An 84,769-nucleotide genomic window follows, 5' to 3' on the forward strand; every position below is an offset into this window, starting at 1 on the left:
GGCGGGCGACGACGCGCTCGCAGCTATCGACGGCGTCGACGTCGTCCTCGGCGGCCACGTCCACAGTCGCCGGAACGAACTGGTGACGGGGACGCGCTGTACCCGCCCGGGGGTCAACGGCGAGGCTGTCTGCGAGGTCGACCTCGCGACGGGGGTGGTGACGCTGCACGAGACGGCCGCTGCGGACCCGTACGAACCGCTCGTGTCGGCCCTCGAACGCCGCGTCGCCACGGCCGGCTTCGACGAAGTCGTCGCGCACGTCGACGACCCGCTCTACAGAGACCACGAGACGGTCTTCGGCGGGGAGTGTCGCATCGGCAACCTCGTCGCCGACGCGTACCGATGGGCCACCGACGCCGACGTCGGCCTCCAGAACAGCGGCGGCATCCGCCAGGGACCGCCCCTCTCGGGTAAGGTCACGACCGGCGACCTGGTGAGTATCGTCCCCTTCGAGGAGCAGGTAGTCACTGCGGAGGTGACGGGAGCGGAACTCGTGGCCATCCTCACCGAGTCGGCGGGGGAGAACCTCACGTTCGGCGACCCCGACTGGTGGCACGGACACGTGAGCGGCGTCTCGATGACGGTCGGCGACGACGGCCTGGCGGACGTCTTCGTGGCCGACGAACCACTCGACCCGGCAGCGACGTACACGGTCGGCACCTCGGACTACCTCCTCCACACCGACCACGAGTTCCCCACGCTGGACCAGCACCACCGCGCGGGCGAGGTCGGTATCCAGTACGAGGTGCTCTGGTCGTACGCGCGGGCGGAGGGCCTCGACGCGAGCGTCGAGGGGCGAATCCGGAAATGAGCCGCAACAGAAACGTTCAGGCCACCGGAGCGTTTTCCCCCGGACATGACCCGCGTCGTGGTTCCGGTCAGGTATCCGCTGTCGGAGCCCTCCGAAGCGACACTACGAGAGGCCGTTCGAATCGCCCGCGAGAAGGACGCGGACATCACCGTCCTCCACGTCGACCTCTATCAGGACTCCCGTGGGGTGACCCGTGCCGACCTCAAGCGGGCCGCCGAGCGTGCGGTCGGGTCGATCGACCGCGCCCGGTACGTCGTCCGACGGGGCTTCCTCGTCGAGGAGACCATCCTCGAAGAGGTCGCCGCCGAGTCGGCCGACATCGTCGTCATCGGTACCAAGCAGGCCTCCCGGTGGCGGACGATGGTCAAACGGTTCCTCGACGACCCCAACATCGAGACGTTCCTGGAGGAGAAACTCGACTGCCAGGTCGTCACCGTCCGCGCCGACTGAGTCCCCGTTCAGTTCAGCCCTCGCGGTCCTGCCGAGAGAGAGGCCGTCTGCCGTCGGCGTCGGCGTCACCATCGACGTCCCGACCAGAGCCCGTCTCGCCGTCCCACTCCCGTCCGGTGCCGTTGCCCAGCGCGACCTGTGCCTGTGCGACACCGCTCGTCTCGTCGAACACGAGGTGCTGGTGCGGGTAGGCCATCTCGACGTTCTGGCCGTTCTCGGCGAGGAGTTCGCCCAGGTTGGTCAGCACGCGCGAGCGGACGGTTCCGAGCTTGTACGGCTTCTTCGCCCAGTAGCGAAGCTGCAGGTTGATGCCGTGGTCGGCGTACTGGTCGATGTACGCCGTCGGCTTCGCAGGGTACCGCGCGCTCCCGATGCGGATGTCTGGGCCTCCCTCGATGACCATGTCGCACTGACTCCCCGCCTGTTCGAGCAGTCGGCGCGCCTCGTCGATGTCGGACTCGTACGTCACGAGCACGTCGAGGCTGAGCCGTGTCCGTTCGTCTTCGGCGGAGAAGTTGACGACGTCGCGGTCGCGGATGGTGGAGTTCGGGATGACGAGGAACGTGTTGTCGAGTGTGAACATCTTGGTGTAGCGGAGGGTGATGTCGTCGACGAATCCCCGCCGTCCGTCGTCGAGTTCGATCATGTCGCCGATCTCGTACGGCTGGTCGGCGAGGATGAACAGCCCGTTGATAGCGCTCCCGATAATCGGCGCGAGGACGATACCGATTACTGCCGAAAGCACCGTCACGGAGAGGACGATGTTCCCCAGTTCGATGCCGACGACGTTGAGCGCGAACGCGCCAGCGAGGAGGATAGTCACCACCCGCGCGCCCTTGAGGGCGGTCTGGGCGACGCTCTGGCGCTCGAACCGCCGTGCGATGGGCCGGCCGAGGAGGCGGACGAGATACTTCGAGGCGTACGCCCCGATCACGAGGATGGCGACGACGACGACGAGCCGCCACCCGGGGAACTGCATCCACCCCGGCAAGACGTCCGCCAGCGTGGGCTCGTCCGCCGCCTGCAGCACCACGAGGGGGTCCATGGGGAACGCTCGGCGCAACTACAAAAAAGGGTTGTCCTCCCCGTCGTGCGTTCGGCGGACGGGGCGAGCGCTCCCGCCGCGATACGTCACGCGTCGTCGTCGCGCAGACGCGTCCGGACGCTCTCGGCGTGAGCCTCCAGTCCTTCGGCCTCCGCGAGCGTCGTGATGGTCTCCGAGAGGTCGTCGAGCGCCCCTCTCGACAGTCGCTGGACCGTCGACGACCGGAGGAACGTGTCGACGGAGAGGCCGCCGTGGAGGCGCGCGCCGCCGCCCGTCGGCAGGACGTGGTTGGTCCCCGACGCGTAGTCGCCGGCCGCCACCGGCGTGAACGGCCCGAGGAAGACGCTCCCGGCGTTCGAGAGACGGTCGAGGAGCGCCTCGTCGTCGTCGGCCTGGATGGAGAGGTGTTCGGCGGCGTACTCCTCGGCGAAGAGGACGGCCTCGGGCATCGACCGCGCGAGGAAGACGCCGGAGGCGTCGTTTTCCAGGGCCTCACGGGCAGTCTCGGCACGCGCGCGGTCGGGGAGCCGTTTCGCCACCGCCGCGACCACCGCCTCGGCGACTGCCTCCGAATCGGTGACGCAGACCACCGACGCGTTCGGGTCGTGTTCGGCCTGCGCGAGCAGGTCCGCGGCGACGTACTCCGGCGTCGCGGTGTCGTCGGCCAGCACCAGTATCTCCGAGGGCCCGGCGAGGAAGTCGATTTCGACGTCGCCGCGGACCTCGGCCTTCGCCGCCGTCACCCACCGGTTGCCGGGGCCGACGACCTTCTGGACGCGGTCGACGGTGTCGGTGCCGTACGCGAGGGCGGCGACGGCCTGTGCGCCGCCGATCGCGTACACCCTGTCCGCACCGGCCTCGTGGATGGCCGCGAGCGTGACCGGGTTCATCTCGTCGGCGGGCGGTGTGGCGACGGCGACGTGTTCGACGCCGGCGACGACGGCGGGGACGACGCCCATGACCGCGCTCGACGGGTACGCGGCGGCTCCGCCGGGGACGTAGACGCCGACGCGCTCGATCGGGCGGAAACGCCGGCCGAGTTCGCGACCCTCCTCCGCCACGCGCCAGTCGTCGGGTACCTGCCGCTCGTGGAACGACCGGACGTTGTCGACGGCCGTCCGAATCGCCGCCAGCACCCGGTCGTCCACCTCCCTGACGGCGCGTTCGGCCTGGTCGGTCACGTCGAGGTTGCCGACTTCGACGTCGTCGAAGTCGCGGGAGAACTCCCGGACGGCGACGTCACCCTCGTCGCGGACGCGCGTCGTGATGTCGCGGACGTCGCCGCGAATCTCGGCGACGCCGGCGTCGCGCTCGAACAGCGCCTCCCGCTCCGCCGGGCGGAGGTCGCCGACCGCGCGGACGTCGAGGTCGAGGTCGGAATCGAGGTCCATACCCCGGTGTAGCGAGGGCGGCAGAAAAGACGTTCCGACTCGTCGGTCGCCGACGTCGCTCCCGGCAGTCGTCCGCGGCCAACGACGCGGCGGCCGGTCGGACGCACCCCCCACTGGACCGTCCTGTCCGTCGTCGACTGCGCGTCAGGGACGCGTCGCGGTGAGCACCCAGTCGGCCGGCGTCCGCCGTTCCACCTCGGCGTCGACGTCGGCCGGCCGACAGTCGGCGAGGCGCGCGAGGAACTCCCGGACCGGTGTCGGGTCGCGGTCGCTGACGAGCGTGAACGTCGACCCCGAGTCGAGCGCGGTGAACCGCGACCGGACCCGCTCGCGTCGCGTCTCGGGTGCGTCCCCCCGGATGTCGACGGCGTCGTCGGGGACGTCGACCTCCCACGCCGTCTCCGCCGCGTCGCGGACGGCGTCGGCGAGTCGCGCCATCGGGGCGGGGACCGACCCGGGCGTCGGTGTCTCCTGCAACTCGGTCTCGAACGGCACCTCCGCGAGGACGGGCGCGGGGAGCGTCTCCGCCGGACTGCTCCCGGGGAAGAGGTCGTGGGTGTCGCCACACGACGGGCAGGTGAACGACCCCATGTTGAGCACCGCGCCGAGGACGGGCACGTCGTTGTCGCGGAACAGGTCGACGCTCCGGCGGGTGTCCGCGAGGCTGGCCGGGTACGGCGTCGTCACGACGACCACACCGTCGACCGCGACTTCCTGAAGCGTCGTCAGGACGACATCGCCCGTCCCCGGCGGCAGGTCCACGACGAGCGTGTCGTCAGCGGTCCACGCCGTCGTCTCGAACAGTTCGGTCAGCGCGTCGTGCGCCATCGCGCCGCGCCACGCCAGCGGGGCGCCCGACTCCATCAGGCCGACACTCATCACGTCGAGCGTCGCCTCCGCGCCGGCGACGGTCACGGGGAGGGGGTTCCCCTCGTCGTCGGAGTGGATTGGGCCGGAGACGTCGAGCAGTTCGGGGACGTTCGGGCCGTGGACGTCCGCGTCGAGCAGGCCCGTCGCCCCGTCTGCCGCCAGCGCACACGCGAGGCCCGTCGCGACCGTCGACTTGCCGACGCCCCCCTTCGCACTGGCGACGGCGATGACCGTGTCGAAGCCGGCGACGCCGGTGTCCTCGTCGGTCGCCGTCGGGGCGACGGGTTCGACGTGGGCACGGTCGACGCCCGGAACGTCGCGGACCGCCTCGAGCATGGCGCGCATCACCCCCTGTGCGTGCTCGTCGTCGAACTCGGTCACGCTCGCGCCGACGACCACCGCGCCGCCGCCGTCGCTGTCGTCGCCAGCGTCGTCGTCGCTGTCGTTCTCGCCGTCAGGGTGACGGCCATCGTGGCCGTCCTGTCCGACCTCGACGTCGAGGGACTCGACGAGGCCAGCCTCGAAGACGTTCACGCCGGCGTCGGGGTCGCGGACGGTCCGGAGCGCCGCTTCGACTCGTTCCTGCAGGTCAGTCGCGTCGTCCGGTTCGGACGGTACGTCGGTCGGTGTCTGGGTGTGCTCGGTCATCTCGTGTCCTCAGAGGTTCGGCGTTCGGTTGAGGGCGTCCTCGCCCGGCAGGGTTCGGTCGGTCTCCGCGAGGGTCCCGCTGAACTGTCGGCGGAAACTCCCCGCATCGACCTCCAGCGCCTTCGCGGCCGTCTTGCGGACGATGTCGGGTTCCGACTCGTCGGCGCGGATGGCGCGGAGGGTCTCGTCGGCCCGGTCGTCGTCGACGCCGCCGAGCAGGTGTGCGGACCACTCCCGCACCCGTTCGCTCGGGTCCTCGGCGGCCGCGAGGAGTTCGGGAAGCGCGTTCTCGCCGCGGTGTTTGAACAGCGAGACGAGCGCGTTCCGGCGGACCGCGTGGTGGTCGTCGTCGAGTTTCCGCTCGATGACCTGCTCGTGGGTCGCGCGGTCGAGGCGGTCCAGCGAGACCACGGCCTCCGCACGGACCCACGGTTCCGGGTCGTCGGTCAGCGCGCACGCCGTCTCGGCGGCGAGGCCGTCCCCGTCGCCCTGTTTCGCCAGCGCCTCGACGGCGAACTGTCTGACCTCCGCGTCGTCGTCGGTCGTCGCGGCGCGGGCGAGCGCCCGCACCGTCCGCTCGGTGGGGTCGCGTTCGGCGAGTCCGAGCGCGGCGAGGCGCCGCTCGACGGCGTCGTCGCCGGTCAGGAGCGTGAGGAGGTCGTCGAGGGTGTCGTCCTCGACGGGTTCGGTGTCGCTCGCGGCGAGTTCGTCGAGCGAGGCCTCGCCGATGGTGACGTCGCGGTCCACCTCGATGTCCTCGAGTCCGACCGGGTCCTCCCCGAACCCGGGACTCCGCTCGGGGTGGAGCTGTGGGTCGGGCGGGCCGTCGGTCGCCTCCTCCTCGTCTCTCACGACCGGACACCTCCCCCGGTGGCGGTCTCTGCTGGTTCGACGGGGTCGGCGAGCAACGCGACAGCGACGACCACCGCCAGCGCGCCGAGGACTGTTGCGGGGACGCCGGCGACGAGCAGCAGACAGACCCCGAGCGCGACGGCTCCCTGTCCCCGGTGGACTGCGGTGACGAGGGCGGTGACGCCCCCGGCGGCCGCGAGGACGACGAGGCCGAGCGGCGCGCTGACGACGCCCCCGCCGACGAGGAGGACCGCACCGGCGACGTACGGGGCGCTGGTCGCGGCGCCGACGGTCAGGAGACCGGCGAGCGCGCCAGCGAGCACGCCCAGTCGACCGTAGCCGGCGACGAGGGGTGTCAGCGCCACACCGGCGAGTGCGACTGCCGACCCGAGCGGCCGTAGCGTCCCCGGGTCGACGCCGGCAGTCGCCGCGAGCGAGACGCAGACGGCGGCCACGAGGACGCCCGCGACGGCAGTCGTGCGGAGTCGCCGCGGTGGGGCCGCACGCCCGACGTGGGCCGCGAAGACGACACCCCCGCCCGCGGTGACGCCGACGGCCGCCGGGAGCCACGCGGCAGTGGACAGTGCCGCGAGGGCGCCGAAGCCACCGGCGAAGACGAGTCCGACCCGGACGAGCGGTCGCGGGTCGGTCACCGCGAGGAGCAGGGCCGCGGCGGCCGGTCCCCCGACGGCGACGGGGAGCGCACCGGTCGCCACCGCGACGACGTCCGCGGGGAGGGCCCCGGGCGCGTTGTGGACGACCCGGTACAGCGTCGCCAGCGCGACGGGGACGAGGCCACAGAGACCGGCGAGGGTCCGTGTCGAGACGTGCAAGCGCGGCGACAGTCCGACGACGGGGGCGAGGCGGTCACCGAGACGCTCGCCGAGGTGGACGGGCCCGGGCGTCCGGTCGGAAGAGCCGCTCACCCGCGCTCACCCCCCTCGCCCTCGTCGACCCCACTGCCCTCGAAGCGGGCGGCGAGCGCGGCCTGGTCGGCGGCGACGAAGCGCCGCAGGAAGTCGGCGAGTTCGCCGTAGATGCTCGTCCCGCCCTGCTCGGCCATCCGCTCGGCGAGTCCGTCGGCAAGCACGTGGAGGTGTCGGTCGTGGAAGTCGAGTCGCGCTCGCGCGGCGGCCGTGGACCCGGTCGCCTCGTGTCGCGCGAGGTAGCCGGCGAACTCCAGCAGGTACGGGAGGAAGTCGTGGTTGTCGCGGGCCGACTGGTCGACCTCCAGGCCGAAGTAGTCGTACGCCCGTGCGAGGTCGAGGTTCACGTCATTCCACGACGCCTCCGGCCGGTACGCAGACTCGTACAGCGACACGGGCGGGCCGTCGGCCTCGAGCGACCCGTCCGTCCGGTCGGTGTACTCCGCGTAGCCGACGGTGAAGAGGTCGTTGAACCGCGCACAGAGCAGGTCGTGTGGCTCGTCGACGGTCAGGTCCGGTGAGTCGACTGCCAGGTCGGTGGCGTCGACGAGCGCCCGGCAGGTGGCGTCGGCGTCGCCCGCGGCCAACTGCGCGTAGGTCGCCCCGTCGGGTTCGTCGAACAGCGTCGCGACGAGCGCGTACACCCCGCCGCGGGCGGCGGCCGCCGTGTCGACCCGGTCGTGGTCGAGTCGCTCGCGGCCGTGCGTCGTCTCCGCGTTCGCGTCCCCGTCTCCCTCCGCGACTGCCCCGGCGTCGGCGTCTCCATCGGTGCTCATCCCTGCTCCTCCCCCGCGGCCCGCACGGCGCTGATGGTCACCAGGGCGACGCCGACGATGGCCAGTCCCGCGATGGTCCACAGGATTGTCTCGTACGGCGGTCCCTGCGGACCGGGACCGAGCGGGAAGTGGTACCACTCGCTCACCGACTTGCGGCCCGACCGCTCCATGTGCGAACCGTTCCACACCGCGAACGCGACGTCGACGTCGCGGTCGACGGCGAGCCGGGTCCGGTTCGCCGTCTCACCCGCGACGGGTCGCGACACGACGACCGTCCACCGGCCGTCGTCGTACGTCGTCGCCGTCCGGACCCGCGACTCGTCGAACGCGGTGGTCGTCCCCGCCCCGCCGGCGAGCAGTTCCTCCGAGGTGCCGTCGGCGCTCCAGTACCAGACGTTCACCAGGTTCCGGGTGCTCCCCATCGCGATGGGGGGACGGGCGCTGGTGTTGACCGGGAACTGCACGGCGACGGCGTCGAGGAACGCTCGTGGCGACGAGGCGTTGCGGTCCGCGGTCCCGTCGCGCCACGACAGCCGGAGGTAGAACCGGTCGTCCGTGTGGGCCGACTGGACGCGGAGCGACTCGACGGAGGTGTCGCTCGCGTTCGGCAGCCCGCTCGGCGCACTCGACAGCGGCACCTCCACCGCGGGGACGGTGTCCCACGCGTCGCCCGTCGGTTCCTGCGGCGCGGCGTCGGCCGACACCGACTCGACGGGAATCTGGTTCGCCGGGCGTGCGGTCACCGCCGTGGGGCCGACGGCGACGGTCAGAACGACCAGCGCGGCGACGACGGCCGCCGTGACCGCGGTGGTGTCTACCCCCCAGTCAGCCATCGTCGAAGACCTCCAGCCGGTACTTCCGCGCGGGGTTCGTGTCGGTCAGCAGGTCGAGCAGCTCGCTCTCGCCGCCGCGGTCGACCTTCTCGCGCTCCCGTTCGATGGTGTCGAGCGCCTCGTGGACCCGCTCGCCGAACAGTTCCTCCAGATAGGTCCGGGGGATGCGGTCGACGTCGACCGACTCGCCGTCCTCGGAGTGCTGTGGCGGCGCGAACGGCGGGATGTAGTAGACGTTCGGCTGGGTCTGGTACTCCGGATGGAGGGGCAGGGCTACCTCGTACTCCTCGACGAGTTTGTAGATGGGGCCAGCCTCGTCGTCGAGGAAGCCGACGAGCCGGAGTTGCGGCGGGCACTCCTCCGCGCAGGCGGGCGCGAACGTCTCGCCGTCGGGCCCCTCCCCCTCGATGCGCGGGTAACAGAAGATGCACTTCTCGGACGTCTTGGTCTCGGCGTTGTAGTACACCTTCTTGTACGGGCAGCCCTCGACGCAGTAACGGTAGCCGCGGCAGCGCTCCTGGTCGATGAGGACGATGCCGTCCTCCTCGCGCTTGTACATCGCCTTGCGCGGGCAGGCCTCGACGCAGGAGGGGTGCGTGCAGTGGTTGCAGATGCGCGGGAGGTAGAAGTAGTAGGAGTTGGGATACTCGCCGGCCCCCCGGTCCTCGTCCCAGTTCGGCCCCCACTCGGGGTCCGACTGGGGTCGCAGGGGCTCGTCGCTCCCCTCGTACATGATCTCCTCGTGGTTGAACTCCCACGCCTCGCCGTAGTCCTCCTGGCTGGGTATCTGCCCGGGGTCACGCTCCGTGTGGCCCTCACCGGTCCAGCCGCCCCCGGACTCCTCCCAGTCGCGCGGGTAGCCCTTCCCGGGCTTGGTCTCGACGTTGTTCCAGTACATGTAGTCGCGGCCGCCGCCCTCGGTCCACAGCGACTTGCACGCGACGGTACAGGTCTGACAGCCGATGCACTTGTTCAGGTCCATCACCATCGCCACCTGGTGGTCGATGCCCTCCGCGAGGTCGACCCCCTCGCCGGCTTCACCGGTGGGCGTCTCCGTCCCGTCGGCGCTCATCCGTCGTCACCTCCCGCCTTCCGGACGTCGACGCGGACGTCGCTGTTGACGCCCGTCGGGCCCCAGTAGTTGGGGAAGAAGTAGAGGTGTTCGCCGGACTCCTCGGGGTACTGGACGAGCTGGGTGGGTTTCATGTACATCGGCACGAGCGAGTTGAAGTTGGTGTCGTTCGCGAACTGGAACCGCTCCCACGCGAAGTACATCCGCGCGGTGCCGCGCTGGCTGCTCGGGTAAATCTTCGCCTGGAGCTCCACGGTGGCGAGGTCGTTGAACACCTCGACCGTGTCGCCGTCCTCGATCCCTCGTTCCTCGGCGTCGGCGGGGTGGAGGTAGACGACCGGTTCGCCGCGCTGGAGTCGGAGCAGCGTCTCGTTGTCCCGCCAGGTCGAGTGGATGGACCACCGACCGTGGGGGGTGTTGTACTCCATCGGGTAGTCGCCGCCGGTGTCCCGTGGCCCCTCCTTGTGCGTCGGCAACTCCTCGCCGAGTTCGAGGAACCAGTCGTGGTCGACGTAGTACTGCTGTCGGCCCGTCACCGTCGGCCAGGGGTTCTTGTCCTGGACGAAGTCCTTCCACGGCGCGTACGCCTCGCCGTCTTCGATGTCGGAGGTCCAGTGGTCGCCCGCCGCGAGCAGGCGCTGGGGCTGTTCGACCGTGTCGGCGAACGTTATCTGCTCGTCCGTGCCCTCGGGGTTGGACTCCTCGGAGTGTTCGAGGATGTACTCACACGCCGCTCGGTCCTCCGCGAGTGCGCCCGCCTCGCCGGTGCTCCAGTCGCGGACGAAGTCGTCGTGGACGGACTGGAGGTCGATGTCGCGGTCGAACTTTCTATCCTCGATGGGTTCGACGCCCCGTTCGGTGGCGACGTCCTGTATCTTCTCGGCGAGTTCGCGGAATATCTGCCAGTCGGTCTTCGACTCCCCGAGCGGTTCGACCGCCGGCGTGAACGGGTGCACGTAGGTGTGCATGTCCGTCATCGACAGGTCGTGCTTCTCGTAGTGGCTCGCCGTCGGGAGGACGATGTCGGAGTAGAGCGCGGTCGAGTCCATCCGGAAGTTGATGTCGACGACGAGGTCGAGTTTCGGCCACAGTTCCTCCTCGACGGCGACGTTCCCCTTCGCCTGGTTGAAGTAGTTCCCCCGCCAGACGAACATGGTCGTCGGGTCCGGCCGGGAGCCGTCGTCGCGCTCCTCGGGGTAGACGGGCATCCAGCCCTCGTCGATTGCCTCTCTGATCTTCTCCGCCGTGTCGGGGTCGGTGTTGTCGAGGATGCCGGCGTGGTAGTAGGTCCACAGCGTCGTCGGAACCCCCCGGACGCTCCCCGTGGGGAACGACAGCGTCTTCCAGCCGTGGAACGTCCAGATCTTCTCCTGGCCGACGTAGTGGTCGAGCCCCGTCCCCTGTTCGCCGAGGTTGCCGGTCAGAGTGACGAGCAGCTGAATCGCGCGGTTGCCCAGGTCGTTGTGGTACCAGTCGTTGACGCCCTTGCCGTGGATGATTTTCGCCTTCTCGGCCTCGGCGAACTCCCGGGCGACCCGCTGGTGGGTCTGCTCGCCCACGCCGGTCGTCTCGTGGACCGTCTCGGGGTCGTACTCGGCGAGTTCGTCGCGAAGGTGATTCCAGACGGTTCGGACGGTGACGGACCCGTCCGTCGTCGCCACCTGCGTCTCGACGTCCAGTCGCGGGTCGAAGCCGAGTTCGATGCTCTTCGAGTCGTCGCGCTGGCCGTCTCGCTCACCCAGCGACCCGGGAGCCTCTCGGAGTTGCCCCGCCGAGTCGACCATCAGGAGCATCCACTCGGGACGGTCGGCGTCCGTCCGTACCGAGAGAACCTCGCTCGCGCGGAGGAACTTCCCGGTGTCCTCGCGGACGAGCAGCGGCATGTCCGTCTGCTCTTTCAGGTGGGCCTCGTCGTACAGCTCCTCGTCGACGATGGTCCGGGCCATCCCGAGCGCCAGCGCGGTGTCGGTACCGGGTTCGGGCGAAATCCACTCGTCGGTGTGGATGGCCGTCTGCGAGTAGTCGGTGAAGACGCCGACGCGTTTCGTCCCGTTGTAGCCCGCGTCGAGGAAGTACTTCGCGTCGGGGATGCGCGTGACGTTGACGTTCGACCCCCACGCGACGAGGTAGTCCGCGTTGTACCAGTCGGCGCTCTCGGCGTTGTCCGTCTGGGTGCCCCAGGTGATGGGCTGGCCCGGCGGGAGGTCGGAGTACCAGTCGTAGAAGGAGTGGCTCACCCCGCCGAGGAGATTGACGAGCCGTGACCCGCCCGCGAAGGAGACGGGACTCATCGCCGGAATCGGGGTGAAGCCGCTGATGGCGTCGTACCGGCCCGCCTGCACCTCGTCGACGACGTGCTCCGCAATCTCGGTGAGCGCCTCGTCCCACGAGATGCGCTGCCACTTCCCCTCGCCGCGTTCGCCGACGCGTTTCAGCGGGTGCTTGATGCGCTGGTCGGCGTTGACGTAGTCGGTGTAACAGGCCCCCTTCTGACAGCCTCTCGGGTTGGGGTCCGGGAGGCTCTCGTCGAACCGGGGGTAGTCGCCCGACTGCTCCTCCCGCCAGACCTGCCCGTTCTTGACGTAGACGTTCCACGAGCACGACCCGGTACAGTTGACGCTGTGGGTGGAGCGGGAGACGGAGTCCCAGTCCCACTGTTCGCGGTAGAGGTCCTCCCAGTCGCGGTACTCGTAGCCGCCGATGGTGTCGCCGACGGTGTCGAGGCCGTCCATCTGGAACAGGCCGTCGCCCGCGTCGGTGGCCGTCGCCCCGCCGACTCCGAGGAGGGAGGCGATACCGACGCCTTCGAGGAACCGCCGGCGAGAGACGGAGCCGTCGCCTCCGTCCTCGACGGACCGTGCGGGGTCGCCCGCCGGGTCACCGACCTGCGGGGCGTCGTCGTTATCTTGATCGTCTCGGTCCGGTGCGATTCCGTCGCGTTTGCGGTCGGTTCGAGCGTCGTTGGGGGTGTCGGGTCCGTTCATTCGTACTGGTGTCTCCGGACGAAAACCGTCGTCAGTGCTACTGCTGCGCCGACCACGCCGAGCGTGAGTCCCACGACGGTGTCGCCGCCGGCGTCGAGTCCGAGCGCGACGAGTCCCACGCCGAGGAGTTTGCTCGCGCGGTCGAGATGTCGATACCGCTCGGGGGAGAGGCGCGGACGCGACAGGTCGCGCTCAGTCACCGTCCGTCACCTCCGTCGTGCCCCCGGACTCCGTCGTGTCGTCGTCGCCGAGCACGCGGTACGTGACGAACGCGGAGCCGACCGGGACCACGAGAAGCGCGACGAGGAGAACCTGGTTGATCGGCCCGGTGCCGACGTCGACGGCGCGAGCGAGGAGGTTGTTCATCCCCGCGATGGAGGCGATCATGATGAACTGGACGGCGCCGACGCCGACGGCAGTCTGCCAGGGCCGATCGAGGGGGTTCGCCGTGAAGTGGACCGGTCGCGAGTGGTAGTCGACGAACGGCCAGACGGCGACGGCACCGAACACGAGCGTCGGCAGGAGGACGCCGCCGACGAACTCCGCCGAGACGTGGATGCCGGGCGGGATAGTGACGCTCAGCCACGAGGGGAGGAGCTTCAGGAAGCCGTACACCCACATGAGGAACCAGTCCGGCATGATGAGTGCGGGTGTGCTGGCGGGGTCGTTCGGGCCGTACTCCGCGATGTTGTGGACGGGGAGAAAGCCCGCGAGCGTCGAGAGCGTCGCCAGCGTGAGGAAGAACACGACGGCGCTGACGGCCGCCTGATTCGGGAACGCCGGGAGGCCGACGACCACGCTGTCGTCGTCCCGTGGGACCGCCCCCGTCGCGGCGTCGTCCCGCGAGCGGGTCGGCGTCCCCCCGTCGCTCGCCGCAGTCCCGTCGTTCGTGCCGGCTCCGTCTGCTCGTGCGCCCCCGACGCCGTCGTCCCGTCGGCGAGACGGGCCCGGGACGTCATCGTCGCGGGGCGCTTCGGTGTGTTTCTGGCGGAGCAGGATGGTCATGTGGACCGCCAGCAGGACGCCGATGACGACGGGGATGACGAGCACGTGGAGGAAGTACAGACGCGGGATGGTGGCGCTGGAGGGGAACTCCCCGCCGAAGAACGCCTTCCCGATGGTCTCGCCGACCAGCGGGACCGAGATGGCGAGGTTGTAGCCGATGCTCGTCGCCGTCGCGGCGAACTCGTCGAACGGGAGCGCGTAGCCGGTGTAGGCTGCGCCCATCGCCAGGCCCGCCAGACCCGTCCCGACGAGCCAGTTCGGTTCGCGCGGGTTCCGGTACGCGCCGGTGAAGAACACCCGGAGCATATGCAGACCGATGGAGGCGACGAACAGGTGGGCGGCCCAGTGGTGCATCCGCCGGATGAACATCCCGAACGGGACGTCGTAGGTGATGTGCAGCACGCTCGCGAACGCCTCCGGCACCTCCTCGCCCTGGAACTTCTCGACCGACCCCTCGTACTCGACGTCGCTCGCCGAGGGCTCGAAGAACATCCCCAGGAAGAGGCCGGTGAGGACGAGCATCAGGAAGCAGAACAGGGCGACTTCGCCGAGGAGGAACGAGTCCTCGGCGGGGAACGCCTTGCCGAGGAACTCGCGCCCCGAGTCGAGGTCGAACCGGACGTCGAGCCACTCGTACGTGCGGGCGCCAGCGTCGGCCGCGTCGTCGGTCAGGCGGTCGAGTCGGGACATCACTCACCCACCCCGACCGGCTCTTCGAAGTCGCCCGTGGCGACGAGGTAGCCGTCGCTGGAGAGCGTAATCGGCAGCTGTGGGAGCGCTCGCGGCGGCGGGCCACCGACGACGGCCGCCCCCGACGTGGGGTCGAACTTGCCGAAGTGACACGGGCAGACGAGCGTCCCGTTCTCCTCGTCGGAGACCATACAACCGGCGTGAGTGCAGACCTTCGAGTAGGCCGCGTAGCCCCCGACGGTGTACTCCATCCGGGTCTCGCCGCCGTAGGCGTCCTCGGGCCGGCGAACGAGCAGCGTCGGCGCCCGCTCGATGCCGGGCCGTGGCTCGGGGAAGACCGTCGTCTGTTCGCCCTCCGCCAGTGTCGACTCGGAGAGGCGCTCACCCTCGGCGTCGACGAGGTAGATGCCGTCCGAGTAGACGGGGCCGGTGTAGGAGCGCTCGAACACGCGCGTCAGTCCGGCCAGCGGCGCGGCGAGACTCCCGACGGCGGTCAGGCCGCCGACGGTGGCGAGGAGCTTCGCGTAGTCGCGCCGCGCCAGCGCGCCCCGGGTGTCGTCGAAGATGCTCGGACCCGTACGGGAGTCCGAACCCGCGGCGTCCGAACACGTCGCACAGCGGTCCGAGCGGTCGGTCGTGTCGGCGTCGGGCGCCATCAGTGACCCCTCCGTTCGGCGACTTCGATGTGCGGGAGGAACCACGCGTAGTACGCCACCGTCGAGAGCGCGAGCGAGACGAACATCCCCGTCGCGTAGACGCCGAAGTACTGCGTGCGCGCGAGGGTGAGGTACTCGCCGGTGAACAGGGCGGCGAAGACGATGGCGAGGATGGTCAGCCCGCCCATCGCCAGGATCCCCTCGATGGCGTCCGAGGCGTCGTGGTACTCGACGACCCACCGGGAGTCGGTGTGGAACCACGGCAGGCCGACCTGGCCGCCGTCGGTGACGGCGCCGTCGGTGTCACCGCGGTCAGCGTCGGCGGGACGGACCGCCGAGTCCATGAACCGGTGGACCGCGGTGAGGACGGCGACCAGACCGAAGAGGGCAACCCAGACGACGACGCCGACCTGACTCGGGGCGAGTTTCTCCGGCGTGTCGACGATGTCGGCGAGCGGCCGCATCTCCGTGACGCTCTGGTCGATTTCGATCTCCTCGCTCGGTGGCTCGCCGTGCAGCGCGACGAACCACATCGGCAGGAGGACCGCCGCCACGAGCGCGAGCACGACGGCCGTCTCGCGCTTCACCGCGCCTCACCTCGTTCGCCACACCCGGAGCCACCGGCAGTGTCCGGTGGTATCTGTCGCCCGAGCCAGCCGACGGACTGGAGACCGAGAGATGCCATGACGCTGTCCGTCTCAAACTGTCGGGCAGTTCCGGTAACGAGAGAGCCATAGAGTGCGGGGTGTTCAAGTGTGTGACGGAGTCCCGTGAGAGAGCGACCCGAGCCTCCGAAGCGCCTTTACGTCGAAGCGTGGTATCGGTTCCCGAATGGTCGACAGTGGCGTCCACGCCGAGCTAGAAGTGACCGGCTCGGTCTGCCGTGTCGTCGAGGCCTCGGAGACGGTCGACGTTGAGTCCGTGACCCGTGCGGCCGACCCCACCGACTCGTCCACGACGGTGGAGTTCACCGCGGACGCGGACGCCGACCTCGACGACGTCGCCGAGGTGTTCCAGTACGGCGAGCGAGCGGTCTACCGGTTCGAGCGCACTTCCCAGTCGGGGACCGACTGTGCCTGTGAGTTCGTCGAGCGCCACGACACGCCGACGCGCCACGTCGGAGCCGACGACGGTGCGGTGGTGCTCTCGTTCGTCGTCAGCGACCTCGACGCGCTCCGCGACATCGTCGCCGACCTGCGCGACACGTTCGAGGACGTCTCGCTCCGTCGGCTGACCCGCTCGGGACACCAGGACGGGGAGACCGACCTCGTCTTCGTCGACCGCACGGCGCTCACCGACAGACAGCGCGAGATACTGGAGACGGCCCACCGGATGGGCTACTTCGAACACCCGCGCGGGTCGAACGCGACTGAGGTGTCGGCGGCGCTCGACATCAACCGCTCGACGTTCGCCGAACACCTCGCCGCGGCGCAGTCGAAACTCCTCGACGCGGTCCTCGACAGCTGAGCGGGGAGGCCGGCGTTTCAACCCCCACACGATGTGGGGTCTACGGTCATCGTGCGGTCCCGCGTGGTTCTCTACGACGGGGGACGGGGATGACGAGCCAGTTCGTCTTCGACTGCACTGCCTGCGACGTCGAGACCACCGTCGACAGCGGCATCCGGGCGGAACTCCTCGCCGAGGGCTGTGTGCTGTGTGGAGGGAGCGTCGAAGCGGACGACTTCACCAGACTGACGCCCGACCGCGAGGGGTGAGTAATCGCGGGGCGGCGTGCTCACGATTCGTCGGCGTCGGCTGACTCGGCGGCCTCGGCCGTCACGGAGGCGAAGCCGTCGAACGGAGTCGACCGGTCGCCGCGGATGAGTTCCTCCTCGCCGATGGTCAGTCCGAGTTCGACGAGTCGACGGGCGGTCGCCGTCAACTCCTCCGCGTCCGCGGCGACGACGGTCACCATGACGTTCTCCGACCCGGTAGCGATTTCGCGGATGTCGACCACGCCGGGGACGGTGAGCGCCTCGTCGGCGAGCCGTTCGCGCTCGGGAATCGGGGCGGTACAGATGAGCAGCATGTAGAGCGGGTAGCCGGCCTGCTCGTAGTCGACAGTCGCGCGGTAGCCAGTGATGATGCCCTCCGATTCGAGCCGCTGGATGCGCTTGCGGACGGTCGACGCGGAGACGTCCATTCGCTCTGCGATCTCGCCCGAGGAGGTGTGGCGCGCGTCGCGCTGGAGCGCGCCGAGGATCGCTCGGTCCAGGTCGTCGAGTCCCTCGAGGGTCATGTCCGTCTTACCACGGCCCTGCCGCATGAACGTTGTCGTTCCGGTGGTCCCGTCTCGGCGACCGAGCGAACGCCGGAGGCTCCTGCGGCACCCGCACACGGCGGATACGGTTATGCCACCCATCGGCGAGTGGACGGTATCGTGACGACCGACCCCACACCCGACGCCGGGCGCGAGACGCGCTGGTACCGCGCGCTCGCTGCCGACGAACTCCCCGAGGGCCGCGTGACGGCGGTCACGCTGGGTGGAACGACCGTCTGTGTTACTCACTACCAGGGGGGAGTACGTCGCCATCGACAACGCCTGCCCACCAGGGCGGCCCACTCGGCGAGGACTCTATCGAGAACGGCCTCCTACGGTGCCCCTGGCACGGCTGGGACTTCGACCCGCTCACGGGCGAGTCCCCCGGTGCCGTCGGTGGAATCAAAAGGACCTTGCCACCCGCCTGCAGAGAGGACCGTACCTAGGTGGTTTCCGTGACACAGAAACGAGAGTACACAGACGACTACCCGAACAAGAAACTGTACATCCCCGGCCCGACAGAGGTGCGAGACGACGTCGTCGAGGCGATGGCTCAGCCGATGTTCGGTCACCGGATGGACCGGATGACGGACCTCTACACGACCATCGTCGAGGACACGAAGACGTTCCTCGGCACCGACAACGACGTCATCGTCCTCACGGCGTCGGGGACGGAGTTCTGGGAGGCGGCGACGCTGAACCTCGTCGACGAGAACATCCTCGTCGGGACGTCGGGGAGTTTCTCGGAGCGGTTCGCGAACGTCGCCGAGCGCCTCGGCAAGGACGTCGACCGACTGGGGTACGAGTGGGGGCAGGCCGTCAAGCCAGAGGACGTCCGCACGGCGCTCGAACGGAGCGACGAGGGGTACGACGTCGTGGGCTGTGTGATGAACGAGAGTTCCACGGGCGTCAGGAACCCCATCGAAGAGATCGGCGACGTCGTCGCCGACTACCCCGACACGTACTTCGTCGTCGACGCGGTGTCGTCGCTGGGCGGCGACTACGTCGACATCGACGCCCACGGTATCGACGTCATCTTCGCCTCGTCGCAGAAGGCGTTCGCGATGCCGCCGGGCTTGGCCATCTGCGTCGTGAGCGACGAGGCGTACGAGCGGGAACTCGAGAAGGAGTCGGCGTCGTGGTACGGCGGCTTCCAGCGGTGTATCGACTACTACGACCGGAAGGGCCAGACCCACTCGACGCCGGCGATTCCGGTCATGCTCGCGTACCGCAAGCAGATGAAGCACATGCTCGAAGAGGGCCACGAGGGGCGGAGCGAGCGCCACCGAGAGATGGCCGAGTACACCCGCGAGTGGGCGTCCGAGCACTTCGCCATGTTTCCCGAGGAGGGCTACGAGTCACAGACCGTCGCCTGCATCGAGAACACACAGGGCATCGACGTGGCCGCGACCATCGACGAGGTGTCGGAGCGGTACGACATGGTCTTCTCGAACGGGTACGGGTCGACGCTCGGTGAGAAGACGTTCCGCATCGGCCACATGGGCGAACACGACGTCGAGTCCATCGAGGCGTTGACCGACGCCATCGAGGACGTCGCGGGGCTGTAGACCCGTCCGTTCAGGAGGGACCTCAGCGTCGTCCACGCCGCTTCGTCTCGCGTGACGACCGGTTGCTGTACGAGCGGAGCCATCCGTCCGTGGGAGTTGTCGGGGAAACATGTCGTCGACCAGCGCCGACAGTGAACAGACGCGTGGAGAGACGTTCAGCGTGGAGCGAACTGCCGGGGCGAGCCGAGTGTCCGGTGTCACTGTCGCCACTCCGGGATGGATGCACTGCCGGCTCGCGGAACCTCCCACGGTCAGCGGTGAGCAGCACAGTTCGGACGGTGTATGGAAGTTGTCGCCCGGAACACTACTGAGCGAGTTTCTACTAGTAAGCTCGGTGAACGTGGAATACGGAAGAGACGGTTGGTAAACAGCCGAGTTACTGGATACCTACTCGTTTTCGAGGGCGTCGTATATGTCGCGGTGTTCGTCCCGGTCAGCCTTGGCGGCCCGCAACACCAGTTCCCGACGGATGTCGTCCATCACGTCGTCGAGTGGAGTGCGTTCGCCAGTGTGCTCTTCCGTCGCCATGAATGGTTGTTGTCTACGGGTCGGATTAACCGTTCGGGTCCGTCGCGTTGTCGGAGTTGATCGAGCCCGTACTCGACGAGGTCGTCTCGCCACTCTGCGACGACTTCGTTCAGGTCGACATCGGTGGTATTCGTTCGGAGATATTCGAGCACGGCATCCGCATCGGCCGCCGTCTCGTCCGTCCCGAACTGCTTCAGTATCTCTCTGATTTCGTTGTCGCAGTTGAATCGGTAGCCGTTGAGTAGATAGAATACAACCGTTGTGTTGAGCGCGGTACGTTTGTTGCTGTCCACGAACGGATGATTGGTGACGAGGAGCCGAAGGAGATGAAACGCCTTCTCGTGAATCGTTTCGGGGGCCTCACGGAAACTCCCTTCGCTGACGTACTCCAGGACGAATTCGATGTCCGCACGGCGCTGGACGCCGGGGCTGGTGTCGGGATACTCGGAGACGATGTCCTCGTCGATGTCGAGCACGTCGTCGACCGACGGATACCAGACCGAGTCGGTCATCGGCGGAACACCACACCGGACGGACCTATTGGTTTCTCTCTCCGAAGGTGTGAGTCTCTGACGTACGCGACAGGTAGGTTGTGGACGAACAGACTGGAAGATTGGAGTGGCAGGTGAACCGTTCGGTCCAACAGAGGCAAAATACGGGGTATGTTCGAGTACTCCGAGTAGCGGACGTGCTGACGATGCGCCCTATCTGCAGCACGGCTGCAGAAACCTCCCCAGTCGCTGTCAAAAATAGCGTGCAACATACAGAGGCTCGATTCATCACGTCAGGAATGTCCATCCGGGTTTGGGGACCAAGTCGTGCTGAACGGACCGTTTTTCGCATTCACGACCCGCGAGAAACCTAGCCGTTTACAGGTTATGTCCGCCGGAAACCGAAAGGACCTGACCCGTGAGGTGTCTCGACTCTTCGGAGGCGAGGAACCGGACGAGGGCCGCTATGTCCTCTGTCTGGGCAAAGTTGGAAAGCGGAATATCATCGCGGATTTTCTCTTGGATCGTCTCGGGCACGTCGTCGAGCATGTCAGTCTCTGTGAAGCCAGGCGAGACGCAGTTCGCGGTTGACCCGGACGGAGCCAACTCCTTTGCAAGCGTCCTGGTGAGGCCGTGGACGCCTGCCTTCGACGCGGCGTAGTTCGCTTGGCCGAAGTTCCCCTCCTCGCCGATGATGCTGGAGATGTTGATAATGCGGCCCTCGTCGGCTTCTTTGATGTCCTCATAGAACGCCTTGGTCACGTTGAACACGCCTGTCAGGTTGACGTCGACGACTGACTGCCATTCCTCGGGTGTCATGTGCTCAAACGAGTGATCCATCGTGATCCCAGCGTTATTCACCAGCACATCGACTGCACCGAACTCGTCGTGGACCTGGTCGGCCATGGTCTGCATGGCTTCCAAGTCCGCAACGTCACCCTGCACGGTGATGGCCTCTCCGGCTGCCTCGTCTATGAGGCTGGCAACCTCTGTAGCCTTGTCATTCGAGGAACGGTAGTTGACCGCAATATTCCCGCCGTGAGCTCCCAATTCCTCTGCAATACCGCGACCGATCCCGCGGGAGGCACCGGTCACGACGACGGTCTTTCCTTCGAGGGCTGTGTCCGACTGTCTGTCGACTGTAGGCGGGGCTAAAGACATTGTCTACACTCCAGTCGTCCCGGGTGAGGGAAGTAGTTGGTGAGACAACAGGTATCACGACCCAACTGTGTAAGAACATCCCGTGCTGGATATGCGCTGTGTATGCAGCAATCCGTCTCCCACCTTGTTCATTGATCTGTCAGTATCGTGCTTGGCAGCAGGTATTAGACCCCACTCACAGTGTTGGAAGTATGCTATTCAGAATCGACGGAGAGGGTATCGTCGAACCCGTGCCAACGAACAAGTTGGCAGAGCTTGGGCTGCGAGAGCGTGATGATCTTCAGGAGTGGGTGATTGAGGAGCCGCGGATACTGGGCGAGGAACTGCTCATCGTAACGTCCGAGTACGCAGGGTTCGAGAATACGCTCGATCGACTGGACGTGCTCGCAATCGATCGGGCGGGAAGGTCGTCGTCATCGAACTGAAGCGCGATCGCGCAGACAGCAATACCGATCTCCAGGCACTGAAATACGCAAGCTTCTGCTCGACATTGACGGCTGAAGATATCCAACAGCTGTACCGTGAGTTCCACAACCGGCGCAATAGCGACGATATGTCTCCTGAGAAGGTCGCCGATCGGTTCGCGCGATTCCTGGACACCGATGAAGCAATCGACGTGGGCGAGCTTCGAGCTTGACGACCGGCCACGGATACTGCTCGCTGCTGGTGACTTCGGCACGGAGGTGACCTCTCCAGTCCTATGGCTCAATCAAGAGTACGGGCTGGACATATCCTGTGTGCGTCTGAGCACATACGAGTTCGAGGGCGAGTATCTCATCCAAGGCCAACCAATCATCCCAGTCCCCGAATCGGAGGAATACATGACGAAGCGGCGCGAGAAGCAAGAGAAACAACACGATAGTCAGGGACGCCGTCCTCGCGGAATCAAGCTTCTGCTCGAACAGGGGGTCGTTCGAGAAGGCGATGAGATACTGTTCAACGAAGCGATGTTCGAAGCAGATTGGTGTCCGGAAGGGGTAGAGGAACGCTGGGATCCAGAGGACGAGTTCTGGCAAGCTGTCGTAACTGGCAAGAAGGGCCGAAGCAACAATGTCAAATGGCGATACGACGGTCAAGAGTATTCCTTCACTGGACTATCGAACGCTGTTCTAAACGAACTCGGGGCGGGGTGGGAAACGACTAATCCGTACTGGTACTGGACGCATCCGAAGTTCGGCTACAGACACCTCAGCGAACTTCAGGAAGATCAGGTTACGGCCTATGACCGAAAAGCAAACTCTCAGGAGTAGGGACCTGACGACACTTCACAAGAGAAGCGTTACTCGACTCGCACCCTGTATTCAGCACGGTCATTCAAACCTGACAGATGTCAGGACTCCCGGCAGACCTCATTCCAGGCACGTCATCATTGGCTGCTTCCGTGATACGTCAAAAGGAGAGGATACGACGGGTGAATCTCATTCAACGATAGACTCTGACTGAAGCTATCTGTATTATTTTCAGACGATCCTAATAAGATACTCGAAAATGTACACCCGGAACACTAACGTCCGGTCTCATCCCGGGGCGGCGTGCCGCGTCGACCGGGAAACCCTCGTGCCGGGCGACTCACGTTCGATGCGCGGGTGTGAGCGGTCCCGTCTGTCCCACACCGGGGTTCTCCGCGCGTCATCGCGCCCTCGTGGGCCTGCTCGGGCGGGGACTGCGGTGTGTACCGGCACGTAGCCGGCGCACGGACAAACCAGTTGCGACGCGGGAGTGGTCGTCACTCACTCGTCGACCCGTGACATCCAGAGATATTTATATGTCGCCGACGTGCCAGACGACAGATGCATCCGAGGACCACTGCACTGGCCGTCGTTCTCGCACTCGTCCTCGTCGCTGGCTGTACGGGGAGTCCCGGCGGGAGGGACCTCTCGTCCGACGTCGACGTCTACGTCGGGAACCAGGCAGGACCCGTCGAGGGGTTCGAACGACTGACCGTGACGGTGAGTGCGGTCACCTTCGTCCCGGGGGAACGCGCGAGCGGCGACCCGAACACCCCCTCGAACGAGAGCGCGCCGGAACGGTTCGAGCGTCGAGTGGACCGCACGACTGTCGACCTGACGACCGTTGGCGGCGACTCGGCCGCGTTCGTCGACACGATTCGTCTCCCCGTGCGGGAGCGGTACACGACAGTCGTCCTCTCGCTGTCCGTCGAGGAGGCGACGCTGGCGTCGGGGGAACCGGTGGAGGTGGTCGTCCCGAACGGAACGGTCGACGTGCGCACGGCGTTCCCCGTCGAGACGGGGTCGAACACGACCCTCCTCGTCGACATGGCCGTCACCGAGGGAGAGAACAGCACGTACACGCTCACGTCGAGTGGCGCAGCGACCGGGGTGAACCTGACGACGTCGACGCCGGAGACACCGAGTGACGGGTCGTCACCGAACGGGACGTCCACGACGGCGTCGACGCCGAGCGAGACACCCGCATCGACGGGAACGGCGACGTCAGCGGCGACGGCGACGCCCACCCCGACGGAGGCCGAAGGGTAGTCGACGAGCGACCCGGGAAGAGGACGGCGCAGAGGGCCCGGAGTCGGAGTCAGGTCGGCCGGTACTCGTTCTCGCGAATCTGGACGTACTTGCCGTTTCGGAACTTGAACTTGCGTTTCTTGTAGGTCCCGACGAGTCGCGCGGCGCTCACGCCCGCGCTCATCTTCGAGACGCTCAAAGAGCGGTAGCCGCCCTCCTCGGTCTGGAGTTTCCGCGCCGTCTCGAACGCCCAGTCCCAGTCGTCGGGGCCGTAGTCGTGGACGATGTCGGCCATCGCCACGTTGCGGAGAACCTCGTCGTTTATCGCGTCCTTCCACGCGCGGTTGTACGTCGAGAGGTCCCCCTCACCGGCGAGTCGCCCGGCGATGGCACCCGTCCGGACGGCGACGTGGTCGCCCCCCTCGTGGAACGCCGAGGTGGCTCCCATCGCGCCCCCTACGACGGCGATTCCCGCTGCGACGGGCGAGTCGATGGGCCGCGTCGAGGAGATGGGGTACGTCTCCGTTCCCTTCGTCTTCCCCCGTTCTTCGACGAGGGGGAAGTCGGATTCGACGTCGTACTCGTCGCCGTACTCCTGTTCGAGGAGACGCCGGATGTACTCCTTCCCCTGAGGGACGCGCTCGTCCTCCGACCGGAGGAGTTTGTACTTGTCGCGCTCGGCCACTTCCGAGAGGTCGAGGCCGATGGGCATCGTCAGCCCCACCCGACACACGTTGTCGTCGTTCGGGAAAATCCACGGGTAGGCGGTGTGTCCCGGCATGTACCCCCACCAGAACTTGATGGCCCCGGAGACCTCCTCGTACACCTCTTCGGGGAATCGGCGGTGTTCCTGGTAGGCGATGTGGTTCGCCGAGGTCGACGCGAGGCGGTCGGTGATGTCGAAGTCGACGAGGCGGTCGAGCACCTTGTTGGTGACCGTCCGCTGGGGACCGTCCGCGAGGACGAGGAAGTCCGCACCGACAGTCGCCCCGTCGGCAGTCGTGACGACGTGCCGGGGGTCGGTCTCGCTGCCGCTCGCTTCCGGGTGGGTCTCGACGTCACGGACGGAGACCCCGACGCGGTACTCCGCGCCCGCCTCCTCGGCGCGGGTGCGCAGGAAGTCGTCGAAGCGCGCCCGGTTGAAACAGTAGCCGAAGTGGTCGTACGACGATTCGATGCCCGTCGAGCGCATCGTCACCGACTCGTTCGGGCCGATGAACTCCGCACGGTCCAGGTGGTGGAGGAGGACGCCGTCGGGGAACTCGTCGGGGTGTATCCCCATGATGTCGACCCAGTAGTCGAGGATACCCGCGGCGTCCGTCGAGTCCGGACCCAGTCGGTCGGGACGGTCCGCCCGCGGCACCCCCTTCTCCAGTACGAGCGCCGAGGCGCCTGCCGCCGCGGCGGCGTGTGCTGCCGACGACCCCGCCGGGCCGCCACCGACGATGGCCACGTCCACGCGTTCCATACTCCGTTTCGTCGATTCGGCGGTATTAAATTCCATTCTTTGCCGGCGGTGTCGGTCGCGCCTCTCGACTCTCCGGCCGCCGCCGACCTGCCGGCGACGCTGAGCGCCCACGGGCGGGGTGGGGAACCGACGAAGACGGCGACCCCGGCCGCTTCGAACGGACTCTTAACGCCGCCACGGAATCCTGCCCGTATGAGTGACACGCCACCGGACGTCGCCGTCCTCCGACAGAAGGTTCACGGAATGCCCGCCAGCGAGTACGCCGCGGCCCTCCGTGACCGACTCCCCGACCACGACGTCACCCTCGCACGCACGCCCGACGAGGAACGGGAGGCGTTCGCTGCCCGGGTCGTGACGGGTCACCGCGTCGACCCCGCACGGGTCGACGACGGCATGGAGGTGTTCGCCTGCACCTACGCGGGGACCGACCACCTCCCCACGGAGGCACTCGCCGACGCGGGTGTCGCCGTGACGAACGCGGCCGGGGTCCACGGGCCGAACGTCGCCGAACACGCCGTCGGCGCGATGCTGGCGTTCACCCGGCGGTTCGACACCGCCTGGCGACAGCAGCGAGAGCGCGAGTGGCGCTCCTTCCAGGCGTCCGAACTCCAGGGGTCGACAGTGACCGTCGTCGGCCTCGGGGCAATCGGTGAGGCAGTCGTCGCCCGCCTCGGGGGGTTCGGCGTCGACACCATCGGGGTCCGGTACAGTCCCGAGAAGGGCGGTCCGACCGACGAGGTGGTCGGGTTCGACGCCGTCCACGACGCCTTCGCCGACACCGACTACCTCGTCCTCGCCTGCCCGCTCACCGAGACGACCCGGGGACTCGTCGACCACGAGGCGTTCGAGACCCTCCCGCCCGAAGCAGTCGTCGTGAACGTCGCCCGGGGCGGCGTCGTCGACACCGAGGCCCTCGTCCGTGCGCTCCGGAGCAACCACATCCGTGGGGCGGCACTGGACGTGACCGACCCGGAACCCCTCCCGGAGGACCACCCGCTGTGGAACTTCGGGAACGTCCTCATCACGCCACACAACGCGGGCCACACGCCCCGGTACTACGAGCGCCTCGCGGACATCGTCGCGGAGAACGTCCGGCGACTCGACGCGGACAGCGGGGACCTCCAGAACCGCGTCGCCTGACGGCCCGCGCCGACGCAGAGCCTCGACTGTCCGGTCGACGTCGGCGACGGACCTGATATGACAGGTGGTATCTTTTTGCACATTCACGTATTACAGACAGTATGTCGGGGAGATACGTCCTCGTACAGACGGCCGGGGGCACCTGGCACCGGTCGACCTGTCTGTACACGCACGTCGGGGTGACGCGGCGACGGGAACGGGTCGTCTCGGACCGCGAACTCGCGGCGCTGGAGAAGACCTGTTCGCTCTGTCTCGGCGGTGACTGACGGCGACTGGAGTGGCGCGTCAGGGGTGGCGTCGGCGAGTCACCACTCGCTCGTGTCGACGATTTCGTTCCGGAGCGTGCCGACACCCTCGTACGTTATCTCGACGGAGTCGCCGGGTTCGACGAGCCCCGGGTTCGCGGGGCTCCCGAACGCGACGACGTCTCCGGGTTGGAGCGTGAACCGCCGCGAGAGGAAGGAGACGATTTCGTGAGCGTCGAACAGCATCAACTCGGTGTTCGCCTCCTGTCGGCGTTCGCCCGAGACGTCGGTGTACATCTCGATGGCCGTCGGGTCGACGTCGGTTTCGACCCACGGTCCGAGGGGTCCAGACCCGCGGAAGGCCTTCCGGGCGGTCCGTCCCTGCTGGTCGAGGGCGTCGACGTCGTTCATCACCGTGTACCCACGGACGACGCCGGGGACGTCCGCGGGCGAGACGTCACGACACTCGACGTCCACGACGGCTGCGAGTTCGCCGGCGTACGTCAGTTCCTCGGTGAACGGCGGATACGCGACGGGATCGCCGTGTCCGAGCAGCGACGCCGGCGGCTTGATGAAGAAGTCCGGTTCCTCGGGCCGTTCGTACTCCATCTGGTCCAGCGTCGCGGCGTAGTTCCGGCCGACGCAGTACAGCGCGGTCGGTTCACACGGGGGGAGGAAGTCACCCTCGTCGACTACGTACTCGGCCCCATCGCTCACGAGCGTTCCGTCCCGGTACTCGCCCGCGACGACACCGTCGTCCGTTCGTGCCCTCGCCAGTCGCATACCTCTCTTCGATGGTTCCGTGTCGAAAGCCTGTCGCTTCGTCCCGTCGGGAGGTACGCTTTTGTCAGACGAAACCCACCCAATGGTGAGAGATAATGACAGACACGACCGACGTCACACTCCGGCGGACGCAGTTAGCCACACCCGCGAGTGACACGAAGATGATGCACTCGGCGGCGGGGAGCGACGCGGACGAGGTGTTCTTGGACCTCGAGGACTCCGTGGCACCGAACGCGAAGGCGGACGCGCGTGACCCGCTGGTGACCGCGCTGAAGGAGGAAGACTGGAGCGACAAGGTCGTCTCGTTCCGGATGAACGGCCTCGACACGCGCTGGTGGTACGAGGACCTCATCCACGTCGTCACCGAGGCGGGCGAGTACCTCGACGACGTCATCGTCCCGAAGGTGAAACGCGCGAGCGACATCCACACGGTCGAGACGCTCCTCGAACAGGTGGAGGTCAACGCCGGACTCGAAGTGGGAGGTATCGGCCTCGAACCGCAGATAGAGGACGGGATGGGGATGCACAACGTCTACGAGATCGCACACGCCTCCCCACGGCTGGACTCGGTCATCTTCGGGCCGGGCGACTACTCGGCGGCGATGGGGACGCCCGGGCTGGACATCGGTCAGTTCCCCGACTATCCCGGTCACTACTGGCACTTCGCCCTGTCGTACGTCAACGCCGCGGCCAAGAGCGCTGGGCTGCCCTGCATCGACGGGCCGTACGCGGACATCGAAGACGAGGAGGGTTTCCGCGAGTCGGCGTCGAACGCCAACATGCTCGGCTGTGACGGCAAGTGGGCCATCCACCCCTCGCAGATCGAAATCGCCAACGAGGTGTTCGCGCCGGACCCCGACGTGGCCGAACGGGCCGAACGCATCGTCACCGAGTACGAGAGGGCGATGGCAGAGGGCAAGGGGGCGGTGAAGGTCGACGGCCAGATGGTCGACGAGGCGACGAACAAGATGGCACAGGAAATCGTCGCCACGGCACGGGCGGCGGGCATCCTCTGAGGTGTGCGAACAGGCGGTACGGCGTCCCTCCGGACGCGGTGTACCGCACACCCGCGAGACGCGCCCGGCCAGCGAACGGGGGGATACCGGGAGGTGGCCGCGTCATCTGGCTTGAACTCGAGGGACGTGACCGACGCGTCCGACACGCGTCAGTGGCCCGACGCCGAGTGAGCGCCACAGGTGGACCGGTGAAACGCCTATGTGTCCGCAGGGACAGGTTCTGAGTGAGACACTGTGACACGGAACCGTACCGACTACCAGTTCCCCGACGGCTGGGGGCTGATGGGGACCGAACAGCGCCACCGGTGGTTCACCCGGGAGCGGATACGCAGACGGGCACGACGGCAGGCGCGCGAGAGCGACGTCGTCGGCGTTCGCTCCCCCGACGACTTCTGAGTGAAGGGGGACCCGCGGCGCGGCCGTCACCGGTACGAGTCGCCGCCCGGGAGCGACGTCAGCCCTCAAGCGCCTCGACGAGTTCCACGACGTGACCGTCGGGGTCCTCGAAGAAGACGACGCGCGCGCCCGCCTGCTCGACGTCCATCGGTCCGTTCACGATACCGTAGTGGTCGATTTCCTCGAGTACCTCGTCGACGGAGTCGACGCCGAGCGCGAGGTGGTCCCAGGCGTCGCCCACGGTCACCTCCTCGACGGCGGGGTCGTCCTTGAACTGGAGTTCGATGCCGTTCCCGTCGGCCACGTAGCGGTTCTCCGCCCCGCCGAGTTCGAACGAGCGCGTGTACTCGAAGCCGAACTGCTCGTAGAACGCCTGGCTCTCGTCGGCGTCCGCCACGTTCAGACACAGGTGGATGAACGGTGCCATGCGGCTACTCTCGGAGAGCGCGACATAAATCCGCCCGTTGGCTCCCCTCGATCGGGAGACGACCGCTACAGTTCCCGGCCGCCGGTGACGTTGAGTCGCTCGCCACCTCTGTGCTCGGTGATGCCGAACTCGGTGGTGGCGTCGCCACGGACCGTTCGGAACTCGTGTCTGTCGCCCGCGTCCGTCTCGCGGACACGGTAGAGGAGGACGTACCACTGCCTGTCCTCGTCGTCGTACGCTGCTTCGAGCGGGCTCCACGTGACGTCGCTCATGGCGGAGACGGACGCGCCCACGGAGCATAAGCTTGTCAGCCATCCAACGTATGTCGGAGAGGGCAGGGGGATGGACGGTGTTACCACAGATTTATCATGAACTACTCTAACGAATCCGTCATGGCTGTCGACGACCCGACACCCGAGCCGTCGCCGGAGACTTCGGCGGCGACGCTCGGTCACGACCGGCCGGACGTCGAGGAGTATCGCGCCCTCGCCAGCGACTTGCGCGATGCCGTCGACGGGGGCGTCGAGTTCGACGAGTACGCACAGGTGCTGTACGCCACCGACGGGAGCATCTACGGGGCGCGCCCCGCCGGGGTGGTGTATCCGACGGACGTCGCAGACGTCCAGCGTGCCGTCGACGTCGCCACGAGTCACGGTGTCCCCGTCCTCCCTCGGGGTGCCGGGTCGTCGCTCGCCGGACAGGCGGTCGGACCGGGCTGTGTAGTGCTCGACCTCTCTCGCCACCTCGACTCGGTGCTCGACATCGACCCCGAGGCGCGGCGAGCGACGGTCGAACCGGGCGTCGTCCAGGACCACTTCGACGCCGAACTCGAACCGTACGGGCTGAAGTTCGCCCCCGACCCGGCGTCGTCGGCGCGCGCGACGGTCGGCGGCGGCATCGGGAACAACTCCACCGGAGCACACTCGGTGCGGTACGGCATCACCGACGCCTACACCGAGGAACTGAAGGTCGTCCTCGCGGACGGGTCGCTCATCCACACCCGGGAGGTCGTCGTCGACTCCGAGGAGTACGAGGACATCGTCGAGCAGGGGAACCTCGAGTCACACATCTATCGGACGGTCCGGGGGGTCGTCGAGGACAACGCCGAGGAAATCGAAACGCGCTACCCGAGCCTGAAGCGCTGCGTCTCGGGGTACAACCTCCACAAGGTCGTCTACGAGAACGAGGCGGGCGAACGCTGTATCAACCTCTCGAAACTCCTCGTCGGGGCGGAGGGGACGCTGGGCGTCGTCGTCGAGGCGACGGTGAGTCTCGTGACCCGTCCCGAGGAGACGGCGCTCGTGCTCTACTGCTTCGACGACCTGGTCGACGCGATGCGTGCCGTCCCCGAGGCGCTCGACTACGGCGCCTCGGCGGTGGAGTTGATGGACGACGAGGTGTTCAGGCTGGCCGCGGAGTCGACCGAGTACGCCCAGTACGCCGACGCCATCCCCGAGGGGACGAAGGCGGCACTCATGCTCGAGTTCGACTCCGAACTCCACGGCGAGTTCCCGGCGGCCATCGCCGAGACGAACGAGCACTTCCTGGCGGACGGCGCCGACCTGCTCGGCGAGGTTCGCAGTCGCGAGCGAGCGACCGACGGCGGGGCGACGACCGGACAGGCGCCCGCCGCCGCCACCGCCTTTGCGGCCGTCGAGGCGTACACGCCGGAGGCGCAGGCCGACGTCTGGAAGCTCCGGAAGGCCGCGATTCCGCTACTGATGTCGATGGAGGGTGACCCCAAGCCGTACCCGTTCATCGAGGACGCCTCCGTGCCCCCCGAAGAACTCGCCGAGTACGTCCAGCAGTTCGAACAGGTCTTAGAGGAGAACGGCACGTCGGCGGCGTACTTCGCCCACGCCGGCGTGGGGACGCTCCACATCCGACCCATCCTCTCGCTCAAGGAGGAGCAGGGCATCGAGACGATGCACGCCATCGCCGACGCCGTGACGGACCTCGTGCTCGAACACCACGGCGCGTTCTCCGGAGAACACGGCGACGGTCTCGCCCGCACGGAGTTCAACCCCAAGATGTACGGGCCCGAGCTCTGGACGGCGTTCAAACAGGTGAAGACGGCGTTCGACCCCGACTGGCTCATGAACCCCGGCAAGGTCGTCTTCCGCGACGACGACCCGACCGACATGCGCGAGCACCTCCGCTACGGCGTGGAGTACTCGTCGCTGGAGCCACAGACGGCGCTCGACTTCTCCGACGAGGGCGGCTTCTCGCACCTGGTCGAACTCTGCAACGGCTGTGGCACCTGCCGGCAGACCACCTCGGACGTGATGTGTCCGACCTACCGGGCGTCGAAAGAGGAGATACAGACCACCAGGGGTCGAGCGAACATGCTCCGGGCGGCCATCAGCGGCGACCTTCCGGAGGAGGAGCTGTACTCCGACCGCTTCCAGGAGGAGGTGCTGGACCTCTGTGTGGGCTGTAAGGGCTGCAAGTCGGACTGTCCGACCGGCGTCGACATGGCGAAGCTCAAGACCGAGGTGAAACACCAGTACCACCAGCGCGAGGGGTCCTCGCGGCGGGAGCGGCTGTTCGCCGACATCGACTCGTGGTCCCGGCTGGGGAGTACGCTCGCGCCCGTCTCGAACTGGGCGACGAAGCTCCCGGGCGCGCGGACGGTGATGGAGTCGCTCTTCGGCATCGCCCGCGACCGGGAACTCCCGACGTTCACCCGCGAGACGCTCGTCGACTGGTTCGAGGCGCGCGGCGGACCACAGGTCCCGGAGGCCGACGCGGAACACCGCGTCCTCCTCTTCCCGGACACGTACACGAACTACTCCTACCCGGAGCCGGGGAAGGCCGCCGTCAGAGTGCTGGAGGCCGCGGGCGTCCACGTGCAGATCCCGACCGACCTCGAACCGTCCGGGCGGGCGTCGTACTCGAAAGGTTTCCTCGACACGGCCCGCGAGCGCGCACAGGCGAACGTCGATCGCCTCCAGGCACGCGTCGACGACGGGTTCGCCGTCGTGTTCGTCGAACCGTCCGACGCCGTAATGTTCCAGGACGAGTACCGGGACCTGCTCTCGGGACCGGCGGTCGGACGGGTCGCAGACGCCGCGTTCGGGGTGTGTGAGTACCTCGACGTCCACCACCTGGACGGGGAACTCGAGACGCCCGCACCCGAGTCGATGGAGACGCTCACCTACCACGGCCACTGCAACCAGAAGGCGACGAACAAGGACCACCACGCGGTCGGCCTGCTCCGAAGAGTGGGCTACCGGGTCGACCCGCTCGACTCGGGCTGTTGTGGCATGGCGGGCTCCTTCGGCTACGAGGCCGAACACTTCGCCCTCTCGAAAGCCATCGGCCGCATCCTCTTCGACCAGGTCGACGAGAGCGCGGGCGAGCAGGTGACGGCACCGGGCGCGTCGTGCCGGTCACAGCTCGGCGACAGGGACGGCGCGGCGGAGAACCCGCCGCACCCCATCGAACTGGTCGCGCGGGCCCTCCCGCGGGAGCGGTGAGATGGCGGACCTCTCGATTACGGTCACGGGCGAGGCGGAGGCGGTCACCCTCGACGCCGACTGGACCGGCGACGCGCCGCGGACCCGCGAGGCACTCGAAGCCGCGCTCCCCGTCGAGGGCGAGGCGGCCCGGTGGGGTGACGAACTGTACTTCTCGGTCCCCGTCGACACCGACCCCGAGGACGCGCGAGCGGTGGTCGACGTCGGGTCCGTCGCGTACTGGCCGGCGGGGGACAAACTCTGTCTGTTCTGGGGGCCGACGCCGGCGTCGGAGGGTGCGGAGCCGCGAGCGGCGTCGCCGGTGAACGTCGTCGCGCGGATGACGGACGTCTCGGCGCTGGCGGGAATCGACGGGGGCGCGCACGTCCGGGTCGAACGGGGCTGACGGGACGTTCACTCGCGGACGTAGACGCCGGCGAACGCCCCGACGGTCACCCCGAGGAGGTGGGCGTACTCCGCGGAACCGGTGGTCAACACGAAGTCGCTGAGGAGGAGCGAGACCATCCCGATGCCGCCGGCGACACCCAGCGCGTAGGCGACTCGCGAGCGCGCCGCGGGGCCGTCGCGGACGGTCCGGACGGCGACGTACGAGACCAGCGCGACGACGCCCGCACTCGCTCCGACGGCGCCGCCCTCGACCCCCGCGAGGAGGTAGCTCCACACCTGCGCCGCGGTTCCGGCGACGGCGCTGGTGCCGAAGAGCCAGTACCAGGTCGGCGCGGAGAGGTCGGCCTCTGCGAGCGACCCGAACACGACGAGGAAGAGGAGGTTCCCGAGGAGGTGTCCGAGCGACTGGTGAGCGAGCGGAGCGAGGAGCCACCCCGGGGAAGGAGTCGCGCTCGCGGCGAACCAGAACGCCATCGTCGGGAAGCCGAACAGCCACCAGACGAGCGACTCGACGGCGAACGCCGCCGCGAGGACTGCGACGAGGGTGGTGGTTGCCGGACGCGTCGCTCGCCAGGTGGCGAGTCGCCCGCGAACGCCGGCCGCGTCCACCGCCATGGGTCTCACCCGAGCCTCGGGACGGTACCGAGAAAAGGATTCGGCGTCCCTACACCCAGCCCTCTTCGACGAGCAGTTCGCCGTTGAGGAGCGACGCGCCGGCGGCGCCGCGGATGGTGTTGTGCGCGAGGCAGTTGTACTTCACGCCGTGGGTCGTCTGCTGGATTCCGCCGGCGCAGACGGCCATTCCGCCCTCGCGGTCGCGGTCGAGCCGTGGCTGGGGGCGGCCGGGGTCGTCGAAGACGTGGACGAGCTGGTCGGGCGCGCTCGGCAGGTCGACGCCGGGGAACTCGCGCATCGCGCGGGCGACGTCGTCGACCGACGGGTCCTCGGCCAGGTCGGCGAAGACGTTCTCGAGGTGGCCGTCGAGCGTCGGGATGCGGTTACAGGAGGCGGCGACGTCCATGTCGTGGAGCGTCACCTCCGCGCCGTCGAACGTGCCGAGCAGCTTTCTGGACTCCGTCTCCATCTTCGACTCCTCGCCGCCGATGTGGGGGAGGGCGTTGTCGATAATCTCCATCGAGGTGACGCCGGAGTAGCCCGCGCCGGAGACGGCCTGCAGGGTGGTGACGTTCACCCGTTCGAGACCGAACTCGTCGAGCGCGGCGAGCGTCGGCACCATCGTGATGGTCGAGCAGTTGGGGTTCTTCACGAGGGCGCCGTCCCAGCCGCGCTCCTCGCGCTGAATCTCGATGAGGTCCAGATGTCCGGGATTGATTTCGGGGATGGTGAGCGGGACGTCCTCGGCCATGCGGTCGTTCGAGGAGTTCGAAGAGACGACGTAGCCCGCCTCGAGGAAGAGCGGTTCGACGTCTGCCGCCACCGAGGAGGGGAGCGAGGAGAAGAGCAGGTCGACGTCGTCGTCGACGTCGTCGGGGTGGGTCCGTCCGACGGTCATCGACGCGACATCGTCCGGGATGGGGGTGTTGACGCGCCACTTCGCGGCGTCACGGTAGGACTCGCCCGCCGACTCCTCGCTCGCGGTCAGCGCCGCGAGTTCGAAGGTCGGGTGGTCGTCGAGCAGTTGGATGAATCGCTGGCCGACCGCACCGGTTGCGCCGAGGATACCGACTCGTACACTCATTGGCGTGTGCTTGTGTGGCACTCACATAAGACGCTTCGGAATCGGGTTAGATATCACAATCGTTCACTCACCAGCGATCAGCGCCCCGAATCCTGGACGTTCGTCGTCTTCTCACCCCGGAGTGCGGTGATGCTCACGCGCTCTTCGGGAGGAGTGGCGATTCGTTGACTCGCGTCCGAGTAAAACGATGGACAGTCACTTCCTCTCGGGGCGGTGATACGAGTGAAGAACCGATAGAAACAGGTGGGTCTTCCGAGAAGTACGGCGCAAATGTTCAGCAAGGTACTGGTTGCGAACCGCGGGGAGATCGCGGTTCGGGTGATGCGGGCCTGCGAGGAACTCGGCGTCCGGACGGTCGCCGTCTACAGCGACGCGGACAAACACTCGGGACACGTCCGGTACGCGGACGAGGCGTACAACGTCGGTCCCGCCCGCGCGGCGGACTCGTATCTCGACCACGAGGCCGTCATCGAAGCCGCGCGGAAGGCGGGCGCGGACGCCATCCATCCGGGCTACGGCTTCCTCGCCGAGAACGCGGAGTTCGCACGGAAGGTCGAAGAGACCGAGATGGTGTGGGTCGGCCCGTCGTCCGACGCGATGGAGCGACTGGGCGAGAAGACGAAGGCGAGGAAGGTGATGAACGAGGCCGGCGTCCCCATCGTGCCCGGGACGACCGACCCCGTCGACGACCCCGCCGAGGTCCACGACTTCGGCGAGGAGTACGGCTACCCCATCGCCATCAAGGCCGAGGGTGGTGGCGGCGGGCGTGGGATGAAAATCGTCCGCGACCCCGACGATGCGGAGGAGAAACTGCAGAGCGCCAAACGCGAGGGCGAGGCCTACTTCGACAACCCGTCGGTCTACCTGGAGCGGTATCTGGAGAATCCCCGGCACATCGAGGTCCAGATCCTCGCCGACCACCACGGCAACGTCCGACACCTCGGCGAGCGGGACTGCTCGCTCCAGCGCCGACACCAGAAGGTCATCGAGGAGGGGCCCAGCCCCGCCCTCACTGACGAACTGCGGGAGAAAATCGGCGAGGCCGCCCGCCGCGGCGCCGACGCCGCGGACTACTACAATGCCGGCACGTTCGAGTTCCTCGTCGAGGAAGAGCCACGAGGTGACGACGAACTCCTCGGGCCGGACGCGGACTTCTACTTCCTCGAGGTGAACACGCGAATCCAGGTCGAACACACCGTCACCGAGGAGATTACGGGCATCGACATCGTCAAGTGGCAACTCCGGGTCGCCGCCGACGAGGAACTCGACTTCGCACAGGAGGACGTCGGAATCGACGGCCACGCCATCGAGTACCGCATCAACGCCGAGAACCCCGCGAACGACTTCGCTCCGGCGCCGGGCGGGACCTTCGAGACGTACGACCCGCCGGGCGGCATCGGCGTCCGACTCGACGACGCCATCCGGCAGGGCGACGACCTCGTGACGGACTACGACTCGATGGTCGCGAAACTCGTCGTCCACGCGAGCGACCGCGAGGAGTGTCTGGCGCGCTCGGAACGCGCGCTCCGCGAGTACGAAATCGAGGGCTTCCACACCATCATCCCGTTCCACCGGCTGATGATCTCAGACGAGGCCTTCCGGTCGGGAACGCACACGACGAAGTACCTCGACGAGGAACTCGACCGCTCCCGCATCGAGGCAGCCGTCGAACGCTGGGGGCCGGCCGAGGGGTCGGACGCGGACGACGACGAGGAGGTCACCGAACGCGAGTTCACGGTCGAGGTCAACGGCAAGCGGTTCCAGGTGTCGCTCGAAGAGCGGGGCGCGCCCGCAATCGAACTCCCCGCCGGTGGCGGCGGTGGGGGCGGTGGTCGGAGTCGCCCGGACGTCGCCACCGAGGACGACGACGGCAGCGCCGTCACGGCCGACGGTGCGCAGGTGACCGCCGAGATGCAGGGCACCATCCTCTCCGTCGAAGTCGACGAGGGCGACGAGGTGGAGGGCGGTGACGTCGTCTGCGTCCTCGAGGCGATGAAGATGGAGAACGACGTCACCACCCAGGCCGGCGGCACGGTCACGCAGGTGCTCGTCGGCGAGGGCGACTCCGTCGACATGGGGGACGTGCTCGTCGTCATCGAGTAGACGGACGAGTCGGCGGCGGAGAGCCGTCGCCTTCATACCCGCCTCGCCTCTCCTCTCCGCATGAACGAGACACGGCGTGCGTTGCTCGGAGAACTGTCGTCCAGCGCCGCCTCGGGTCCGGCGCTCGCTGAACGCCTCGACGTCTCCCGGGCGGCCGTCTGGAAGCAGGTCGAAGCGCTCCGCGACGAGGGGTTCGTCGTCGAGTCGACCGAGGCGGGCTACGTCGTCACCGCGGTGCCGGAGTTCGGAGCGGGGACCGTCGAGTACGGTCTCGACGCGCCCTACACGGTCGAGTACCACGACACCATCGGGAGCACGAACGACCGCGGGCGCGAACTCGCGGCGGCGGGCGCGTCGGACGTGGTAGTGCTGGCCGACGAGCAGACCGGGAGTCGCGGACGACTCCGCCGGGCGTGGAGCGCCCCGTCCGGAGGGGTCTGGCTCAGTATCGTCTTCCGGCCCGACTGTCCGCCCGCGCACGCCCCCATCTACACGCTCGCCGCGGCCGTCGCGACGACGCGAGCGGCACGCGAGGCGGGCGTCGACGCGTCGATCAAGTGGCCGAACGACGTCGTCGTGAGCGACGACACCGCGGAACGCGGCGGCCGCAAGCTGGCGGGTATCCTCACGGAGATGGAGGGGGAGGCGAACCGCGTCTCGTGGCTCCTCGTCGGCATCGGCGTCAACGCCAACGTCGACGCGTCGGCCCTCCCGGCGGGCGCGACGAGCATCCGCGAGGAGGCCGGCGACGTCGAGCGCCGGGTCTTCGTCCAGCGGCTCCTCGAGACGTTCGACGAACTCCGGGGCGACCCCGACAGCGTCCTCGACGCGTGGCGCGAACACGCGGACACGCTCGGCCGCCGGGTACGCGTCGAGACGACGAGCGAGACTATCGAGGGAGTGGCCGTCGACGTCGAGTTCCCCGGCGCGCTCGTCGTCCGAACCGACGAGGAGGACCGGGTGATTCACACGGGCGACTGCGAGCACCTGCGGCCGGTGTGAACGCGTCGTGACGGCAGCGGGTCAGAGAACCACGCGCTTCACGTCTGCCTGCCCGGCCCGCCGTACCACCGCTCGAACCGGGTCTTTCGCGCCGCCGAGGTTGTCGGAGTCGCCGTCGAGCACGAGCAGCTTCGCCGGCGCACCCGCCTCGACCACGCCGCAGTCCAGTCCGGCGAGGTCAGCGCCGTCGACCGTCGCCATCCGCAGCACCGTCTCGGCACTCACGTCTGAGAGCTTCGCGGCGAACTCCATCTCGCGGAACATCGACGGGGAGTTGAGCATCACGTTGTCCGTCCCGAGCGCGACGGTCGTTCGTTCCGCGAGACGCCGAATCGGTGGCACGCCGACGTTCGTGACGAGGTTCGAGCGGGGGCAGACGGCGACGGGGAGTTCCGAGTCGGCGACGCGTTCGATCTGGTCGTCGGTGGCGTGGACCATGTGGACGAGGAAGTCGGGGGCGAGGTCGATGGCGGCGTCGACGTCGTCGGCGTCGCGCTCCCCGGCGTGGATGCCGAACAGTTTCCCCGCCTCGCGGGTCGCCCCCCGGACCGCCGCGAAGTCGCCGTCCCGAGCGCCGCTCGCGCCGAAGCCGTCGCTCGCGTGCATCGCGTCCTCCGTCTCCCGGCCGAGGACGACGGCGTCGACGTCGATCCCCTCGCGGGCCGCCGCGAACGTCTCGACGCCGGGGACGCCGCCCTCGCGGAACTCGACGCACGCGGCGGTGCCCGTCGCCTGCATGAACCGGAGCGACCGGCGCATCGCGGCGACCATCTCCTCGCGCGAGGCCGCCCGGAGGAGGCGGTGTTTGAGCCCGTCCGGCGGCGCGACGAGGTCGTCGAGCGACAGTCCCGCCCCGGCCTCCTTGGCGACCGAGTCGCCGATGTGGGTGTGAGCGTTCACGAACGCCGGGCAGACGACGTCGGTCGACTCCGTCTCCGTCCGTTCGACCGCCTCGACCCGACCGTTCTCGACGACGACCCGTCCCTCGATAGGCTCGAAGTCGCGGCCGTGGAGGATGGTCCCCTCTAGGTGCATCGGGTCGACTCTGGGGGAGAGACGTTCTTGAACGTGCAGGTTCGGGACCCTCGGTCGGCGTCGCCGGGCGCCTAGAGCGCTCGCAGGCGCGCCTTCAGACCACCGTGACGCCGCGGAACTCGAACCGCGCCCCGCCCTCTTCGGCGTCCACGAGTCGGACGTCCCACCCGTGTGCGTTCGCCACCTCCCGGACGATGCTCAGTCCGAACCCGGTCCCCTCGGGGTTCGTCGAGTAGCCGGCCTCGAACGCCTCGTCGCGCACCTCGGCGGGGATCCCCGGGCCGTCGTCCGCGACGAAGAAGCCGTCCGGCAAGTCGCCGACGGTCACGGTGACGGACGGGTCGCTCCCCGCGTCCTCGACCGGACGGTCTGTCGCTGGCCGGCTGTCCGTGGACACGTGTTCCACGCTGTCCTCACGAGCCTGTGAGCGGGGAGTGGTCGAACCGTGTTCGACCGAATTCCTGAACAGGTTCTCGAGGAGTCGCTGGAGGCGACTCTCGTCCGCACGGACGGCCGCGTCCGTCTCGACGGCGAGCGTCGCTTCCGACCACTCGACCGAATCCCAGCAACGGTCGGCGAGCGTCGCGAGCGACACCGTCGCCGGGTCGAGGTCGTCCCCACCCTGTCGCGCCAGCGTGAGCAGGTCGTCGATGAGCGACCACATCCGGTCGTGGGCGCGTTCGACGCTCGCGAGGTGCTCGCTGTCGCACTCCTCACGGGCCAGTTCCAGACGGCCTTCGGCGACGTTCAGCGGGTTTCGGAGGTCGTGGCTGACGATGGCCGCGAACTCGTCGAGGCGGTCGTTCTGCCGCTGGAGCTGTCGTTCGCGCTCGACCCGGTCAGAGACGTCACGGATCATCCCGACCCGTGAGAATCCGAACTCGTCGTCGTTCGCCTCTCTGAATCGAATCTCGGCCGGAACTCGCTCCCCGTCGGCAGTCACGAACTCGTACTCGATGGCCCCGACGTCACGGTCCCCGGCGTCGAGTGCCCGGCGCAACTCGTCGGCCTGCTCGACCGTTTCGTCGTCGATCCAGTCGTCGATGTCGGTGCCCAGCAGTTCGCCGCGGGTGGCACGCTTCATCGCGGTGTACGCCTCGTTGACGTACGCGATGGTTCCGTCGGCCTCGATGGCGTAGATGGCGTCCGGAAGCGACTCGAGGACGGTGCGGTACCAGTCGCCTCCTCGACGGCGGTCGGAAGGGTCGGTGACCGCCCGCCCGACGCAGACGACGTGTTCGACGTCCTCGGCGTCGGTGTCGTCGGTGTCGCTGGTGTCGTCGGTGTCGCTGGTGTCGCCGGTGTCGCCGGTGTCGCCGGTGTCGCTGGCGTCGACGTCGGCCGCGGCGTGGGTGTGCACCGTCGCGGTGAACTCGTAGGGGACCTGGTCACCGTCGGCGGTGCGGACCCTCGCCACGAAGGGGCCGTTTCCCGTCGCCGCGTCGACGACGCGTTCACGAACGACGGCGGCGTCGACGAACAGGTCGCCGACTGACGCGGACGACAGCGTCTCGTCGGTGTGTCCGGTCGTCTCGGTCACCGCCCGGTTCCAGTGGGTGACCGTACCGGCCCGGTCGAAGGCGACGAGCAGGTCCGACACGGAGTCGAAGAGGGCAGACGAGAAGGCTGTCACGGCTGGTGAAGCGTCGTCGTCCACTCCCCATGGGTAGTGGGGCGTCGTGCATAAACGTTGACGGCGGCCGGGACACGGCGAGCCCCCGTCACTGGAACTCGTCGAGCGTCGTGTTCAGTCCGGCGCGGACGTCGCTCACGAGCGCGCCCTCGATGTCGAGGCCGAGGACCTCGACGGCCGCTCGGCCCACTCGCTCGGTCTCCGACCGGGGGCAGTAGACGCCGAGTCGCCACTGCTGTTCCTGAGCCGTCCGGAGCGCCGACACCAGCGGCGAGGCCTTCCCTAGCTCTCGGATGTCGCCGTTGACGACCACGCGCGACGTCGACTCCGTCATCGACGGCGGGGCGGGGACGTCCACCACGACGTTCGCCGGGGAGAGGTCGACGCGGTCGGAAATTTCGCGCTCGAACGCGCGCAACTCCGCGTGCGAGGCGTCTAGGAGGGACGCGGGGACGTCGTCGTGCTCGGCCCACACCGCGCGTTTGAACAGCCGTCGAGTGTCGAGGCGTTCGGCGTACGCACTCGTCTCCGGCGTCACCCGGAGCGCCGAGACGAAGTCGTAGTCGTCCATCCGCCGGACGTCCGCCGCGGAGATGTCGGGTGTCTCGAGCAAGCGTTCCGCGGCTCGTCGGAGCATCGCCTTCGAGATGCGCGCGACCGGGTGCTGGTAGACCGTGGGGTTCATCAGCGCCCGCGCGAGGAGGAGCGACTCAGCCGTCTGGACGTTCCCCTCCCGGAGAACGAGTTCGCCGTCGACGAACGCCAGTTCGCGGACGAGGCGCTCGTGGTCGATGGTGCCGTAGGGGACGCCGGTGTGGTGGGCGTCCCGCACGAGGTAGTCCATCCGGTCGACGTCGAGTTCGCCCGAGACGAGCTGGCCGTACCGGCCCTCGCCACGGACGAGGCCGGCCACGTCGCCCGGGTCGATGTCGTGGTCGGCGAGGACGCGTCCCACCTCCCCGCTGGTGACGAGGTCGACGACGTCGTCGTGGTACTTGCCGGTGTGTCGGTGGACGACGCTCTCGACGTTGTGACTGAACGGTCCGTGACCGACGTCGTGCAGGAGGGCCGCCGCACGGATCCGTTCGGCGGCGACGCCCTCGACGCCGAGGTTGTCGAGTGCGCGGGTGGCGAGGTGGTAGACGCCGAGCGAGTGCTCGAACCGGGTGTGGTTCGCGGAGGGGTAGACGTACTTCACCGTTCCCAGTTGCGTGACGCGGCGGAGTCGCTGGACGGCCGGCGTGTCGATGAGCGCCTCGGCAACGCCCTCGACCTCGATGTGGTCGTGGACGCTGTCCTTGATAGCCAGCATGTGGAGAGATGCGCCCGCATCGAACAAAAACCGTCGGATGGCGTCGTCGTTTTCGATATGATACCAGTTTTGAAAATCGAGGCGACAGGTACACATATTCCTCCGCTACTTTTAGACCGAGTGAACAGTTTCGGCAACTCGGACATCCGACTCCTCCACGTCGACGACGACGCGGCGTTCGCCGAGCTGGTCGGTCTCTCGCTGGAACGGCGGTGCGAGCGGTTCCGAGTCGTCTCTGTCGGAAGCGCGAGGGAGGCCCTCGACAGACTCGACGAGGAGCCGGCGGTCGACTGTGTGTTGAGCGACTACGACATGCCCGAGATGGACGGGCTCGCCCTCCTCGAACGCGTCAGGGAGACGCACCCACGCCTCCCGTTCGTGCTCTACACCGCGAAAGGCGGCGAGGAGATCGCGGCCGAGGCCATCGGGAACGGGGTCGACGACTACATCCAGAAGGGGTCGAGTGCGGCGCACTTCCTGACGCTCGGGACGCGTATCGAACGCGAGGTCGCCCGTGCGCGAGCAGAGCGCGAGAAACAGGTGCGGCTGGAGGCGCTCGAGGCCGCACGCGAGGGGATCTGTATCGTCGACGCGGACGGTCGATTCAGGTACGCGAACGAGACGTACCTCGACCTGTACGGGTACGAGCGGTCCGAACTCGTCGGAGAACCGTGGCAGCGACTCCACACGGACGCTGCCGTCGAGACGATAGAGACCGACGTCCTCCCCCACGTCGCCGAGCACGGCCAGTGGGGCGGTACGTGTGTCGGGCTCAGAGCCGACGGCACCACGTTCCGCGAGTCGAAATCCGTCTCGACGCTGTCCGGCGGGGAACTCGTCATCGTCGTGACGGAACACGAGGCCACCGACGACTGATTCTCTGTTCGTGCTCGGGCGGCGTTCAGTCGTCCGTGCCCGCGGGGTCGACCACGTCCCCCTCGTCGATGTCGTCGACGACGTCAGGCTGGGTTACGTCGGCGTCGCGCCACGTTCCCTGCTTGTACCAGACGACGGCGACGGCGGCGCCGACGACGTTCGAGACGACGAACGACCACCAGATGCCGGAGGGACCGAACGACTGCGCGCCGAACCACGCGACGGGGAGACGGACAGCACCGAGGGCGAGAATGGCGATGGCAGCCGAGATGAGCGTCTTACCGGCGCCGCGGAAGCTTCCGCTGTACGCCCGCAGGACACCGAGGAGGCCGAACGTGGGCGCCACCGTGCGGAGGAAGTTCGCCCCCTCGTCCACGACGGCGGGGTCGGTCGTGAACACGGCCACGATGGGTTCGGTGAAGACGAAGACGACGATGCCCATCGCCGAGAGGACGACGAACATCGTCTTCGCGGCGAAGTCGGCCGTCGCCTCCGCACGGTCGGGTTTCCCGGCACCGATGTTCTGTCCCGACATCGTCTCGACCGCCTGTGCCACCGCGATGGCGGGGAGGAAGATGACCGAGAAGACCCGGGTGCCGATACCGAAGGCGGCGACGACGGTGGTCGAGAAGAGGCCGACCACGACGAGCAGGAAGTTGACGGAGAGCGCCCTGCCGGTGACCTCCACCGAGGCGGGGCCGCCGAGCGCGGCGATGCGCCGGAAGTAGCCAGGGTCGGGGAGCATCTGCCGTGGGTGGATGCGAACGCCGCGGTCGCCCTTGAGCATGATCGCGATGCCGACGAAGAGTGCGAGCGACCGGGAGAACACCGTCGCGTACGCCGCGCCCGCGACGCCGAGTTCGGGGAACACCCACCAGCCGAAGATGAGGAAGGGGTCGAGGGCGACGTTTACGGCCACGGAACCGAACATGACGAGCATCGGCGTGATGGTGTCGCCGTAGCCGCGCATCAGCGAGATGAACACGAGGAAGCCGAAGAGGAAGACGATGCCCAGCGAGATGACCTGCATGTACGCCGTCGCACCCGGCAGGACCTCGGGGGAGGCACCCAGCAGTCGCAGGACGTCCTCGACGAAGAGGTAGCCGACGGCACCGAGAACGACCGAGGCGAGCACGGCGAACGTCATCGTCTGTGAGGCGGCGTACTCGGCTTCCTCCTCCTGGCCAGCACCGACGTACTGTGCGACGAGGACGCTCCCGGCGATGGAGATACCGAAGCCGAAGGAGATGAGCAGGAACACCAGCGGGAAGCCGAAGGAGATGGCCGCGAGCGCCTCCGTCGAGTACTGACCGAGCCAGAAGGTGTCGGCGAGGTTGTACGCCGTCTGGAGGAGGTTCGTGATGACGATGGGCAGCGCGAGGTAGAACAGCGGCTTGCCGATGCCGCCGCTCGTGAGGTCGAACTCCTCCTTGCTCTTGAACAGGCCCGACAGACGGTCGAGGACGCTCATCGAGCGGCCTCCCGTGTGGCCTCCCCCTCGTCAGTCAGGAGATGGTCGTCGACGTAGGCGTCGAGCAACACGCGGGTCTCGGCGAGCGAGTGGCCGACGGCGACGTTCCGCGTGTGTGCGCCGACGACGACGCTCGCGACGAAGTTCGCCGTCGCCTCGGGGTCGACCTCTCTGAAGACCCCCTCGTCGATTCCCTCCGCGACGAGTCCTTCGACCCGCGAACGGAGCACGTCGTCGACTGCCGTGAGGCGCTCGCGGTACGCCTCCTCGTACGGCGCCTGCGCCTTCACCTCGAGCATCGCCGTGTGGAAGGCCGGGTAGTCGGCGTCGGCGTCGGTGGTGAGACACTCGTCGAACAGCGCGTGGAGTCGCGCGGCCGGGTCGTCGCCTGGGAGGTCCTCCAGTCGGCCCTCGTACCACGACGCCAGCGAGTCGAGGAACGTCGTCAGGAGGTCGCGTTTGGTGTCGTAGTGGTAGTGGAGGGCGGCTTTGCTCAGGTCCGTCTCGTCGGCGATGTCCTGCATCGTCAGGTTCGCGTAGCCGTGCGCACAGAGCGCGCGGCAGGTAGCACGGACGACCGTCTCGCGGGGCTCGTCGGACATTCAGTGTTCGAACTGACTAACTGGTCAGTCAAGTATCCACGGATTCGCCCGTCGGGGTGCCAGCGCCACTCTCGCGACGGATGAACACACCCCGGGCGGCGTCTCTCACGGGACGCGGCAGGAAGCTTCAAACCACCGCTCCGCATAGCAGGGGTTCATGACGACGTTCCTCGCTGGCGGGACGGGGACGCCCAAACTCCTCGACGGCCTCGACGCCGACGGGTCGGTCGCGCCGAGCGACGTGACCGTCGTCGGCAACACGGGCGACGACGTCGAACTCGGCGGCCACCTCGTCTGTCCGGACGTCGACACGGTGCTGTTTCACGGGGGAGACGTCCTCGACCGGGACCGGTGGTGGGGAGTCGCCGGAGACACCACCGGGACGCACGACGAACTGCACCGACTCGCGGCGGCGGCCGGCCTCGACGACGGCCCCCGGTACCTCCCTGACGACGCACAGACACGGGGACGAACAATCGCCCGCTGGCGGCGCTTCTCGGGCGTGGCGGAGTTCATGGAGATCGGTGACCGGGACCGGGCCGTCCACCTCACCCGGACGAGCCTCATCGACGAGGGCCACAGCCTCACCGCGGTGACGCGCATCCTCGCCGAGGCGTTCGGTCTCGACGTCGACCTCGTGCCGATGAGCGACGACCCCGTCGCGACCATCGTCCACACTGCCGAGGGACCGATGCACTTCCAGGAGTACTGGGTGGACCGGCGCGCCGAACCCGCCGTCGAGGACGTGGAGTTCCGCGGCGCCGACGCGGCCACCCCCACGCCGTCGGTGCGCGACGCCCTCACCGACCCGGTGGTGGTCGGCCCCTCGAACCCGGTGACGAGCATCGGCCCCATCCTCGCGCTCCCGGGCGTCGAGGCCGCCCTGGCCGAGACACCGGTGGTCGTCGTCTCGCCGTTCGTCGGCCGTGAGGTGTTCTCCGGTCCGGCGGCCGAGTTGATGGAGGGTGTCGGCCTCGACCCCTCGACTGCCGGGGTCGCCGAAGCGTACCCGTTCGCCGACGCGTTCGTCCTCGACGACGCGGACGAGACGGCGCTGGACCGCCCCGTCGTCCGGACGGACACGCGACTCGACGGCCCCGACGACGCGCGGCGCGTCCTCGATGCGGTCCGGGACGCGCTCGACCGAGTCGCTACCGGGGGGTGGAGATGACGCGGGAGCCACGACTCGTCCTCGCGAGTCTCTCGGGAGAGGCGGACGCGCGCTGGGCGCACGAGGGGAGCCTGTGGGCCGACCTCGCGATGCTCGGCGGCGTCGCCCTCGACCGGGACTCGCGAGAGGCCGCCCGGGCGCTGGTGGCCCGTGACCGCTCGGAGTTCCTGCCGCCCGACCCGCTCGTCTTCGTCGACTTTCAGCTCGCCGTCCTCGCTGGCGCACCGGTTCGGGCGGGGGTGAACGTCCGGAGTTCGACCCTTCCCCCCGTCCGGGAGGCCGCGCGACTGTGTGCGGCGCACGACGCGGTCGTCGAGATAAACGCCCACTGCCGGCAGGCGGAACTGTGTCGCGTCGGCTGCGGCGAGACGCTCCTGCGCGACACCGACCGCCTCGCCGAGTACGTCGCCGCCGCCGCCGACCAGGGCGCGGCGGTGAGCGTGAAGGTCCGGGCGGAGGTCGACGGCGTCGACCTCACCGAGACGGCCCGCCGGGTCGACGAGGCGGGCGCGACGCTGTTCCACGTCGACGCGATGGACTCCGAGGAGGTCGTGGCGCACGTGGCCGACGCCGCCCCGGACCTCCACCTCGTCGCCAACAACGGCGTCCGTGACCGCGACACGGTGGACGAGTACCTCGACTACGGCGCAGACGCCGTGAGCGTTGGCCGGCCGAGCACCGACCCGCGCGTCCTCCAGCGCGTCCGCGAGGCCGTCGACGACTGGTTCGAGGCGCGGGACACGGCGTCGAGCGCGTCGGCCCCGGAGGAACACCCGCCTACCTCGGACGCCGACGTCCGCTGACCCGTCACTCGACCGCGACGTCCCAGTCGTCGACGATGACGCCGTCCACACCGACCCGCTGGAGTCGGGGAACCGCTTCGACGGGCGGCGTCCAGACGTTCACCGCCAGCCCCGCGTCGTGCGCCTCGTCGACGCGTTCGGGCGCGTCAGCGACGAGTTCGTACTGCGGGTGGACGGCGTCACAGTCGAGGTCACGGGCGACTGCGAGGCCGTCGGCCCAGTCGGTGTCGTCGGTCCCGTCCCCGTCCCGGTCACCGGCGAAGAGGAACGCACGGGGGAGCGTCGTCTCGGCGAGCGCGCTGGCGTCGAACGACGACACCCAGACGTCGGGGTGGTCGGCGACGGCTGCCTCGACGTCCGCTTCCAGCCCGCGCTCTTTGAGTTCGACGTTCAGGCCGACCCGGTCGGGGAGGCGGTCGACCACGTCGGCGAGTCGCGGGATGGACTGGTCGGAGCCGAGGACCGAGAGCTCACGGAGTGCCTCGGCGTCGACATCGGCGACCCGCCGGTCCACCCCGGCTACCCGCGAGAGCGTGGCGTCGTGGACGACGACGACGTCGCCCGAGCCACAGCGACGGACGTCGACCTCGACGGCGTCGACGTGCGGGAGCGCCCGCTCGACGGCCGCGAGCGTGTTCTCGGGGCCGCGCGCCGCACAGCCACGGTGTGCGATGAGTCGCATGCGTGTTCGTGAGCGTCGCCCCGACGGACGAAGAGTGCTCGGGCTCGAGTCCGGGTTACCGGGAGACGGTGTCGAGACGAGAGGAGAGACCCGCAGCTCGCGGGTCGGGCCGATTCGTGTCGCGTCCGCGTCGCGTATCGTGTCGGAGGAGAGTTACGCCGAGGCGGACTGGCTGCTGGACTTCTTGCGCGTGATGTAGCCCGCGATACGGTTGCGGACGCCCTTCGAGTCGACGTTCGTGAGCTTCATGACGCTGTCCTTGTTCGTCTCGAAGTCCGTGTTGAACGCCTGCGGGTACCGCTCGAGGAGCATGTTCCCGAGCTGTTTGACGTACTTGGGTTTGATCGCCATGCCCGACGGTTGCTCGCTGGCGCACAAAAACGATTCGTTACGCGTCGTCGACTCCGGGCGCTGCGTCGCGGCTACCCGCCACGAGTTCGTCGGCGCACGGCGACTGCGACGACGACGAGCGCCGCGACGAACGCCCCGACGCCGAAGCCAGGGACGGCCCCGCTGGTCGACTCCCCGCTCTCGGCGGTGGCGTTGGCGGTACCGTTCGCACTCCCGTTCGCGCTGGCGGTCCCGTTCGCGTTCCCGTCGGCGCTCACGTTCTCGCCGTCGGTCGCACTCGCGTTCCCCGGCACCATTCCTCCGGTCGTCTCGTTCGCGGCCTCGAGACCGGCCGTCCCGTTCGCGAGCGCCGCGCCGGTCGCGTTGTCGACCGTCGCGCGGGCCTCGTCGACCGCGTCCGTGTCCGTGTCTGCGTCAGTTCCGACTGGAGCGGTGTCCTCGGCGGGTGTCTCGGTCGGCGTGGACTCCTCGGTGACGACGATTACCGTCGTCTCGGCGCGCAAGGCACCGTCGGTGGCGGACAGCGTGTACGCGCCGGGTTCGACGCCGTCGACGTCGAGGCCGACCTCCCACGTGCCGGTGGCGGCGTCGACGGTCGTCTCGGCCGTCGCCACCGTCCGGCCGTTCCCGGCGATCAGGTCGACGAACACCGTCGCGTCGCCACCGCGGTTGGTCGTCCCCGTCACCGTGGCGGCCTCGTCGCCGACGAGCGTCCCGTCGGGCGAGACGGGGTCGATGGCGAGGCGGGGTGTCTCGGCGCGGAGCGACAGGTCGACCACCTCGTCGCGGCCGTAGGCCGCTCTGACGAGGTCCACCGCCTGCTGCTGGGTCACGTCCGTGGGGAGGGCGTCGCGGCCGAGCGTCGGCGTCGACTCGAACGCCCCGTCCCCGCGTGGGCTGACGGCGAGGAGTCGGTACACCCCTCGCCGGGAGAACGACTCGTACGTCGCGGCGAAGCCACCCCCGACGACGCGCGCTGCCTCCATGTCGCCCGCCTGCCCGTCGTCGCCGAGGAACCGTCCGCGAGGGCCGACGAGGTAGAGGCGGACCTCGCCCGCCTCGAACGTCGTCGTCCCCGTGACCGCGACGCTGTCACCGACGCCCGCGGCGACAGTCGCCGGCGACGCGGTCACGGTGATGGAGGTGCCGCGCGCCTGTTCGACGGCCGCGACCGCTCCGGCGTCCACCGGTGCAGGGACCGCCGCCCCGGCGAGGCCCGGGACGACGGCGGCGACGACGAGACACCAGACGACCAGCCCCGTCAGTGCGACGGAACGGGACCGGCGGCCCGTTCGCCCCGCCGTCCGTCCGCGGCGGTGGCTGTCGTCTCGGCGCTCGTGTCGGCTTCGGTGGTGGCTCCGGCGTCGCATCGTCGCTCGTGTCGGGCGAGACCACCGCGGGCGTCAGTATCACTGTTCGGGTCGGGGAATCACGGCTGATACTGGTCGCCCGGTCACCGGTAGTCGCGCCAGTCGGTCTCCGCCGAGAGGCGCGCGAACGCCTCCCGTTCTCGCTCCCCGCCACACCGCTCGACTACGCGCTCGAAGTACGCGAGGCGGTCGAGGAGGCGGTCGGTGTCGTAGCTGGGGACGTCGAGTCGCGAGGCGGCGACGGTGGCGTCGACGACGGCGTAGAAGCCGCGGTTGATGGTGAACGGCCGCTCCCGTTCGACGGCACTCTCGCCGGGTGTGAGTCGCCACCGCTCCCAGCGCGTGTCGCCCTCGCGGCCCTCGTCGACCTGTTCGACCGCGACCCGGACCCACCCGTCGGCCGAGTCGAGGACGGGGTCCGCCTCCTCGCGGATGGTGACCGCCGCGTCGACGAAGTCCCGTGGGTCGGCGACGAACTGGACGACGCCCTCCCCCCGACGGTGGAAGTTGCGGCGGGTGCGGGTGTTGCCCCACGTCACGGCTTCGACGGGAGCCTGCGCCCCCGCTTCGACGCCCTCGTCGGGCGCGTGGAGGCCCAGCGCCGCCACGTTCCACCGGTCGTTCGGCCCGAGCGTGGTCACGACGGACTCCGTCACGCCGTCGAACGCGACGGGCCACCCCGCCCCGCTCTCGGTCACGTCGGGCGCTTCCGTCGCGGTCACACCTCCCACCCCCGTTCGAGCGCGACGAACGCGGCGGCAGCAGTGAGGTCGGCCGTCGTGCCGGGATTGACCCCCCGTTCGACGTACTCCTCGGCGAGCGCGGCCGCGGCGTCGAGGTCGTCACCCACCTCGGCCACCCGCTCCTGTACCTCGTGGGCGACCCCCTCTCCGTGCTGTGCCCGGACCAGCGTGTCGGGTTCCTCGGCCAGGAGGCGGAGGAAGGCCCGGGCGACCCGGTCGGTCGCGGGACCGTCGTCGTCGAGAATCCCCTCCGCGGCGGCGAACGCGCGGGGGAACCCTTCGACCCACTCGCGGGCGTTCGCGTCGACGGCCGCCGAGCGCTCCATGACGTCCCAGAGCGTCAGTCCCTGCTCGCGAATCGCGGCCGTCGCGTCGGACGCGAGGCCGACGTCGGGCAGGTCAACGTCCGGGGGCGGGTCGCCGACAGCGACGTCGACGTACTCGAACGCGCGGTAGAAGTCACACGCGTCCGCCACAGTCGTCCCGGCACAGACGTCACGGACGGCCGGCGGCGAGAGTGGTCCGACGGCGGCCGCCCGTACGAGCGGGACGAGGTTCACCAGACAGCCGAACTGGGTGTTCCCACCCCGCTGGTGGCGCATGCCCTCGACGCTCTCTTCGAACGCGGCGCCGACGGTGGCGCCGGCCTCGGCGGCGCGGAGACCCGCGCCCGCGCCCACCGCCCCCGCGAGGAAGTGTTCGAACCGGAGGTCCTCGTACTCGTGGCGCCGGTCGACGTTCCCCGGTTTCGGGGTGCCGGACACCTCGAGGAGGAGTGCTAGCTGCGCGTTGTCCGCCGGGGTTCGCATGCCCCTCCGTAGCGTGGCGAACGGTAAAGACGCTACGCGTCGGGTCGCGACGAGTCACGTGAAAACAGAGGCCGCCCGAGGGGGAGGTGAGGGGGAGAATTCGGGGTGAGGCCTCTACCGAATCCGAGGTAACGAGCGGACTTCAATGCGTTCACACGCGTCGCCCGTTGTGTCGCGTTGCCGAACGTGTTCGGGCGGAGTGGTCGCCGAACGACGGCGGGACCGGCGCTCAGAACCGCTCGGCCCTGCTCGCGGCGACCCAGGCGTTCGTCGGCGTGCCGTCCGGGACGCGCGTGGTCCGGCCCTGGAGCGCGTCGACGCGCCCGGCGAACGCCCACTTCCTGTCCTGCCACGTCTCCTCCGTCTCGGCCGCGGCGGCCGCCGCGGCGACTGCCTGGTCGCGCATGTGCGCCGAGACGACGGCCGCGATGGCCGCCGCCTCGTCCTCGGTCGCGTCGTCGGGTATCGAGAGGTCCATCTCAGATCGGGAGGTTGCCGTGCTTCTTGTCCGGCTGGTCGCCGCGTTTCGTCTTCAGCATCTTCAGGTCGTCGACGAGGCGTGCGCGGGTCTCGGCGGGTTCGATGACGTCGTCGACGAACCCTCTGTCGGCGGCGGTGTAGGGGTTGGCGAACTCCTCGCGGTACTCGTCGATGAGTTCCTGCCGGCGGGCGTCGGGGTCGTCCGCGGCCTCCAGTTCGCTGCTGTAGAGGATGTTGACCGCGCCCTGCGGCCCCATGACCGCGATTTCGGAGGTGGGCCACGCGTAGTTGACGTCGCCGCCGATGTGCTTCGAGGCCATGACGCAGTACGCGCCGCCGTACGCCTTGCGCGTGATGACCGTCAGGAGCGGGACCGTCGCCTCGGAGTACGCGTACAGCAACTTGGCCCCGTGGCGGATGATGCCGCGGTGTTCCTGCTCGGTGCCGGGCATGTACCCCGGAACGTCGACGAAGGTGAGGATGGGGACGTTGAACGCGTCGCAGAAGCGGATGAACCGCGACCCCTTCATCGACGCGTCGACGGTGAGGGTACCGGCGTTCGAGCGTGGCTGGTTCGCCACCACGCCCACGGAGTGCCCGTCGAGCCGACCGAACCCGACGACGATGTTGCGCGCCCAGCCGTCGTGAATCTCGAAGAACGACCCCTCGTCGACGACGCTGTCGACGACGTCGGTCATGTCGTACGGCTTCTGTGGCTGGTCCGGGACGACGTCGGTGAGTTCGTCGGTCCGCCGTGCCGGGTCGTCCCACGGGTCGACCCGGGGCGGGTCCTCGACGTTGTTCTGCGGGACGTACGAGAGGAGTCGGCGGATGTTGTCGAGCGCCTCCTCCTCGCTCTCGAACGCCTTGTGTGCGACGCCCGTCTTCTGTGCGTGGGTCGACGCACCGCCGAGTTCCTCGAAGCTCACCTCCTCGCCCGTGACCGTCTTGATGACGTCCGGGCCGGTGATGAACATGTGCGAGGTGTCCTGCACCATGAAGATGAAGTCGGTGATGGCGGGCGAGTACACCGCGCCGCCGGCACACGGCCCCATGATGGACGAAATCTGCGGGACGACGCCCGACGCCTGCTGGTTTCGGTGGAAGATGTCTGCGAACCCGGCCAGCGACTTCACGCCCTCCTGAATCCGCGCGCCGGCGGAGTCGTTCAGGCCGACGATGGGCGCGCCGACTTCCATCGCCTTGTCCATCACCTTGCAGATTTTCTGGGCCATCACCTCGCCGAGCGAGCCACCGAAGACGGTGAAGTCGTGGGCGAAGACGAACACCGTCCGGCCGTCGACCTCCCCGTACCCGGTGACGACGCCGTCGCCGGGGAGTTTCTTCTCCTCCATCCCGAACTTCGACGTTCGATGCGTCCGGAACTTGTCGAACTCGTTGAACGTATCCTCGTCGAGGAAGTAGTCGATCCGCTCGCGGGCAGTCATCTTCCCCTTGTCGTGCTGCTTGTCGATGCGCTCTTGGCCGCCCCCGAGCAGCGCGCGTTCACGTTTCTCGCGGAGTTCCTCGATCCGGTCCTCCATCGTCATGTCGGACCACCTGGTGTCATTGGCGGAACGTGAACGACGTGGAGCAAAAGGATTCCGGGATACCGAAGCCCGCTCGGAGGGCCACCGTGGACGACGGCCGTTCGCACTTCGCGAATCGAAGCCGACGCCGTCAGACGACCCATCGGCTCCGGTGACGACCCGGTTACTGCCGTCGGGCACTCAGCCGCGAAATCCGCGCCGCGAGCGACTCGAAGTGTTCCGGACTCCCGCACTTCTGGATGCAGGCCGTCGCGCCACGCTCGCGCGCCGTCGTCAGGAGGTCCTCGCTCGGGTCGCTCGTGTAGAGGACGAACGGGACCGTGTCGTCGAGTTCTCGGACCCGCGTGAGGAACTCGATGCCGTCGACGTCGGGCATGTGGTAGTCGCTCACGATGCAGTCGACGGTGTGGTCGTCGCGTTCGAGTCGCGTGAGACCGTCGGCCGGTGAGTGCGCGGCGACGACCTCCAGGTCGGCGTCGACGGCATCGAGGAACGATTCGACCAACGAGAGGACCATCGGGTCGTCGTCGACGAGGAGTACACGAATCGGCTGGGGGCGAGAGCGGGGGGTCATGAGAGTGGTGTGGGCGTGGGTGTGGGGTCGGCCCCTGCGTCGGTCGTGGACGGTCCCACGCCTGGGCGTCCGTCCTACCTCTCTCGACGGTGTAGACGGTCCTACCGCTTCTCCCTAGCAGTATTCGCGTCGCTCGAGAGACACCTATGAGTATAGGGTGTCGGTCGCCTCGGTGCGTGAACGAAGCCCCGAAACGTCGACCCGCGCAGTCGCAAGCCCAGATTTTTCACTCGGCCGAGACGAGTACCGAACTCGTCAGAGCGCCGTCCACACCCCATGCCCCACCCCCACTCTACGGACCCTCGTCCCGTCTCGACCCCGAAGTCGTCTGGTCGGCGGCACGCCTCGACGAGCCACCGAGGTGACCACGCCCCGGGGCCGGAGAACCACCTCGCGCTGATATACGAGACCACCGCGGAGCACCTCTCGACCGTCGTTCCGTACGTCAGACACGGACTCGAGGGGAACGAGCGCGTCGTGTACATCGCCGACGAACACTCGCCCGACTACCTCCGTTCGGTGTTCCGGGCGGCAGGAATCGACGTCGACGCCGACGCGTTGACGATTCACGACGCGGCGGAGATGTACACCCCGTCGGGGACGTTCGAGACTGGCGAGATGGTGGATAGCCTCGAGGACCTCGTCGAGACGGTCACCGACGGCCCGTACGACCACCTCCGGCTCACCGGAGAGATGACGTGGGCACTCCGCGCCGGCGGCGACACCCTCGACCGTCTCGTGGAGTACGAGTCGCAGGTCAACGAGTTCTACACGGACCACCAGCCCATCACGGGGCTGTGTCAGTACGACCGAACGAAGTTCGACGACGACCTGCTCCACGACGTCGTCCGGTCACATCCCCAGCAGGTGTACGACGCGACGGTCACGCAGAACTTCGCGTATCTCGACCCCGACGCGTTCTCGGCGGTACATCCCGCGACGAGTGCCACGACGGAGTTCGTCGAGGCGCACCTGGACCGGGTGCGGGCGCACAGTCGGCGACAGCAGTACCAGACCGCGCTCTCCGAACTGTCCACCACGAGCTATCGCTTCCTGGCGGCCGACACGGACGACGTCCTCGCCGAGGCCGTAACGACCATCAGATCGGTGCTGTCGCCGTCGCTGGTGGGCGTCTACTCGTACGACGAGGCGAGCGAGGCACTGGAACCGGCGTCGGTCTGGACGGCTCACGGCGACGCGGACCCGACGTCGTTGCCCGACGCGCACCGTGACCTCCTCCGCGACGCGTTCGTCGGGGGCGAGCAGGTGGTTCGCCCGGAGTCGGCGCGCCAGTCGGAGATGTCCGCGCTGACGTGTGGGTTCGCGTACCCGCTCGAACGGTACGGCGTCCTGTTCGTCGGCTGGACCCTCCCGCACGCCCTCGACGAGGCCGAGAAGGAGTTCGTCCGGACGGTGGCACACGCGGTGGACGCGGCGTTCGAACGCGCCGAGTACGATGACATGCTCGACCACCGGGACGACCAGATTCGCCACCTCGACCGCGTCAACCGGACGATTCGCGAGGTCGCTCTGGGTCTCGTCCATGCGTCGAGTCGGGAAGAGATACACCGCACGGTCTGTGACCGGCTGGCCGACGTCGACGGCTACCAGTTCGTCTGGGTCGGCGACCGTGACTCGTTCACGCGGCGGCTGACCCCGCGACAGTGGGCGGGCGACGGCGGGGTCTATCTGGACTCGCTGTACACGTCGGAGACGGGAGGCGAGGCTGGCGTGGACGCGGGGACGGGAGCGGACGCCGAGGCGGCCGTCCCGACGCCGACCCGGCGGGCCGCCGAGACGGGCGACGCGCAGTTCGTCCCCAACTCGCTGACCACCAACGCGTACCGCGCGTGGCGCCGGGTCGCGCTCGACAACGGGCTCTACGCCGCGTTCTGCGTCCCGCTCGTGTACGACGCGGCCTCGTACGGCGTGCTGACCGTCTACGCCGACCGACCGAACGCGCTGACGGAGATGGAGCGAGACGTCCTCAGAGAACTCGGGCGGACGGTCGGGTACGCCATCGACTGCGTCGAGACGCAGGCGGGGCTGCACGCCGACAACCTGACCGAGGTCGGACTCCACCTCCCGACGTCGGAGAGCAAGCTGGGACGGCTGGCGACCCAGGTCGACGGGCGAGTCGACGTCGAGACGGTCATCCCGGAGGCAGAGGGGCGACTCCGACTGTTCTTCACTGTCGACGACGTGGCTGCCGACCGCGTCCTGACCGCCGCCGAGTGCTCGACGAGCGTGGCGTCGATTCGGCGGGTGACCGACCGCGAGCGCGGGGCGCTGTTCGAGGCGGTCCTGTGTGTCTCCGAGAGCGTCCCCGAACTCCTCGGTGCCGCGAACGGTTCCGTGACGCGACTCGTCGCGACTCCGACGGGGGTCGACCTGACGGTGGAGGTGCCGCGGCGGACGGACCTGCGCGAACTCGTCGACCGGGCCAGACGGGCGTATCCCGGACTGTCGGTCGACTCCATCCGCCGGAGTGCCAGACCGGTCCAGAGTCGCGGGTCGTTCCTGACCCGGCTGGACGAGCGGCTGACCGACAGACAGTTCGAGGCGCTCCGGTTGGCCTACTACGGCGGCTACTTCGAGTGGCCCCGCGACAGTTCCGCCTCCGACGTCGCGTCGTCGATGGGGGTGAGCCAGCCGACGTTCTCCAACCACCTGCGCGGGGCCGAGCGGAAGCTCCTCGAACTGCTGTTCGACGACTGAGGGGGCTCGGCTGGCTCGTCAGGCGTCTCGTTCACCGCGACGACGCCTCGTCGTCGCGCAGCGCGCGCTGGATGGCGGCGACCCGCTCGTCCCGCCGACGCGTCACCGTCTCGGGAGCGTCGTCGTAGTCGAAGAAGCCGGCGCCGGTGTCGATGCCGGTCCGCCCCTCCCGGACGCGCTCGGCGAGCGGGTCGCCCGGGCCGTCGTCGTCCGCGAGGTGCGGGAACAGTCCCTCGGCGATTGTCTGGAAGAGGTCCAGTCCCGCGATGTCCATCGTCTCGAACGGTCCGATGGCCGCCGTCCGGGTGGCGTAGCCGTCCCGCACTGCCCGGTCGACGTCCTCGACGGAGGCGACGCCCTCGCTCACGAGGTGGAGACACTCGCGGACGACGGCGAACTGGACGCGGTTCCAGACGAACCCCGGAACGTCCCGCTCCACCAGCACCGGGTCACGGTCGACCCCTTCGACGAACGCGCACAGTCGCTCGACCGTCTCGTCGGTGGTGTGGGTGCCGCGGACCACTTCGACGGGGCGGAGCAGGTACGGCGGGTACCACCAGTGACAGCCGGCGACCCGCCCGGCCGCGTCGGGGACCGCTTCGGCGATGTCGTCGATGGAAAGTCCGGACGTGTTCGAGGCGAGGACGGCGTCCGAGGTGGCCGTCGCGAGTCGTTCGAAAACGTCGCGCTTCGTGTCGAGGTCCTCGGAGACGGTTTCGACCACGACGTCGGCGTCGGCGACGCCCGTCGTGAGGCCCAGCGTGAAGTCGACGCGGTCGAGCGCCGTCTCCGGGTCGGTGCCGATGAGTCCCTCGCTCGCGAGGAACGTGACCGCCTCGCCGAACCGGTCACGCGCGGTGTCGAGGTTCGCCTGCCGGTGGTCGACGAGCGTCACGTCGAGGCCGGCGAGCGCACAGTGAACGGCCAGGCCGTGACCCATCGCACCGGCACCGACGACCGAGAGAGCAGTCACGTCGTGCATACCGACCCGTCGACGTCCGGGGTGATGGGTATTCGCCACCCTCGCCGCTCTCAGACGACGGAGTTCGACGAGCGAAGACCGAGGAACGCGGCGCCGGCGACGCCGACGGCGAGCGCGACGGTCGGCCAGAAGCCGACGCGCGCCTCCAGGCCGAAACTCGTGAGCAGGGTAAAGACGAGAAAGAGCGGCAGCACGACACCGACGGCGTAGAGCCAGGCCGGCCCCAGCGAGGAGGCGAGGTCACCGGCGCCGAGGCGGAACTCCTCGAGGGCGTCTCGCCCGAGGACCCAGCCGACGAACAGGAGGAACGCGGCCAGTCCCGCCGTGAGCAGTCGGTCGACGAGCGTCACGGCGAACAGCTGGAAGACGGCCGGGTCGAGCGCGTTAGCGGCGCCGGTGACGGCGAACACCACGAGTGCGACGGCGACGCTCCGTCGCCGGTCGAACCCGAACTCGTCGACGAGAAAGGAGACGGGAATCTCGAGCATCGAGATGGACGAGGAGAGCGCCGCGAGGGCGACGACCCCGAAGAAGGCGCTGGCGATGAGCGTCCCACCGGGGAGGCGAGCGAACGCGCCCGCGATGGAGACGAACAGCGCGCCGGGGCCGGGCGAGCCGGGCTCGACGCCGAGCGAGAACAGGAGTGGGAAGACGACGAGGCCGGCGAGGACGCCGACAGAGGTGTTGAGCACGGCGATGGTCCCGGCGTCGAACGGGAGCGAGCGGTCCTCGCCCAGGTAGGAGGCGTAGGTGACCATCGTCCCCGCGCCGAGCGAGAGCGTGAACAGCGCCTGCCCCGCGGCCGGTCCGAGGACCGAGAAGAAGTTCTCCTCCAGCGTCGAGAGGTCGAACGAGAGGTAGAACGCGTAGCCGGCGGCGGCGTCGGGTTGCGTCGCCGCCCACGCGGCTAGCACGACGAGGAGGACGAAGACGGCGGGCATCATCACCGTCGTCCCGAGTTCGATGCCCTTCCTGACGCCGCCGAGGACGACGACAGCGGTGAGTCCGAGGAAGACGAGGTGGTACGCGAGCGCGTCGGTGCCGGCGGAGGCGGAACCGAAGTACGCGCCCGGTTCGGCCGCGTAGGGGAGCGGCCCGCCGGCGAGGGCGAGAGCGCTCTCGACGAAGTAGCGGAGAATCCACCCACCGACCACCGAGTAGAAGGAGAGCAGGACGAGCGCCGTCAGGACAGAGAAGCCGCCGACGACGGCCCACCCAGTCGACCCCGAGAGGTCACGCAGCGCGCCGACGGGGTTCCGTTTCGCGCGGCGACCGATGACGAACTCGCCGACGAGGCCCGGGACGCCGACGGCGAGGACGACGAACAGGTAGACGAGGAGGAAGGCACTCCCGCCGTTCTCGGCGGTGACCCAGGGGAACCGCCAGATGTTTCCCAGCCCCACGGCGCTCCCGACGGCCGCGAGGATGAACCCGATTCGGGTCGCCCACGTCTCACGTGTCATTACCTCTCGATGACCGAAGCGCGCCCAAAGGGGTTACGAACCGAAGAACCCTCAACTGCCGATGATAACGGTTTTCCGTCGGTAAATCGAGGTTCTCGTCGAAGCTCACGCGACGAGCACTCGGTGATGGTGACGAATCGTCACCCGCCGGTCGAGGGGTCACTCTCCGGCGGTCCAGCCGGGTGTCGGAACGAACGACCCCCTCACTCCTCGAGGAAGCCGAGTTGCTCGGCTATCTCTCGGGGGTCGTAGTACATCCGTTCTTCCTGTACCTCGCCGTCCGCGACGACGAACGTCGACATCCCCCGATGCTCGAACGTGCGGCCGGTCGGCGGGAGCCCGTTGAACTCACCTTCGTGGGTACCCCGGCCGGTCCACTCGGCCATGACGATGTCGTCTCCTTCGAGCACGGCTTCGACGGTGATGGTGAAGTCGGGGAACGCGGTCCGGAGTTCGTGGACGTACGCCTCGAAGGCCTCCCGTCCCTGGATTACCCCGCCTGGGACGCTTGGCTCGTAGGCCACGAACGAATCAGAGACCGAATCTGTCTTCGAGGACTCCCCGTTCCACAGCGCGAGGTAGTCACTCATGGGCTGTTCGTGTCTGGTCAGGGTGGTTGCTTCCATACACTGTCGGAGACGCGCCCAAATGTCATAATACAAATGTGTATTTCTCACCAACTGGTGACCACGGGACGCATCCGGCCGTCCACGTGAAGTCCGTCGTACTCGGGGGCGGCCGTGGAGACGTGTCCGGCAGTCGGGGCCGCCCGCTCTCTCCGCGACGGCGACGCCCCGCTGGTCAGACCGGCGGGACGATGGCGCCGCCGACGAACAGCGTCTGGAGGCCCAGCGCGAGCGTGCCGAGGACGGCGGCGAAGACGACGACGCGGACGGTCCAGAGCCAGACGGCGCCGAACCGCCGGCCGAGGTCGGAGCCGTGGACCACTTCCGACAGCGCCTCCCGCCCGAGCACCCAGCCGACAAACAGCAGGATGGCGAGCACCGACAGCGGGAGCAGGAGTTTGTACGCGAGCGTGTCGAACCAGCCGAGCCACGCAGTCGAGAGCGCGGAGGGGACGCCGAGGAGAAACAGCGCGCCTCCGATGGTGCCGGCGGCGGGAAGTCGGCCCACGCCCGTGTTGTCGACGACGTACGACACGACCACTTCGAGGAGGCTGATGGCCGACGAGAGCGCCGCGATGAGCACGACGGCGAAGAACAGCGTCCCCAGCAGACGGCCGGCGGGGAGCGCCGCGAACGCGCCGGCGGTGGAGACGAACACCGCACCGGGGCCGCTCGTGTTGGGGTCGATGCCCTGCGCGAACAGGAGTGGGAAGACGGCGAGTCCCGCGAGCACGCCGACGAACGTGTTCAACACAACGATAGAGCCTGCGTCGGCGACGAGAGAGTCTTCGCCGTCGACGTAGGAGGCGTAGGTGACCATCGCGCCCATGCCGAGCGAGAGCGAGAAGAACGCCTGCCCGACGGCGAACGGGACGATGTCCCAGAGGTTCGTGCGGAGCGCCGACAGGTCGGGAGAGAGGAAGTACGCGTAGCCCGCGCCCGCGCCGTCGAGCGTGAACGCGAAGGCGGCGAGGCCGGCGAGGATGAGGAGGACGGAGGGCACCATCACTTTCGTCGCGCGCTCGATGCCGTTCTCGACGCCGAGGGCGACGACGCCGACGACGAGCGCCATGAAGACGGCGTGTGCGACGAGCGCGTCGGTGCCGGCGGAGACGGCCGAGAAGTAGCCGGCCGCGTCGCCGAAGTACGTCCCCGTGGGCGAGGCGACGAGGTAGCGAATGACCCAGCCCCCCACGACGGAGTAGTACGAGAGAATCCAGAAGCCGATGCCCAGTCCGAGCGCACCGACGACCTTCCACTGTCGGCCGCCGAGCGCACCGAACGCGTCGATGGTGTTGCGCTTCGCCCGGCGGCCGACGGCGAACTCCGCGAGCATGGCGGGGAGGCCGATACCGACGGCGGCGGCGAGGTAGACGACGAGGAACGACGCCCCGCCGAACTGTCCCGTCTTGAACGGGAACTGCCAGATGTTGCCCAGTCCGACGGCGCTCCCGACGGCTGCGAGGACGAACCCAACACGGGACGCCCACGTCTCACGTTCTGTCATCGCTCGGCCTAGGCCGAGTCACCCTGATAAGCCCGATGGATTCTCCCCGAATTGTGATGTAATTATCAGAATGATTCCACGAACGAAAATGTGTGACGGTACCGTCCCTCACAGTCCACCACCGCTCGCCACCCCGGAAGAGTTGAGTGCACTCGTGCGCCGGACACCCTGTCTCAGGCCGGACTGACGTCGTCGCCGTCGCGGACGACCAGTCCGTACCCCGCGAGCGTCTGGAGGATGCTGAACAGGGTCAACTTGGGGAGGCCGAGCGACGCACCGAGTTCGTCGACGGTCACCGTCCCGCGGACCAGGAGGTAGAGGTAGACGAGTTTCGCCGGCGGCGACGTGACCTCGTCGGGGAGTTCGATGGGTTCGTTCGTCGCGCGCTCGGGTTGCGGTTCCGCGGCCCGTTCGAGTTGTGCTGCTGTCATCATGGGAAGAGGTGACGTGCGGCAACCGTATAAAAATCTGTCGTCGTTCTCAGATCCGGGGAAACTAGTCGTTCGAATGACATTCTTCGACGGTATCTCCCTCGTTCGCAGTGCGGTCACGAGACGGCCAGACTGCGCGACGCGTCGGCCGCTACGGCGTGACGACGAGTTTGCCGAGGAACGAGTCGGCCATCACGTCGCGCTGTGCGTCGGCGGCCTCCTCGAGGTCGTACGTCCGGGCGACGTCGATCTCGAGGTCACCCGTTCCCATGAGGTAGGCGACGCGTTCGAGGGGGTCGGCCAGCCGCGGCGTGTTGAACATGCTCATGAACTGGTAGGAGACGTCCTTGCCCCGGGCGACGCCGTCGTTCGTGAAGCCGACCTCGGGGTCGTTCTCGCCGATGCCGACCACGCGTCCGCCCGTCGCCGCTACCTCGGCGTCGAACTGGAGGTAGTCGTCGAGGCGGTGGTCGAGGACGACGTCGACGCCGCCCGTCTCCGCACGGACCTCCTCCTGCAGGTCGTCGCTCGCGTAGTCGAAGACGGCGTCGGCCCCGAGTTCCGTGAGGTGGTCGTGGTACTGTGGGGCCGCAGTGGTGACGACGTGGGCCCCGGCCGCCGCGGCGAGTTGGACGGCCGCGTGACCGACGCCGCCCGACCCGCCGTGGACGAGGACGGACTCGGCCGGCTGGAGGCCCGCGTGGTCGACGAGCGCCCGCCACGCGGTGACGGCGGCGACGCCTGCGCCACCGGCGGCGACGGGGTCGACGCCGTCGGGGAGGTGTGCGAGACGGTCCTCGGGGACGGCGGCGTACTCCGCGTACGCGCCGAAATGGTTCATACTCAGACCGGTCCCGACCACCTGGTCGCCGACCTCGTAGTCGTCGACGTACTGTGAAACCTCGACCACCTCGCCAGCGACGTCGACGCCGGGAATCATCGGGAGCTGGAACGGCTCGTACGAACCCTCCCGGAAGTAGGTGTCGACGGGGTTGACGCCCGCGCCGGCCACCTCGACGACGACGTCGTGACCGGTCGCCTCCGGCCTGTCGACGTCGTCTACCTGGAGCACCGATTCGTCACCGTACTCGTGGAAACGGATAGCCCGCATGGGTCGGTGTGACGTGGCGAGCGGCGATAAAACCGCGAGAAGCGGAAAGCGATTGGGACGGGACGTGTCGGCGGGGGCGGAGTCGAGCCGTCGACGGCGTATCGGCGGGGGCGGAGTCGAGCCATCGACGGCGTGTCGGCGGCCGGGACGACACGCGGGTCTGTCGTTCGCTCGCGCTCACTCCTCTTCGAGCGGTTCGTCGTCGAGGGGGTGTGTGTTGGGGTTCTCCACGCGCCGGGAGATGTCGAGGAAGTAGTGTTTGAGGACGTCGCGGCCGATGAGCAGTGGGTGTGACATGTGGCTCCGGTCGACGATGTTGGCGGCGACGGTGTGCTGGGTGCCGCCGATACCCACGACGAGGTCGACGACGGGCCGCGACTGACTCTTCCGCGCGCTCCCGCTCCGGACGGTGGAGACGGTGTGGATGGGGCCGGCGCCGATTTCGGCGGCGAGCGTGAGGTCAATGCTCGTCCGCGCCGCGCCGGAGTCGGCCTTGCCGACGACCGTCTCGCTCCCGGCGGTTCCGGAGACGACGACGCGCTCGGTGAGTCCGATGATGGGCGGTTCCTCGAACGTCGTCGGGTCCGGGCGGGGCATACAGGTCGGCGGGGAGTCGTCGAGCGTGGCGGCGAGGTCCGCGACACGGTCGGCGTCGACTTCGACGCCGAGTCGTCGGAGCGCGAGCGCGGCGATGTGCGGGGCCGGACTGACGCCGGTGGCCCGGTAGAGGCCGCGGAACCCCGCCGTCGGGTTCACCTCGAGGACGACCCACTTCTGTCCGCTCTCGATGAGGTCGACGCCGGCGTAGTCGAGGCCGACCACCGAGGCGGCCTCGCGGGCGACGGCCAGCGCCTCCGGCGGGAGCGACTCCGTCGCGTCCTCGACGGCGCCGCCCAGGTGGACGTTCGTCCGCCAGTCCTCGCCGGCGGCGTAGCGGTACATCGCCGCGACGACCCGGTCGCCGACGACGTACACCCGCGCGTCGCGCGGGCGCTCACGGTCGCCGACGAGTTCCTGGAGGAACGCGCGGCGCTTGCCCACCTTCGCGGTGAGGACGTCGTCGGTCTCGACCTTCCACGCGCCCCCCCCGTGCGTTCCGATGGCGGTCTTGTAGACGGCCTCGGGTCCGAACTCGTGACGGTGGGCGTTGAGCGTCGTCCCGCTGAGCGCGAGCAGGGTCTTCGGCACCGGGATTCCCTCGCGCGCCAGGAGCGACGCCGTCGCCATCTTGTGTGCGGCGGTGGCAGTCGCCTCCGGCGGGTTGAGCATCGGCCGGTGGGCGGCGACGGTCCGCGCGATGCCGAGTTCCTCCGTCGGCTGGTCCGTGTTCGAGAGGAGGAGTCGGTTGACGACGACGTCGACGGCCGGTTCGAGTTCGAGCGTGTCGCCGTCGACGCGGACCACGGTGTTCTCCTCGCGGAGCCACTCGGTCTCGTACCCCAGCGCCTCGACGGCGTTGAGGATGGCCTTCGACTCCTTGCTGTCGTGGAGCGCGAGCACGCCGACGCAGGGCGGGGATGTCATGCTAGCATCATGAACGGGCGACGAGGAAAACGTGCCGACGGGAGGGGGCGGCCGGGGAGGGTGAAAACGCCTTTGTCCTCGGGCGGAAAGGAGTGGGACATGGGTCTGCTCCGCTGGGGAATGCTGTGTTTCGGCGTCGGGGTGTTCGTCGCGAGCGTCGCGGGCGTCGCGACGGGGGTGACGCTCGGCTGTACCGAAGCCTTCTGTGAGAACCCACAGCCGACGCTCGCCGTCACGGGCGTCTCCCTGTCGGGAGTCGCGGTGTTCGACGGCTGCAACACCTGCCAGGTGAACCCGGCAGTCGTCGGTGGACTCGCGCTCATCGTGGTCGGTGTGGCCGTCGGTGGCGTCGGCGTCGTCGACGACCTCCGGGCCGTCGAGTGACCGGGTGACCACAGCCAGCGGCCGGAGATGTCTCAGTCGATGTTGAGGTCCCCGTCGTCCGTCGCGTCCTCGTCCCACTCCAGCTCGAACTCCATCTCGATCTCGGCGGAGCCACCCGACTTCGACGTCTCGCGCTCGACTTCGACCTCGAACTCGACGCGGCCCGGCGGGGCGAGCGTCACCGACTCCGTCCCGGACTCGAGCGTGAACTCGTCGCCGGATTCGAGTCGGTCCGCGACGGTCCGGAGGTACTGTGCGACGTCTGCCGTGGTCATGTCCCGCTCGAACTCGAACAGTGTCTCTTCGGGCATCCGTCCAGATACGACGGTGAGGGTATTGAGTCTGTGTGTCGGTGCAACGCGGGGTCGTGGACGGACGGCCGGTTCCACGCGGCCACGCCGCGGCGGACGCGGTCACGGCGCGAGGAGACCGACCGTCGACGGCACGCCCTCGTCGGCGTGTTCCGAGACGGAGCCGAGAGGACAATTCGGCTTCGAGTAAATCCTCCCCCGAGAGTCACACTCGCTCGAATCGGCGGGATTTAAGCGTCGGCCTCTCCCGGTCACACACGATGCGACTTCACGAGTACCAAGCGAAGGGTGTCTTCGCCGACGCCGGGATTCCCGTTCCGGACTCTCGACTCGCGTCGAGTGTCGACGAGGTGGTAGCGGCGGTCGAAGACATCGGCTTCCCTGCCGCCATCAAGGCGCAGGTGCACGTCGGCGGCCGCGGGAAGGCCGGCGGCATCAAGATTGCGACCAGCGAGGCGGAGGCACGGGAGTATGCCGACGACATCCTCGGGATGGACCTCAAGGGGTACACCGTCGACCGTGTCCTCGTCGAGGCCGGGGTCGACTTCGAGGACGAACTGTACGTCGGCGTGACGATGGACCGGGGTGAGGGACGGCCCGTCGCGATGGTCTCCGAGAAGGGCGGCGTGAACATCGAAGAGGTCGCCGCGGAGGAACCCGAGGCTATCGCGCGCGAGCACGTCGACCCCGCGTTCGGGATGCACCCGTATCAGGCCCGCAAGGCGGTGTACGACGCCGGTATCGACCGGGACATCGCACGCGACGTCTCCAGCGTCCTGACGACGCTGTACGACCTCTGGGAGGATACGGACGCCGCCGACGCCGAAATCAACCCGCTGATGGTCACCGCCGACCGCGAGGTAATCGCCGCCGACGCCGTCCTCAACGTCGACGACGACGCGCTCTTCCGTCACCCGGACCTCGCAGAGATGGAAGACGAGGCCGCGGAAGACGACCTCGAGGCGAAGGCGAACAAGTACGGCTTCGACTACGTCCGCCTGTCGGGCAACGTCGGCATCATCGGCAACGGCGCTGGACTGGTGATGACGACGCTCGACCTCGTCGACTACTACGGCGGTGCGCCCGCGAACTTCCTCGACATCGGTGGCGGGGCGAAGGCCGAACGCGTCACGAACGCGCTCGACATGGTGTTCTCCGACCCGAACGTCGACAGCGTGGTGTTCAACATCTTCGGCGGCATCACGCGCGGTGACGAGGTGGCGAAGGGCATCAACGAGGCGCTCGAAGCGTTCGACGAGATTCCCAAGCCCGTCGTCGTCCGCCTCGCGGGGACGAACGCGACGGAGGGGATGGAGATTCTGAACACCGACCTCGTACAGGTCGAAGAGACGCTGGAGGACGCGGTCCAGCGTGCGGTCGAGAACGCCGAGGAGGTCAGCCAATGAGTATTCTGGTCGACGACGACACGCGCGTCGTGGTACAGGGCATCACCGGTGGGGAGGGGTCGTTCCACACCGAGCAGATGATGGAGTACGGGACGAACGTCGTCGCGGGCGCGGTGCCCGGTAAGGGCGGCCAGGAAGTGAAGGGCGTCCCCGTCTACGACACGGTCCACGACGCCGTCGCCGAGGAGGACGCCGACGCCTCCGTCGTGTTCGTCCCGCCGGCGTTCGCCGCGGACGCGATGTTCGAGGCGCTCGACACCGCGGTGGACCTGGTTGTCGCCATCACCGAGGGCGTCCCGACCCAGGACATGGCGAAGGTGTACCGGCGACTGGGCGAGACGGACACCCACCTCATCGGGCCGAACTGTCCCGGCATCATCACGCCCGGCGAGGCCAAACTGGGCATCCTGCCCGGCAACATCTTCTCCGACGGCAACGTCGGACTCGTCTCGCGGTCGGGGACGCTGACCTACCAGGTCGTCGACAACCTCACCCAGCGCGGCATCGGACAGACGACGGCCATCGGCATCGGCGGCGACCCCATCATCGGAACGTCGTTCGTCGACGCGCTCGAACTGTTCGAGGCCGACACCGAGACCGAGGCCGTCGTGATGTGCGGTGAGATCGGCGGCGAGGACGAGGAGCAGGCGGCGAAGTTCATCGCCCAGCACATGGACACGCCGGTCGCCGGTTTCATCGCGGGCCGCACCGCCCCGCCGGGCAAGCGGATGGGCCACGCCGGCGCCATCGTCAGCGGGTCCGGGACCGGCACGGCCGAGTCGAAAATCGAGGCGCTCAACGACGCGGGCGCACCGGTCGGCGACACGCCCGAGGAAGTGGCCGACCACATCGAGCACTTCCTCTCCTGAGACGCCCGCGACGACGCGGAGGTATCTCGGGTCGCGACCGGGTCCCGTCACCACTGGCCGGGCCACCACCACGACCGCTCGCCGGGAGACCGGGCAGTCGCTGGCGCGTGAGCCTCGTGAGGGTGAGAACGGAGAGTGAGAACGGGGAGTCACCCGCCGCTCGTGGGACGTCGGCCGCGAGGGTCGACCCCGTCGCGAAGCGAGCGGGAGGCGACACGCGGCCTCGGCCGAGACCGGGCCGCCGGTCGTGCGCTAGCCGTCGAGTTTCGTGAGGCAGTTGCCGCAGTAGCCGGCGAAGCCAGGGTTCGGGAGCCCACAGGACGAACACGCGACGAGGTCCGACTGCGACGTCCCGGAGACGGCGCCGCCCGTCAGGACGGCGGCGGGGCCGGGCGCGCCGGAGGGCTGTTCGTCGACCCGCTCCATGACGCGGTTCACCAGGTCGTCGTCGCGCATGCGGTCGAGCACGCGGACGAACCCGATGAACAGCAGGGAGGGGGCGACGATGCAGAACACCGCCACGAGCAGTCTGAAGGCAATACCCAGGTCCATACCCGGTGAAAGGAACCCACCCGTATGGTCTTGTCGGGGCTTCTCACCGCTGATAGCGGGGGGTAGAGGGTTAAATACCGTCGTTCACGATTTCCTGGCAATGCAGGTCCGAGACGTGATGACGACCGGGTGCGTGACGGTCCCCCACTCGGCGACGCTAGCCGACTGTGTCACCCGGATGCTCATGGCAGGTACGGGCAGTGTCGTCATCGACGACGATGGGCCGCTCGGCATCGTGACTGAAAGTGACGTCCTCCGCGCGGCACACGACATCGACGAACCGCTCGACGACATCCCCGCCCACGTGGCGATGTCGCACCCGGTCGAACGCATCGAACCGACGGCGACCGTCAGGAAGGCGGCGGAGCGGATGCACGACCTAGGCATCAAGAAACTCCTCGTCGCCCGCGGACTCGAGCCGGTGGGGATGGTGACCCTGACCGACCTCGTGTGGCACTTCTCTGACTTCCAGCGCGAAGCCGGTCGACTGGCCCTCGAGGGTCGCGCGTGGGAGCGCGGGGAGTGAGCAGCGCGCACGGGCGGCCGCCCACTCCGGCTCCCGAGAGCCTCTACTGGTCGTCCGCGATGGCCGACCCGGTCTCGGAGCCGGAGGAGACCGGCCCCACGGGCTGACCTGGCTTCCCGCCGCCGGGCCGCTGTGGACGGGGACTCCGACGCGACACCGCCTCGACGGAGCGCAGCGACCAGTGTCGACCGAGACACGTGTGTCGGCGGTGCCGCCCGGTGTGACAACGAGACGTCGGGTCACCCGGAGCGACCGAACGCCCCCGTGACCGCTCGGAGGTTCCCGCGGAGTCCCCACGAGAACTGTCGATCGAGGCCGACGAGCAAGACGAGATAGGAGGCTCCCCCGACCGCGACGAGGACGACGAGTTCGACGAGCGGCGGGACGGCAGTGACAGTCTCGCGAACGAACAGGGTCGTGACCGCCATGCCGACGCTCGCGACGAGCGGGACGGCCAGCTCCGTCACCACCTGTCGCGGGCCGACGCCGATGAGCCGGCGCATCAAGAACAGGTCGACGGGGAGTGCTACGAACACGTAGACGCCGGCCACCGCTCCTGCGGTCCCGGTGATACCGAACGCGGCCGTCGCGGGCAGGACGGCGAGCGCGAGTGCGCCGAGCCGGAGCATCCCGACACGGGTGATGTAGTCGGGGCGGCCGAGCGCCTTCCAGATCTGGTGGAACGCCGCCGTCAGCGAGACGAGGAGGCCGTAGACGGCGAGCAGCTGCATCGCGCCCGTCGCGGGGAGCCACTGCGAACCGAGGACGCCCTCGATGAACGTGGGCGCGACCACGACGATGCCGACCGCCATGGGGAACGAGACGAGGCTGACCAGCCGCATCGTGCGGACGAACGTTCGGCGGAGTGCCACGTCGTCGCCCTGCAGTTTCGCGTACGTCGAGAAGATGACGTTCGAGACGGTCTTCGTCACCTCCGTCGCGGGCGCGCTCGCGGTCCGAAAGGCGACCTGGTAGAGGCCGAGCGCCGTCGCACCGAGATACCAGCCGACGAAGACGTCGTCTCCCTTCCCGAGGAGGAACGCGAGGCCGTTGTTCGCGGTGATCCACTTGCCGTAGCCGAGCATCTCGGACGCGAGCGCGCGGTCGAATCTCGGGGACGGGCGGTACGGGTGCAGCAGGTACGACACGAACGCACGGGTCGCCTCCCCCGCGAGGTAGCCGAAGACGAGTGCCCAGACGCTCCGGAAGGCGAGTGCGAACGCGAGTGCGACACCGAAGTCGACGAACGACCCGGAGAAGCGGTAGACGAACTGCCGGTGGAACTGCAGGTCCTTCACGAAGTACATCGCGCCGGGATTCCGGAGGCCGCTGATGACGGGGATGAGCGCGACACCGCGGACGACGTCGGTCGCGCGTGGTTCGCCGAACGCGCCAGCGACGACTGGCGCGACGAGGAAGATGAACGCGCCGAGGGCGACCCCGCGGGCGACACTGAGCGTCCAGGCGGTGTCGAGATAGCGGTCGACGTTCGCCTCCGCGTTGTAGACGAGCGCCTCGTCGAGGCCGAGGCGGGTGAGGCGGTTGACACCACCGAAGGTGAGCAGCGCGATGCCGATGAGGCCGAAGTCGGCGGGCGTGAGGAGGCGCGCGAGGACCACGAGGACGACGAGTTCGAGCCCCCGAGTAGCGAGGTTCAGCCCGAGTTCCCACGCGCCGGAGCGGATGCTCCGGGTGGCGAGATCGCCCGTCGGGACCAGTACCGAATGGAGAGCGGCGAGGAAGCGGCGCATACAGAGATCACTGGAGTGGTACGTCTGTCTGCGTATTGTTATGAGGATCGTACCGATCGAACCAGCCGTCCCGGCGGCCGTGGCGTCTCGCGTGCTCCGACTCCGGTGTGTCTTGGTTCTACACGGCCTAACGGAGACGGATCACACGGCCCCAGGCTCGTCGGGACAGGAACCGTCCGGCAGGTGGGCCCCGTCACGGTCAGTCGCTGCTCTCCCGGTACACTCCTCTCCGGCGGCGTCCCCAGCGGGCGACTCACGAGGTCGACTCGTCACGGCTATCGGAGCGTGCTCCGGACGTTGCTCGTCGTGTTGCCCGTTCAGTCGCTCACCCGTTCGGTTCACCGATACATCGACGGGATACCTGAACTCAGGCCTGTTTCACCTTCGCCGCGAACTTCTCTCGCACCTTCTCAACTTTCGGTCTGGCGTGGAAGTTACAGTACGCGTCGTTCGGGTTCTTCTCGAAGTAGTCCTGGTGGTACGCCTCGGCCTCGTAGAACGTCTCCAGCGGTTCGAGTTCGGTCACCACGCTGTCGTCGTACTCCTCGTCCAGTGCCTCGATGTACGCCTCGGCGAGACGGCGCTGCTCGTCGTCGTGGTAGAGGACGATGGAGCGGTACTGCGAGCCGACGTCGGGGCCCTGCCGGTTCAACTGGGTGGGGTCGTGCACCGCGAAGAACACCTCGAGCAGTTCCTCGTACGAGATGACGTCGGGGTCGTACGCGACCTGGACCACCTCCGCGTGGCCGGTCTTCCCGGAGCAGACGGCCTCGTACGTCGGGTTCTCGGTGTCGCCGCCGGCGTACCCCGAGGTCACCTCTCTGACGCCGCCGAGTTCTTTCAGCGCCGCCTCGACACACCAGAAACAGCCACCACCGAACGTGGCGTAGTCGGTTTCGGCCATGGTCTCCGGTAGGGACTCTGTGGGTAAAGCCTCCGCGGCACCGACACTGGCCCGTCGTGTCCCGGAGGCGTCCGTCGCGGGCGACGAGAGACCTATGTACGCTGTAGCGCCTACACCCCCGCAGATGACCGCGGCACGCGACTCACCGACCCCCTCCACCGGCCACGACCCCGACCCTGACCGCATCCTCGTCGACGTCGACGGCACCCTCGCGTGGCAACTGCCCCGCGCCTGCCAGTACCTCGACGAGACGTACGGCGTCTCGCTCCGCCCCGAGGAGGTGACGGCGTGGGATTACCGGATTCCGGGCCACGACGCACACGACCACATCGGCGACCTCATCTTCGAGGCGTTCCGCCGCGACCCCGGGTGGTACTTCGGCGGGATGGACCCGATGCCTGGCGCGGCCGACGCGCTCGCCCGCCTCGGCGAGGAGTACCACGTCGCCATCGCCACGCACCGTCCGCCCGAGACGCACGACCACACGCGGACGTGGCTCCGTGACCACGACATCCCGTACGACGAGTTCGTCGAACAGGTGCCCGAGAACAAGGCCGAACTGGCGGGACGGGCGCTCGTCGACGACTACCACGGTAACGTCGCCGACGCTCTCGACGCGGGGATGGACGGCCTGCTGTTCAGCCAGCCCTACAGCGACGCCGCCGCCTGTGACGGCGCGACGGTCGTCGAGTCCTGGACGGACGTCGTCGACGCCCTCGAAGAGTAACCTCAGCCCGACCCGTCCGTCGACAGTTCGACGCGGTCGTGGATGGTCCCCTCCCGCGTGCGGAGGTGTCTCGGCTCGCGGTCGTTCTTCACGGCGAGCACTTCCGAGACGATGGAGAGCGAAATCTGGTACGGCGACCCACCGCCCAGGTCGAGGCCGACCGGCGTGTACAGGCGGTCGAGTTGCGCGTCGGACAAGGTCGTCCCCTCCGCCTCGAAGTCGTCGAGCATCTCCTCGAACCGTTCGTGCGGGCCCATCAGACCGACGTACGGGACGTCCGTCTCCAACAGTGCCTCGACAGCGAGGCGGTCGTCGACGTAGTTGTGCGTCGCGACGACGACGTAGGTGTTCGCGTCGAAGTCGAACTCCTCCGTCATCCGCGCGGGCGAAGTCGAGACCACCTCGCTGGCGGCGGGGAACCGGTCGGCCGTGGCGGCGGCGCCACGGAAGCCAACGACGGAGACCCGGAAGTCGACCTGCGAGCCGAGTTCGGCGATGGGGCCGACGTCGTGACCGGTCCCGACCACGACGAGCCTCGCGGGGGCGGCGAGGCCATCGACGAACACGGTCACCGACTCGCCGTCGAGGTCGACGGTCACGGAGTCGGCCTTCCCTCGCGTGGTCAGTTCCGCGGCGACTCCGCGCACCCGTTCGGCCAGGTCCGCGTCGAACCGCTCGCCGAGGTCGAACGCTTCCGACGCCGGGTCGTAGTAGGCTCGCGCGCCCGCGTTCGCCCCGTCGGTGACGGTCAGGACACCGACGTCGGCTCCCGCCGCGAACGCGTCGACGGCAGGGCGGTACGTCTCGTCGAGCGGTTCCAGCAGGATGTCGATTCGGCCGTTACAGCCCACCCCGAGCCCCCAGACGTCGTCGTCCGCCTCGGGCATGAGGTCGTAGTGTTCGACGCGCGGGGAACCGGCGTCGAGCACGTCGCTCGCGAGCGCCTGTACCTCCTCTTCGAGACAGCCGGCGGTGATGTGTCCGACGCCCTCGCCGTCCTCGGGGATGACCATCTTCGCGCCGGGGCGGCGGTACGCGCTGCCCTCGACGCGGATGACCGTCGCGAGGACGGCGCGGCGGTCGCTCTCCAGCAGGCGGCGTGCCTGTGCCAGTACCTCCGTCTCGGGGACGCTCCAGTTGGCGTCCCCGTCCGTCTCGTCCGTGTGGTGTGTGTCGGTCATGTGTCAGTGTTGGTTCGCTCGGGTGGTAACTGTAGCCCCGGCAGCGCCGTGTCGGCCGCGCAGTACACCTTCTGCAAGCCCGCGTCGTGGAGGTCGGTCCCGCAGTCGCCCGCGGCGACGTGCTCGCGGACGCTCGCGACGTCGCGGACTCGCGCGCCGGCGACGACGCCGACGCCACGGTCGAACAGCGGGTCGGGGAGCAGCGAGGCAGTCGCCCCGACGACGACCACCAGCGGAACCGCCGCTCGCTCGGCCGCCGCGAGGTACGCGTCGATGCCGCCGTAGACGAGCGTCGACCCGGTGACGAAGCAGACGTCCACGCCGTCGAACGCCGCGTCGGCCGCCCCGGGCGCGAAGAGCGTCGTCGGGACGTCGGTCGGGAGCGACTCGGGGTCGATGCCGCCGACGTCCCGCTCGACGACCCGGACGGAGACGCCGCCGAACTTCTTGAACGAGGGGCGGAACAGGCCGACGGTCGCGACTGTCTCCACCGAGGCGTCGAGCGCCGCCATCGGGTCGCCGGCCAGCCAGTCGACGTTCGGGGCCGACAGCGCGTTCAGCGTCGCGAGACCGACCGCCCGGGCCACGCTCCCGGGGGGCGCGTCGGTGGCCTGCTGCGCGAGTCGTTCGACGGTTGTGTCCGTCCTCTCGACCGACCCCCGGGGGCGGTGAGCGACGCCTGCCAGCGTTCCCTCGTCGGGGTGGCGACACGACACGAGGAGCGCCCGGTCGCCGACGGTGACGTGCGGCTCGGTCGCCGCCGCGGCCCGCGTCGACAGCGCGTCGCGCACCTCCCGCACGACTGCCTCGGCGTCGGCGGGCGCAGACATCTCAGGTCGCCTCCGGCGTCCGCTCGCGGAAGTCGTGTTCGTAGCCGATGGGACCGTGCGGCCCGTGTCGCCGAACCTGACGCGCTACCTCCGCGAGGTCTTCCGACCCCGAGAGCGCGAAGAGCCCGTCGACGTACGGGAGCGACGCCGCCATCCCCCGGCAGGTCGGTTCGTACTTCGCCGACGCGGCGAGCGGGTTCAGCCAGAGGACGGCCCGCGACCGGCCCGCGAGCCACGTCATCCCCCGTTCGAGGTCGGCGACGTCGCCGACGTCGAGGCCGTCGCTCACGACGAGCGTGACCGTCCGGCGGTCGACGGCGTCGGGCCACCGCTTCCGGAGTTCCGCGAGCGCGTGCCCGATTCGCGTGCCACCGCCCCACGCCACCTCGGCGCGTTCGAGCGCGGCGGCGGGGTTCCCACGCGACGCCGTGAAGACGTCGGTCACCTCGCGGACGTCGGTGTCGAAGAAGAAGACGCGGACGCCGCGCCCGTCCGAGACCAGCGCGTCGAGGAACCCGAGAAGGAAGCCGCGGTCGATGGTGTCGAGAACCGACCGGCTCACGTCGACGAGGACGCAGGTGCGGAACGCGGTCGGTTTCCGCTCCCGCGTCGGCAGCGACACGACCGCCCCGCCGGTGCTGACGCTCGACCGGAGGGCGCGCCGCGCGTCGACCCGTCGACCGCCACCCGCGGTCCACCGCCGCCCCGAGAGCGTCGAGAGCGCCCGCTCGAACTGCCGAACCGCGGCCGCGTCGAGCGGCCGACGCCGTCCCTCCTCGTCGACTTCACTCCCCGCGCCGCCGGCGCTGTACGTCGAGGCACGACTCCGCTCGGTCTCCGTCTCGTCGGTGTCGCCGCCGTCCGCGTCGTGGTCGACGAGTCGCCGCTCCCGGACCGCGTCGTCGGCCGGGTCGTCGCCGCCTCCACCGCTCCCGGCCGGGTCGCCACCGCCCGCAGCGACGGCTTCGTCGGCACCGTCGTTCGCGCCGTAGAACGCCCCGCTCCCCGAGCGGTCGCCGACGTCGTCGCTGGTGGCGGTCGCTTCCAGCCCCGTCCGGAGGCGGTACCAGAACTCGGGGAAGTGGTCGTCGAACGTCTCGGTGTCGCGGGCGTCGGTGACGAGCGTGGCGTGCGTCGCCGCGTAGACGCCCGCTCGGTCCCGGAGGCCGACCGTACAGAGCGCCTCAGTCGCGGAGAGTGCGGCGTTCGCCGGGACCGACAGCCCGTTCCGACGGAGCGTCCGGACGAACGACACCACCTCTCCGAGGACGTGGTCGCGGGCGGCGACGAAGTCGGGCGTCTCGTCGAACGAGTCCATGGCTCTCGGGTCTCAGTGGTCGGCCGCGCCGTCGCTCGTCGTCGGTTCGACCGTGCCGTCGGCGCGCCCCTCGTCTCGCTCGGCCCCTTCGGTCGCCTCGCGCGCCTCACGCGCCGCTCGCTCGAGACGTTCCAGGAGGGTCGCGTCCACCCGCTGGACGTCCTCGACCTCCTTCAGGAGCGTGCCGATGGTCCGTTCGATCTCTTCGGCGTCGATGTCGGAGCCGTCGTCGGGCGGGCGCAACTCCGCCACCGCCCGCGCCCAGTCGAGCGTCTCGGCGACACCCGGGCGCTTCAGGAAGGCGTTCTCGCGGAGTTCCGCGACGATGGCGCACACCTCGGCGGCGACCGTCGCGTCCAACTGCGGCACCTTCCGGCGGACGATTTCCCGCTCGGTCTCGTAAGAGGGGGCTTCGACGTGCAGGTAGAGACACCGGCGCTTGAGTGCGTCCGACAGCCCCCGCGTGCGGTTGGAGGTGATGATGACGATGGGGGGCGTCTCCGCGGCCACCGTGCCGAACTCGGGGATGGTGACCTGGAAGTCAGAGAGCACCTCCAGGAGGAACGCCTCGAACTCCTCGTCTGCCCGGTCGACTTCGTCGATAAGCAGGACGGGAGGCGTGTCGCCCTCGTGAGTCAGCGCGCGCAGGAGCGGTCGCTCGAAGAGGTACTCCTCGGAGAAGACGCCGTCCTCGACGGTGTCGCCCGACTGCACCGCGAGCAACTGTTTGGTGTAGTTCCACTCGTAGAGGGTGTTCTCCGCGGCGAGGCCCTCGTAGCACTGTAACCGGATGAGCTCCGTCGCGAAGCTCTCGGCCAGCACCTTGCCGAGTTCGGTCTTGCCGCTCCCGGGTTCCCCCTCGATGAGGAGCGGCTTGCCCAGCCGGAGCGCGAGGTACACCGTCGTCACGAGCGTGTCGTCCGCGACGTAGTCGGCCGCCTCGAACCGCTCGCGGAGTTCGTCCTCGGTGACCGACGAGACGGGGCCCGTCACGACTCGACACGCTCCAGGAACCGCGCAGGGTCGTCGACGAACGCCTCCCGACAGCCGACGCCACAGAAGTGGTAGGTCTCTCCGTCGTGGGTGGCAGTCGCCGCCGCTTCGCCGACGACGACGTCCATCCCACAGACCGGGTCGGTGACGACCGCTCTCTCGGTGGCCACGGTGCCGTTCGGCTCACCCGCTCCGTCGCTGTCCGTGGCGGTTTCGTCCGCGGACGCGTCCGTGGTCGCCGTCCCCGTCTCCGACCACTCGCCGGTCGTGGCCGCGTCGAGCGTCCCCGCGTCCGTCACCTCACCGGCGCGTCGGACGGCAACGAGTTCCGCGAGCACGCTCACGCCGACCTCCTCGGGCGTCTTCGCCCCGATGTCGAGACCGGCGGGCGAGGTGACGGCGGCGCGAACCTCGTCGGCGGCGCGGCCGGTCCGGTCGGCGACCCGTTCGCAGAGTTCGTCCGCGCGCCGACGACTGGCGACGAGGCCGACGTACGGAACCCCCGACGCGAGGGCCGCCGCGACGGTGACGTCGTCGGTCGCACCCATCGACGCGGCGACGACCCACGTCGCACCGCGGACGATCTCGGCGAGGGCGTCCACGTCGTCGGTCGCAGTCGCCACCTCGTCGGCGCCCGCGACTTCGGTACCCGAGGGGACGACGGCGGTCACCGCGAACGAGAGTTCGCTCGCCAGCCGGACGAGCGCCCGCCCGATGGGCGAGTCGCCGACGACGACGAGCCGCGCCGGGGTCGTCACCGGTTCCACGAACAGTTCGAGCGTCCCCTGGCTGTGACACCGCATCGGGAACGCCTCCAGACCGGGACGGTCGACGGTGTCGGGGTCGGGCGCGATGCCGACGAGTCTCGGCTCGCCGGTCTCCAGGGCCGCCTTCGCCTCGCGGATGGCGACCGACTGGGCGCAGGCGACGCCGCCGATCCAGCCCAGTAGCTCGCCGTCGGGCGTGACGACGGCTCGGTCGCCGACGTGCGCCGACACGGGCGCCTCGCGGCGGACGACGGTCACCCGCGCGAACGGACGACCCGCTTCGGTGTACTCTCGGGCGACTCGGTCGACAGTCTCCGGTGAGGCGGCGGCGTCTCTCGAGCGGCCGCTGGTGTCCGTCTGGGTCTGGGCGTCGGTGTCGTCTGTCATCTGGTCTGTGGTGTGCGTTGGGTCGGTGGCTCGGTGAATCGGTGGCTCGGTGACTCGGTGACTCTGTCGACGACGGTGAACGGCCGGCGTCGGACGGCCCGACCCTGCCGACCCGCCGTCGGTCGGGTCGGGGCCTCAGTCGTCTGCGGACGTCTCGCCCGCGTCGAAGTCGAAGCGCTCGGCCGGGTCGAGCGTCAGTCCAGCCTCGTTCATGACCGACCAGACGCGGTCGGGAGTCATGGGCATGTCGACGTGGCGCACCCCGGCGTGTGCCATCGCGTCGACGACGGCGTTGACGATGGCCGGCGGCGACCCCACCGTCGGGGACTCGCCGACGCCCTTCGCACCGATGGGGTGGTGCGGTGACGGCGTCACCGTGTAGTCGGTGTCCATGTGCGGAATCTCCATCGCCGTCGGGAGCAGGTAGTTCATGAAGTCACCCGCGGTGACGTTGCCGTTGTCGTCGAACGTCACCTCTTCGAGCATCGCGGTGGCGATGCCCTGCGCGAGGCCGCCGTGGACCTGGCCCTCGATGACCATCGGATTGATCCTGTTACCGCAATCGTCGAGCGCGTAGAACTTCCGGATGTCCACCTCGCCGGTCTCGCGGTCGACCTCGACGACGCAGACGTACGCGCCGAACGGGAACGTCATGTTCGGCGGGTCGTAGTAGTCGACCGCCTCCAGTCCGGGCTCTTCGTTCGGCGGCGAGTTGGTGTAGGAGGCGAAGGCGACCTCCTTCATCGTCACGGTGCGGTCGGGTGCACCCTTGACCTGGAACGCCCCCGTCGAGCGGTCCCAGACGACGTCCTCCTCCGCCACCTCGAGTTCGTTCGCGGCGATGCTCTTGGCCTTCTCGCGGACCTTCCGGGCGGCCACCGCGGTGGCGGCCCCCCCGACGGGCGTCGACCGGGACGCGTACGTCCCCAGCCCGTAGGGGTCGGTGTCGGTGTCGCCGTGTTCGACGGTGATGTCTTCGACGTCGAGGCCGAGTTCCTCCGCGACGATTTGAGCGAACGTCGTCTCGTGGCCCTGCCCCTGCGTCTGGACGCCGATGCGCACCGTCGCGTTGCCGGTCGGGTGGACGCGAATCTCCGCGGAGTCGAACATCTCGACGCCCGCGATGTCGCACTGCTTGCCGGGGCCGGCACCGACGATTTCGGTGAACGTCGAGAAGCCGATGCCCAGGAGTTTGTCGTCGTCCGCCTCGCGGCGGCGTCGCTGCTCCTCGCGGAGTCCCTCGTAGTCGACGGCGTCCAGCGCCTTGTCGAGTGCACGCTCGTAGTCGCCGGAGTCGTACGTCCACCCCGTCGCCGACTCGTACGGGAACGCCTCCTTCGGGATGAAGTTCTTCCGCCGAATCTCGGCGGGGTCCATGTCGAGTTCCTGTGAGAGCACCTTCACCATCCGCTCGACGAGGTACACTGCCTCTGTAACCCTGAACGAGCACCGGTAGGCGATGCCGCCGGGGGCGGTGTTGGTGTACGCCGCGTCGAGTGTACAGTACGCGGCCGGGACGTCGTACGACCCGGTGAATATCTTGAAGAAGCCCGCCGGGAACTTCGACGGCTGGGCCGCGGCGTTGTACGCGCCGTGGTCGGCGAGGACGTCCACGTCGATGCCCTGGATGATGCCGTCCTTCGTGGCGGCGACACGCCCGGTCATCTCGTAGTCGCGCGCGAAGTGCGTCGTCTGGATGTTCTCCGACCGCTCCTCGACCCACTTCACGGGCTGCCCGATGACGTACGACGCCGCGGCGGCGATGACGTACCCCGGGTAGATTGGCACCTTGTTGCCGAATCCGCCGCCGACGTCGGGGCTGACGATGCGCACCTTGTGCTCGGGGATACCCGACACCATCGAGAACAGCGTCCGGTGGGCGTGGGGCGCCTGCGAGGTGAGGTGGACCGTCATCTTCTCGTTGGCGGTGTCCCAGTCGGCCACGCAGCCACAGGTCTCGATGGGCGCGGGGTGGATGCGCTGGTAGTACATGTCCTGCTCGACGGTGACGTCGGCCTCCTCGAACGCCTTCTCGGTGGCCTCCTTGTCGCCCGTCTCCCAGGTGAAGATGTGGTTCGAGTCGTTGTCCTCGATGTCGTCCCTGACGAGAGGGGCGTCGGGTTCGAGCGCCTTCCGCGCGTCCACGACGGCGTCGAGCGTCTCGTACTCGACTTCGACCTTGTCCGCGCCGTCCCTCGCGATGTAGCGGTCGGTGGCGATGACCGCCGCCACCTCCTGTGACTGGAACTTCACCTTGTCCTGCACGAGGACGTCCTGAGTGTCGTCCATCAGCGTCGGCATCGTCGCCAGGTCGTACTCGGCGAGGTCCTCCGCCGTGAGGACGGCGACGACGCCGTCGACGGCCAGCGCCCGGTCTTTGTTGATGGACTTCACGTACGCGTGGGCGTGGGGGCTCCGGACGACCTGGCAGTGGAGCATCCCGTCCTTCTTGATGTCGTCGACGTAGTTGCCGCGTCCCGTGATGAACCGGCGGTCTTCCTTGCGTTTGACCTCCTCGCCCATCCCACCGCGGCCGTGGCCGTGGTGGGTCTCGGGGTCGGGACCGCCGTCCTCGTCGTGTCGGTACTTCGCGTCGGGTTTCTCGCTCTCGCTGCTCATCGGTCCACCTCCTCGCCGTCGAACTCGACGTCACAGCCACAGCCGGCGCCGCAGTCGAAGCCGCCGTCGGCGGCGGCCTCTTGTTCTTGGGGGTTCTCGACCGGCGACTCGGGCGGTTCGCGGTCGTTGAACACGTCCGCGGCGTACTGGATGGACTTGACGATGTTCTGGTAGCCGGTGCAGCGGCAGAGGTTGCCGCTGATGTTCTCGCGAATCTCCGCCTCGGTCGGGTCGCTGTTCTTCTCCAGCAGCGCCTTCCCCGCCATGATCATGCCGGGCGTACAGTAGCCGCACTGCAGGCCGTGCATCTGCCGGAAGCCCTCCTGGATGGGGTGGAGGTCGTCGGAGCGACCCATCCCCGCCTCGGGGAGGTCCGCCATCCCCTCGACGGTGGTCACGTCGGCCCCGTCGGCCTGGACGGCGAACATCAGACAGGACTTGACGGCCTCGCCGTCCTTGTAGACGGTGCACGCGCCGCAGTTACCCGTGTCACAGCCGATGTGCGTTCCGGTGAGGTCGAGGTCCTCGCGGATGGCGTGGACCAGGAGTCGACGCGGTTCGACGCTCAGTTCCCGTTCGGTGCCGTTGACGGTGATGGTGATGTCCTTCTCGCTCATTGTCGTGCACGCTCCACGGCCGAGGCGAGCGCCCGCTGGGTCAGTACGCGCGTCATGTTCTCCTTGTAGTCGGCGCTCCCGTGTTCGTCCGACTCGGGGTGAGCCGTCTCGGCCGCGGCCTCGCCCGCGCGCTTGAACAGGTCGCCGGAGGGCGTCTCGTCGACGAGAATCTCCGCGGCGTCCGGAACGGCGATGTTCGTGATGTCGACGGCCGTGAGCGCGACGCCGGCGTCGGTGATGACGCCGTCTTCGAGGACGACGCGAGCGGCGACGCCGACCATCGCGTAGTCGCCCACCTTGCGCTTCAGTTTGTGGTAGGCGCTGCCCTCTCCCTCGGCGGGAACGGGGACGCGGAGTTCGGTGATGAGTTCCGTCTCGTCCAGCATGTTGTCGTACGGCAGGAGGAAGAACTCCTCCGCCGGGATGACCCGCTCGCCGTCGGGGCCGTTGGCGACGACGTCGCCGTCGTGCGCCAGGAGGACGGTCCCCCAGTCGCCCTTCGGGTCCGACTGGGCGACGCTGCCGACGACTGTCCCCCGGTTCCTGATCTGTGGGTCCGCCACCAGCGGTGCGGCGTCGAAGAAACTCCCGTACTTCTCAGCGACGAGGTCGGACTCCTCGACGTCGACGTGGCGGCAGAGCGCGCCGATACGGAGGTGGCCGTCCGTCTCCTCGAGGAAGTCGAGTTCCGCGATGCGGTTCAGGTCGATGACCGTCTCCGGACGCGCGAGTCGGAAGCGCATCATCGGGATGAGGCTCTGTCCTCCCGCGAGGATGGTCGGTTCGTCGAGACTGTCGAGGAGGCTCACCGCCTCGTCGACTGTCGTCGGTTCGTGGTGTTCGAATTGTGCTGCTTTCATGGGTCGCGGTCAGAGGAGCCCGCTGAGTCGGTCACGGATGCCGCTCGACTTCTCACTCTCCTCGAACCCGGCCATCTGCTTCTGGATGTTCTTGAAGAAGTTCGAGACGATCTTGTCCGCGACGGGGTTCATGACGCGGCCACCGAGTTGGGCGATACGCCCGGAGACGTCGGCCTGCGTCCCCCACTTGACGACGGAGCCGGTCTCCGTCTCCTCGATGTCCATCCACGACTCCATCTCGAAACTGCTGTTCGAGGCGTCGCCGCCGCCGGTCGCGACCATGTGCGGGAACTCGCGCTCCTGGATGGTGACGCGCGTCTCGAACCGCGGCTTGACGCTGCCGACGCCGACCTGCATCAGCGCGGCGTAGACACCACCCTCGACGAACGCTCGCTCGGCGACGACGTCGGGGTCGGCGTCCGGGAGCGTCTCGATGTCCTCCTCCGGTTCGTACTCGTCGAAATTGAAGTCACCGTCCTCGATTCTCGTGATGTAGCGGCACCCCTTGAGGGCGTCACGTACTGCGATTGGATCCGAGAGGACGATCCACGCGTCCTCTGGCGATACACCTTCCAGTTCGAATTCACCACTGAACTCCATTCTTGTACTAGCCCCTATGCGAGTGCTAAGACTCGTGCGTGTGACGAGTAGCCACTCTCATAAACGTTACTGAAAAACCGGGTGTTCGCGTCGAACAGAGGCCGGCGATGGGGGGCGCGGACGGCGGTGGAGAGCGAGGGAACGGGTACCCGACAGTCAGTCGTCGGACGACGAGACGACCTTGCGAACGATGACGTGGCCGTCCTCGACGTGCCACTCCACGCGGTCACCCTCGCCGACGTCGAGGAAGTTCCGGACGGGTTTCGGGATGGTCGTGAGATTCTTCTCCGAGATTTTCGTGTCCGCGAGCAATCCCATAGATTTCACCTAGGGCCTGCATAGACGTCAGTCGTAATCAACGTTGTCGTGGACGGGAACGTCGTCTCCGCGCGACCGGCAGCGATGGACCGCCCGGGCGGGCCGACCCGGGGAGTCGTCGCCCGGTTCGTCACCCACCGTCCGTCGCCCGGACCGGCGCCTGGTATTATACCGCACCACGCGTAGGGGGAGGGCATGGACTGTGCTCGCTTCTTCGAGGCTGTCGACGAACTGGTCGGTGACCGCCTCGTCCGGTCCCGGCAGACACAGACCGGCGGGCAGTGCGTCGTCGACTTCTTCCACCCGTCGACGGCGGCACGGCTCGGCGACGACAGCCTCGTGACGGCGTTCAACCGGAGCGGCATCGTGTGGGCACCGCCGGCGCGCAGGCTCGGCGTCCAGCTCAGGGTTCCGGAGGCGGACGAGACGCGGGTCAGAGCGGCGCTCGAGCGGGGACCGTTCCCGGTCGACCGGACCGACCACCGGGGGGCGTCCGCGCCGGACGGCGAGATGGTGATGCTCGTCCACTACGCCGTCCGCGAGACGGACGTCGACGACGACGACTTCCGGGCGACGCTGGCGGCCGTCGCCGCGGCGCTCGACCCGGCCGACGCCTGACGTGTCACCCCACCGCGTGAGAGGATTTAACAACCACCCTCGCTAACCCGCGGGGCGTGACACAGGACACCCCCGACACCGACGAGTCGCCGCCGTACGACGTGATGCTCACCGTCCCGGAGGCGGCACGGCGCGTCCACACGCTCCGGCAGTCCGTCCTCGTGACGCGGTCGGCCGAGACCGTGCCACTCTCCGACGTCGGCGGGCGGACGCTCGCGACGGACGTCGTCGCCGACGTCGACCAGCCACCGCACTCACACGCGACGATGGACGGGTTCGCGTTCGACGCGACGGACGCGTACCCGCTCCGCCTGCGCGACGACTCCGTCTTCCCCGAGGACGAACCTCCCGAGATCGGGGACGGAGAAGCGGTCCGTATCGCCACGGGCGCCCCCCTCCCGCCGGGTGCGAACACGGTCCTCAAACGCGAGGAGGCGACGGTCACCGACGCGGACGGGGAGGAACACCTCGACGGGCCGACGCTCGCACCGTGGACGTACGTCTACCGCCGCGGGAGCAACGTCTCCGCGGGCGAGACGCTCTTCTCGGCGGGGGAGCGTCTCTCCGCGAAGGACGCCATCCTGCTCCGTGACCTCGGCCACGAGTCGGTCGAGGTCCACGAGCGGTTCTCGGTGGCGTTGCTCGCCACCGGCACCGAGATACACGAGGGCCGACACACAGACCTCGACTCGCCGATGCTGGGAGCGCTCGTCCGTTCGTGGGGGCACGCGGCGACGTACGAAGGGTCGGTCCCCGACGACTACGAGACGGTCCGCGACCGGGTCCGCGAGTTGGCTACCGAGTACGACGTCGTCGTCACCACCGGAGGGACGAGCGTCGGGAAGAAGGACTACGCCGTCCGTGCGCTGGCCGATCTGGGCGAGGTGCTGTTCCACCGGGTCCGCATCCGCCCGGGCAAGCCCATCGCCGTCGCGTCCCTCCCCGACCAGGACGCCGTCGCCTTCGCCATCCCCGGGAAACCGGTCGGCGCGCACGCCGTCACGACGCTCGTCGCGCGCCCATTCTTCGTCGGCGACGCGTACGCGGTGCGCCCCACCGTGACGGCGACGCTCACGCGCGGGTTCGACATCGGCGTCGAGGGGTTCGACTACGTGGTGCCGGTCACGCTGTCGGGCGACGGGGACGGGCGCGAAGCCCTCCCGCTGGGCCACGTCGACTCCCCGCTGACCGTCTACGACGAGACGTTCGACCCGAGCGTCCTCTCCTCCAGTACGCGGGCGACCCGTGCGGACGGGTTCGTCGTCACCGACGCGGGCGTCGAGGCCGGCGCCACCGTCGACGTCGTCCCGTACGACGTCGTCGAGCGATGACGGAGCAAGGCGAGCGTGAGCGGCGGCAGGCCGACGAGCGGGCCACCGACGGACACCCCGAGTCCGAGGGACTGCCCGTCGTCCACCCGCCGGCAGCGGGTGGGGCGACAGGGAGGGACGGGAACACCCCCCGCGTGGCCGGCGTCCTCCTCGCCGCGGGGACGAGTTCGCGGTTCGGCGAGGCCAACAAGCTACTGGCCTCGCTCGACGGCGACCCGCTCGTCCGCCACGCTGCCCGGACGCTCGTCGAGGCGGGACTCGACCCGCTGGTCGCCGTCGTCGGGCACCAGCGTGACCGGGTCGCCGCCGCGCTCGACGGCCTCGGCTTCACCCTCGTGACCAACCCGGAGTACGACGACGGACAGGCGACTTCTGTCCGGCGGGGGGTCGAGGCGCTCGACGGCGAGGCAGTCGACGCCGTCGTCTTCGCACTCGGCGACATGCCCGCAGTCGACCCCGAGAGCGTGCGGTCACTCGTCACCGCCTACCGGACGGGCGAGTGGACGGCGCTGGCGGCCGCCGTCGGAGGGGTGCGGGGGAACCCGGTGCTCTTCGACCGCCGACACTTCGACGCGCTCACCGACGTCTCGGGCGACAGGGGTGGACGACGGATTCTCGAGGAGGGGGCGCGCTCGGCGCTGGTCGAGACGGGGGACGACGGCGTCCGCCACGACGTCGACACACCCGCGGACCTCGAACGGTGGTAATCGTCAGGCGCCAGCCGTCAGTCGTCCGCGCGCCTCGCCCACTGGTGGACGCCGTGTCGAGAGAGCCGTTTGACCGACGTGGGCGACGGTGCCGACTGCTGGAGGCTCGGACCGACGAGGTACCGGCCCGTCTCGTCGAACTGCGGTCCCTCCCGGAGCAGTCCCCGGTCGCACATCGTCCCGAGGACGTCCGTGACGGTCCGTTCGCGTCCCGCGACGAGGTTCGCCTCCTCGACGACGCTGTCGACGTCGACGGACCCGCGGAGATACGCGAGTCTGATGGCGGCGACCCAGACCGGTTCGCGGTTCAGTTCTCGACACATGAGGGTCCATCGCGCCGACGGGCGGGGCCATCCCGTCACGCCACACGGTTCGTCCCGTCTAAAAGACCAGACGATATATAATTCAACCGTTCGAGTCAATCGTTCGAGTCAATCTCGCCGTCGCAGCGCGATGGAGGTCAGGCCCTCGCGTGGAGCACTGGCCGTGCCGTGGCGAGGTGCCGTGCGGAGCGGGCGGGTACCCTCCGGTCCGGCGGAACGCTGTGTGGTGCGACGGGACGCGACACGCCGACGCGGCACGAGCCCCGACTAGTCGGCGGCTTGTGCCTGTCCGCCCTGGCTCTGTCCCATCTCGGCGGGGTTCTTCATCCCCTCCTTGACACCGAAGCGGACCAGCACGGCGTTGACGGGGAACGCGAAGACGAACCCGACCGACAGCGAGAATACGA

At 68.6% G+C, this 84,769-nt stretch carries 85 protein-coding genes and 1 pseudogene; 29 read left to right on the plus strand and 57 right to left on the minus strand.

The features are described from left to right. A partial coding sequence (locus tag ACESK5_RS00005) for a 5'-nucleotidase C-terminal domain-containing protein (RefSeq protein ID WP_372909478.1) occupies nt 1-811 on the plus strand: 811 nt, incomplete at its 5' end. Between the two features lie 45 nt (nt 812-856). Beyond that, a complete protein-coding gene (locus ACESK5_RS00010) occupies nt 857-1,261 on the plus strand; it encodes a universal stress protein (protein ID WP_372909479.1) in 405 nt (134 codons plus the stop codon). Between the two features lie 13 nt (nt 1,262-1,274). On the opposite strand, the gene ACESK5_RS00015 is transcribed toward ACESK5_RS00010, so the two are convergent. The 13 genes from ACESK5_RS00015 to ACESK5_RS00075 form a co-directional block, all read right to left on the minus strand. After that, nucleotides 1,275-2,306, minus strand: a complete 1,032-nt coding sequence (locus tag ACESK5_RS00015) for a mechanosensitive ion channel family protein (protein ID WP_372909480.1) — start codon at nt 2,304-2,306, stop codon at nt 1,275-1,277. 86 nt (nt 2,307-2,392) lie between these two features. Then, the gene (gene hisD, locus ACESK5_RS00020) at nt 2,393-3,697 is read right to left on the minus strand and encodes a histidinol dehydrogenase (RefSeq protein ID WP_372909481.1); all 1,305 of its coding nucleotides are present in this window, start codon (nt 3,695-3,697) and stop codon (nt 2,393-2,395) included. Between the two features lie 144 nt (nt 3,698-3,841). Next, nucleotides 3,842-5,215, minus strand: a complete 1,374-nt coding sequence (locus ACESK5_RS00025) for a P-loop NTPase (RefSeq protein WP_372909482.1) — start codon at nt 5,213-5,215, stop codon at nt 3,842-3,844. 9 nt (nt 5,216-5,224) lie between these two features. Next, complete coding sequence (locus ACESK5_RS00030) at nt 5,225-6,067, minus strand: HEAT repeat domain-containing protein (RefSeq protein WP_372909483.1); 843 nt, start codon at nt 6,065-6,067, stop codon at nt 5,225-5,227. After that, on the minus strand, nt 6,064-6,993 hold the full coding sequence (locus tag ACESK5_RS00035) for a hypothetical protein (protein WP_372909484.1): 930 nt from the start codon (nt 6,991-6,993) through the stop codon (nt 6,064-6,066). The genes ACESK5_RS00030 and ACESK5_RS00035 overlap by 4 nt, the downstream gene beginning before the upstream one ends. Beyond that, nucleotides 6,990-7,769, minus strand: a complete 780-nt coding sequence (locus tag ACESK5_RS00040; RefSeq protein WP_372909485.1) for a molecular chaperone TorD family protein — start codon at nt 7,767-7,769, stop codon at nt 6,990-6,992. Before ACESK5_RS00040 ends, ACESK5_RS00035 begins: the two co-directional genes overlap by 4 nt. Beyond that, nucleotides 7,766-8,602, minus strand: coding sequence for an ethylbenzene dehydrogenase-related protein (locus ACESK5_RS00045; protein WP_372909486.1), 837 nt, complete (start codon nt 8,600-8,602; stop codon nt 7,766-7,768). The genes ACESK5_RS00040 and ACESK5_RS00045 overlap by 4 nt, the downstream gene beginning before the upstream one ends. Continuing rightward, on the minus strand, nt 8,595-9,674 hold the full coding sequence (locus tag ACESK5_RS00050) for a 4Fe-4S dicluster domain-containing protein (RefSeq protein WP_372909487.1): 1,080 nt from the start codon (nt 9,672-9,674) through the stop codon (nt 8,595-8,597). The genes ACESK5_RS00045 and ACESK5_RS00050 overlap by 8 nt, the downstream gene beginning before the upstream one ends. Beyond that, the gene (locus tag ACESK5_RS00055; RefSeq protein ID WP_372909488.1) at nt 9,671-12,658 is read right to left on the minus strand and encodes a molybdopterin-dependent oxidoreductase; all 2,988 of its coding nucleotides are present in this window, start codon (nt 12,656-12,658) and stop codon (nt 9,671-9,673) included. The genes ACESK5_RS00050 and ACESK5_RS00055 overlap by 4 nt, the downstream gene beginning before the upstream one ends. Further along, on the minus strand, nt 12,655-12,858 hold the full coding sequence (locus ACESK5_RS00060) for a hypothetical protein (protein ID WP_372909489.1): 204 nt from the start codon (nt 12,856-12,858) through the stop codon (nt 12,655-12,657). The genes ACESK5_RS00055 and ACESK5_RS00060 overlap by 4 nt, the downstream gene beginning before the upstream one ends. After that, on the minus strand, nt 12,851-14,353 hold the full coding sequence (locus tag ACESK5_RS00065; RefSeq protein ID WP_372909490.1) for a cytochrome bc complex cytochrome b subunit: 1,503 nt from the start codon (nt 14,351-14,353) through the stop codon (nt 12,851-12,853). The genes ACESK5_RS00060 and ACESK5_RS00065 overlap by 8 nt, the downstream gene beginning before the upstream one ends. After that, nucleotides 14,353-15,009 (minus strand): ubiquinol-cytochrome c reductase iron-sulfur subunit, encoded by a 657-nt coding sequence (locus tag ACESK5_RS00070; protein ID WP_372909491.1) that lies wholly within the window; start codon nt 15,007-15,009, stop codon nt 14,353-14,355. Before ACESK5_RS00070 ends, ACESK5_RS00065 begins: the two co-directional genes overlap by 1 nt. Further along, on the minus strand, nt 15,009-15,596 hold the full coding sequence (locus ACESK5_RS00075) for a hypothetical protein (RefSeq protein ID WP_372909492.1): 588 nt from the start codon (nt 15,594-15,596) through the stop codon (nt 15,009-15,011). Before ACESK5_RS00075 ends, ACESK5_RS00070 begins: the two co-directional genes overlap by 1 nt. Nucleotides 15,597-15,840: 244 nt before the next feature. On the opposite strand from ACESK5_RS00075, the gene ACESK5_RS00080 reads away from it, so the two are divergent. Beyond that, nucleotides 15,841-16,476, plus strand: a complete 636-nt coding sequence (locus tag ACESK5_RS00080; RefSeq protein ID WP_372909493.1) for a helix-turn-helix domain-containing protein — start codon at nt 15,841-15,843, stop codon at nt 16,474-16,476. An 89-nt stretch (nt 16,477-16,565) separates the two neighbouring features. Continuing rightward, on the plus strand, nt 16,566-16,724 hold the full coding sequence (locus ACESK5_RS00085) for a hypothetical protein (RefSeq protein ID WP_372909494.1): 159 nt from the start codon (nt 16,566-16,568) through the stop codon (nt 16,722-16,724). 20 nt (nt 16,725-16,744) lie between these two features. Here ACESK5_RS00085 and ACESK5_RS00090 read toward each other — a convergent pair whose 3' ends face one another. Beyond that, on the minus strand, nt 16,745-17,248 hold the full coding sequence (locus ACESK5_RS00090; protein WP_372909495.1) for an Lrp/AsnC family transcriptional regulator: 504 nt from the start codon (nt 17,246-17,248) through the stop codon (nt 16,745-16,747). Between the two features lie 32 nt (nt 17,249-17,280). Between ACESK5_RS00090 and ACESK5_RS00095 the strand changes: the two genes are divergently transcribed. Next, nucleotides 17,281-17,715 (plus strand): Rieske (2Fe-2S) protein, encoded by a 435-nt coding sequence (locus tag ACESK5_RS00095; protein ID WP_372909496.1) that lies wholly within the window; start codon nt 17,281-17,283, stop codon nt 17,713-17,715. 9 nt (nt 17,716-17,724) lie between these two features. Beyond that, the gene (locus tag ACESK5_RS00100; protein ID WP_372909497.1) at nt 17,725-18,837 is read left to right on the plus strand and encodes an alanine--glyoxylate aminotransferase family protein; all 1,113 of its coding nucleotides are present in this window, start codon (nt 17,725-17,727) and stop codon (nt 18,835-18,837) included. A 479-nt stretch (nt 18,838-19,316) separates the two neighbouring features. On the opposite strand, the gene ACESK5_RS00105 is transcribed toward ACESK5_RS00100, so the two are convergent. Together ACESK5_RS00105 and ACESK5_RS00110 are read right to left on the minus strand one after the other, a co-directional pair. Beyond that, nucleotides 19,317-19,841: a type II toxin-antitoxin system death-on-curing family toxin gene (locus ACESK5_RS00105; protein ID WP_372909498.1), complete on the minus strand. Its 525-nt coding sequence runs from the start codon at nt 19,839-19,841 to the stop codon at nt 19,317-19,319. Nucleotides 19,842-20,234: 393 nt separating this feature from the next. Then, nucleotides 20,235-21,017, minus strand: a complete 783-nt coding sequence (locus ACESK5_RS00110; protein ID WP_372909499.1) for a beta-ketoacyl-ACP reductase — start codon at nt 21,015-21,017, stop codon at nt 20,235-20,237. Nucleotides 21,018-21,208: 191 nt separating this feature from the next. On the opposite strand from ACESK5_RS00110, the gene ACESK5_RS00115 reads away from it, so the two are divergent. From ACESK5_RS00115 to ACESK5_RS00125, 3 genes are all read left to right on the plus strand, one after another. Further along, complete coding sequence (locus ACESK5_RS00115) at nt 21,209-21,442, plus strand: hypothetical protein (protein ID WP_372909500.1); 234 nt, start codon at nt 21,209-21,211, stop codon at nt 21,440-21,442. A 177-nt stretch (nt 21,443-21,619) separates the two neighbouring features. Beyond that, nucleotides 21,620-22,267 carry a hypothetical protein gene (locus tag ACESK5_RS00120; RefSeq protein WP_372909501.1) on the plus strand — a complete coding sequence of 216 codons (648 nt, stop codon included), beginning with the start codon at nt 21,620-21,622 and terminating at the stop codon, nt 22,265-22,267. Nucleotides 22,268-22,807: 540 nt separating this feature from the next. Then, nucleotides 22,808-23,515, plus strand: coding sequence for a DUF4382 domain-containing protein (locus tag ACESK5_RS00125; protein WP_372909502.1), 708 nt, complete (start codon nt 22,808-22,810; stop codon nt 23,513-23,515). A gap of 49 nt (nt 23,516-23,564) precedes the next feature. Here the strand turns inward: ACESK5_RS00125 and ACESK5_RS00130 are convergent, their stop codons facing one another. After that, a complete protein-coding gene (locus ACESK5_RS00130) occupies nt 23,565-24,962 on the minus strand; it encodes an NAD(P)/FAD-dependent oxidoreductase (protein ID WP_372909503.1) in 1,398 nt (465 codons plus the stop codon). Nucleotides 24,963-25,154: 192 nt separating this feature from the next. Here ACESK5_RS00130 and ACESK5_RS00135 point away from each other — a divergent pair, with 192 nt between their 5' ends. Then, complete coding sequence (locus tag ACESK5_RS00135; RefSeq protein ID WP_372909504.1) at nt 25,155-26,102, plus strand: D-2-hydroxyacid dehydrogenase; 948 nt, start codon at nt 25,155-25,157, stop codon at nt 26,100-26,102. Nucleotides 26,103-26,203: 101 nt separating this feature from the next. Beyond that, on the plus strand, nt 26,204-26,368 hold the full coding sequence (locus ACESK5_RS00140; protein ID WP_372909505.1) for a hypothetical protein: 165 nt from the start codon (nt 26,204-26,206) through the stop codon (nt 26,366-26,368). Nucleotides 26,369-26,407: 39 nt separating this feature from the next. On the opposite strand, the gene ACESK5_RS00145 is transcribed toward ACESK5_RS00140, so the two are convergent. Beyond that, nucleotides 26,408-27,130, minus strand: coding sequence for a fumarylacetoacetate hydrolase family protein (locus tag ACESK5_RS00145; protein ID WP_372909506.1), 723 nt, complete (start codon nt 27,128-27,130; stop codon nt 26,408-26,410). 95 nt (nt 27,131-27,225) lie between these two features. Here ACESK5_RS00145 and ACESK5_RS00150 point away from each other — a divergent pair, with 95 nt between their 5' ends. After that, nucleotides 27,226-28,146, plus strand: a complete 921-nt coding sequence (locus tag ACESK5_RS00150; RefSeq protein WP_372909507.1) for a CoA ester lyase — start codon at nt 27,226-27,228, stop codon at nt 28,144-28,146. Between the two features lie 234 nt (nt 28,147-28,380). Further along, complete coding sequence (locus ACESK5_RS00155; protein ID WP_372909508.1) at nt 28,381-28,542, plus strand: hypothetical protein; 162 nt, start codon at nt 28,381-28,383, stop codon at nt 28,540-28,542. 58 nt (nt 28,543-28,600) lie between these two features. Here the strand turns inward: ACESK5_RS00155 and ACESK5_RS00160 are convergent, their stop codons facing one another. Further along, nucleotides 28,601-28,969 (minus strand): VOC family protein, encoded by a 369-nt coding sequence (locus ACESK5_RS00160; protein ID WP_372909509.1) that lies wholly within the window; start codon nt 28,967-28,969, stop codon nt 28,601-28,603. A 65-nt stretch (nt 28,970-29,034) separates the two neighbouring features. Further along, entirely contained in the window at nt 29,035-29,241 is a 207-nt protein-coding gene (locus ACESK5_RS00165) for a hypothetical protein (protein ID WP_372909510.1), read from the minus strand. 120 nt (nt 29,242-29,361) lie between these two features. Between ACESK5_RS00165 and ACESK5_RS00170 the strand changes: the two genes are divergently transcribed. Both ACESK5_RS00170 and ACESK5_RS00175 read left to right on the plus strand, forming a co-directional pair. Continuing rightward, on the plus strand, nt 29,362-32,448 hold the full coding sequence (locus ACESK5_RS00170; protein ID WP_372909511.1) for an FAD-binding and (Fe-S)-binding domain-containing protein: 3,087 nt from the start codon (nt 29,362-29,364) through the stop codon (nt 32,446-32,448). A gap of 1 nt (nt 32,449) precedes the next feature. After that, a complete protein-coding gene (locus ACESK5_RS00175) occupies nt 32,450-32,833 on the plus strand; it encodes a cyclophilin-like family protein (RefSeq protein ID WP_372909512.1) in 384 nt (127 codons plus the stop codon). Nucleotides 32,834-32,841: 8 nt separating this feature from the next. On the opposite strand, the gene ACESK5_RS00180 is transcribed toward ACESK5_RS00175, so the two are convergent. Both ACESK5_RS00180 and asd read right to left on the minus strand, forming a co-directional pair. After that, nucleotides 32,842-33,450: a rhomboid family intramembrane serine protease gene (locus ACESK5_RS00180; protein WP_372909513.1), complete on the minus strand. Its 609-nt coding sequence runs from the start codon at nt 33,448-33,450 to the stop codon at nt 32,842-32,844. 49 nt (nt 33,451-33,499) lie between these two features. Further along, nucleotides 33,500-34,534 carry an aspartate-semialdehyde dehydrogenase gene (gene asd, locus ACESK5_RS00185; protein ID WP_372909514.1) on the minus strand — a complete coding sequence of 345 codons (1,035 nt, stop codon included), beginning with the start codon at nt 34,532-34,534 and terminating at the stop codon, nt 33,500-33,502. Nucleotides 34,535-34,804: 270 nt separating this feature from the next. On the opposite strand from asd, the gene ACESK5_RS00190 reads away from it, so the two are divergent. Together ACESK5_RS00190 and ACESK5_RS00195 are read left to right on the plus strand one after the other, a co-directional pair. Then, entirely contained in the window at nt 34,805-36,637 is a 1,833-nt protein-coding gene (locus ACESK5_RS00190; RefSeq protein WP_372909515.1) for an acetyl-CoA carboxylase biotin carboxylase subunit, read from the plus strand. Nucleotides 36,638-36,697: 60 nt separating this feature from the next. Then, nucleotides 36,698-37,639 carry a biotin--[acetyl-CoA-carboxylase] ligase gene (locus tag ACESK5_RS00195; protein ID WP_372909516.1) on the plus strand — a complete coding sequence of 314 codons (942 nt, stop codon included), beginning with the start codon at nt 36,698-36,700 and terminating at the stop codon, nt 37,637-37,639. A gap of 21 nt (nt 37,640-37,660) precedes the next feature. Here ACESK5_RS00195 and ACESK5_RS00200 read toward each other — a convergent pair whose 3' ends face one another. From ACESK5_RS00200 to ACESK5_RS00210, 3 genes are all read right to left on the minus strand, one after another. Further along, on the minus strand, nt 37,661-38,674 hold the full coding sequence (locus ACESK5_RS00200; RefSeq protein WP_372909517.1) for an amidohydrolase family protein: 1,014 nt from the start codon (nt 38,672-38,674) through the stop codon (nt 37,661-37,663). 94 nt (nt 38,675-38,768) lie between these two features. Beyond that, nucleotides 38,769-40,331 (minus strand): PAS domain S-box protein, encoded by a 1,563-nt coding sequence (locus ACESK5_RS00205; RefSeq protein WP_372909518.1) that lies wholly within the window; start codon nt 40,329-40,331, stop codon nt 38,769-38,771. 64 nt (nt 40,332-40,395) lie between these two features. Next, nucleotides 40,396-41,619, minus strand: coding sequence for an HD domain-containing protein (locus ACESK5_RS00210; protein ID WP_372909519.1), 1,224 nt, complete (start codon nt 41,617-41,619; stop codon nt 40,396-40,398). A 120-nt stretch (nt 41,620-41,739) separates the two neighbouring features. On the opposite strand from ACESK5_RS00210, the gene ACESK5_RS00215 reads away from it, so the two are divergent. Further along, nucleotides 41,740-42,495: a response regulator gene (locus ACESK5_RS00215; protein ID WP_372909520.1), complete on the plus strand. Its 756-nt coding sequence runs from the start codon at nt 41,740-41,742 to the stop codon at nt 42,493-42,495. Nucleotides 42,496-42,520: 25 nt separating this feature from the next. Here the strand turns inward: ACESK5_RS00215 and ACESK5_RS00220 are convergent, their stop codons facing one another. Both ACESK5_RS00220 and ACESK5_RS00225 read right to left on the minus strand, forming a co-directional pair. Further along, nucleotides 42,521-43,966, minus strand: a complete 1,446-nt coding sequence (locus ACESK5_RS00220; protein ID WP_372909521.1) for an MATE family efflux transporter — start codon at nt 43,964-43,966, stop codon at nt 42,521-42,523. Next, the gene (locus tag ACESK5_RS00225; RefSeq protein WP_372909522.1) at nt 43,963-44,568 is read right to left on the minus strand and encodes a TetR/AcrR family transcriptional regulator; all 606 of its coding nucleotides are present in this window, start codon (nt 44,566-44,568) and stop codon (nt 43,963-43,965) included. Before ACESK5_RS00225 ends, ACESK5_RS00220 begins: the two co-directional genes overlap by 4 nt. A gap of 157 nt (nt 44,569-44,725) precedes the next feature. On the opposite strand from ACESK5_RS00225, the gene cofD reads away from it, so the two are divergent. Both cofD and ACESK5_RS00235 read left to right on the plus strand, forming a co-directional pair. Next, entirely contained in the window at nt 44,726-45,739 is a 1,014-nt protein-coding gene (gene cofD, locus ACESK5_RS00230; RefSeq protein WP_372909523.1) for a 2-phospho-L-lactate transferase, read from the plus strand. Beyond that, the gene (locus tag ACESK5_RS00235; RefSeq protein WP_372909524.1) at nt 45,736-46,542 is read left to right on the plus strand and encodes a tRNA-dihydrouridine synthase; all 807 of its coding nucleotides are present in this window, start codon (nt 45,736-45,738) and stop codon (nt 46,540-46,542) included. Before cofD ends, ACESK5_RS00235 begins: the two co-directional genes overlap by 4 nt. Before the next feature lie 4 nt (nt 46,543-46,546). On the opposite strand, the gene ACESK5_RS00240 is transcribed toward ACESK5_RS00235, so the two are convergent. The 8 genes and pseudogenes from ACESK5_RS00240 to ACESK5_RS00275 all read right to left on the minus strand — a co-directional run bounded on the left by ACESK5_RS00240 (nt 46,547) and on the right by ACESK5_RS00275 (nt 53,101). Next, on the minus strand, nt 46,547-47,224 hold the full coding sequence (locus ACESK5_RS00240; RefSeq protein WP_372909525.1) for a glycerophosphodiester phosphodiesterase: 678 nt from the start codon (nt 47,222-47,224) through the stop codon (nt 46,547-46,549). A gap of 153 nt (nt 47,225-47,377) precedes the next feature. Next, on the minus strand, nt 47,378-47,575 hold the full coding sequence (locus tag ACESK5_RS00245) for a 30S ribosomal protein S17e (protein ID WP_372909526.1): 198 nt from the start codon (nt 47,573-47,575) through the stop codon (nt 47,378-47,380). A 71-nt stretch (nt 47,576-47,646) separates the two neighbouring features. Continuing rightward, nucleotides 47,647-48,945: a hypothetical protein gene (locus ACESK5_RS00250; protein WP_372909527.1), complete on the minus strand. Its 1,299-nt coding sequence runs from the start codon at nt 48,943-48,945 to the stop codon at nt 47,647-47,649. 83 nt (nt 48,946-49,028) lie between these two features. Then, complete coding sequence (locus tag ACESK5_RS00255; RefSeq protein ID WP_372909528.1) at nt 49,029-49,676, minus strand: DUF447 domain-containing protein; 648 nt, start codon at nt 49,674-49,676, stop codon at nt 49,029-49,031. Next, the gene (locus ACESK5_RS00260; protein WP_372909529.1) at nt 49,664-50,497 is read right to left on the minus strand and encodes a triphosphoribosyl-dephospho-CoA synthase; all 834 of its coding nucleotides are present in this window, start codon (nt 50,495-50,497) and stop codon (nt 49,664-49,666) included. The genes ACESK5_RS00255 and ACESK5_RS00260 overlap by 13 nt, the downstream gene beginning before the upstream one ends. Nucleotides 50,498-50,726: 229 nt before the next feature. After that, a pseudogene (locus ACESK5_RS00265) lies at nt 50,727-50,963 on the minus strand (hypothetical protein); the annotation flags it as partial. Nucleotides 50,964-50,976: 13 nt separating this feature from the next. After that, a complete protein-coding gene (locus ACESK5_RS00270) occupies nt 50,977-52,521 on the minus strand; it encodes an acyl-CoA carboxylase subunit beta (RefSeq protein WP_372909560.1) in 1,545 nt (514 codons plus the stop codon). A gap of 169 nt (nt 52,522-52,690) precedes the next feature. After that, nucleotides 52,691-53,101, minus strand: coding sequence for a response regulator (locus tag ACESK5_RS00275; RefSeq protein ID WP_372909530.1), 411 nt, complete (start codon nt 53,099-53,101; stop codon nt 52,691-52,693). A gap of 276 nt (nt 53,102-53,377) precedes the next feature. On the opposite strand from ACESK5_RS00275, the gene ACESK5_RS00280 reads away from it, so the two are divergent. Continuing rightward, nucleotides 53,378-55,819, plus strand: a complete 2,442-nt coding sequence (locus ACESK5_RS00280; RefSeq protein WP_372909531.1) for an MEDS domain-containing protein — start codon at nt 53,378-53,380, stop codon at nt 55,817-55,819. Nucleotides 55,820-55,850: 31 nt separating this feature from the next. Here the strand turns inward: ACESK5_RS00280 and ACESK5_RS00285 are convergent, their stop codons facing one another. The 7 genes from ACESK5_RS00285 to ACESK5_RS00315 all read right to left on the minus strand — a co-directional run bounded on the left by ACESK5_RS00285 (nt 55,851) and on the right by ACESK5_RS00315 (nt 63,463). Continuing rightward, on the minus strand, nt 55,851-56,801 hold the full coding sequence (locus tag ACESK5_RS00285; RefSeq protein WP_372909532.1) for a 3-hydroxyacyl-CoA dehydrogenase family protein: 951 nt from the start codon (nt 56,799-56,801) through the stop codon (nt 55,851-55,853). Between the two features lie 50 nt (nt 56,802-56,851). Continuing rightward, nucleotides 56,852-58,264: a sodium-dependent transporter gene (locus ACESK5_RS00290; protein WP_372909533.1), complete on the minus strand. Its 1,413-nt coding sequence runs from the start codon at nt 58,262-58,264 to the stop codon at nt 56,852-56,854. Between the two features lie 203 nt (nt 58,265-58,467). Continuing rightward, nucleotides 58,468-58,890, minus strand: a complete 423-nt coding sequence (locus ACESK5_RS00295) for an ester cyclase (protein WP_372909534.1) — start codon at nt 58,888-58,890, stop codon at nt 58,468-58,470. Between the two features lie 175 nt (nt 58,891-59,065). Then, nucleotides 59,066-60,397, minus strand: coding sequence for a sodium-dependent transporter (locus tag ACESK5_RS00300; protein WP_372909535.1), 1,332 nt, complete (start codon nt 60,395-60,397; stop codon nt 59,066-59,068). Nucleotides 60,398-60,570: 173 nt separating this feature from the next. Next, complete coding sequence (locus tag ACESK5_RS00305; RefSeq protein WP_372909536.1) at nt 60,571-60,831, minus strand: helix-turn-helix domain-containing protein; 261 nt, start codon at nt 60,829-60,831, stop codon at nt 60,571-60,573. Between the two features lie 148 nt (nt 60,832-60,979). Next, nucleotides 60,980-61,939, minus strand: coding sequence for a zinc-binding dehydrogenase (locus ACESK5_RS00310; RefSeq protein ID WP_372909537.1), 960 nt, complete (start codon nt 61,937-61,939; stop codon nt 60,980-60,982). A gap of 177 nt (nt 61,940-62,116) precedes the next feature. Then, complete coding sequence (locus tag ACESK5_RS00315; RefSeq protein ID WP_372909538.1) at nt 62,117-63,463, minus strand: RimK family alpha-L-glutamate ligase; 1,347 nt, start codon at nt 63,461-63,463, stop codon at nt 62,117-62,119. A 99-nt stretch (nt 63,464-63,562) separates the two neighbouring features. Between ACESK5_RS00315 and ACESK5_RS00320 the strand changes: the two genes are divergently transcribed. Beyond that, nucleotides 63,563-63,847 (plus strand): hypothetical protein, encoded by a 285-nt coding sequence (locus ACESK5_RS00320; RefSeq protein WP_372909539.1) that lies wholly within the window; start codon nt 63,563-63,565, stop codon nt 63,845-63,847. Nucleotides 63,848-63,879: 32 nt separating this feature from the next. Here the strand turns inward: ACESK5_RS00320 and ACESK5_RS00325 are convergent, their stop codons facing one another. Beyond that, nucleotides 63,880-64,158 (minus strand): amphi-Trp domain-containing protein, encoded by a 279-nt coding sequence (locus ACESK5_RS00325; protein WP_372909540.1) that lies wholly within the window; start codon nt 64,156-64,158, stop codon nt 63,880-63,882. 260 nt (nt 64,159-64,418) lie between these two features. Between ACESK5_RS00325 and sucC the strand changes: the two genes are divergently transcribed. Both sucC and sucD read left to right on the plus strand, forming a co-directional pair. Next, nucleotides 64,419-65,564 carry an ADP-forming succinate--CoA ligase subunit beta gene (gene sucC / locus ACESK5_RS00330; protein WP_372909541.1) on the plus strand — a complete coding sequence of 382 codons (1,146 nt, stop codon included), beginning with the start codon at nt 64,419-64,421 and terminating at the stop codon, nt 65,562-65,564. Then, nucleotides 65,561-66,433: a succinate--CoA ligase subunit alpha gene (sucD, locus tag ACESK5_RS00335; protein WP_372909542.1), complete on the plus strand. Its 873-nt coding sequence runs from the start codon at nt 65,561-65,563 to the stop codon at nt 66,431-66,433. Before sucC ends, sucD begins: the two co-directional genes overlap by 4 nt. 252 nt (nt 66,434-66,685) lie before the next feature. Here sucD and ACESK5_RS00340 read toward each other — a convergent pair whose 3' ends face one another. Beyond that, complete coding sequence (locus ACESK5_RS00340) at nt 66,686-66,985, minus strand: zinc ribbon domain-containing protein (protein ID WP_372909543.1); 300 nt, start codon at nt 66,983-66,985, stop codon at nt 66,686-66,688. A 100-nt stretch (nt 66,986-67,085) separates the two neighbouring features. Between ACESK5_RS00340 and ACESK5_RS00345 the strand changes: the two genes are divergently transcribed. Beyond that, complete coding sequence (locus ACESK5_RS00345) at nt 67,086-67,511, plus strand: CBS domain-containing protein (RefSeq protein WP_372909544.1); 426 nt, start codon at nt 67,086-67,088, stop codon at nt 67,509-67,511. Nucleotides 67,512-67,750: 239 nt separating this feature from the next. On the opposite strand, the gene ACESK5_RS00350 is transcribed toward ACESK5_RS00345, so the two are convergent. Together ACESK5_RS00350 and msrA are read right to left on the minus strand one after the other, a co-directional pair. Beyond that, complete coding sequence (locus ACESK5_RS00350) at nt 67,751-69,262, minus strand: lipopolysaccharide biosynthesis protein (protein ID WP_372909545.1); 1,512 nt, start codon at nt 69,260-69,262, stop codon at nt 67,751-67,753. A gap of 367 nt (nt 69,263-69,629) precedes the next feature. Beyond that, the gene (msrA, locus tag ACESK5_RS00355) at nt 69,630-70,166 is read right to left on the minus strand and encodes a peptide-methionine (S)-S-oxide reductase MsrA (protein WP_372909546.1); all 537 of its coding nucleotides are present in this window, start codon (nt 70,164-70,166) and stop codon (nt 69,630-69,632) included. Between the two features lie 124 nt (nt 70,167-70,290). Between msrA and ACESK5_RS00360 the strand changes: the two genes are divergently transcribed. After that, nucleotides 70,291-70,893 (plus strand): hypothetical protein, encoded by a 603-nt coding sequence (locus tag ACESK5_RS00360; protein ID WP_372909547.1) that lies wholly within the window; start codon nt 70,291-70,293, stop codon nt 70,891-70,893. 2 nt (nt 70,894-70,895) lie between these two features. Here the strand turns inward: ACESK5_RS00360 and ACESK5_RS00365 are convergent, their stop codons facing one another. The 10 genes from ACESK5_RS00365 to ACESK5_RS00410 form a co-directional block, all read right to left on the minus strand. After that, nucleotides 70,896-72,074: an XdhC family protein gene (locus ACESK5_RS00365; protein WP_372909548.1), complete on the minus strand. Its 1,179-nt coding sequence runs from the start codon at nt 72,072-72,074 to the stop codon at nt 70,896-70,898. Further along, entirely contained in the window at nt 72,071-72,904 is an 834-nt protein-coding gene (locus tag ACESK5_RS00370; RefSeq protein WP_372909549.1) for a Rossmann-like domain-containing protein, read from the minus strand. Before ACESK5_RS00370 ends, ACESK5_RS00365 begins: the two co-directional genes overlap by 4 nt. 1 nt (nt 72,905) lies before the next feature. Next, the gene (locus ACESK5_RS00375; protein ID WP_372909550.1) at nt 72,906-74,222 is read right to left on the minus strand and encodes a VWA domain-containing protein; all 1,317 of its coding nucleotides are present in this window, start codon (nt 74,220-74,222) and stop codon (nt 72,906-72,908) included. 12 nt (nt 74,223-74,234) lie between these two features. Further along, nucleotides 74,235-75,215, minus strand: a complete 981-nt coding sequence (locus ACESK5_RS00380; protein ID WP_372909551.1) for an AAA family ATPase — start codon at nt 75,213-75,215, stop codon at nt 74,235-74,237. Beyond that, nucleotides 75,212-76,369, minus strand: coding sequence for an XdhC family protein (locus tag ACESK5_RS00385; protein WP_372909552.1), 1,158 nt, complete (start codon nt 76,367-76,369; stop codon nt 75,212-75,214). The genes ACESK5_RS00380 and ACESK5_RS00385 overlap by 4 nt, the downstream gene beginning before the upstream one ends. A 135-nt stretch (nt 76,370-76,504) precedes the next feature. Then, on the minus strand, nt 76,505-78,988 hold the full coding sequence (locus ACESK5_RS00390) for an aerobic carbon-monoxide dehydrogenase large subunit (protein WP_372909553.1): 2,484 nt from the start codon (nt 78,986-78,988) through the stop codon (nt 76,505-76,507). Beyond that, a complete protein-coding gene (locus ACESK5_RS00395; RefSeq protein ID WP_372909554.1) occupies nt 78,985-79,605 on the minus strand; it encodes a (2Fe-2S)-binding protein in 621 nt (206 codons plus the stop codon). The genes ACESK5_RS00390 and ACESK5_RS00395 overlap by 4 nt, the downstream gene beginning before the upstream one ends. Then, on the minus strand, nt 79,602-80,465 hold the full coding sequence (locus ACESK5_RS00400) for a xanthine dehydrogenase family protein subunit M (protein ID WP_372909555.1): 864 nt from the start codon (nt 80,463-80,465) through the stop codon (nt 79,602-79,604). Before ACESK5_RS00400 ends, ACESK5_RS00395 begins: the two co-directional genes overlap by 4 nt. Nucleotides 80,466-80,474: 9 nt before the next feature. Then, the gene (locus ACESK5_RS00405; protein WP_372909556.1) at nt 80,475-81,065 is read right to left on the minus strand and encodes a CoxG family protein; all 591 of its coding nucleotides are present in this window, start codon (nt 81,063-81,065) and stop codon (nt 80,475-80,477) included. A 156-nt stretch (nt 81,066-81,221) separates the two neighbouring features. Continuing rightward, on the minus strand, nt 81,222-81,383 hold the full coding sequence (locus ACESK5_RS00410) for an AbrB/MazE/SpoVT family DNA-binding domain-containing protein (RefSeq protein ID WP_372909561.1): 162 nt from the start codon (nt 81,381-81,383) through the stop codon (nt 81,222-81,224). A 195-nt stretch (nt 81,384-81,578) separates the two neighbouring features. On the opposite strand from ACESK5_RS00410, the gene ACESK5_RS00415 reads away from it, so the two are divergent. The 3 genes from ACESK5_RS00415 to ACESK5_RS00425 all read left to right on the plus strand — a co-directional run bounded on the left by ACESK5_RS00415 (nt 81,579) and on the right by ACESK5_RS00425 (nt 84,039). Continuing rightward, entirely contained in the window at nt 81,579-82,001 is a 423-nt protein-coding gene (locus ACESK5_RS00415) for a hypothetical protein (RefSeq protein WP_372909557.1), read from the plus strand. A gap of 104 nt (nt 82,002-82,105) precedes the next feature. Next, nucleotides 82,106-83,332, plus strand: coding sequence for a molybdopterin molybdotransferase MoeA (locus ACESK5_RS00420; RefSeq protein WP_372909562.1), 1,227 nt, complete (start codon nt 82,106-82,108; stop codon nt 83,330-83,332). Then, a complete protein-coding gene (locus ACESK5_RS00425; RefSeq protein WP_372909558.1) occupies nt 83,329-84,039 on the plus strand; it encodes an NTP transferase domain-containing protein in 711 nt (236 codons plus the stop codon). The genes ACESK5_RS00420 and ACESK5_RS00425 overlap by 4 nt, the downstream gene beginning before the upstream one ends. 17 nt (nt 84,040-84,056) lie before the next feature. Here the strand turns inward: ACESK5_RS00425 and ACESK5_RS00430 are convergent, their stop codons facing one another. Further along, nucleotides 84,057-84,362, minus strand: coding sequence for a hypothetical protein (locus tag ACESK5_RS00430; RefSeq protein WP_372909559.1), 306 nt, complete (start codon nt 84,360-84,362; stop codon nt 84,057-84,059). Between the last annotated feature and the right edge of the window lie 407 nt (nt 84,363-84,769).

Source organism: Salinigranum sp. (assembly GCF_041641895.1).
Classification (GTDB): Archaea; Halobacteriota; Halobacteria; order Halobacteriales; family Haloferacaceae; genus Salinigranum.

Bases quoted from the DNA above. Each gene is read 5' to 3' on its own strand.
- ACESK5_RS00085 (WP_372909494.1), top strand. From the start codon at position 16,566: ATGACGAGCCAGTTCGTCTTCGACTGCACTGCCTGCGACGTCGAGACC.
- ACESK5_RS00370 (WP_372909549.1), bottom strand. From the start codon at position 72,904: ATGTCTGCGCCCGCCGACGCCGAGGCAGTCGTGCGGGAGGTGCGCGAC.
- ACESK5_RS00065 (WP_372909490.1), bottom strand. From the start codon at position 14,353: ATGTCCCGACTCGACCGCCTGACCGACGACGCGGCCGACGCTGGCGCC.
- ACESK5_RS00275 (WP_372909530.1), bottom strand. From the start codon at position 53,101: ATGACCCCCCGCTCTCGCCCCCAGCCGATTCGTGTACTCCTCGTCGAC.
- ACESK5_RS00395 (WP_372909554.1), bottom strand. From the start codon at position 79,605: ATGAGCGAGAAGGACATCACCATCACCGTCAACGGCACCGAACGGGAA.
- ACESK5_RS00405 (WP_372909556.1), bottom strand. From the start codon at position 81,065: ATGGAGTTCAGTGGTGAATTCGAACTGGAAGGTGTATCGCCAGAGGAC.
- ACESK5_RS00425 (WP_372909558.1), top strand. From the start codon at position 83,329: ATGACGGAGCAAGGCGAGCGTGAGCGGCGGCAGGCCGACGAGCGGGCC.
- ACESK5_RS00320 (WP_372909539.1), top strand. From the start codon at position 63,563: ATGGGTCTGCTCCGCTGGGGAATGCTGTGTTTCGGCGTCGGGGTGTTC.
- ACESK5_RS00150 (WP_372909507.1), top strand. From the start codon at position 27,226: ATGACAGACACGACCGACGTCACACTCCGGCGGACGCAGTTAGCCACA.
- ACESK5_RS00145 (WP_372909506.1), bottom strand. From the start codon at position 27,130: ATGCGACTGGCGAGGGCACGAACGGACGACGGTGTCGTCGCGGGCGAG.
- asd (WP_372909514.1), bottom strand. From the start codon at position 34,534: ATGAGTGTACGAGTCGGTATCCTCGGCGCAACCGGTGCGGTCGGCCAG.
- ACESK5_RS00345 (WP_372909544.1), top strand. From the start codon at position 67,086: ATGCAGGTCCGAGACGTGATGACGACCGGGTGCGTGACGGTCCCCCAC.
- sucD (WP_372909542.1), top strand. From the start codon at position 65,561: ATGAGTATTCTGGTCGACGACGACACGCGCGTCGTGGTACAGGGCATC.
- ACESK5_RS00180 (WP_372909513.1), bottom strand. From the start codon at position 33,450: ATGGCGGTGGACGCGGCCGGCGTTCGCGGGCGACTCGCCACCTGGCGA.
- msrA (WP_372909546.1), bottom strand. From the start codon at position 70,166: ATGGCCGAAACCGACTACGCCACGTTCGGTGGTGGCTGTTTCTGGTGT.
- ACESK5_RS00240 (WP_372909525.1), bottom strand. From the start codon at position 47,224: ATGCGACTCATCGCACACCGTGGCTGTGCGGCGCGCGGCCCCGAGAAC.
- ACESK5_RS00220 (WP_372909521.1), bottom strand. From the start codon at position 43,966: ATGAGCGTCCTCGACCGTCTGTCGGGCCTGTTCAAGAGCAAGGAGGAG.
- ACESK5_RS00365 (WP_372909548.1), bottom strand. From the start codon at position 72,074: ATGACCGACACACACCACACGGACGAGACGGACGGGGACGCCAACTGG.
- ACESK5_RS00125 (WP_372909502.1), top strand. From the start codon at position 22,808: ATGCATCCGAGGACCACTGCACTGGCCGTCGTTCTCGCACTCGTCCTC.
- ACESK5_RS00165 (WP_372909510.1), bottom strand. From the start codon at position 29,241: ATGAGCGACGTCACGTGGAGCCCGCTCGAAGCAGCGTACGACGACGAG.
- hisD (WP_372909481.1), bottom strand. From the start codon at position 3,697: ATGGACCTCGATTCCGACCTCGACCTCGACGTCCGCGCGGTCGGCGAC.
- ACESK5_RS00050 (WP_372909487.1), bottom strand. From the start codon at position 9,674: ATGAGCGCCGACGGGACGGAGACGCCCACCGGTGAAGCCGGCGAGGGG.
- ACESK5_RS00410 (WP_372909561.1), bottom strand. From the start codon at position 81,383: ATGGGATTGCTCGCGGACACGAAAATCTCGGAGAAGAATCTCACGACC.
- ACESK5_RS00115 (WP_372909500.1), top strand. From the start codon at position 21,209: ATGCTATTCAGAATCGACGGAGAGGGTATCGTCGAACCCGTGCCAACG.
- ACESK5_RS00190 (WP_372909515.1), top strand. From the start codon at position 34,805: ATGTTCAGCAAGGTACTGGTTGCGAACCGCGGGGAGATCGCGGTTCGG.
- ACESK5_RS00045 (WP_372909486.1), bottom strand. From the start codon at position 8,602: ATGGCTGACTGGGGGGTAGACACCACCGCGGTCACGGCGGCCGTCGTC.
- ACESK5_RS00120 (WP_372909501.1), top strand. From the start codon at position 21,620: ATGAAGCAATCGACGTGGGCGAGCTTCGAGCTTGACGACCGGCCACGG.
- ACESK5_RS00415 (WP_372909557.1), top strand. From the start codon at position 81,579: ATGGACTGTGCTCGCTTCTTCGAGGCTGTCGACGAACTGGTCGGTGAC.
- ACESK5_RS00025 (WP_372909482.1), bottom strand. From the start codon at position 5,215: ATGACCGAGCACACCCAGACACCGACCGACGTACCGTCCGAACCGGAC.
- ACESK5_RS00235 (WP_372909524.1), top strand. From the start codon at position 45,736: ATGACGCGGGAGCCACGACTCGTCCTCGCGAGTCTCTCGGGAGAGGCG.
- ACESK5_RS00360 (WP_372909547.1), top strand. From the start codon at position 70,291: ATGACCGCGGCACGCGACTCACCGACCCCCTCCACCGGCCACGACCCC.
- cofD (WP_372909523.1), top strand. From the start codon at position 44,726: ATGACGACGTTCCTCGCTGGCGGGACGGGGACGCCCAAACTCCTCGAC.
- ACESK5_RS00245 (WP_372909526.1), bottom strand. From the start codon at position 47,575: ATGGCGATCAAACCCAAGTACGTCAAACAGCTCGGGAACATGCTCCTC.
- ACESK5_RS00090 (WP_372909495.1), bottom strand. From the start codon at position 17,248: ATGACCCTCGAGGGACTCGACGACCTGGACCGAGCGATCCTCGGCGCG.
- ACESK5_RS00175 (WP_372909512.1), top strand. From the start codon at position 32,450: ATGGCGGACCTCTCGATTACGGTCACGGGCGAGGCGGAGGCGGTCACC.
- ACESK5_RS00400 (WP_372909555.1), bottom strand. From the start codon at position 80,465: ATGAAAGCAGCACAATTCGAACACCACGAACCGACGACAGTCGACGAG.
- ACESK5_RS00280 (WP_372909531.1), top strand. From the start codon at position 53,378: ATGCCCCACCCCCACTCTACGGACCCTCGTCCCGTCTCGACCCCGAAG.
- ACESK5_RS00225 (WP_372909522.1), bottom strand. From the start codon at position 44,568: ATGTCCGACGAGCCCCGCGAGACGGTCGTCCGTGCTACCTGCCGCGCG.
- ACESK5_RS00040 (WP_372909485.1), bottom strand. From the start codon at position 7,769: ATGAGCACCGATGGAGACGCCGACGCCGGGGCAGTCGCGGAGGGAGAC.
- ACESK5_RS00375 (WP_372909550.1), bottom strand. From the start codon at position 74,222: ATGGACTCGTTCGACGAGACGCCCGACTTCGTCGCCGCCCGCGACCAC.
- ACESK5_RS00295 (WP_372909534.1), bottom strand. From the start codon at position 58,890: ATGGAAGCAACCACCCTGACCAGACACGAACAGCCCATGAGTGACTAC.
- ACESK5_RS00420 (WP_372909562.1), top strand. From the start codon at position 82,106: ATGCTCACCGTCCCGGAGGCGGCACGGCGCGTCCACACGCTCCGGCAG.
- ACESK5_RS00070 (WP_372909491.1), bottom strand. From the start codon at position 15,009: ATGGCGCCCGACGCCGACACGACCGACCGCTCGGACCGCTGTGCGACG.
- ACESK5_RS00250 (WP_372909527.1), bottom strand. From the start codon at position 48,945: ATGCGACGCCGGAGCCACCACCGAAGCCGACACGAGCGCCGAGACGAC.
- ACESK5_RS00385 (WP_372909552.1), bottom strand. From the start codon at position 76,369: ATGACAGACGACACCGACGCCCAGACCCAGACGGACACCAGCGGCCGC.
- ACESK5_RS00310 (WP_372909537.1), bottom strand. From the start codon at position 61,939: ATGCGGGCTATCCGTTTCCACGAGTACGGTGACGAATCGGTGCTCCAG.
- ACESK5_RS00300 (WP_372909535.1), bottom strand. From the start codon at position 60,397: ATGACAGAACGTGAGACGTGGGCGTCCCGTGTTGGGTTCGTCCTCGCA.
- ACESK5_RS00170 (WP_372909511.1), top strand. From the start codon at position 29,362: ATGGCTGTCGACGACCCGACACCCGAGCCGTCGCCGGAGACTTCGGCG.
- ACESK5_RS00055 (WP_372909488.1), bottom strand. From the start codon at position 12,658: ATGAACGGACCCGACACCCCCAACGACGCTCGAACCGACCGCAAACGC.
- ACESK5_RS00010 (WP_372909479.1), top strand. From the start codon at position 857: ATGACCCGCGTCGTGGTTCCGGTCAGGTATCCGCTGTCGGAGCCCTCC.
- sucC (WP_372909541.1), top strand. From the start codon at position 64,419: ATGCGACTTCACGAGTACCAAGCGAAGGGTGTCTTCGCCGACGCCGGG.
- ACESK5_RS00260 (WP_372909529.1), bottom strand. From the start codon at position 50,497: ATGCGAACCCCGGCGGACAACGCGCAGCTAGCACTCCTCCTCGAGGTG.
- ACESK5_RS00290 (WP_372909533.1), bottom strand. From the start codon at position 58,264: ATGACACGTGAGACGTGGGCGACCCGAATCGGGTTCATCCTCGCGGCC.
- ACESK5_RS00325 (WP_372909540.1), bottom strand. From the start codon at position 64,158: ATGCCCGAAGAGACACTGTTCGAGTTCGAGCGGGACATGACCACGGCA.
- ACESK5_RS00130 (WP_372909503.1), bottom strand. From the start codon at position 24,962: ATGGAACGCGTGGACGTGGCCATCGTCGGTGGCGGCCCGGCGGGGTCG.
- ACESK5_RS00350 (WP_372909545.1), bottom strand. From the start codon at position 69,262: ATGCGCCGCTTCCTCGCCGCTCTCCATTCGGTACTGGTCCCGACGGGC.
- ACESK5_RS00135 (WP_372909504.1), top strand. From the start codon at position 25,155: ATGAGTGACACGCCACCGGACGTCGCCGTCCTCCGACAGAAGGTTCAC.
- ACESK5_RS00080 (WP_372909493.1), top strand. From the start codon at position 15,841: ATGGTCGACAGTGGCGTCCACGCCGAGCTAGAAGTGACCGGCTCGGTC.
- ACESK5_RS00200 (WP_372909517.1), bottom strand. From the start codon at position 38,674: ATGCACCTAGAGGGGACCATCCTCCACGGCCGCGACTTCGAGCCTATC.
- ACESK5_RS00140 (WP_372909505.1), top strand. From the start codon at position 26,204: ATGTCGGGGAGATACGTCCTCGTACAGACGGCCGGGGGCACCTGGCAC.
- ACESK5_RS00340 (WP_372909543.1), bottom strand. From the start codon at position 66,985: ATGGACCTGGGTATTGCCTTCAGACTGCTCGTGGCGGTGTTCTGCATC.
- ACESK5_RS00305 (WP_372909536.1), bottom strand. From the start codon at position 60,831: ATGATGACAGCAGCACAACTCGAACGGGCCGCGGAACCGCAACCCGAG.
- ACESK5_RS00285 (WP_372909532.1), bottom strand. From the start codon at position 56,801: ATGCACGACGTGACTGCTCTCTCGGTCGTCGGTGCCGGTGCGATGGGT.
- ACESK5_RS00430 (WP_372909559.1), bottom strand. From the start codon at position 84,362: ATGTGTCGAGAACTGAACCGCGAACCGGTCTGGGTCGCCGCCATCAGA.
- ACESK5_RS00160 (WP_372909509.1), bottom strand. From the start codon at position 28,969: ATGGCACCGTTCATCCACCTGTGTCTGAACGTGGCGGACGCCGACGAG.
- ACESK5_RS00210 (WP_372909519.1), bottom strand. From the start codon at position 41,619: ATGCTGGCTATCAAGGACAGCGTCCACGACCACATCGAGGTCGAGGGC.
- ACESK5_RS00390 (WP_372909553.1), bottom strand. From the start codon at position 78,988: ATGAGCAGCGAGAGCGAGAAACCCGACGCGAAGTACCGACACGACGAG.
- ACESK5_RS00015 (WP_372909480.1), bottom strand. From the start codon at position 2,306: ATGGACCCCCTCGTGGTGCTGCAGGCGGCGGACGAGCCCACGCTGGCG.
- ACESK5_RS00270 (WP_372909560.1), bottom strand. From the start codon at position 52,521: ATGGAGGACCGGATCGAGGAACTCCGCGAGAAACGTGAACGCGCGCTG.
- ACESK5_RS00315 (WP_372909538.1), bottom strand. From the start codon at position 63,463: ATGACATCCCCGCCCTGCGTCGGCGTGCTCGCGCTCCACGACAGCAAG.
- ACESK5_RS00195 (WP_372909516.1), top strand. From the start codon at position 36,698: ATGAACGAGACACGGCGTGCGTTGCTCGGAGAACTGTCGTCCAGCGCC.
- ACESK5_RS00110 (WP_372909499.1), bottom strand. From the start codon at position 21,017: ATGTCTTTAGCCCCGCCTACAGTCGACAGACAGTCGGACACAGCCCTC.